Source organism: Thalassobacillus pellis, from assembly GCF_016908295.1.
GTDB lineage: Bacteria > Bacillota > Bacilli > Bacillales > Halobacillaceae > Thalassobacillus > Thalassobacillus pellis.
The window spans coordinates 1-115,343 of the sequence record NZ_JAFBDO010000003.1 but is presented as its reverse complement, the minus strand read 5'-3'; the positions used below and the strand labels follow the sequence as shown (position 1 = coordinate 115,343).

The window sequence follows — 115,343 nt, the reverse complement described above, 5'->3', positions numbered from 1 at the left end:
ACATTTAGCACAGAAGAAACAGAGCTGATGGTTACATTAGACAGGGACAAGCTGGCTCGATCCATCGAAAATATTATCTATAATAGTGTAAAATATATGGAACAAAAACATGGCAGGATTGCTGTTTCACTTATAAATCGAGAAAAAGAAGTCGAAATAAGCATTACGGACAACGGGCCAGGAGTCCCTTCCTCTGAACTCTCACACATTTTCAACCAATTTTACCAGGCAGAACAAGCCCGCCATCAAGGCGGAAGCGGTCTTGGACTGGCAATCGCAGCACAAATCATCCAGGCACATGGAGGCTCCATGTGGGCGGAAAATGCTGAGGGCGCCGGATTAAGTGTTCACTTTATTCTAAAAAAGTCTGTCAATGAAGGTGAAAGTTATGAGTAAAAAGATACTGATCATAGAAGATGATCATACAATTGCTGAATTGGAAAAAGACTTTCTGGAGATAGAAAACTTTGCGGTCCATATTGCTTCTGATGGAAAAGCCGGACTGGAAGCAGTGAGAAATGAAAAATATGATTTAATACTCCTCGATTTAATGCTCCCTTCCATCAGTGGCTTTGAAATTTGCAAACAAATACGTAAAGAATCGAATATTCCGATCCTGATGGTTTCAGCCAAATATGAAGATATGGACAAAGTACGAGGATTCGGGTTAGGAGCTGATGATTTTATCGTCAAACCATTCAGTCCCACCGAGTTGGTTGCACGGGTAAAAGCGCACTTAGCAAGGTATCAACGATTGATTCAACACCCTGCATCTGAAGAAATCCAAATTCGCGGTCTCCTTATTAACCCTTCGTCCAGACAGGTTTTCACAGATGGAAAAGAGGTTGAGTTGACTACCAAAGAATTTGATTTACTTACCTTTTTAGCTACTCATCCAAATCAGGTATTCTCAAAGGAGCAATTATTCGAAAAAATATGGGGGCTGGATGCTTTAGGGGATAACGCGACTGTTACTGTCCATATCAAAAAAATCCGCAAAAAAATTGAAAAAGAAACCAACGATCCACAGTATATCCTGACGGTTTTGGGTGCAGGGTACCGCTTTAAAGGATAATAGCTTAACGATTATTCATCACTCTTACCTTTTGTGGGGAAGAGTGTTTTTTATTCCATCGTTTATCAATTTTTTATATTTAATTCAGAGTTCGTTTATTCCTGCTTGCTACATTAAAGAAACAAGACAAGGAGGTGATGAAAATTGAATTTGTCCATAAAGCCCAGAAGGTGGCTCCTAATTTTCCACCTTTTGTTCTGTGCAATTATGTTCGGAAACATGGTTACCTTCCTCCTTCTTAGCATCGCTGCCTCTTCAACGGAAGATAGTAATCTCATGGAAGCCTGTTATCAAATCATGCATTTATTATCCGAGACTTCTGTAAGAGCCTCCACTTTCGCAACAATCATTACAGGAGTGCTGCTCTCCGTTTGGACGAAGTGGGGCTTGTTCAAATATTACTGGATTTTAGCGAAGGAAGGCTTAACCCTCCTTTTATTTGGTTTAAATGTTTGGGCTATGGAAGCTTGGACTAATCGTGCCCTTACGAAGGTAACCTCAACAACGTTTCCGACCACTAGCGCTATTGTACAATTGGACCTTTGGGTTGGTATCATTTTACAGCTTTTCACCCTTATTCTGATTTTTGCTATTTCTGTGTTTAAACCATGGGGAAGGAGAAGGCAAAAACACAGTAAGTATCAGTATATGAATTAATTTTAATGAGCTAAGGAGTGATGAATCATGCACTGGGGTTATTTTCACCCCATTGGTTTCTTACTACTGGCAGGCCTGCTTATTATCACTATCATTCTCTTGAAACAGAGGTATTACGAAAATCCTCACAACAGCCATACTGCTATAAATATACTAGAAGAACGACTTGCCAAAGGTGAAATATCTATCGACGAATATAAGACTCTTAAAGAAACTATTAAGAAATAAAAAAAAATGAGACCGTCCTATCGGCTTTAGAATATATGGACGGTCTCTTTTTCTTTGGACTTACTTTAAGCTTCTCTTACTGCAGACTTTTTTGTCAGAGTGAAAAAAGCAATAGAACCGATAGATGAAGTAAGGAATAAAATCAGCCCCATCGGCACGGCTGTGGTTTCATTAATACCAACTAATGGTGAAACGATGGAACCGAAAATTAACGGAAGCATTCCCAGGACAGCACTTGCACTCCCAGCGCGATGCCCCTGATGCTCCATTGCAAGTGTGAAGGTACTAGTCAGAATCATTCCCATGGAAGTCATATAAATGAATATCGGTATCACTAGTGTTGCCAACGGTCCTTCTATGATGGTCATAATCAGAAGGACCGAAGTGGCACTTACTGCTATGATGACAGCAGCTCGAAGCAGACTCCTTTCGTGAATGATTCCTCCAAGGCGGCCAATGATGAAACTTCCGGTGATTATTGCCAGACCATTTATCCCGAACAAAATACTGAACACTTGCGGGGACACCCCATAAATACCCTGATACACGAATGGAGTTCCGGATACATAGGCGAAGCTTCCTCCGTGAATAAATCCGATGGTGAGGGCATAGCCAATGAATGAACGATCTTTCAACAGCCTGCCTATTGTTCGAAGGGCTTCCCCAATTGAACTTGGTATTCGCTTTTCACGAGGTAACGTTTCAGGCAGTCGTATAGCAACCGTCAAAACTATTAGCAGTCCTAATAATGCTAAAAAATAGAAAATTGTCTGCCAGCTTGCGAATGGCAGCAGTAGGATGGCTCCACCAGTTATCGGAGCAATCATTGGTGCTGTCGCATTGATGACCATAAGAAGTGCAAAGAATTTCGTAAGCTCTCTTCCACTGAAGACATCACGTACAACTGCACGGGAAAGTACAATTCCAGCGGAAGCAGTAAAACCTTGCAAGAACCTGGCGACAATTAAAAGACCAATATTTGGCGCCAAAGCACAAAATAACGATGATAATGCGAATAGGAAAATGAATATCATCAGTGGTTTTCTTCTGCCCTGTGCATCACTGATCGGCCCTACCACTATCTGCCCTGCAGCAAGTCCAACCAGGCATGCAGTCAAACTGAGCTGTACAAGGGAGGCACTTACCCCGAACTCCTCCGCAATTCCAGGAAAGCTTGGTAAATACATATCAATGTTAAGCGGTCCTAATACCCCTAGCATCCCCAATAAAAAAGCCAGACCGATGCGTTCTTTTCCTGTTGGATTATGGATCATATAATTCAGACACCTTTCCTGACTCAAACTTCTAAATCGAACACTTATGCTGCTAATCTATGATTTTACATTTAATAGAAGCAGAATTCCATTAATTTAGACTCTGTTGTCTTAAACTTCAATGTTCCTGGCGGAGAAAAAAAATGCACAAAAAAATAGTATATAGAGAATGCTTTTAGGAGGAATCCATATATACTTGCTCTGAATAAATAGCGATCCATAAAGCGTCTTGAAGTAATCTTCGTGTCCATGTTTAAAACACAGCTATATGTCAATAATGTAGGTTATATATTTAGGATATCGTAGTGCGGCCTCAGGAGGAAACGTAACCATGAAAAGGCCTAAAAAGTTAACAGATAAAAAAAGTGTGCAAAATTCAACCGAAAAACGCGATCGGAACCTGGACCAAAATTTAACGAATAACCTGAATAAAATCAAAAAAGAACTCGGTAACAGTACAGATTTGGTGATTAGAGAATTCACAATAGGTAATAATCCAGCCTTGAATGCTGCAATCATTTACATGAATGGACTGGTAGATGAACAAACTGTCAGCGAGTTTGTGTTGGAATCAATTAAAATAGAGACCCCCGAAGTGGAAACTGCCACGAAAAAGGGGATTTTTGATTTTATCAAGACTCATGTACTCTCCGTTGGAAAGATAAATGTCATTCAGGACTGGGATAAAATGATCTTATCCCTATTATCCGGCCATACCATCGTAGTGGTGGATGGCTGTGCAGATATTGTTACGGCATACACCAAAGGCGGAGAATCAAGAAAAATTTCTGAACCCACTTCCCAGCTTGTGATCCGTGGACCGAAAGAAGCATTTACAGAATCAATTGGAACAAATGCCGCCCTGATAAGAAAACGAATAAAGAGCCCGAACTTATGGCTGGAGACCATCCAAATCGGAAGTGTCACTCAAACGGATGTGGCTATTATGTACATTAAAGGGATCGCTAATGAAAAGGTCCTCCAAGAAGCTAGGGACAGGCTGAAAGGAATTGATATCGACGGCATTCTTGAATCCGGTTATATCGAACAATTAATTCAGGATCACCCTTATAGCCCTTTCCCAACCATCTATAACACAGAGCGGCCAGATGGTGTTGTCGGAAATCTCCTTGAGGGTCGGATCGCCATTCTTGTTGATGGCACTCCTTACGTGCTCGTCATTCCGGCTTTGTTTATTCAATTTTTCCAGTCACCAGCCGATTATTATCAGCATTTTCTTATGGGGTCGACTTTACGCTTGTTGAGAATGTTGTGCTATACACTCACGCTGCTGACCCCTTCTCTTTATATTGCCTTGACAACCTTTCATCCCCAAATGGTTCCCACCCGCCTGCTCATCAGTTTCGCGGCGCAGAACGAGGGGGTGCCCTTTCCGCTCTTTATCGAGGTCATGCTTATGGAGATTACTTTTGAAATTTTGCGTGAAGCCGGGCTCCGCATGCCGAGGGCTGTCGGCCAGGCTGTCTCCATTGTTGGTGGTCTCGTTCTCGGACAAGCGGCAGTCCAGGCTGGTCTCGTTTCAGCAGCAACTGTAATTGTTGTAGCATTCACAGGTATCGCAAGCTTTGCTTTTCCGTCTTACAATATTGGCATCCCAGCACGTCTGCTAAGGTTCATCATTATGCTTCTGGCGGGAAGCTTCGGTCTATATGGTGTTGCCATGGCTTTGTTTATTCTCATTGCTCACTTGACCAGCCTGCGCTCATTCGGAATTCCTTACTTAAGTCCTTTTGCACCGTTCATCTGGGCCGATATTAAGGATACCCTTGTCCGCCAGCCTTTATGGTCCATGGTTCTCCGTCCTCGCTTAGTCAACCAGGAAAATATGAGGCAGCAAGGAAAAGACAATAAACCAACCCCACCTGATGAGAGTAAAAATAATTGAGAAGGAAATAGCGTGGTGATTCCAAAAATGTCGCACAAGTTTCTATTGATTTGGGTTTTATTAGGTACTGTACTGTTGTCTGGTTGTTGGGACCATAAAGAAACAGGTGACCTTGCTCTTGTAATGGGGATGGGAATCGATAAAACAGAAGACGATTTATACCAGGTGTCCTTTCAAATCGTCAACCCCGGGCGAGTGGCGGGTGGGAAAACAGGCCAAGGTCAGGGAGCAGCTGTTACCACATACAGTGAAACAGGGAAGACCATCCTTGAGACCATACGGAAGGTAACACAAAAAGCCCCGCGTTTACTCACCTTTTCCCACACAGGTGTGTTGATTATCGGAGAAGATTTAGCTGCAGAAGAAGGACTGAAAAAAATATTTGATTTTATCGAGAGGTACCACGACTTCCGCTCCACTACACTGGTTCTCATCGCAAAAGGTGGAGAAGCCAAGTCGATACTAAGCATCCTAAGCCCATTGGAAAGAATACCGGCTATCAAAATCCAGGAAATCATTGAGAAATCAGAACAGGCATGGGGAGAATCACCAGAGCGGAATATCAATGATGTCGCGCAGATGTTATCCGGTAAAAGCAAGGGACTTTCCTTAGGTGGCATAGAGCTTGTCGGAGATTTGGCCAAAGGTCAATCTTCAGCCGTCAATATGCAGGCAACACCTGACTCGCTCGTAAAAGTGAATGGACTTGCTTTATTCAAAGACGGAAAACTGAGAGGATGGTTTGAAGGTGAAAAAGCTCGGGGGGTTGCCTGGGTGCAGAATAATGTTAACCGTGCCATCCTTTCTGCTAACTGTAACCCAGACGAGGGAGCGATGGCGGCTGAAATCCTGCGGACCCATACCCGCTGGCAGCCCAAAGTGGTAAAAGGCAAACCGAAAATTACGTTGAATATCCGGGCAGAGGGACAGCTAGCTGATATAGCATGTGCCATAGATTTAAGCAATCCTGATAACATGTCTTGGTTAGATAAAAGATTTGCTGCGGAAATCAAACAGGAAGTAACAAAAGCTGTGGAAGCTGCTCAAGAGCAAAATAACGACATATTTGGTTTTGGAGAAGCCATCAATCGTGCTGATCCAAAAGCCTGGAAGAAAATGAAGAAAAATTGGAGCGAGAGTTTTGCAGATATGGATTTCCAGGTGAACGTCAAAGTTTTCATTCGCGGCACCGGACTCCGGAAAGAACCACTAATTTTAAAGAAAAAGTAATCAATAAAACGGAGGGAGGGGTAGTATGGAGAAAGCAAAAGTTACCGGCTGGCAGTTATTCGTCTTGATGTTTTTGTTCGAATTGGGTACTGCTATCGTAGTCAGTCCGGGGCTTGGGGCTAAAAAGGACGCATGGCTGGCGGTTTTGCTCGGTTTGATTGCCGGTTTAATCCTGTATCTGGTGTATAATAAGCTTTTTCAACTGTACCCCGACCTGCCTTTAACCGGTTATATGAAGAAAATTCTAGGTAAATACGCTGGCGCATTGCTCGGAATGGTATACCTTTTTTACTTTTTATACATCGCTGCCAGAGATTTGCGAGACTTTGGTGAATTACTGACAACCTCCACCTATATCTATACACCGATGCTGGTGATAAACGCCATTATGATTTTAGCTGTAGCCTATGTCCTCCATAAAGGAATCGAAGTCCTGGCAAGGACAGGAGAGGTATTCTTTTTTGCGTTATTGATAATAGGAGTAGTAGGAACAACTATGGTACTTGTTTCCGGTATGATTAATATCAATCAACTACGCCCCGTTCTGGAACATGGATGGAAGCCTGTATTGGAAACAGCCCCTCTCACTTACACTTTTCCGTTTGGGGAAATGATTGTGTTCACTCTGCTTCTTCCCTATCTGGATCATCCACGGCTAAGCCTGAGAATTGGCTGGACCTCTATGAGTATCAGCGGTCTGTTATTGATATGGGTTGTAGGGATGAATATTGCAGTACTTGGTGTTCATGTTGCCACGCGATCTACTTTCCCCTTGCTCTCTTCCATTGGACTGATCAACATGAGTGGCTTTTTCCAACGATTGGATATTGCGGTGGTTATGACATTAATAATTGGCGGTTTTTTTAAAATAGCCGTCTTCTTCTACGGGGCTTTAATGTGTGCTTCAGAACTATTTCGTCTTCCTTCTTACAAGGGATTGATCTTTCCTTTTTGTGTAGTTATTTTACTATCTTCCATGTTTATCGCGGACAGCTATGCCCATCATATTAAAGAAGGGCTAGTAGTTGCCACTTACTATGTCAGTCTTCCACTTCAAATGGGGGTACCTCTGGTTTTACTTATTATTGCATTGATACGAAGACAGTCTTAGTTTTGCTTATACTTTAATCCTTAACAAAGATAACCTTTCTTAAAGTTTTAGAAAGGTTATCTTTTTTTCCTTTTTTTAAGGATTATCGGGTCTAAAAAAGTCAGCAGGAATAATAAGGTTAAAAGAGAAAAGCCAAATGGTGTAATTACCCATAAGGGATTAAATATATTTAAAAAAGCAGAACTCCCGTCCAATCCCATTAATAAATCCATGCCAACACTGATCATTGCCATTCCAATTAGTATAAAGAGAAAAATCAGTATGATCTTCATGCCTGCCCACCTGCACTTTTTGGTTATCATGTGACCTAATACGATATTTTATACTGCTCCTGTTACCATAAGCTTTTTCCGATATGGTTATCTGTTACAATAGAAAATACAATCATTAGACATGGAGGAGAAAGCATGAACACCTTATTTGTAGCGGGACATTCCAAATTGCCTACAGGGATAGCTGCCACACATATTTCTGAATCATTGACACTTACCCTGGAACTTGACAAAAAGTATGGGGTGATCGTTGACGCTTCCTGTACATTGGCTACGGATCATGGGCGAGAATACATTAAGAACCTTCTAAAAGGTCACAGTCTGAAGGATGGTCTAGAGGAGCCTCTAGAGCAGTTGAATGCTGCTTATCTTGGCAAGGCCGGGAATGCGATTGCGGCAGCATTGAAAGATTCCTATAAGCAATATCAGCTTCATTTGTAAATTATAGAGCTTTCCCATAAGTCAGTATTAGGCTTACTGGGACAGCTTTTTTTAATGTCTATACCGGATCTCGCAAATCGCTTGTCGGTGGATACTTGCCGCGGGCACGGCCTCGGCTAACTTGGTCAAGAAAGTCACTTGACCATGTGGATCTTCGGCCCGCACTGTTCCCGCAGGCGTCACCACCGATCGCTCAACGGAGATCAACAAAAACCATTCTAATAAGAGTGATTTTTTTATACTTTGAACATTAAAATCTTTTCACCAAAAGGCTTCTTTTTAAAAAATTTTATATTTTATAACTAGATTCTTTTTCTTTAACCTACTTTTATTTGCCTTGGTACAGGAATTTGTTTGACGATTTCCTTCCCGATTTCAAGGGAAGCCGTGGCAGCTGGGGAAGGAGCGTTGCAAACATGAATGGAACGCTTACCTGGAATGATTTGAAAATCATCTACCAGCCGACCATCCTTCAGCATGGCCTGTGCACGGACACCAGCTTTGGCAGGGATAACATCGTCAGGCTGTATATCAGGAACAAGACGCTGCAAGCTTTTTACAAATGTCTTCTTATGGAAAGAGCGGACCATTTCCTTCCATCCTTCCTGAAGGTTTGCCCCTGCCATTTTCCAAAATCCCGGATAGGTAAGAACATCAAATGTATCTTTTGGGCTGAAAGCAGTTTTGTGATATCCCTCCCGCTTCAGGCTAAGTACAGCATTGGGACCCGCATGCACGCTGCCGTCGATCATCCTGGTCAAATGTACGCCTAGAAATGGGAAGGCTGGATTAGGAATCGGGTAAATCAATCCTTTGACTAAGTGGCGTTTTTCATCGGCAAGTGTGAAATATTCACCTCGAAAAGGCACAATTTTAATATCAGTGTGTATATGGGCCATTTCAACCAGACGATCACTATGAAGTCCGGCACAGTTGATCAAAAAACCAGTTTTGAATGATCCCCTGTTTGTATCAATGACTACCTCCTCTTTTACTTCCTCGATATTTTTTACTTTCGTATCTAGAAATAAATCGACACCTGCCTCAGTAATGAGAGATGCGAGCTTTTCTGTCACCTGCTTATAATTGACAATCCCCGTCGTAGGAACCTTCAGTGCAGCCAAACCATTGACATGCGGTTCTATTTCTAACAATCCTTCTCGGCCGATTTTTGTGACATTAATCTTATTCTGTTGGACTCTTTCATACAGGGCATCCATTCGGGGAAGTTCCTCTTCATGAGTGGCGACAAGCACCTTCCCACATACATCATGGTCGATTCCATGCTCTTTACAAAACTCGACCATAGAAGCAGACCCTTGTTTAGCCATTCTCGCTTTCAGGCTCCCAGGCTTATAGTAGACACCGGAATGGATGACACCGCTGTTCCGGCCGGTTTGGTGACTTGCAAGAGTGCTTTCCTTTTCCATTACAGAAATTTTAGCTCGGGGATATGCTTTTTTAAGTGAATAAGCGGTGGATAATCCGATTATTCCTCCTCCTATTATAGTGAAATCATACATTTCCTGATTTTCCTCCTCTGACGTTATTTATTTCGCGAATCTGCCTCGTTGCCGCAACAATTCTCTGTGAAGCTGCGTGTTTTCCTCAAATGGCTCCCTGCCATGAAGCCAAAAACGATTATTCAGCATAATCAAGTCCCCTACTGGAAGATCAAGCCCAATCGTCGCTTCTGAATTTTCCATGGAACTGGAAAGATCCTTCAGATAGTTCGCATGGTCAATCGTTTCTGGGTATGCAAATTGATCAATGAAACAAATGCACGGTTTGTTGTTTTGTTCATAAAAAGTCTGTCGATATACATCTTCTTCCACGTTCTTGCTCGCTGGAGCTTTATATTTAAATGGATAAGCAGCAAGAGGGTGGTGATAAAAATGGTCAAGATCCTCCCAATCATCAAGATGAAGCAGCCTTGACCTTCCACCCATAGCGTTCTGCTCATCCATTTTCATCATCAGCAGCCAGTCTGTCGGTTCGTCCACATATGTCCCATCTGTATGAAGCGTAAACAAACGATAAGCCTGACGCAAATAGGAATCGCTGCTGTCTGTGTGCTTTACTGCAAACCTGGCATAATATTTACCTGACATCGCATCGAAATTAGGCAAGCCAGCAAGGTGGCTAAGTGCTGTAGAAAACTTCACAAAATCCTGAGGGTCTGTTGTTTGGTTCTGCAAGCCAATAGTAAACCCGCCTGTCTCACGGTCATGCAGAATGTCTCTCACCATTCTGCCGAAATCTTCACTCGTCAGCTGGAGCAGTTTATCAGCCACTACAAGCCTCATATAAGGAATGTATTCCAATTGCTCGTCACTGACATCCCTCAGATCCTCCAAAAATTGATTCACCACATCATCTTCCAATTCAATATAATACATTCTGTTATGTGCTGCATGTTTGTAAATGCGAAACCCCTCGCCGTTCTGATATTCTCTTTTTCCTTTTTTTAATTCAACTGCACACATATGAAACGCCTCCTAAGTTATTTTTCTAAATAAATAGCTATGTCCATCAATTTGAAAACCTCGGCTTGCCGCCAAGTACTTTGGCGAAAGCCTTAGTTTTACTTTAATCCTTTAACAGAGGTAAACTTACTTAAAATGCAAAAAAAGCCAGTAATTACCCATTTTGGGATCATACTGGCTTTTTAAACTGCGTTGGTTCACTCGCGCTTAGAGCTATTGCAGCTTTGACAGTCACGTAATTATTATAGTTTTGAAGCGTTTAGCAAACCGACTTTGAAAGGGGCTGCCTTTCTAAAGGTTGCTTTTTACTTCACATAATATAATGTTGGAAATTTTCAGTACTTAACTGGACTTTTTCAATTCTTCATACATAGCATTCTCACGTTCTGGTTTGGACAGGAAGGTCACAGTCAGAACTGTCAGGATAGAAATAGGCAGTCCCAGGAATACAGGATGAAGACCAAACGGATGACCGGCGATCTGCCAGAATACTGCCACTACAAGACCGACCCACATTCCGGAAAGTCCTGCAGCTTTCGTCGTTTTCGGCCAGAATAACCCGAACAACACTGGGGCAAGCAGCCCTGAAACCAGCATAGCGCTTCCTGTAATCCAGAGAGTGACAAGCTGCGGGATATATAATGCCAGCAATAAGGAGATAACTGACACGATCACAACGGACATTCTGCTATAGGTCAGCATTTGGCTGTCCTTGACGCCTTTTCCTAGACGAGGTTTGACAAGGTCATTAACAATAGAGGAAGACGCTGCCAGGAAGAACGAATCCGCACAGGATATCACCGTAGCCAGCAATGCAATAAGCATTATAATCACCAATGGGAATGGCAATACAGCCCCGATGATTTCGTAGTAGATCAAAGATGGATCAGCACTTGTAATGTTCAAGCCGAATCTGCTGAGAACTCCAATGACAATGATGACGGCGGCAGTCAGGAACCCAAGTACGATTGCTGCCCAAAAACCGTTTTTCGCCGTTTTGATATCCTTCGCCGCCCAGAAACGCTGCCAAACATCCTGCCTGACAAACTGATAGGCCCCTATGGTCAGCATATAAACCCAGAATTCAGAAGGACTTATGTTAAAGATGTCCAGCATATTTCCTGCTTCAGCGTTAGCAGCTCTTTCTGTAAATGCTCCCCAGTCACCTACCATAAACAGCATGACAACAAACAAGAAGAAGATTCCTACCGTCTGAATTGTTCCATGGATAGCATCCTGGATCATGACTGACTTCAGTCCTCCGAAATAGGTTTTCAAAGTGAGGAGCACCCAGCTTATAATGATACCAGTGGTCATGCTCAACCCGATGGTCAGCTTCAAAATCGTTGCGATCGCAACAAACTGCATCCCTGTGATGGCAGAGTATGCACAAAGAATACTGATAACAGTCGGCAGCCTCGCCCCCTCTCCAAAACGAAGGGCAGTAAAGTCACCTAACGTGACCATATTGTATTTCTCGCCCAGCAGGCGAATCCGCTTCATCATGAATATGGCAATAACGATGGAAGTCAAGGTAAATCCAATGGCCAGCCATTGCTGCCCCATACCCAAAAGATAGCCTTTGGTCATATAGCCGAGGAGGATTGACCCGCCGATAGCTGTACCGACAAATGTCAGAATTAACGGCCACAGTTTCGTAGAACGCCCCGCGACATTATAATCGTCGTATGTTTTAATACTTCTGTTGATGTATACCGATAATCCGAATAAAAATACGAAATATACGGCAATGATAGATATCAAAATCAATTCCTGCTGCTCACTAAACAATGCATTCACCCTTCCGTGTTTGATCAAATATTAAAGTACCTTGTAAATAAGTGCGTTCGGTTTGAATCTCTGTCAATTTCTCTGGATCAATTTCAAGAGGATTATCTGAAATGACCATTAAATCTGCTTTTGCGTTCGGTTTTATCACCCCTAGCATCTCTTCTTCGCATGAGCTGTATGCAGCATCAGATGTATAGGCTTTCAAAGCATCCCATACACAAATGTTTTCTTCTTCACCAACTGCCTGTCCACTGGAAGTTTTCCTTGTCACTGCACTATAGATGCCCATCCATGGGTTCCCATCTGTAACAGGTAAATCGGAATTCCCTGGAGCGATAATTCCGTACTCCTTATATGACTTGTGTGGAAAAGCATGTTTCATTCGCTCTTTTCCTAACTTGCTCGTATAGTTATCACCAATCTGATAGAAAAAACCAAGTGATGAACCTGCAATCAGTTTGAGTTCTTTCATTTTCTCCAAGTGTTCGGTTGTAGGTAATATACAGTGTTCAATCCGGTTACGCATTCCGGTAATGTCCTTCGAGTTATGAATAGCGGCGAAAGAATCCACTGCTACATCAATTGCACGATCACCGATTGCATGGATGGCAATTCGCAGTCCGGCTTCGATACCTCGTTTCATCAACGGAGCTATTTCTTCAAAAGTGTTGTAAAGTATTCCGGTATTTTCAGTCCCCTCAAAAGCTTCAGATACAGCTGCTGTTCTGCCGCCGACACTGCCATCCAGCATGAATTTCAAGCCTTGTATTTTCAAAAGCTCATTCCCGAATCCACTTCGCAACCCGACGTTTAATACATTTTCCAGTGAACCGGAAAAACCATTTTGATCGATAGCCCACATCCAGGGCCTCACCCTTACATTCAATTCATTTTTTTCTAGTAACCTTTGATATAACTGGAGATCATCCGTTTGGGTAGACATGTCATGGACAGTGGTGATTCCCCAGGCTGCGAACTTTTCCTGAGCACGTTTCATCCCCTCGGCCATATCATCCTGATCATACTTTGGGGCAGCAAGTAAACCCTGCGCTTTTTCCTGCAATAATCCCGTCAGTCTGCCCTCCGCATCCCATTCGATATTTCCCCCTTGAGGATTAGGAGTATGTTCTGATATTCCACTTATCTCAAGCGCCTTCGAGTTAGCCACCGCCATATGGGCGCATGCCCGTTTAATAACAACAGGATGATTGGGTGCCACTTCATCAAGGTCCCATCTGGTGGGGTTACGTTTTTCTAAGAGCCTGCTGTCATCCCAACCAAAGCCTTTGATCCATTCGCCTTCTTGTAAAGAAACTGCTTTTTCTCTGATTTTCTCCATCAATGTCTCTATCGAAGGTGTGGTATCCGGCTTGCAATCCACTTCAAGTAACGTCAGACCGTAGATGGATGGGTGAAGGTGACTTTCTATGAAACTGGGCATCAAGGTTTTTCCCTCTAAATCTACCACCTCTGTTCCATCATCCCGCCAAATAAGCGCCTGTTCGTTTTCGCCGGCATACCTGACTTCCCCGTTGGTTACTACGACAGCACTTGCCGAGGGAGCCTCCTCATTCATCGTTATTACATTTCCATTTATAAAAATTAAATCTACACCATTCATACCGCCTGCCTCCCGTAAAATTTTAATCATATCTCTTTAAACTAATATTTCGTTCTGGATGGAAAGTATCGATTCATGGAGTTTTGTCAAAATTTCATTTATCTGATTTTCATTAATGATTAATGGAGGGGCAAAACAAATGATATCCATGCCTTCGTAAGTGACTGCCCTGCAGATCACGCCTCGCTGGTGCAGTTCCTCGATGACCCTGGGTGCCACTTTCAAGTCTCCGGAAAACCGCTCGTTAGTCTCCGGGTTTTTCACGAGTTCTACTGCTCCCAGCAAACCAAGCATTCGGACATCCCCTACTATATCCAGCTCTTTCTTGATTTGTTCGAAGCCTGCCAGCAGCTTCGCTCCCATTCTATGTGAATTTTCAACCAGTCCCTCTTTTTCTATCACTTCTATATTTTTTAATCCTACAGCAGCAGCCGTTGGGTGGCCGCTATAAGTAAAACCATGAAATAACGTACCTTCTGATTTTTGTTTGAGCACGTTATGGACAGCATCTGAAATCACTACTCCACCGAGGGGGATATATCCGCTTGTCACCCCTTTAGCAAAAGTCATAACATCTGGTATTACTCCCCAGTGTTCCAGAGCAAACATTTTGCCTGTACGGCCAAATCCCGTAATGACTTCATCGGCAATGAAAAGAATTCCATATTCATCGCATAATTTCCTGACTTCTGAAAAATAATCCTCTGATGGCATAAGCACACCTCCAGCACCCTGGACAGGTTCAGCCAGAAAAGCTGCTATCGTTTCCGGACCCTCCTCTTCGATTTTTTTTCGTAAAGATGCGATGGCATCTTTTGTCGTGCTTTGATAGGTGGAATCTGTATGGGTGAAATCGCCCATCATATGACCGGCCATCTCCCAGAATTCTTTAATGCCCGTCGCGCTGGTAGAAGCAGCAGCCACCCCATGATAAGCGCGCTTTAAAGCAATTATTTTCCTGCGATCAGGCTGTCCTTGGATTTTCCAATAGTGGCGAACTAGCTTTATGGCAGAATCATTGGCTTCCGAACCACCTGAGGTAAAGAAAACCGCATTCAGGGTTTCAGGAGAAATCGAGGCAATTTTTTCAGCCAGCTTAATTGCCGGCTCGTGGGTAAAAGTTGAAAAAGCAGAACTGAACGCCAGCTTCTTCATTTGGGCAGCCGCTGCATCGGCCAGCTCCTCCCTGCCATGTCCGATATGGACATTCCATAACGAAGACATCGCATCTATATAGGTGTTTCCATCCATATCCTTTAAGTAGACCCCATTACCACTTTCAACAATCAACTTCGCTCCCTGGCTTTGCTGTTGCTGTATAGAAGAAGTAGGATGCAAAAAATATTTCCTGTCGAGATCGATGAGATGATTCATATACTCCCTCCGCATATTTAGTTAACTCGCATTTAATCGTCTTTCGTGAAGCAATAATTTGTTTTATACTTTTTAAAATTTTCACTGTATCGAGGACTTCTTAGCGAAAACTATATACATTCTGATGTATAAAAAAACCAGCAATACACACAGCATCAGTAAATAAACATATATCTACCACTGCGCATATAACTGGTCTTAGTTCTAATGAGTCGCTCCACTTTGTCCCAGCAGAGTCGATTAGAATTGGCAGTTATTTTACATTATGTTTTGAATATCAACAATTTTAACAATAATCAACAGATAAATCAATGTATTATTTTAAAAATTCTAATAATTTTGTCTATATGAAATTCTTTTTCTGCTATACTATTCCGCCATATCGGTAAGCTTCTTCAACGTTTTCCAATTACGCACGGTGGCAGGAACACCAAGTTTTTTCAGGTTATTGCCAAGTTTCGAATTCCGAATACTATCGTGGAATAGAAGATATACATCCCGTCCACTTACGATGCCATGTTCTTTTTCGTCAGTATAGGATAATAGTTTATTAACCCCATCCTCCCCAGGTGCCTCCGGCAGCAAAGCAACATGGAGACTTTCGCCCTTTGCAGTGGCCGCAGCTGCTGTAAGGGTTTCGTTTGAAAATGGACATTGCTGGATGATTTGTTGCAGTTGTTCTGCAGTCCTTAGCACTACAGGAGTAGAAATATCAAAGGCATCCTCTATTTGTAAGGCAATCTTCTTCTGTAAATCCTCTTCATTCTCCTCACTATTAAATAGAATATTACCGCTCTGGATATACGTCTTCAAATTATGCAAATCTAGCTTTGCCAGCGTCTCTCTTAAATCAGCCATTCTGATTTTATTGTGCCCACCTACATTGATACCTCTTAAAAATGCAATATATACAGGCATGCTTCCCCTCACTCTCTGAAAAACTTCTTTAGTCATATTCTAGCAATATGATAGAAAATCCTTTTCGGCGCTGATTCTTTTCAACCATGCGAGCTCTCTCCTTCTTAAAAATCTTCCCTAATCCAACGGTGTATCCTTTTCCAGTTTAAATTACTGTAAAATTCAATTATATTAAGAGTAAGAATACCAATAAAAGGATAGTGATTACAAAAATGCTATATATTTGGGATATCGAAAAGATTATAAAAAATATATTGGAAGAGAACAATTTAGATATTAATTACGAAGCGAATAACAACCTGTCTGCGCCTATGAGTTATAACGTCTCGTACAATATGATTCATTTTAACTATCTTGAAATCAACGGTTATATGAGTAAAATCAAACTCAATGAAACGAAGGAAAATTTCGTTAAGATTATTCTTTATCATGAGATCGGCTACTATCTGACCTTCAAGAAACACAAACACGACCTGAGAACCTTCATGTATGGTGAAGATGATGAAGTAGCACAGTTGAAATCAGAAATTGAAACAAATGCCTGGGAATATGGAAGAAACCTGGTACCTGAAGAGCTGCTGGAGTCTTATGACAAAGTGCGGGAGATGAATAATCAACTTATAAAGGGGTTATAAAAAAACAAGCGTCGAGCTTATCTCTCTTAAGTGGCTCTGATCTGCCCAGAGAATAAAATAATTGTAAGTTTCTCCGTCGATTTGAACCGGCTCGGGGTACCGGACAATCAAGGCTGCCTGATTGTTCATTTCTGCAGGCTGGTCTGGTGAAGGAAAAATAAAGCATGCTTGCTGTCCCTGGATTTTGGTGCTGATCACACGAGGTTCGGAACCGTACGGCAGCAATTGCTGAAATGCTTCATTCTGACATACGACATGAAGGGGGTCCTCGGAAGAAATTGCTGAAATCTGGAAGAATCCATCCGGGCCTTCATACCTTTCATCCGTCACCTTTTGCCAATGGGCAGGATACTGAAATTGCACTTGATATTCATTATTTGTATAGGTGTTTTTGGAAACTGCAATCGGTCGGGGAGACCATTGCAGAGAAGTAATGGCATCACCTGTTATTAATTGGATAGGAACTGGATGAAGCAAATCAATGAGCCACATCTCGCTGGCAGTACCCTGAAAATTACACCCTGACAGATATGCAATTTTCCGGCCATCAGGTGACCATGTCACAGGAGAAGCAAAGCAATCTGAAATTGCCATGGTACGGTCGTTCTGCCCTTGTCTTTCTGTAGTCCTTATTAATGAAAAATATCCGACATCCTCATGGGCAGTGGCGCTGTAAGCGATTGTCGATGAATCGGGCGACCACACCGGGAAATAATTTTTCGCAAGCGGGCCACCACTTACTTCGAACACATTTCCGCTTGAAAGCTCAATGATGTAAATAAGGGAGATGCTGACCCCAGGAGTAGTATATAACACGTAAGCCCCATCAGGGGAAAGCCGGACATTGTTGAGCCTCCCACCAGTGTTTTGCGTAATCTGCCGTTTGCCTGTTCCATCAGTTTGAATATAAAAAAGCTGGCTGACACCAGACTGATCAGGTGCCTGATAGAGGAGTGCCTCCCCGCTTGGAAACCACTGGACATCAGTAGCGCCAGGCTGAATAATCCTTTCCGCCTGGTGGGTAACCGTTTGATATATAATGATGGTGTCATTTTTTGTATAGGTCAGTTTACGGCTGTCAGGAGACCAGCTTAAATAAACTCCTAACCCTTCAGCGAACTGGTCAATTCGGGCAATCGTACCTCCCGCTAAATCAATGACATAAAGTATCCCTCCTCTGCCGACAAAAGCAATTTTTCTGCTGTCCTGGGACCAGAAAGGAATAGAAAATGACTCCCCTAATTCTTGTGTAATCCTCCTGCTCGTTCCCCTGGCAGGCTCATATATCCAAATGTCATAGCTTCCGCCACGGCTGGAGGTATAAGCGATCAGCCCCTGGTCTCCTGGAGGTGCATATGGAATAATCAGTCGATCCCCCGGAAAAATCACATCAGATGAAAGCTGGTTTACTTGTCTGATCATGCCTGGATTACTGGCTCCCCTCGTTACCACATTAAATCTGCTTGCAATCTGAAACAATGTGTCCCCAGGCTGCACCACGTAATATGGTACACCAGGCGGAACCTTCAGCAACTGCCCAGTTTGTATGGTGTATGGAGGTACCAGCTGATTGGCTTCAATCAAGACAGACATTGGCACACCAAAGGACTGTGCAATTTGAAAAACTGAATCACCAGGCCGGACACGAACGACATCCACTCCAGGAGGAACGGACAGCTGCTGACCAACATAAATCGTGTAAGGCGGTTCTAAATTGTTCGCAGCGATAACCGATCCCACTGGCAGCCCCCACCGCTTCGCTATTTGAGAAATGGTATCTCCTGGACGCACCGTATAAAAGAGCTGCATCATTTCCCCTCCCTACATGAAATGAAATAAACATCTTTGGTATATCGAATTACTTTAACCTATCCTTTTGGAACTAAAAAAATGCATGAGAAAGTATCGAACAAAAGCTACTAGCATTGTGCTCCCCCACCGACAGGCTTAAGCTGAATCTCGCCTTATCGCCTTCACTCATAAAGAGGATCGGTTTACGTATTAGAGGGAAAATGCTAAAGCTAAAAACAATAAAAAAGCACCACCTCTATTTAATAGAGGAAGTGCAATTTTGCAGCCTTCTTGTTGGTGCTCTCTTTAATCTCATAAAAAGGCGCTTGATTCATCTAGTTTTGAATATACTTTTCAAAAATATCTTTGAAATCTTTCCTGGTATTTTGCTTATGTTTTTCTGCAAACCAGCTATAAGCAAAATTCGCTGCTTCTTCAAATTCCTTTGAAATACCGTTATCGTGGAAACGATTATCCTTTATCAACTCTCGCGCCGTAATCAGACTTTCCTTGGCATAATCGGAATGCAGGCTATTGTCTTCCTGAATTTGTGAAATAGCTACCAGTGATTTGTAAAGATCAGCGATCGCTTCTCCTTCATTCTTATCAATATCAATACTTAATTTCCTGTCCCCAATAGAAAACTTAATTTCCAGATCCAAATCGATAGTGCCAGCCGTTTCAATAGAGACGTCCCTGATAGGATGCTTGTAATAATCATACCGATATATGTTGCGCTTGCTGCTGGAAGCCTTTTCCCCATCCAAATGGATCAAGGCTTTATTAGTAAAACAGTACTCATCACTTTTTGACTTGATCAAAAAATGGATTCGTTCCCCATCTTCTGTCAAAACAAAATCATCTGATTGTGTTTTATCGAAGTCTTCTCTTTTAATGATTTTACCAATATCACTTAAACCTAAAGCATCGCTTGCCATTTTCTTTAGCATAGAACATACCCTCCTAAAATAATCTCCCATTTTTTCATTCCCAATTTACTACTTCTACAAAACGCGCCAGTCTCCTCTCAGGTATGGAAGGGATACAGTTACATTTGACCAGAGTGCCATATTCCCAAGAATCTGTTACCTCATATCAAAAAAATTAAAATTCTAGCACTGAGCTTCACTGAGACGAACTGAAAGGAACTGGGCTTACTGAATGATACTCAGTCGCTCTCAGTAGGTTTGGAGCTTATGTAATTCGTTGATAGGTTTATCTTATATGCAAACATCAAACAAGGAGGATTTACCTATGGCTAAACAACCGATTCCATTAGTAGATACAGATATTCATGAACGAGTGCAATATAGAGAGCTTCTTGAATATCTTGATGAGCCATTCAGGCATTATATCTCGAATTGTCATTGGCTTCAGGAAAAACACATGCCTTACACGCAGCCTTCTATTGCAGGAGTGGACCGGGCAGATGCCATTGTTCCAGATGGCAGACCTGCAGGGTCAGATTTAGCGTTTATGCAGGAACAACTTTTAGATGATGTTGGTCATGAATTCGGTATTTTAACCGGGGCGTTAGACCCATCGCCTTCATCCATGCACGGTTGGCACGAAATGGCGGCAGCGTTAGCGTCTGCCTACAATAATTGGCAAATAGATAAATGGTTAGATAAAGATGAGCGATTATATGGGTCCGTTCATGTTGCCGCTCAGGATCGTGATGAAGCCGTGACAGAAATTGAAAGAGTCGGTTCTCACCCAAAAATGGTACAGGTATTATTGCCGATCGATGACATTATGTGGGGCGACCCGTACTACCACCCTATATTCGAAGCAGCTGAGAAGCACAACTTGATGATTGGAATGCACCACAATGAGCCGCCAATCTATTATGGGAAATGGCCAAGATACTTTATCGAATGGCATACCTTAATCCCTACTGCTCATATGAAACAAGTCACTAATATGATTTTTAATGGGGTATTCGATAAGTTTCCGAACCTTGGGCTTATCATGATTGAAGGTGGATTTACTTTCATTCCTCATATGATGTGGAAAATGGATCAGCAATACAGGGACTTACGTCACGAAGTTCCATGGTTGAAAAGAAAGCCAAGCGACATTATGAAAAAACAGATTCGATTCTGCACTCAGCCTTCGGAAGAGTTGAGCAAAAAAGACTTTACATCTCTTTTGGAACAAATGGGGACAGACGAAATGATCTGTTTCGCTACAGACTATCCACACTGGGACTATGATTCCCCTTACCGGGCATTACCGAATTTGGACCCGGAACTGAAAAAGAAAATCTTCTATGAAAATGCAAAGAACTTTTATCCAAAAATACCAAACACGAGGGAGGGATATCATGAAGGAACAAGTTGTCTGTAAAACATCCGATATTCAGCCAGGTGAAATGAAGGAATCCATTTTCGGGAAGCAAAATGTCTTGATCTGCAGAACGCCAGATGGCAACTTCTATGCCTTTATGAATCAATGTGTCCACCAAGGTGCTCCCCTCGACAAGGGAATGATGTGCGGGGCTAATACTTCTCAGAGTGAACCCGGAAATTACCATCATTGCCGTAAAGGTGAAATTATTCGCTGCCCTTGGCATGGAAGAGAATTTGATATAAAGAACGAGGGGAGGATGCTGGCTAACCCTGAAAAAAAGCTGCCAAGTTTTAAAGTACGAGTAGAGGATGAAAATGTCATTCTCTATAAATAATTAATCTATTGATCTAGAAGGTGATGAACATGAATATAAACCAATCTGAAAATATATCTGACGTTCTTATTATCGGTGGTGGCCCTGCAGGTTTATTTGCTGCTTTCTATGGCGGAATGCGGGAAATGTCCGTCAAGCTGATTGACAGCTTGCCTCAGCCAGGCGGTCAGCTGATGGCCTTATACCCCGAAAAATACATTTATGATGTAGCAGGTTATCCTAAAATATTGGCCAAAGACCTCGTCCACCAGCTAGAAGAACAGGCGTATCAGTTCGATCCTGAGATGTGCCTCGAAGAAAACGTTCAAAATGTCGAAAAGCTGGGAGAGCAACTTTTTAAAATTACAACGACAAAGGCGATCCATTACGCCAGAACAGTGGTGATAACAAGTGGCGCTGGTGCCTTTCAACCCCGTCGCCTGAAGCATGAAACCGCCCATAAGTATGAGGGGAAAAATCTGTTCTACTCCATCACTGACCTCAATGCGCACGAAGGTCAACGAGTATGTATATCAGGAGGAGGAGATTCAGCTGTCGATTGGGCCCTCATGCTCTCAGAAATTGCAGCTGAAACAACACTTGTACACCGCCGTAATCAATTCAGAGCTCACGAGCATAGTATCAATCAGTTAAAAGAAACAAACGTTCAAATCAAAACACCTATGGCGGTCGATGAACTGATAGGCACAGAGGATCATTTAGAATCTGTCGTTTTAAAAGAAACGAAAGGTGAACACTCGGAAAATCTGGAAATAGACTCCCTGATTGTTAACCACGGTTTTCTATCAAGCCTTGGTGCAATTAAAGAATGGGGATTAGAAATCGAAAAGAACGCCATAGTTGTCAATCAGAAGATGGAGACTAACATCTCCGGAATCTATGCTGCCGGTGATATTACCACCTATGACGGGAAGGTAAAACTGATTGCAACAGGATTCGGTGAAGCTCCTACAGCTATTAGTCAGGCAAAACATTACATTGACCCTGATACAAGAGTGCAGCCGCCTCATAGTACAAGAGTTTTGGGCGGGGAATAATCCATTGTCTTCGCGAACGAAACAACCTTATAAAACCGACAACTATATAAATGTCCTTTTTGACTTATTTTTTACCTTTATGAAAATCAGTCCGCTTACCTTTGGCGGGGGAATAGCAATGATTCCCCATATTGAAAGTGAAATTGTAAACAAAAAGAGATGGTTTATGCGCAGGGATGTTCCTGACATCATAGCAATTGCACAATCAGCCCCAGGGTCTATCGCTATTAATTCTTCGATATATATGGGTTACAAAGTACGCGGGATAGGCGGAGCCTTAGCGGCTATGCTCGGCATGCTGCTGCCGGCTGCTCTTATCATCGTCCTGTTAACTTACCTTTTTCTGACGTATCAGGAATTGCCTATTGTTGAAGATGCTTTTAAAGGAATACGGCCAGCAATTATCGGGCTGATCTTATTTGCAGGTTTTAAAATTGGCAGAGGTGCGATTCGCGACCTTTTCACCTTACTGCTATTTACTGTTGCTGTCGTCCTGCTTTTCGGCCTGACCATCTCTCCTGTTTTTCTCATTATTGGAGGGGCTTTGGCAGGTGGGCTTCTCCATGCCTATCGTAAGAAAAGGAGCTAACACTTATGCTCTTTCAGCTTTTTATCGAGTTTTTTACAATCGGCTTGTTCGGATTTGGTGGAGGGTATGCAATGATTCCTCTTATGGAACAAGCTGTCAGAGAACACCAATGGCTGTCCCAACAGCAATTTACAGACATCATTGCCATTGCCGGAAGTGCTCCCGGACCTATAGCAACCAATACAGCTTTATTTATAGGATACCAGACATCTGGAATAGTAGGTGCGATCATAGCGGCGGGCAGTAATTTACTGCCTTCCTTGATCCTGGTATTGCTACTGATAAAACTAATTGCACACCATGCCAGGACCCAGCTGCTCAGTCAGAGTTTATATGGCATTCATCCGGTGATTACTGCATTGATTTTATATGCAGGTGTCCGAATGGGCGTCCAGAATGACATTTTTTCACGATCAGCAGAATACCCTCAATACCTTATTATGATCCTGGCGATTATTTTGCTGTACAAAAAGGTCTCTCCTGTTTGGGTGATCAGTATTTCCGGATTATTAGGCATGTTGATTTATGGTCTTTGAAGGAGGAATAATGATGAACAAGAAACATATGTACATTAATGGTAAATGGGTTCCCGCTGTTGACGGTAATACACGTACAATCATCAACCCATTTAATCAAGAGGAGATCGCAGAAGTTCCTGAAGGGAATGAGACTGACACACAACTCGCAATTGATGCTGCCAGAGAAGCTTTTGATAATGGAGAGTGGCGTCATACCTCAGCAACCGAACGGGGGAAGCTCGTATCAAAAATTGCCGAGCTGATTGAAAGGGATCACCAGGAATTAGCCGAACTAGAAACATTAGATTCTGGAAAAACCCTGACGGAAAGCCTGGATGATATGAGTGATATCGCGGAAGTTTTCCGTTATTACGGCGGTCTTGCTGATAAAGATGGCGGAGAGGTGATCGAATCTCCCCTTCCCGATTCCAAAAGCAAAGTTGTTCGGGAACCTGTAGGGGTTTGTGGACAAATCACTCCATGGAACTACCCCCTATTGCAGGCTTCCTGGAAATTGGCTCCTGCACTTGCAGCAGGGAACACACTCGTCATAAAACCCAGTGAGATTACTCCGTTAACTACGATTAAAGTGATGGAATTAATAGAAGAAGCTGGTATCCCGAACGGAGTAGCCAACCTGGTATTAGGACAAGGATCCAAAACAGGACAATTGCTTGCTGAAAGCACTTCCGTAGACCTTATATCCTTTACGGGCGGCATTGAAACCGGACGCAAGATCATGACCGCCGCTTCCGGCAATTTCAAAAAGATTGCCCTTGAACTTGGTGGTAAAAACCCGAATATAGTATTTGAGGACGCAGACTTTGAAACAGCTGTAGACCAAGCCTTAAATGCTGTATTCTTCCATGCTGGGCAAGTATGCTCAGCCGGCGCCCGATTACTCATTCAAGATTCCATTCACGATGAATTCGTCCAAGCATTAGTGGAACGAACGAAACAAATAAAATTAGGAAATGGATTCGACCCTTCTACCCAGTCCGGCCCGCTTATTTCAAAAGAACATCGTGAAAAAGTGGAAAACTATGTGGCGATCGGTATTAACGAAGGTGCGAACCTTCTCACCGGCGGTAAACGTCCTGAAGCTGAAGAACTACAATCTGGCTTCTTTTACGAACCTACAATCTTCACCGATTGTGATACTTCCATGAGAATCGTCCAGGAAGAAACGTTCGGGCCACTGCTGACAATCGAACGATTTAGCAATGAAGAAAAGGCAGTAGAGTTAGCCAACGACTCCAAATATGGACTGGCTGGAGCTGTTTGGACAAAGGATATAAGGAAGGCTGAGCGGTTATCAGGCAAACTTCGCATGGGGACCGTATGGATCAATGATTTCCATCCTTATTTCGCCCAGGCACCTTGGGGAGGCTATAAGTCCTCAGGAATTGGCCGGGAACTTGGCAGACAGGGGCTTGAAGAATATACCGAAGTGAAGCATGTATATGAAAACACCAACCCTGCTCCTCTTCATTGGTTTTAACTTACAACCTGAAGGTCAGTCAGAATTATCTGGCTGACCTTTAATTTTTTTCCTTATTCCCGTATCCTTAGATGGTTAAATATGTACCTCCTGGACATCCTAATTCGTGACCCATTGATTACATAGGAGGGAAAAAACATGCCTAATAAAAAGAAAGAAATACAGCCCAAACAGCATCAGAATCGCCAACCCGGGTTTGAAAACGAAATGAAGCCATTGCCGGAATATGCAGATAATAATTATAAGGGTAGCGGAAAGTTGGCCGGAAAGGTTTCGGTAGTTACCGGAGGAGACAGTGGAATTGGCAGGGCAGTAAGTCTGTATTTTGCAAAAGAAGGTGCAGACGTTGCTATCCTCTATTTAAATGAACATGAAGACGCGGAACTTACGAAAAAACTGGTGGAGGATGAAGGGAGAAAATGCTTGCTGATAAGTGGGGATATTGGCGATGCAGACTTTTGTGAAACAGCCGTCAAACAAATCGCGAAGGATTTTGGGAAAATTGATATTCTAGTAAATAATGCAGCCATCCAGTACCCACAAGAGGATTTTCTGGCTATCACAAACGAGCAGTTGGAAAAGACATTTCGCGTGAATATCTTTTCCTACTTTTATATGGCTAAAGCAGTCCTTCCCCATATGACAAATGGCAGCTCTATCATTAACACTTCTTCCATCACAGCCTATGCTGGTAATGAACAATTGATTGATTATTCATCGACCAAAGGCGCAATTACCACGTTTACACGGTCTCTCGCCAAGTCGTTAGTGGGTAAAGGAATCCGAGTAAATGGTGTCGCACCTGGACCGATATGGACACCACTCATTCCGGCAAGCTTTGATAAACAGCAAGTGGCCGAATTTGGCTCTGATAACCCCATGGGACGACCAGGTCAGCCCAGGGAAGTCGCTCCCGCTTATGTTTATCTAGCCAGCGATGATTCGAGCTATGTAACAGGACAGATGCTTCATGTAAATGGCGGGAGTCATGTTAATAGCTAATTACAAGTATAAGAAAAACGAAGGCTTTCGCCAAAAGGACTTGGCGACAAGCCTTCGTTTTTCTAAATGGATAATATAATAGCTATTTCTCTACCACACTATGATCTAGTATTGTTATTTTTCTGCTTCCACTTATTAAACTTCTTAACCGTGGATCTTCTTTTCTTGCTCTCCAAATAATATGTGAAAAATTTACTGGAGTAAAATTGTATTGATCAATCAAATATTGTTCAAATTCTTTGTGGTCCACCTGGTTATTGTGTTCCTTAGCATATTTAATTAGAATTTGGGTCAGTTCCTTATAGCTCATACTTTTTGAACCATCCTGGGAATAAGCTTCCGGTTCAGTAGGAATCACATATTCGTTTTTCGAGGCGCTTGAAGTTGCGTTATCCAAGTATTTATTTGTTGTTTTCTCTATCACGATGTCAGTCGGTATGTCCGTATCCATGCCTTTTATATCGCTATCCGAGTCCGTTAATGTCGCGGTAAGGGAGGTTGTGTCCATATCTTCCCTATAATTCTCCAAACGCTCTAATCGGCTTATCAAATCGTGTTGTTCCTTCGTAAGCTGCTTGATCATTTCCCGTAAATGCTTTTTTTCCTCTTGTATATCCTCGAGTCGCATCCCAATAGCGTTCCTTAACGTGAACATGTTTGGGAACCTCCTTTAATAGTAACGATTATTAAATATAATAGCACATGAAAGAGGATGATTATCTTGATATCCGCCTGGATAATAAAAATTGATAAAAAAGTTGCTTTTTAACAACTAATTTCATAAAGATGATGATTGTTTAACAGTTAGTGAAGGTTCTTTCTCCCTATATTTTTATAAGAATATGTTACGGAAATTCAGACGCCAAGTATATTAACCAGCTTCAATTATTATATATCCAAAATTTTGGATTTAACTCTTATATAAGCATCCTTCACTATGAGCACACACAAAAAAACACAGTGATATAATTCACTGATTTTATCATCAATATAAATTAAAGTTGATATAAAATTTCTTGCCTATAAAAGGCAATTAGGAGGAGAAGTTTTATGAAAAGAAATCATTTGCCAATTGTTTATTCTTGCTCAGGCTGTTCATCGGCAGCACAGACTGCCAATTCTATTGCCATTAAAATGGACCGTGCAGATGTTGCAGAAATGTCGTGTATTGCGGGGGTTGGTGGTGATGTAAAATCGCTTGTTCGAACTGCAAAATCCGGAAGAGAAATCATTGCCCTAGACGGATGCATACTTTCCTGTTGTAAGAACTCCCTGGCTAGACATGATGTAAATGCAAAGCATCATTTCGTTCTTTCAGATTTTGATGTACCAAAGAAAAAGGGTGTAGATCCAGATCCTATCCTAACCGAAAATGCCTATAATCAGATCTTGGAACAAGTAGTGCATAATACGAATATTTCCTCTTAAAGGTGGTTCTGTTTATTTAGTTACTTTTCTTTAAAACAGAATGGAGAGGCTCAGATAAAGGTACCGCTACTTTTATTGTGAACAAAGAAGATGTTAAAGAGGAAAAATACCGCTTCGTAGTTTATGATAAGATGGAAAATATATTAAGAAAAACTGATTATTTCAGAATCGATCCCTAACTATATAAAAGGTGCTGAACCGACAGTAATTCGGTTCAGCACCTTTATATATGGCTCCTTCGGTTGTAATTCTAATATGTCTTCAGAAGGTTTAATAGTCTGCTTTCAGTTCGCTTTCTCCCTAATTTACTTTTATTATTATGGATAATCCCGCTAGAGGTTGCACCCTTTTGATTCAGGAAATAGTGTAAATGATTTAACCCTCTTTCCTTAAACCTAACTTCATAATTAACGGTTTCATTGTTAATCCCTGAATAACCAAGGAAAATACGACTACACTGAATGTCAATATTAATATTGTATCCCTTCCTTCAAAGGAAGTGGGTAAACTTAGGGCAAGAGCTATGGATAAACTCCCCTTCAATCCACCCCAGTTCATGATCACCTTCCATTTACTAGGTATTTTCTTAGATAAGGATGTACTCATATAAAGAGAGAGGGTTCTTGCTATTAATACAATTATGATCGCCCAAATAATCAATAGCCATTTATCCGTGAAATCAATATTACGAATCTCTAGCCCAACCATCAAAAATATCAAGCTGTTGGCTATTTCTGTAATAGTGTCCATAAACGAATTGATATTGACTTTGGTCGTATCTGTCATGCCGATTCTTGCTCCATAACTTCCGTAAATCAAACCGCTGACTACAACAGCTATAACCCCTGAGAAATGGAAGTGCTCAGCAATAAAATAACTACCAAAATACATTAATAAAGAAACAACTATTTCGAATGGATAATCATCATAAAAACGGATCACCTGGGAGATAAAAAAACCGAGTATTGCACCCACTACAGTGCCACCAATGACAAATTTTAAAAATAGTAAAATACCACTGCCAACTCCGGCAAGGCCCATTTCCATATAGGACAATAAATAGATCGTAGTAATATTAAATAAAACAACAGCAATACCATCATTAAATAATGATTCTGTTTCCATTACAGTAGAAAGTTTTTCTGATACCCCCAGATTTTTAAAAATAGTAATGACACTAATTGGATCTGTGGCACTCATTAATGCTGCAAAAGTGAAAGCTACTACCAGCGAGAGATCAAGTAAAAAATAAGTGCAGAGTCCAATTACCAGGAATGTTGTAAAGGTTCCTAAGAAAGCCATGGAAAAGGAAACAGCTTTGTATTCAAAAAAGTGCTCTATCGGCATCTTTAATGTAGCGTCACCCAACAAAATAGGCAAAAACAAAGAAACTATAATCGCATGAAAAACATTCGATTGGGTTATGAAGTTTTCCGCTGCTTCAAATACGGTAATCTCGGTTAAGCCTAGTATGATCCCTACCATCACAAGGGCTATGGAATAAGGTTGTTTAATTAGTTTGGCTATCCCTATCACAAAAATGGAAATAGCCATCAACATTAATATTTCGATAAATACTTCATGAAAATGCATAGAGGCCCCTTTCGATTAAAGAGAATTCTGTAGTTTTTTTATTATCTTTTCCTGGATTCTTTGTTAGTATGCCATACTTCCCAACATCATTATTTCTTAAAAGCATGTTAATTATAGGTGAATAGACATATTTTGTGAAAAACGGCTGCTTTCTAATAGTGTAAACATTGATATTAAAGTTCAAAAAAAAGCCCTGGTATTGTACCAGGGTCTTCAGCTTTTCCGTTTCTTACACCAGGTAAAAACTAAGTATCATCTAAAAAATTGTCTTTATGGGGATGTTCTCATGTCATTTTATTAACCACATCATATGTTTTGCTTTATGCCTTTTTCAGACTAGCCTCAAATAAATCTATGATTTCCAAAAACCTTTCTGCTTCTCTAAATGTGTGATCTGCTAAGAGGGGATGTATATTACTCTTAATACGACATTCCTCTATTAATTCTCTGGCAGTTTTCTTAAAATCTCTTAATGAAGTAACAGATACCCTATTCTGGTCTAAGAACTGATCTAGTAGAGGTATAGTTTCTGATTGTGGCTGCATCGAATCCAAATCAACTGCCTGGAATAATAATTGGTCAAAATCATGACTGAACTCTCTTGCCTGTGCCACTAACTTTCTCTCCGAAGGATCTAAAAGGTGTCCTATGAACTTAGCATGATCTGCCATGATTCTTAGAAAGAAGACATTTTCTTCAATAATAGCATCTGGTTCTGGGGCTAGTTTCCCTTCATTAAGTTCTTTTAACCTATTGGCAAAGTAAGCGGCTTCTCTACTAATATGGTCAATCAATAAAGGGTAGTTATTTGAACGAATTTCACAACGTAAAGTTAAACCGAGCACTTTCCTCTTATAGTTCCATATGGCGACAGCTGCTTGATAAACTTCTGCATTAAAAGCTTGAATTTGACGTATATCAGAGTTTACCGTGTACCTAGTTAATTTCTCTTCAATCCTTTCAAAAATAGTAATAAACTGATTTGCTTCGTCAATCAATTGCTTCTGTTCATACGTAAACCCTAAACTCAGAAATAGTGCATGTTCCTTCATAATCCTGGACCAAAATCTTATTTCATCTAATGACCTTGCAACAATTGAATTTATAAGACTCTCCCCCCTCACCTTCACTCCTTTCTATAACTACGTATGACTTTTTGTCCTAATTCTCAAAAAGTTTTAACTTAAGTAAACTAAATCAATATAAACAGAACCTTCTATGAAGCGTCCTGCTAAATAAAAAATATAAGGTAATCAATGGGGTTCCCTCATTTATCGAGCGCAATTCAAACATGAATTGCGCTCATATAAGGTTTTAAAAATCAGCCACTTCAGCCTCTGGTTCTTAAAGGGTAATCTGCACTTATGAAAACTTTTTTATTTCCACACTGAACAGTTACCGTTATTTTTGTTTCCAGATCAGTTTCCGTCTCGGTTTTTCTACTTGTTCCGCCTCAGCGGAGCTGCTTTCTTCTGTAAACATCTCGATAGAACTGCTTTCTTCATCTTCCACAAACAACGCGTTAGAGCTGCTCTCATCCTCTATATTAGTTAAGGAATGTTCTTCGTTCTTCATACCAGGAATATCCTCCTTTCCTGTCTGAACCGAATTATCCTGTGGCAGGCTGTCTCCCCCTGAGGTCGGTTCTTGATACATGCGGCTTAATTCTTCAACTTTTTCGGGAAATCTGCTTCCTGTGGTTTCCCTTCCAAGCCATCTCCTTCTCTTCGTTTTCTGGCTATGCTCAATAGGAGCAGGTTCTTCTGGTTTTGGAGATTTTTCTTTTTCAACTTCAATACCAGACTCAATTGGAATAGTTTCCTCCGGCAATACGACTGTATTTTCTTCCGCCTGCTGATCAGGTTCAGTAGAGTGAATCGTTTCGGTCTTCTTAACAGGCATATTCTCCATCTCATCCCAAACAGAAGCGATATCATTGACTACCCGATCCCAGCTATAGTACTGTTCTGCCAATGTACGTCCGTATCTGCCCATATTCTTCCCTTTTTCCGGATTGGAAAGGAGGTAAGAAATGTGCTCAACAAACTCTCCTGGGTTTGGAGGATTTTCTACTACAATGCCATTTTTATGGGGCTCGATAACCTCCGTGTTCCCGCCTCGGTTCGTAGTTACAATGGGCAATGCTGCGGCCATCGCTTCATAATGGACCCTGGCCAACGGCTCTTGCCATTGCGAGGTACAGACGAATAGATCAGATGCAACAAACCATTCGTGAATTTTATCAGGGGAAACGAAGCCTGTTTGGATAACGGGGATAGGGAGACGGTCTGCCAAGGCGCGTACATAGGCAATATAATCCGTAATGGAATTATCGCTGAACCATTTACTTCCCATGATAACCAAAGCTATATCTTTATGCTTTTTGGCTAATTCAGGGATTGCCCGAATAAGGACGTCAATTCCTTTATTCGGGGAGAGCCTCCCAGCATACAAGATGACTTTCTTATTCGTAAGGTTATGTTCCTTACGTATCCTTGACCTTATTGTTGTCGCTTTTGGGGAATAAGAAGGGACGAAACGGTCCAGGTCAACCCCAGAATAGATAGTCTGCAGTTTGGGGGCAGCAGCTGGGAATAAATCTTGAATAGTCTGCCCGATATAATTGCTGATGGTAATGATTTTATCTACGTTTTCTACTACCGCAGCTCCTTCCTCAGGATCGATTTTTTCCGGTTTAAACATGTCGTTATGCATGCTTAACACTATTTTCGAATTGGGTGCTAATGCCCGGATTGGATTGACCAGACGAGGGCGGTTAAAGATATGAATCAAGTCATAGCGCTCCGAGGAGGATTGCAGGAAATCGACGACGTTATCCCGATAGATCTCTAACAATCCACCCCCTACCCTGCAATAACGGACGCCATCCTGCAGTTCGTCATCTGGCAAGGACGCATCACTTCTTCCAAGAACAGTGATTTGATGTTTATGCCTCAAATTTGGCAATGCTCCGGCAATATATGTCTGAATGGCACCTCCGCGAATAGGCGGAACCGGCAATTTTTCCGTACATATAATTAATATTTTCATTTAAATGAGAGTCCTCCTTTCCTGTCTTGAGCCAATTGCTGTAAAACCGGCCACTTTTCTTCTTCCAGTTGGATCAATAACTGCAGCTCCTGATCGACTGCCTCTGTCATAAACGTTGTAGGGGAATAGACGATGGGTTTAATAAATTTATAAAATAAATTCGGGAGTGATAAATCAATGAGCAACATTTGGTACTCCTCATCCGTTATCGGGTTTGCTTCCTCATAGGCCTGGATCATTGCCCTGATGTACTCCACATCCCATGTTTCCAAGGCATGCATCCGGTCGATGATCAACTTTCTCAAGTCCCGGATCGCAATATCAAAAGACACTCCGTCCAAATCGATGACCCACATTCCATTATCAGCAAGCTGTGCATTGGACCACCCATAGTCCTGATGGACGAGGCTTGCTTCTTCTGTTCCGCTAGCAAGTATCTGTTCATATGGAGACTCGGCAAGACGAGTGCGAGCATTCCGTGCCTGTTCCTGATACATATCGATGACCGAAAGAATTGTATCGCTTGACGGCAGCTCATGATAAGCATTCGCAATATCCCGGAACCAGTCTAATTTCTTTTCGACACGTTCATAAGTTCTCGGCCACCGATGAAGACGAGAGACAAATTCCGCATCGGACGGCGGGACATAGCCCTTGGTCAATTTATGAAATTCGCCTAACGCATTGCACAGCTGTTTCGTTCCTTCCAGGCTCTCTGTTAATGGACGAAGGGATTCCACCCAATGGGCGACAAACCAAAGTTTTCCTCCCATTTCCACGTAATTCACCCCATCTTTTGTCGGGATGATAGCTGGAACGTTAGCCTTCTTTTCTTTTACCAAATATTCCTGGGCTCCAAGACAAAACTTGCTTTGTGTCGGCCTTCGGTGTAGTAGCTTTAAACTGAATGGACCTTTATCCGTTTCTATTTTCCAAATTGCTCCGCCTTTAAAAGGCTTTGTCGCCATGACCGTCATACTATCCACCTGCTTAAAATCGTATGACTCTAAAACTTTCCACCCCATTTCTTCGATATAGGATGGGACATACAGGGAATCTCCCAAACTTTCATCAAGATTTTCTTCCGACCATGGTTCAATCATTTCATTTATCATACTTTCACCTCCGTAGTACAACCATCCTATTCCACTTACCGAACATTGTATGGATTGTTTACTTACAAAAGGTAAAAATAGGCAGCATTAGAAAACCCATGAAGAAGTGTGATTCCTTACCCATGAGGAGTGCCTTTCTTTATAATCAGCGGTCATCCGCCGTTTCTATTAGGGAGACTAACAATATAGTAATCGTATCATTACAATTCGAGGAGAAAGTGTTATGAGAATTTTAATTATAGGGCAGGGATATGTCGGAACGACCATGGGCGTTGTATTGGCTCGTGCCGGCCATGAGGTCACTGGATTGGACATAGATCCCAAAAAAATAGATTCGCTTAAAAAAGGAAATCTATATTTCTATGAACCTGGACTGGAGGAAATGCTACGGGAGCAAGTCAAAGCGAAAAAGCTTCAATTCACTACAGAAGCCCGCCAGGCAATTGTTAATAATGATATTTTGTTCATTACAGTTGGAACTCCTTCTCTGGAAAACGGGAACGCAGACCTCACCTATATTAAAAATGCTGCTCAAATGATCGGGAGGTTTAAAAATAACGAGAAAATAATCGTTGTCAAAAGTACCGTACCAGTCGGCACGACAGAGAATGTGGAGCAGTGGGTGATGGAAGCCAGTAAAGACGCTTCTCCAGTCAAAGTGGTCATGAACCCTGAATTCCTGCGAGAAGGCAGCGCCTTACAAGACGCTCTTTATCCAGACAGGATTGTGATTGGAAGCCACATAGGTGACGCACTGGAAACAGTCACTCGTATTTACAAGAACTGGACTTGCCCTTTGTTGCAGACTACACCACGGGCAGCCGAAATGATCAAATATGCTTCCAACGCTTTTTTAGCGACGAAAATCTCTTTCATAAATGAAATAGCAAAACTTTGCGACAAGCTCGGCATCAACGTCCGTGATATCTCCAAAGGCATAGGTCTGGATAAGCGAATCGGACCATCTTTCCTGGATGCAGGGTTAGGCTACGGAGGATCCTGCTTTCCAAAAGACGTCAAGGAACTGTTGTGGACGGCAAATGATAAGCAAGCTCCACTCCATATTCTGCGGGAAGTCGAGCAAGTCAACCAACAGCAGCCGACATATTTACTGACAAAAACACGGCAGCATTTGAAGTCCTTCAAAGGAAAAAAAATAGCTGTACTCGGTCTGGCATTCAAGCCTTACACAGACGATACCCGGGAGTCCGTTTCTATGCCAGTCATCCATCACTTGCTGGAAGAGCAGGCATCAGTTGTGGTCCATGACCCGATTGTGGCCTTATCTGAAGAATGGAGAAATAGAGGCGTCCACCAAAGTGATGACCTTTATGAAGTCGTTAAGGATTCTGATGCCATTATCATTTGTACCAATTGGCCACAGTATGAAGAACTTGACTGGGCTAAGATACGGAATCTTGTCCGGCATCCTGCCATATTTGACGGCAGGAATATGTTAAAACCTGAAAAACTAAACGAATGGGAGTTTCACTATGAAGGGATTGGCTATCCTTAGAAACTTCTTAGAAAGGAGAAATGTATGAAAGGGTTAATTTTGACTGCCGGGAATGGAACAAGGCTGCGTCCATTATCACAAACCAAACCAAAACCGTTATTGCCTGTTGCCAACCGTCCCGTCATCAGCTATGGAATTGAGCAATTATCCAATCTTGGAATCCAGGATATCGGCCTTGTCATCAAGCCTCAGCAGGAAGAACTGTTCAGGAAATCATTACATGCTTATACCAATAAGAACGTCCGAATTCATTATATCTATCAACAAGAACCGAAGGGAATCGCCCATGCCGTTGCCCAGGCAGAAGATTTTATCGGATCTGACCCTATGGTGTTGTTGTTAGGTGACAATCTGATCGATGAACCGTTAGATTTAATACAAGAATCCTTCCAGAAAGAATCCACTCACGGCACGGTCATGGTAACGGAAGTCAGTAAGCCGGAAGATTACGGTATAGCGAAAATAAAAGACAACAAAATTATTGAACTCGAAGAAAAACCAAAAGAGCCTAAATCTAATTTGGCTGTCATTGGAGCTTATATGTTCCAGCCGACAATATTCAAGGCAATCCATGCTATTTCTCCATCGGCAAGAGGGGAATACGAAATCACCGATGCTATCCAATGGATGATCGATCAGGGTTATACCATCAATCACGTAAAAACAACGAAACCGACCTTTGACGTCGGAACGATCGACCGCTGGCTGGAAGCCAACCAGTGGATGCTAAAACACTATTCCCGCACCACGGACGATGACTTCATCGATAGTAAGACAGACGGCTCCGTCATCATCCCTCCTGTCGACATCGGAGAAAACTGTACAATCGATAATTCAGTTATAGGTCCATATGTATCAATCGAATCGGACGCTATCGTGAAAAATTGCGTACTCAAAAACAGTATCCTGTTAAAAGGATCACATCTTGAAAACATCCCCTACGAAATCACAGACAGTATATTCGGCGAAAAAGCGGTAATTGTGGGATTGGATGGGGACGAAGAGGTCATGCATCTGGTGTTCGGCGATGAATCCAAGGTTATCATTACCAACGATAGGACGAAGAAGCATGATAACACCGAATAAAAATGAGCGCACCATTCTGGTCACTGGAACAGCAGGATTCATCGGTTTCCACGTCGCCAGGAGGCTGCTCCATATGGGGCAGACTGTCATCGGTATTGATAACTTGAATGACTATTACAGCGTCAAATTGAAGCAAGACCGATTGCAATTATTAAACAACAGTCAGTTTATTTTTGAGAAAATCGAACGGGAAGATCGGGAAGCTGTCACGGCTCTATTCGCAAAGCACAAACCTTCAGTCGTAATAGATCTTGCAGCCCAGGCTGGTGTCCGTTACAGCTTGGAAAACCCTTTCTCCTATATCGATTCAAATATAGTCGGCTTCATCAACATCCTGGAAGCATGCCGTCATCATCACGTCGACCACTTGATTTATGCATCTTCCAGCTCCGTCTACGGCATGAATAAGAAAATGCCGTTTTCCGTTGAGGACAATGTCGACCATCCCGTCAGTTTATATGCTGCTACAAAAAAAGCCAACGAACTGATGGCTCACACTTACAGCCACCTTTATCAATTGCCGACAACAGGCCTCCGCTTCTTTACCGTATATGGACCTTGGGGACGACCTGATATGGCCTTGTTTCGATTCACAAAAGCAATCTTGGAAGGAAACCCCATCGATGTGTATAACCACGGAAATATGAAAAGAGATTTCACCTACATTGATGATATCGTCGAAGGTATTATTCGGCTGATCGATCATCCCCCTGTGCCTAACCCGATAATGGGCTTACATCCTGGTACAAGTCACGCCCCTTATAAAATTTATAACATCGGAAACAACAAGCCGGTTAAACTCTTGGATTTTATTAACGCTATCGAAGATAAGCTCGGAATCAGGGCCAAAAAGAAGCTTCTGCCCATGCAGGATGGCGATGTCCCCGCCACCTATGCAAATATCGATGATTTGATACGTGATGTCGGCTACAAGCCGGATACTTCAATCGAAGAAGGCGTGAGCAAATTTATTGATTGGTATAAGGATTACTATGGAATAAAATAAAATTTAAAAATACGAAAAAAAGCCTCTCAAAAGTTCCCTGAACTAACGAAAGGCTTTTTTAATGCAGGTGATCCTGGAACTCCTTCAATCTACTTCCATAATTTGCAATACTTAATTTTAGAACATTTGATAGTTATATTGGTATTTTTTCATATGCTGATTGTCCCTTTAACAAATGGGTAAATTAACGTTACATTATAATAGTCAATAAAGATGTGATCAAAGCGGGTGTTTTTTAATGAAGTATAAAATTTTTCTGGCTTATGTTTTATTATTCCTTGCATTGTTAACAGGTTGTACGGGTATGAATGAGACTGAAAAAGCTGATGAGATAGAAAATGGCGACGATGAAACTAAGTGGGTAGCTGCCTGGTCAGCAAGTATGCAGGCCCCTTTTAAAGAGGGGATTTCCCAACAAGGTTTTGAAAACAAGACCATACGAATGATCGTCCACCCTCATATTGATGGCAATGAAATGCGTATTCAGCTATCCAATGCGTTTAGCAAAGATCCATTGTCCATTGAAAAGGTACAAGTAGCAGCTGCAAACGAAGGAGCTGAAACTGTTCCAGGCACTGCCAAGCAAATTTCCTTTAAAGGTGATCAGCAAGTGACAATCCCCCCTGGCGAAGTAGTATACAGTGATCCTATCCCCTTCAAAGTCAAAAACGGGGAGAACCTCGCTGTCAGTCTTTTCGTTAAGGATGACACTGGACCTGTAACTTGGCATCCCCGTTCGATGCAAACCACCTATATATCTGATGGAAATCACGTATCAGACACAAGTGCTTCCTCTTTCGATAAGGAAGAAGAAGCTTGGTTCTGGCTTGGCGGCATCGATGTAACAACCGATACTTCAGTCAAAGGATCCCTTGTGGTCGTGGGAAGTTCGATTGCTAATGGCAATCATTCGACTTTGAATGCAAACCATCGCTGGCCCGATTATTTAGCAAAACGGATGAACAAGAAAAAATCGAAAGTTAAATTGTCCGTTTTGAACGCAGGGATTTCTGCCAATCAATTGTTGAACAGTCCTCCTAAAAAAGGGGAAAAGACTATGGCAAGGCTAGAACAGGATGTTTTTACTCAAACAGGTGTCAAGGGAGTGATTCTTCATCAAGGGTTAAATGACATCCGACACCATCCGGACATTGGTGCGAATAAAATTATTGAGGAAATGAAAAAAATAATCGAAGCTGCTCATGATGAAGGTTTGAAAATTTATGGAGGCACGTTGACTCCTTTTAAAGGTTCAGGGTTATACACAGAGAAAGGGGAAAAGACCCGCCAGGAAGTAAATGAATGGATCAGGACAAGTAAAGCGTTTGATGGAGTGATCGATTTCGACAAAGCTTTGAGAAATCCGGAAAACCCTGCACGCTACCTGCCTAAATATGACGCGGGTGACCACCTCCACCCTAACGATGCCGGTTATAAAAAAATGGCGGAAACTATCGACCTTTCCATGTTCGAATAGACCCCCATCCTAAGCTGCATTATACCAGCTGAACATAGGGGCGACTGACGGTAGTCGCCCATTTTTTATTTGTAAAAATCGCTAACGGATGAAACATCTGTGAAGAATTTTTATTCGTTATTAATCAATTGGATCACATAGATCTACTTCGTCTTCATTTTCCGTCCAATCAGAGTAGATTTCCAGCGTCCACTTCTCAGGTGATCTCTGATATCCATTCTCCTTGACCCATTTATGTAGATGCGTATAAACCTTAAAAATTTCCGATGCATGACCCTTGAAATGTAGTACGGCATATTTCTGCTCAGGAATAATTAAAGAAACCATATCTTCAGGAATATCCTCAAAATCTCGCACTTCATAACAAACCCAGTAACCATCGTCTCCTTCGGAAGTTTCTCCTGCTTTAAAAGCACCAATAAGCTTTACAGGCTCAATCAACTGCTTTATCTCGTCTTTTCGTCTGTCAAGCATCATAGAAGTCTTTGGTATTTCCTCACCATAACCTTTCATATCCTCGCAGACTACTCGAAAACCGACTAATTTCTTTTCCCCGATTTCTCTCACACCATTTAACGTGATTGAATCCGTTTTTTCCATTCCTTTAACTCCTTCCTCCATTTTGTTTATAGTCTACTATTCCATTATCTATTTCCATAATGAGCAACAATTTTCCTTTTCTCTAAAATAAGAAAAACAGCAAAGATATTACGCTGCTGCAAATGGGATAAATATGTAAGAAAACACCCCTCAGGTACCAAAAAAGTGTGATAGTATTTTCAGTAACCACGCCTATGCTGAAGGAAAGGGGGTAGTTGTTTGTTAAAGCTACTGTCGATGATTATTACCGTCTCTTTTGGTATTTATCTACTATCTTCGTTTGTATTGGAATCAGTAACGTTATTGTCACCGTGGTATGGTTTTCTATTTGGACTAATCCTATTACTAAGTGGATTAGAAGATTTGAAAAGGAAGAAACGTAATGGATATATTACTATTATGTTTGGGGTATTATTTTTCATCTTTACACCACTTGCTCTTTTTTAACTCTTTTGAAGATTCGGGTACGAGACAATCAGAATATATGGTTCTTATTCTAATTTATATGTTCATTTTCACCCGGCACCTTTATCAATTCTGTTCCTCCATATGGCAGTATCTCCAAAAAGATTCTTATATAGAATAGACGGCTATTGTTATAAAATAGCCGTCTACTTTCATAAAAGATCCATCTCGTGTTTTCTTACCCAGACTATACACTAAGACCCTCGTGGTTATAAGTACACTTCTCAATAAACACTGGCACATGTTCCTGCTTCAGGTTCATAATAACAATGGTTTTTAAATTGACCAGTAAAAGGTTGACCATACCATGTGGAAGGACATGGACCATATGGGTTGAAATACCATAAAGCAAATTTCGCTGGGTGGTCCCTCCAAAATTCTAAATTCTTCCTTGCCAGCCTTTTTTCAGCGGATCTAGCCCTTTGATAAAATACATTACCTTTCTGGACAGCTTCAAACGAATAATTTCCTCCTTGTACTTGAAAGATGACATCCCGAATGGTTCTTAAATCTTTGAAGTCTAAACAATCCGCTACCCCTCTATTAACTATTACGTTCCCGACATACAACATTCCTTGCTTTCCTTCCCCTATAGCTTCCGCTCTCATCATTCTTGCCATTAAGCCAACATCTGAGCTTGTGTACTTTATTCTCGCCACTTTTTCACCCCCAAAGTATTGTATGAGTATATATAATAGGATAGTTATATGGACAGAGCATTTATGTATTTTTCTTGCAAGGTTTCAAGTATTAGTCGGCACTAAAAAAAGCAGGAACCCTTTATTGGTTACCTGCTTTATCTTTCCGTACTAATTTTGTTACTGCTTCTACATGCATGGTCTGAGGAAACATATCCACCGGCTGAATGCTTTCAACCGCATAACCGTTTTTCACCAAATATCCCATATCCCTTGCCTGTGTAGCCGGGTTACAGGATACATACACTACCAGCTTCGGCTGCAGCTTCACCACACTGGATAAGAACGCTTCGTCACTTCCGCTCCGTGGTGGATCCATTATCACTACATCGGCTTTTTCCCCGCGTGCTGCCATCTGCACCATGAACTGCCCAGCGTCCCCCTGATAGAATCGTGCATTCTTCACGCCGTTGCGCTTTGAATTATGGATGGCATCACGGACCGCATCCTTATTCTGCTCCACACCAATAACCTTTCCAGCTTTTCGGCTGGCAATCAGGCCGATCGTGCCAATTCCGCAGTAGGCATCTATCACGGTTTCCTTTCCAGTCAGTTCTGCCATCTCTATGGCCTTCGCATATAACTTTTCCGTCTGGACCGGATTGATCTGATAAAAGGATTTCGCTGATATATCGAACTTAAGCCCACAGAGGGTATCCGTTATGGTCCCTTTGCCGAACAGCACTTTCTCCTGGTCGCCTAAAACCATGCTGGTGTCCCGGTTATTAACATTCAGCAAGAGGGTAGTAATTTCTGGATGAGCCTTACGCAGGGCTTTCACAAAATTCTTCTTGCCCTTGAAAACAGGGGAAGCAGCAACAAGCACTACCATGATTTCCCCACTGACCTTACCGACCTTCACTAGAACGTGTCGTAAAAAGCCATGCCCAGTGTCTTCGTTGTATGGCTGCATTTTAGAACCCTTCATAATTTCCTTGATAGTCTGGACAATCTCGTCCGCTTTTGGATCATGAATAAGACAACGTTCCATCGGTATGATCTGGTGAGAGTTCTGAGCGTACAGCCCGCCAATGACCTGCCGCTCCTTATTCAGCCCGAATGTTGTATGGCTTTTATTTCGATAATCATACGGGTGGTCCATAGTCAAAATAGCTTCCGGTTTTCCGAACGATTGCATAAGTTTATCAATGGTTTCCTGCTTGAAGCGCTTTTGCGCCTGCTCGTTCATATGCTGCAGCTGACACCCGCCGCACTCATAATAATGAACACAAGGCGGGTTAATCCTGTCATTTGAGGGAGTAATCACCCTCTTCAGCTCTGCGGTAACATTTCGCCCCCTGGTCGACACGGTTACTACTGCCTTTTCACCAGGCATTAAATGTGCTACTTCCAGCTTCTTCCCTTCCCACTCGACAATGCCTTTACCCTCGTTGGTTAAGCCGGAGCAGGTCACCTCTATGGTTACGGGCTTTTTGCTGTGCTGATGCTTTTTGGTGCCTTTTGGTTTGCTGGCAGTTCGGCTTCCCCGCCCATTGTGCTGTTGCCCCTTAGGTTTATTGGAGCGGTTATATTTATTTTTTGATTTTTTATATCCATTGCTCTTTCGTTTATTCATAGGCACTTCCCTTCTTCCTTGACCCTTCATTATATACAAAAGCAAGACAGCAGTAAAACGAACTATCATGAAAAGGACTGCCCCTAACATATAGTGGCAGTCCTTCTCTTTTTGTATACTTCAAATCACTGATACGACTAAGCTAAATTGCTGAATAACACACTGCGAGAATCATTCTTCATTCTTCTTTTTTGGTTCTGTGGTGCCCCAGTCATAACCTGATTTTCCCCAGTAATATAGAAACCCTGCGGAAGATATGATAGTTAATATTGCTATTATAATACCCAAAATAAAACACACCTTTATACATATTTAATCAAAGCAGAGTAATAAAAGCGCCCTTACCTATTAACTACTACTAAAGTACGTCTCTCTTCTGATAATAGTTTCAAAATTTATTCAGCTATTGCGAAATTCATGCCTATGGAATGAATAACTGGTCATGTAAAAAATGGACGATTATCTCCTATTGGATAATCGCCCAGATGGTAAATTCTAAGTCAGAATAATGTCAAAATGCGCAAAGCAGCCCAGTAAAATTATTTTCTCGTGACAGGAATCCAAATTTCGCTCTTTACAGATGATGTTGTTAGATCTTCACTTTTGATCGACAAGAGTTCGGGACCTTCTGTTATTTGATAGCTAGATGATGGAAACCACTCAGAGTAAATCCTTCCCCATGTTTCTTGTAATGTACCAGGAAAAGGCCCAGTTGATTCGAATACCGCCCATGTTAAAGCAGGAACTTCAAGTTTTGAATAATTTTCAGGACACTCTTTTGTTGTTGCCACTCCTATATAGTGATCAAGTTGCCCTTTTCCTTCCATACGGCCTTCTGAAAAGTTCGTGGAAGCCTGAATCATACCATCAGGTTCGATATTAGAGAGTTTCTTTAACTGACTCATTTTTTCCTTCGTCAAGGTTTTCCACATTTCCGTAATTTCCGGGTTTTCTCCTTCAAAGATTATGGCAACTCTTTTCATGACCCCCACAACATTAAAAGCATCTTTCTGTTCAATTCGATAATCCATTTCATCTACTCCTTTTATTGATAATTGGAAGGTCATCCGCGGAAAAGCTTTTAATTGCCGGCCACATTTTCTTGCTTCTGACGGGGTTACACCATGTAAACTATGAAAAGCTCTACTAAACGAATCTGGTGAATTATACCCATATTTAACCGCCACATCAATTACTCTTAAGGAACTATGATGAAGTTCGAATGCAGCCAGGCTAAGGCGTCTGCGACGGATATATTCTGATAATGTAATTCCTGCAAGGAAAGGAAACATCCTTTTAAAGTGGTATTCAGAGCATTGGGCTAACCTTGCAACCACCCTGAAATCTATTTCTTCCGTCAGGTTTTCTTCGATATAGTTCATTGCTTCATTCATATGCTTGAGTAAATCCATTGCAGTGACCTCCTTCACCAATAGAATAGCAAGAGTAAAATGTATGTACCCGACTTTTTGTGCACGATTATGCAGGATTAACTTTTTTGCAGGCTCAGCTTTGTGCAGGCATGACTTGATGCAAAATATTGAAGGCCGATCTTAAAGTGGAATATGGGGAGAAAATTCTCTGTTGACTCGAGCATAAAGTGGGGCCGGCGAGCTTATTCTCCGCTGCCTCGAGCATAAAGAGATGCAGGTACACAAAACCATTAGCGCCTTTCCCCATATACTGTCTGTCAAGAAAGGAGCGACTACTTCGGACAGTCGCTCCTTTTCCTTCCAATGCTCTCTCAGATATTTTCCTGTTTCAGTGCTTCAATAATATTTTCCTTTTTAATTTTACGAATTGAATACAACATGGCTATTCCTACAATTAAAAAGATAGCGACAATTACAAAGATGATATCCCACCATGGCATTAAGATTCCATAGTCAAAGGTATTTCCAAAGGATAAGTGTAAAAGGAACATGACAACAAGCGCGATCGGCAAGCCATACATCAGGGCTTTGATTCCATAAAAAACACTTTCATAATGGATCATTCTATCAAAACCTTTTGGCGTCATGCCCATAGATTTCAACATGGCAAACTCTCGTTTTCTCAGGGAGATGCTTGTAGAAATCGTATTGAATATATTTGCAATTGAAATGGCTGTAATCAATGCGATGAATCCATATGCAAAGATGGACAAAAGCATGACAGCCTGCTCATCTTTTTGGCGTTCCTGATGGACATTATACACATACATCCCTGATTTTTTTACATCTTCCAGTGCCCGTTGGGTCGACATTGGATCCGAGCTTTCCATATACAAAGTTGTTCTTTTCTGGCCAACGGGTTCCGTGATTATTTCATCGATCATTTCTGTAGAAACGATTAAATCCATACCGCCAAGGCCAGCTGTATTTACTCCCATTGGCACGACATCTGTTATGGCACTGATCTCTACTTTATTGATAAGTTTCCGTTTTTCAGTTTCAGGGTTCATATAGAACAAATCCAGCACCTTGCCTGTAGTGGTATGGATGGGGTTTATTTCATGGAACTTTCCGCTTTGCACGTCTTGATAGCTGATTTCCCCAATAAGAATCACACCCGGATGTTCTCCATTTTTAAGGTTTTCCATATCTGCTCCTGCTTTTTTCGAATACCTTTGGAAGCTCTTTTTATCTAAAGCATGCAGCACCACGTAATAAGGATATTTTCCGTTTTCAAGGACACTCTCATCCTGTTTCACCACTTCTTTCAACGGATCAGCGATCAATTCCGACTCCACAAACGTGTTTAAATCCAATTGCTGAATGATAATGGAATCCGTAACATTCCTCAAGTTGGTAAAGGGATCAAAGTCTGATGAACCCATTTGGCTGCTCCCGGCTACGCGTATGTCAAAATTGATATCCTGCTGTGAAACCTCATAAGACTTTTTCAAGTTATTTGTGAAAAAAGATACGGATAAGAAGAGGACGATGCTGACGACTAGTGAAAAGATCGTAGCCAGGTACCTTCGTTTATTCCTTTTCATATTTTTAAGGCCAATTTCCGCCTCTATCCCGAAAAGCTTCCTGACTAAAGGAGAAGATTTGACTGTTTTTCTGGATAGCTTAACGTCCTGACTTTGGCAAATCGCATCAATGGCAGAGATGTTCGAAGCTCTTCGTGCAGGGAGGTAAGCTGAAAAGAAAATAGTCGCCATCGAAATTATGCATGAAGCTGTAATCGATACCGGAGTAACCACTACCTCAAGCTTCTGCGGAATTCCAAGTGCACCTCCAAGGTAAGAATTTATGAAGGAAAAAGTGATGGCGATTCCACCTGTCCCCGCCAGTAAACCGACCGGGATACTGATCAATCCTATGATTACCCCTTCAAATAATACAGCATTTCGTTTTTGTTTTTTTGTCGCCCCTACACTGGAGAGCATGCCCAGATGCCTTGTCCGCTCAGAAACACTGATGGCAAACGCATTATAAATTAGTGCAATAGACCCGATGATAATGACAGCCATAATCACTGAAGCAAGCATCAGCATGGTACGGTTCAAATTATTGTTGGAGGAAACTCCATAATAACGAAGAAGTTCACTATGAAAAGAAACTTTTTCAATACCATGTTTTTCAGCTAATGCTTCCGCATGCTCGTACAGGGATCCCGTCACATCTTTTAATACCACAATTGCATCTACTTTTTGGGCGGCTTTCAGTTGCGTCTGGTTGATATAACCGACGATGGTATATCCTGGTGACCAGGATGGCTCCCAGGCCGGGCGTTCCATAACGCCTACAATGGTGAAATTTTCTGTTGATTCTACCCGAATGCTTTCGGTAACCCCGTGTTCATTGGATTGCAAGGGGTCCCTCTGTGTTAAAGGCAAGTTGGTACCTTCTTTATACCTTGGTCCCACTTTCAAGGTTAGCTGATCCCCTATTTCATAAGCCAATTCCCCATCGTTCAAAAGCTCTTCGGAAATTATAACCTCCGTTTCCTTCTTCGGCAGACGGCCTTCCTTTATTTCAATAGGAAACTGCATTAGCCCTTGTCCATTGAATTGTTTTATGAATACATAAGGCTTACTTTTATTAGCGGATTGTTCAAGCTCTGCAAATCCCAGCTCATTTTCGATGATAAGTTTTTTCGTATGTTCATCTTTCTCTATAGCTTCTACCTGTTGTGCATCCACATTTTCATACTGGACGTGCCACTCCCCACTCTCGGAAATGGTTTGTCGCTTCATCACATCCAGAAAAGATACTGAAAGCGTGACTACCGCCGTCACCATAGCTACGGAAATAATGACACCAATGAGAGTGACCAGTGTCCTGCGCTTGTTCTTTTTCATATGGCGAAGGGTCAGCTTTTGAACAATATTCACGGACGGATCACCTCATCATTGGCGATCCTTCCATCTTTAATGGAAATGACACGATCCGCTTGTAAAGCTATACGTTCATCATGGGTGATAACCAATAATGTCTGGTTGTATGTCTTATTGAACATTTTTAGCAGTTCCATGATTTCCTCACTGTTTTTACTATCGAGGTTTCCTGTTGGCTCATCGGCAAGGACAATCGATGGATTACTGACTAACGCCCTGCCAATCGACACCCTCTGCTGTTGTCCTCCTGATAGCTGATTCGGAAGATAATTCAACCGATCTTCAATCCCCAGAATCCTCACAATCTCCTTGAACTGTTTCTGGTCAACTTTGTGAGAATCCAACAGCATGGGAAGTGTGATGTTTTCCTCCACAGTCAAAATGGGAATCAGGTTATAAAATTGGTATACCAACCCAATCTGTCTTCTCCTGAAGATGGCAAGCTGCGATTCGTCAAGCTCATACATATCTGTTTGATCAACCCAGACTTTGCCGCTTGTCGGCTGATCGACACCACCCAGAAGATGCAGCAGGGTGGACTTCCCTGAACCAGACGGCCCTATGATGACCACAAATTCTCCTTTGTCTACGGAAAAGGAAACGTCATCAAGTGCTTTAACCGCTGTTTCCCCCTTACCATACACTTTAGACAGATTTTCTATTTTTAAAATCTCCATATTGAAACCTCCATGTTCATTTGGTGCTTTCAGTATATCTGTCTAAAATGACGCTCCGGTGACTCCAAAGTGACAATATCGTCACCTATGATATCGTTAAATGACTTGTTTATAGAATTTCACCTGGAAACGGGTCCCTTCTCCTTCTTTGCTGAAGACTTCGATACTCCCATTTTGGTTAGTAATGATGCTGTGAGCCATGGCAAGGCCGATCCCGACGCTATCTTCTCCTGCATTTTTTCCTTTATAGAACCGCTTGAAAATATAAGGAAGATCTTCTTTCGGAATACCTTTTCCGGAATCCTGAATAGTGATTTCCGTAAACAGGGCATTTTCAGAAAAAGTAATATTAATTTCGCCTTTTTCTTCTGTATGCCCCACGGAATTTTTCAGAATGTTGAGAAGTGCTTCCACCGTCCAGTTAAAATCCCCTGTAAAATAAACCTGCTCTGCACCTGTAATACTTATGTTGAGTTGCTTCACATCAATCGGAATAAGCACAGGCTCCATCGCCTTTTGAAGCACGTCGGCTACCCGTACCTTTTCCTGCTGGAAAAGCAGTGTTCCTGCGTCAATTTTGGAAAGCTTCAATAAAGACGAAACGAGCCATTCCAGTCTTTCTAATTGAATTTGAATATTTCGGGTGAACTCTATCCGCTTATTATTGTCGAGCTCGACATCATTCAGCAAGTCGGCCATGACCGTCATGGAGGTAAGCGGGGTTTTTAGTTGATGTGATATATCCGATATGGCATCAGTCAGATTGGTTTTATCCTTCTGCAACAGTTCCCCTTGTTCTGAAAGCATCAAAGTAACTTTATAAATGTCGTTTTTCAAAATACTAAGCTCCCCTTCGCGGTTATCTCTGATATCCAGGCTGTAATCCCCACTTTGTATCTTTCTTAAATAGCTGGACAAATTTGCGATTTCACGATAACGCAAAGCCGTGAAGAGGAGGCTGATCACCACCAGTAAAGCAGACAGAATAAAAATAAAAACGACAACCGAAGCAGAATAAATGAAAGCTCCTATCCCCGCAGCGATGACAGTCACAAAACAGAAAAGAGCAATAAGAATCTGAATCTCCCTATTTCTTAACACTTAATCACCGACCTTGTACCCCAGCCCACGAACTGTTTTTATAATTTCCGGATGGCGAGGGTCATCCTCAAGCTTCTCTCTGAGCCTTTTAATGTACACTGTAAGCGTGTTGTCATTGACAAAATCACCAGCCACATCCCAAATCCATTCCAGCAATTGCGCTCTAGTCAACACTTGTCCGATATGATTGGCAAACATCAATAACAGCCGGTATTCCAATGCTGTCATAAATACTTCCTCACCATTTTTATATACCTTGCCCTCAGTCGTATGGACACGAATATGCCCAATATCAACATGATCCATCGTTTGCGATTGTGCCTGTTTCTGATATCGGCGCATGACAGATTTTATTCTCGAAAGCAGCTCCCTTATTCGAAAAGGCTTCGTTATGTAATCATCTGCTCCCATGTCTAGTCCCATTACTACATTGACTTCATCATCAAATGCTGTTAAAAAAATGACAGGCTTGTCCGAACGCTTTTTCACCAATTCACATAAATCATAACCACTGCCATCGGGCAGCGACAAATCCAGCAAGCAAAGATCCAATTCGCGCAGCTGCCTGGTTATTTCCTCTGCAGCGGTGGCAGCGTCTGTACAAATGACGGTTTCATACCCTTCGTTCTGTAACGTGTATTCAAGTCCCGAAGCAATCGTTTTATCATCTTCGACAACTAAGATCCTCAACGGACTCCCTCCATTCTTAATGGGCCATTAATTGAGATGCTTTCTTCAGTAACTTCGGTCACTTCGCCAAGATTTCGGACGCATCGTATATTCACTGCACCCAATTAAAATTAAACAGGTGATACAGGCCAGTATAACCCTTTTTCATGCCATGTCTCCTATTCTAATTTTTATGTTGTCTCTTACATGCACTTTTAGACAAACTCGCATAGAATCGTCTCTTCGTTAATGTGTTATTTTTTTTTCACTTAAAACTAATGTAAAAACAGCTAAGTTCCCACTACACTCCTAATATATTTACGAAATTATTGTGCCTTCGTTTCATAAAACATTTTTGACTGCTTCGAAGTAAAAAGGGGCGATTTCTTATGGTTAGAGAATCGCCCCTGGTAATTGTAGTTTGATACTTTTCCGGATATCCGTCATACTCAGGCGCTTGTATTTATAATTACTTTAATTAACGGTGTAAATTAGATAAATACATATGGTAAATAAAGCAATTGCAAGTACGACTCTTCTCCCCCAGTTAGTAAAATAAATTACTTGGCAGCCTCCATCTTCCTTCTATGATTTACTTCTATCACTAACTCTCCTACCCCCATTGCAATCAAGCCATTTAACAATGCAAACAATGGAGGAATGAAACCTCCTCCACCATTTGAAAAAGGTACCATTACAAGCATAACAATACTAAAAAAGACAAAAGCCATGCCTAACAAGAATAAAACCCTGCCAACAATCATTTTCATCACCTTACCGTAATTAGTTTTACAATAAAATAGCGACATTATTTATTTCATGAGCTCTCCATATAACCAATTATTTCAAAACGGCGTCTTTTGCACAATATTTTGTTAGGATAATCACTTTATAGTAAATTTGCTCCGCTTTACATGATGTCTGGATATGGGGGATAATATGTGATAAGTGAATTTACATGAATGTTTGGACATATGTAATTAGTCCAAGCATATTGTAAACTAAAAGATATTTTCAGAAAGGATATACAAATGTCGAGCATCCTTTTAATTTTTTTATTACAAATCATATTAGTGCCAACATTATCTCTTCGAATTATTTTTGTCGTTAAAAACATGAGCGTATTTGCTTCTATTTTTGGATTTATGGAAGCTCTGATTTATGTATTTGGTTTATCCATTGTCCTAAGTGGAGAGCAAAGCATCCCGGAGATGCTTGTTTATGCCCTGGGCTTTGCAGCAGGAATCTTTTTAGGAAATTACATTGAAAATAAAATGGCATTGGGATATACAAACCTTACTGTTAACTTAATGCACATGAATAATGAACTGGTTTCCACACTTAGGAATAATGGTTTCGGAGTAACCGTATTTGAAGGAATGGGAAAAGATAGTGTCCGTTACCAGCTTCAGATTTTGACGAAAAGAAGCTTGGAAGATAATGTAACAGATATGATCGAGGAATATGAGCCAAATGCCTTCATCATTTCTTATGAACCACGTAAGTTTAAAGGTGGATATCTACTAAAATCGATGAAAAAAACAAAGAAGAAAAAATCATAACATTATTTCAAACTACCATTTTGAAAGCCTTTAATAGTTGAGTTTAAACTATTGAAAGGCTTTTTTTCATGCTTATGATTCCAAGTCTCCAATATTTATCTATCAGAAATGTAGTTTTTTTCCTGAAGAAGCATTTACCTTCATGAATAATAGCTAAAATACAGTGTTTGTCGTAATGACGAGCATTAGGCCATTCAGCTGAACAATGCTAACAGTACAACCTTAGTAAAATCGTACAACCATTTCCTAATCGTAATCATAATCTAATACATGGAGGTGAAATTATGTTTTTATATCCTAAAGATAATGAACGAGAACAAGAAAACCAACAACAAACAAACCAGGAAGAGAACAATGGAGCAGAAGATACTTCAACCCCCGGTTCGATTAATATTACAGGTTCGTTTAATATTGTCATCATCCAATATGACACGAAAAATGAAGGCAGTATAAGTCCGGAAATTGCACCTCGAGCTGAGGGTGGAGGTCAGATTAACAATGATGTAGGTGCCAACGCCAACCAGGGTGGACAAAATGCCATCGACCATAGTGAATCTGAAAATAAGAATTCACAGTTTGCCGATGGAAATGGCCGCAGCGGCATTGCAGGAAAAAATAATGATGAGATGGGAGGACAACAGGGCATTAAAGTCCGAGATAGTAAATTGAAAGAAAGCATCGTGGGTTCTGCTTCTGACCAAATAGAAGTCCATGAAGATGAATCTGGGATGAATGAAGAAACGAACGACGAATCATTAGAGGAAAACGAATAAGAACTTTTTGAATGGAGATGGTAACCCCACCATCTCTTTTTTAATCTAAAGACTCTTCATTTGAATAGTATAACTAAAAATCAAATGAAGAGTCTTTAGTACTTATAGCCAAAATAGTATTTAAACTAATTGTTACCTTCCAAAAAATACTACAAATCTAACATATTTTCTCTTTTCATCTGCTTGTTAAAATTCAACATCCTTAGTCCTAACTTTATAAATGGCACAAGTTAGAAAAGCTACCTTCTCTACAACCGGCCATATATCCTTATTGGAACATAATTAATTCCATCACTTTACTTTATCATTATCTCTCGCTAGATAATTCGACTGGCTAAGTTGTAATGTTATTATTGGTAAAGTTTTTAATGGTTTTGCTCTTTTCATAGAAATGAGGTGCATGTTCCAGCACTCCAGCTCTTGTATAAAAAGGACTGTCTGGACTTAATGGCAACTTTACAGGCCGTTTAAAAGTAGAAGATTCATAAATTGCTGTAATCAACTCAAGCGTTTTTCTGCCTTGAATGCCATCTACAAGCACTTCTCCATCACCTTTTAAAGTCTTCAGTACATCAAGTATCTGGCCTGGATGCCCTTCATATTCCAAATCAGGTTGCTGGTCATAGACATGCTGTAGCTTATCTTCTAAATCTCGATCTTCTTCTGGGAAACCATTTTCCATTGACTTGGAAGCTTTCAACTTCCACGGCGAGGAAACCCTTGCTTTTTTACCTTGGAATACTAACTGTTGCTCCTCCCCATGATGTACCACAGAGCTTGTAATTTGTGCAAGTGCTCCATTTTCATATCGGCCAATTGTAACCGATAAATCTTCCACTTCCGCATTATCATGGGCGGTATTACTAAACACAGCTGTTATTTCATCCGGCATTCCGTTCATCCACTGAAAAATATCTATATGATGGACCGCATGGTTCAAGGTACAGCCGCCACCTTCTTTTTCCCAGGTCCCTCTCCACCATAAGTCATAATAACTATGGCCTCTCCACCAGAAAGAATCGACCTGAGTATGTAAAACGGGGCCAATCAACCCAGTATCAAGCACATGTTTTAACTTCATCATTGGAGAACGGAATCGGTTCTGAGCAATAATCGATAAAATCTTGCCGTTTTTTTCTGCTGCTTTATTCATGGCATCACACTCTTCTAGAGATGAAGCCATTGGTTTTTCGACGATAACGTGCTTTCCCCCATTCAGAAAATCTATTGCAATGTCTGCATGTGTATAAGGAGGAGTGCAGACAGAAACTAAATCAATATCATCTCGATAAACGAGCTCCTGATAGTCTTGGACTACATCTACATCCAAGCCAAATTGTTCGGATGTTTTTTTTGCTTTTTCCGGATAAAGATCACAGAGTGCTGAAATTTTGCACTCTTCAGAAAATTCTTTATAACCCTTAATGTGAGATGGCGCAATAGCTCCTGTTCCAATAATAGCAACGTTAAACATGTTTCATTCCTCCTAAACTAATATTTATAACTCTTATAGCGTCCTCTAGTTAAGGAAGCACAAATTTTCCACATTTACATAAGCTCCATAGCATTATTGTAAATCCTATAGTTCAACTCTACTGGGGGCATTTTCTACATCTTACTTGTCGGCTGTCCATTTAAAAACTCCCTTGTTTTCTTGAGGGTAAAAATTATCCTTTAACTGCTCCAGAAGCCATGCCTTTAATAATCTGCTCTTGGAAAATCATATAAACGATTAAGACTGGAATAATAGAAATAATCACACCAGCTGCTATCAGACCGTATTCACTTAGATGAGAGGACTGGAAGCTTGCTAATCCTAGCGGTAATGTACTGATGGCATCTGATGAAATTAAAACAGTCGCAAAAATATATTCATTCCATGCGGAAATGAATACAAGAATCCCCACTGTCGCTAAAGCAGGTTTACTCATTGGTATGATCACTTTTGAAAATACCTGCCAGTAATTACAACCGTCTATAATTGCAGCTTCTTCCATCTCTTTTGGTATACCTTTCATAAAACCCACTAACAGAAACACCGTTTTCGGTAAATTTAAAGCTGTATACACTATAATAAGGCCTATTAATGTATCTCTGAGCCCGATGGTATGCATTTTAAAGAACATCGGAAATATTAACGATTGAAGCGGGATAGTCAGACCAATTATAAAAAGCATGTAAATAAAGAAATTGCCTCTAAATTTGAATCGACTCAATACAAACGAAACAGTTGAACCTAATATAAAGCAAAAAAGAACAGTAGCTAATGCCACCAGAAGACTATTCCACAAGTACATAGACATGTTGACTTCAAATAAGGCAAAAATATAGTTACTGAATTCTATTGATTCTGGCAGCCCAAACGGACTGGAGAAAATTTCCCGGTTATCTTTAAACGAAGTCATTAGCACCCACACAAACAATCCAAATGTGATGGCGAAATAACCCCATATAAAGGTGTACTTCAGAATATTAGCGGTCACTTTTTTCGTCGTATCGCCAGTTTTATAAGGCTTATGATTCTTCATGACTGGCTTCCTTTCTTCCGGAGGATTAGGAACTGTCTCACTTTTTAATACAGTATTATCAGTTGCCATGATTATCACCCTATCTGTTAATCTCATTCTTTAGATTGAAGCACTTTGTTTACTATAGCAGTAAAAACTATCACGATGAACATCATCGTAATGGCAATAGCATTTCCGTAACCATACCTGCTTTCATCAAAACCCTGCTTATACATGTATGTTCCTGTAACTTCTGTTTGGTGGACAGGTCCTCCGTTGGTCAGTAATAGAACATAATCGAACTGCTTAAAAGCATAGGAAATACCTAGTACAAAACAGATAACTAATACATTTCGTATTGATGGTAAGATGATATAGGCAATTTTCTGCCAACTGTTTACTCCATCCATTTTCCCTGCTTCCAAAAGTTCATCAGGTACACTCTGTAAACCTGAAAAAAGAATAACCATCATTAAACCAATGTAGTTCCAGACAAACGGAAGAGATACGGCTGTCATCGCTGTATTTGGGTCAGTCAGCCATGCTGTGGTGAACTGGTCAAGCCCAATTAATTTTAAAAAACTATTCAAAATACCGAACTGAGCTTCATAAATAAAGGAAAATGCCAATGAAACGGCAACAGATGATGTAATAACCGGAATAAAGTAGACGGTCCTCAAAAACTTATATGCTTTAACTTTTTGGTAAATAAAATAGGCAAGGAGAAATCCAACAGGAATCTGCACTAAAATAACCAATGCTACCCAGTATAATGTGTGAGCAAGGGCAGAATAAAAAATGGGATCCTTAAGCAGTTCCATATAGTTACCTAGAAAAAGAAAAACCTTCTCACCTATTCCATCCCATTTAAAGAAGCTAATATAAAACGTATTAAGTACTGGGCTGATAAAAAAGTATGTGTAAAATAGCAATGTAGGAAGTGCAAAAAGCGCCAGTATCCATCGTTTTTGTTGTATCACTAATGTTTCCTCGCTTTCTTTAAGCGGAGGGACAGTGCTTATCCCTCCACAAAATTTTTCAACTTCCCACTTGCTCCTTACTTTTCAAACTGCACATTCGGGTTTTCTTCAATTATGGCATTCATTTGTTCCACATACTCTTTAGGCTCAATTTTTTGCAAGAGCAAAGAGTCCGTCAGTGGCCAGTATTCGCCTTCAACGGCAGAAGCAAACAATTCTTCTTCATAAGAAGGTAATACGTTTTCTGACCTATCAATATTTTTTAATACCTCATTAAGAACAGGGTTTACTTTATCCACATCGTACTCCACTTTTAATGGGGTCTGATTAGCAATTTTTTCAACAAACTGTCTTCCAACCTCTTTACCAGCTATCTTGTTCATTAGTTTCCAAGCTGCTTCTCGCTTTTCTGGATCTTCATAAGCATCTTTACTCATATATATGAAGTGGCCTGTGCCTGCTAAAGTAGTTGGTACAGATTCACTATCTCCCAAAGGAAAAGGAATAACCTGGTAGTTTTTCAGCAATTCAGGGTCAATAGACCCAATTGTCCAACTATGCTGATAGAACATCGGAGCTTGTTCAGCATGGAAAAGCTCTAATGATTGGGCCGTAGCCATATTCATATACCCTTCAGGAAAAGCTCCAAGTTCAGCTAACTCATCAGCTTTCTGTGCTGCTTCTAACAATGCATCACCAAAAGGTTTCTCAGCAGTAGAGTGAGCGACCAAGTCTTCATAATTTTTCTTTTGAGCAAACCATGTTAATAGCATGTAACGGGCACTGTGGTTATTTGCTGCAAACGGAATATATCCAGCTTCTTTAAATTTAACAACTGCATCCTTTAATTCTTCATAAGTAGTTGGAACTTTAACATTATGTTCTTCAAATAACTTTTTATTGATCATAAAGTAGTAGCTATAACCTTGAAATGGAAGCCCATAAATTCCACCTTTATAAGTAACGGGACCGAATGCTCCCTCTCTATACTGTTCTTTCAAATTATCTTCCTCTATCAGTCCTGAGATATCTGGTATGACACCATTTTTAATATAGTTTTCCGTACGACGCATCCCCCAGTGAGTAAACACATCTGGCGCATCGTCAGCCGCCATTTCTGTTTTAAGCTGTTCTAAAATGGTGTTCCCCGCCGCTGTTTCAATTTTCAAATCAATATCTTTGTGATTATTATCAAATTCTTTAAATGCAGGTTCAATGACAGGTGCTTGAGGTTGTGCTCCGGTAAAACTGTGTAAGACCCGAAGTTGAACAGCGTCTTCGTTATTCTCTGCTTCTCCAGATGCCTCATCTGCTGTGCCTCCCTGACAGCCCGAAAAAAGGAGTGCAACTATTATAGAGGCCAGAAATACGAGCATTTTATTCTTTTTTAACATTCTTATTCCTCCATATGATTTATTCTTTTCATATCCCATCAACTATTAGTCCCTTTTATCAAATACTGAAAAAGCTTATTTAGTCTAAAAAGTTAAGCATAGAAAGGCCCTGGTTATTTAAAATAATCAGGGTATTTTTCTTTTAAAACGTCTTTTTCCGTAACAACCAGCTTTAGGTGCTTTTCCATTACTTCGTCTACTTTGTCGGTATCTTTGGATAATATCAATTCGTAGATTTTCTTATGCTGTGTAATAATATTGTCCCATTCCATTCCTGACGATAGCCGCAAGATCCTTAATCTATTAAAGTGGCTATTCATTTGTTGTAGCAAGTTCCAAATCCGGTCTTTTTTACAACCAGAGAATAAAATACGATGGAATTCATCATCCAATTGATATAAGCGAGAGTAGTTTTGCTTCTTGTCACATAGTTCCTGCATATTGAGGTTCATTTCTAATTGAAACAAGTATTCTTCACTGAACTCGAGACAAGCCTCTTTTACTATACCTCTTTCGGTATTTTCCCTTAGAAACCTGGCCTCCTCTACATGATCCAAATCTATCTTGGATACTTCAGTGCCTCTTTGCGGATAAATAACCAGCAATTCTTCCTGTGCTAACCGCTGAAACGCTTCTCTTATTGGCGTCCTGCTTACTGTTAAGTTTTTTGTAATTTCACTTTCTGAAATTTTTCTACCTGGTTCTAATTCTAATTTCATTATCTGTTCTTTTAATGTGGAGTACGCAAACTCTCTTACTGATTTTTGAGCTGGAATTACATTTGATACATTCACTTTATTCCCCTCCTATGGACCGCCATGCCTAGGTGTTTCCTCCAGTGTTTTTAAAAAAACACCCACTTCAACTCACCTCCTGGATACTTTGCATTTTAGAATAATTACCATACTAGTATGTTAGTTTCTGTTATTACTAGTATACTAGCAATACTAGAAAGCGTTTACAATAGTATTTTACAAAAAATTTAGAATATTTACTCTTTTGGGTATTATGATCTAAATAAGTAGGTGGAAGTTATTTAGATTGGTTAATATTGGAAATTTAAACGTAAAAAAAATAAATGAAAGCCATGCCTAGTCCTTTTTTTGATCACACACTATATGGATATATGCGCATATCCACTCAAAACAAAAACCTCTCGAAAGTTCAGTGAACTTATGAGAGGCATTTTAATTTTATAGTGTTCCTATGCTTAATAACGCTTATATATTCTGTAATTCAACTTGCATGTATTACCTTGAGATTAAATAGGATACAAGAAATAATCTAAGATTTTGGATTTAATGGAAAGAAGTTATCTGTGCTATTAATTCGATTGAGCGTACGATTTTTGATTTGATTTGGATGTGCGGTTTTCCCTTAATCTCATTTCCAGCTGCTCCAGTGATTTTCCTTTAGTTTCTGGAACAAACTTCCACACAAAAAGTCCGGACAGTATACTCATTACTCCGTAAAAGGTATACGTAAAGCCGCCGCTGAATTCCATCATCATTGGATACGTGGAAGAAATGAAGTAGTTAGCTGCCCATTGAGAGGCAACTGCGATTGCTACCGCTTTTCCTCTGATTTTGTTCGGGAAGATTTCAGAAATCAGTACCCAAACGATCGGCCCCCAAGACATCATAAAGGAAGCTGTGTAGATGATGATGAACACAAGTGTCGCTATGCCGATAGCATCGGCAAAGGCCAAACCGGCAACTCCAAACATTCCAATTGTCATACCTATTGATCCGATAATCAACAATGGCTTTCTTCCAAATTTATCGACAGTCAAGATGGCTATAATTGTGAAAATCACATTTACCAGCCCCATAATAATCGTTTGGAACATGGAAGCATCCCGCCCCGCCCCCATGCTCTCAAAAATACGCGGAGCATAGTATAAAGCTACATTTATACCAACAAATTGCTGAAACACAGATAGCAGTATCCCTACGACTACGATGGAAACACCAAAAGAAAACAATTTACCCTTTTTTGTATCGAAGGATTGATTAATTTCGTATAACGTCGCCTTTGCCATTGTCTGTTCATAAATTCTCTTTAAAACTTTCAAAGCTTCATCCTGTTTATTTTGTGAAGCTAAATAACGAGGTGTTTCCGGAACAGTGAATAAAAACAGCAAGAACAATAAAGCCGGGATTGCTTCAGATGCGAACATGAGGCGCCACCCTATTTCATTGACCCAAGTTTCCGTTTGGCCACGGGCAATCCCCCAATTTACAAAATAAACGACAAGCATTCCAAAAATGATAGCGAATTGGTTGAGTGATACTAACCTGCCCCTGATTTCTGATGGAGCCACTTCCCCGATATACATTGGAGCGACAGCAGACGCAAGGCCTACACCAATTCCTCCGATGATCCGGTAAAGGTTAAATGCTATTAGGAGCCCATATGTTGGCTCACCTACAGTGAAGAATAATACTTCAGGGTAAGCAGAACCTAAAGCAGAAGCCAGAAACAAAAGAGCAGACAAAATTAACGTTCTTTTTCTTCCTAACTTAGTTGCGAATAGGCCAGACAATAACCCGCCGATAATACATCCAATCAGGGCACTGGAAACCGTTAACCCATGAACCAGGGAACTTAAATTCAATCCATCAGCAAAATACGTCTGCAGGGGGCCTTCCGCGCCTGATATGACCGCGGTATCATACCCAAAAAGCAATCCTCCAAGTGTGGCCACCAGTGTGATTAATACTATATAGAAATTCTTATACTTTTTCATTTTTGTCAGAGCAGCAGATAAAACTACTCCTACCTCCTTCCATTCCAGAAATCACTTTTATAATTGAATCTTTCAACATTAACTTAATTATTTAATGGTTAAACTAGCACTATTCGATATTCCAACTCGACTGGAAAGATTTAAATTAAAACCAAAATATTGAATTCACTTACGGCGTAAGTCCTTGAAGTTGAAGGATTACCCCCTTCCCTTTTTAAAATGGCGTCGCACACCTTCCTGTAAGCGTCGATTTTCACATAAGGTCCATCAAAAACCTACTGCAAGCACCAGCAATATGGATGATAACGCTTTCTTTTCTATGAAAAAACATGACCGCTTATTGTTTTCCAATTTATGGTGCGGTGAATTCAGATTAACAAAAAGAACTTAGTTTGTACAGTGGATAAACAAATAATATTATCTTAGAATAAATTCATTTAAATTTGTTGGTGTTAATTGAATTTTGATAGATTTTACAAATAACCGAAAGGAAGCACAGACACCTTCCCCACTCTTTTCCAGCCCTTCCAATATCCTATTTCCCTTGCACTTTTCGTCTGATACTATTAAAATATATTGGTTGAAATGCAAATTAATTGGATATAGATAAGTTAGAAATAATACTTTTTAATTTTTGGAACTACTGTGTTCCCTAAAAGAAAGGTTCAGATATATTATGAAAGATAACTTTTGGCATGAGTTGCCGCGGCCTTTTTTTGTTTTGGCGCCAATGGAAGCAGTGACGGATGTCGTGTTTCGTCATGTTGTGAGTGAAGCGGCAAGACCAGACGTGTTTTTTACGGAATTTACGAATACGGAGAGCTACTGCCATCCAAAAGGCAAAGACAGCCTGCGGGGACGTTTGACGTTTACGGAAGATGAGCAGCCGATCGTCGCGCACATTTGGGGGGATAAACCAGATTACTTCCGCCAAATGAGTATCGGGATGGCAGAGATGGGATATCGGGGCGTCGATATCAATATGGGCTGCCCTGCGCCTAATGTCGCAACGAAAGGGAAAGGCTGTGGACTGATCCGCCGACCAGATGTCGCAGCGGAAATCATCCAGGCTGCCAAAGCGGGTGGCCTGCCTGTCAGTGTAAAGACCCGTCTCGGTTACACGAAAGTGAATGAATGGCATGAATGGCTGAAGCATCTTCTGGAACAGGATATCGTCAACCTTTCCATTCATCTCCGTACGAAAAAAGAAATGAGTAAGGTCCCGGCTCACTGGGAATTGATTCCCGAGATCAAGAAACTCCGTGATGAAGTGGCTCCTGATACGCTTCTGACGATTAACGGAGATATTCCTGACCGACAGAAAGGTCTTGAACTAGTGGAAAAATACGGTGTGGACGGAGTAATGATCGGCAGAGGGGTCTTCCATAACCCATTCGCTTTTGAAAAAGAAAAGAAAGAGCATACAAGCGAAGAACTGCTAGACCTACTTCGCCTGCAACTCGACCTTCATGATAAATATTCCGAAGAACTCGAGCCGCGTCTCTTCAAACCACTCCTTCGCTTTTTCAAAATATATGTCCGTGGATTCCGTGGAGCAAGTGAGTTAAGAAATCAGCTGATGAACACAAAATCCACCGATGAAGTACGTGCTCTGCTTGACGAGTTTACAGAAGAGAATGGTGGAGTGACCGAAGAGAAAAGTTTCTCTGTTTCGAAATAAGTCTTTTTCCAGATGAGAAAAGCCCATTGCGCTTTTCTCTTTTTTTTTCCTTTAAGATTGTATAAAATTTTTGCAAAGAAGCTCTCGACTTCGTGAAAATTGTAAAACTCTAAGTAGTATCCTTAACTAACTATAATATCTGAAATTCAAGAGGATTAAATAAGCCGCAGGCGCTGTGCAGGCACAACGACCTTCGGCTTTTTCATATGCAAGTATCTTCTAATTTCTTTATTTCATGCCTCTACCTACGTGTCTGACATTGGTTCTTATTACACCAATTAACGATTGATCTGTAATTTGATCTAATGATTATCATTCCAATTCTATCAGTAAATCTCCTACATGAATGGCGTCATTATTTTCAACATAAATATCCTTGATTTTTCCATCAAAAGGGGCTTGGACGGTTGTTTCCATCTTCATCGCTTCTGTGATCATTAAATGATCTCCTTTTTTCACATGTTCCCCTTTTTCAGATATGACCTTGATAACCGTTCCTGGCATCGATGCCCCGATGTGTTTATCATTCGATTTATCCACTTTCGGCCGCTCCTTGACAGCAGCTTTTACATTTTCATCCTTGACGACTATCTCACGGGGCTGACCGTTCAATTCAAAGAAGACGGTCCTCGTTCCGTCGATTTGCGGCTCTCCAATAGAAATCAATTTGACAATCAGCGTCTTCCCCTGCTCGATATCCAGCTCGATTTCTTCTCCAAGTCTCATCCCATAGAAGAAAGTCGGGGTATCCAGCACGGACACATTGCCATATTGCTCCATGAATTTTTGGTGGTCCATGAACACTTTCGGATACAGTGCATAGCTGATCATATCAAAGCTTGTGACTTGTCTATCAAGGGAATGAAACAGAGTCTCTTTCAGATTAGTGAAGTCAACAGGATCCAGCAGTTCACCTGGACGTACATGAATCGGCTCGCGTCCTTTTAAGATGATCCGCTGCAGTTCGGCAGGAAATCCACCATAAGGCTGACCTAAATATCCTTGGAAAAACTCTACTACACTATCCGGGAAGTCTAAGGTTTCCCCTTTTTCATAAATATCGTCTTCATTTAAATCATTTTGTACCATATAAAGCGCCATGTCCCCAACAATTTTTGAAGATGGTGTTACTTTGACGATGTCTCCGAACATATCGTTGACGCGACGGTACATGGTCTTCACCTCGTCCCACCGGGAGCCAAGCCCGACTGCTTTGGCCTGCTGCTGAAGATTACTGTACTGCCCTCCAGGCATTTCATGTTCATATACCTCTGTGTGCGGCGCAATCATGCCGCTTTCAAAGTCCTGATAGTATTTTCTTGTATCCTCCCAGTAGCGTCCCAGTTTTTCATAAGCGCTAATATCAACGTTGGGCTTTCTTTCACTTCCTTCTAATGCGTAGTATAGGCTGCTGGCACTCGGCTGGGAAGTTAAACCTGACATGGAGCCTGCGGCCACATCGACGACATCAACTCCTGCTTCAACGGCACGGGAATATGTGAACAGGCCGTTTCCGCTTGTGTCGTGTGTATGCAAATGGATCGGTATATCAATCGTTTCTTTCAAGGTGGAGATCAACTGATACGCAGCTTCCGGTTTTAACAATCCTGCCATATCTTTAATCCCGAGAATATGTGCTCCAGCATCCTGCAATTCTTTCGCTACCTTTTGATAATATGCCAGGTCATATTTCGGACGACTGGAATCCAGAATATCCCCGGTGTAGCACATCGCGGCCTCAGCTACCTTGCCACTTTCCCTGACCGCATCAATCGTCAGCTTCATTCCTTCGATCCAATTGAGACTGTCGAAAATACGGAAAACATCAATGCCTGCATCGGCACTTTTCTCTACAAATTCACGAATTAAGTTGTCCGGGTAGTTTTTATATCCTACCGCATTGGAAGCCCTGAGCAGCATTTGGAACAGGACGTTTGGTGCCTTGTTGCGCAATTTCAATAACCGCTCCCATGGATCCTCATTGAGAAATCGGTAGGCTACATCAAAAGTTGCGCCTCCCCACATTTCCAGGGAAAACAACTCCGGAAGCAGACAGGCTGTCGGCTCTGCGATATTTTCCAGATCTTTCGTCCGGACCCTTGTGGCTAATAAGGACTGGTGGGCATCGCGGAAAGTTGTATCTGTCATCAGTACTTCTTCCCGTTCCTTCAGCCATTCGGCAAGCCCCTCTGCTCCACGTTCCTCCAGAATCTGCTTGGTCCCGCTTGGAATCGACTCGTAGTGTTTAATTTTAGGAATTCTGGGTTTGGAATACGCTGGTTTCTTCCTGTTTCCATTCCCTTCAAAACCGTTGACAGTCCGGTCGGCGATATAGGACAGCATCTTCGTCCCGCGGTCTTTTCTTTTCGGAAATACAAACAACTCAGGTGATCGATCGATGAAAGTTGTATGGTACTCCCCAGAAAGGAATTGTTTGTGCTGAATGACGTTTTCCAGAAATGGAATGTTAGTCTTGATACCACGGATTCGGAACTCTTTTAAGTTACGCACCATTTTTTGAGCGGCCTGATCAAAACTTAATGCCCATGTCGACAGCTTCACTAGCAAAGAATCATAGAATGGGGATATAACTGCTCCCTGGAATCCATTTCCGGCATCAAGCCGCACACCGAATCCGCCACCTGTCCGGTAGGCCATGATCTTGCCTGTGTCAGGCATAAAATTGTTCAGAGGGTCTTCTGTGGTCACCCGGGATTGGATGGCGTATCCATGGGTATGAATCTCTTCCTGTGCTGGTATGCCAATTCGATTGCCATGCAGTCCGTATCCTTCAGCTATAAGAATTTGCGTTTGGACTATATCGACTCCTGTGATCATCTCTGTGATTGTATGCTCCACTTGTACACGCGGATTCACTTCAATAAAGTAAAATTCATTCTCAGTAACCAGGAATTCAACGGTTCCTGCGTTGATGTATTTGACATTGTCCATCAGCTTGACGGCTGCCTGGCAAATTCTCTCCCTCAATTCGTTTGTCAGGCTTACGCTCGGAGCCACCTCTACTACTTTCTGATGGCGTCGCTGAACCGAACAGTCTCTTTCATATAAATGCACAATATTGCCATCAGCATCGCAGATGATTTGAACTTCAATATGTTTTGGTTCTTCGATTAACCTTTCTACATAGACTTCATCACTGCCAAAAGCAGCGCGTGCTTCAGATCGTGCTCTATCGTAAGATTCGTCCAGGTTATCGGCACTCCGGACCACGCGCATCCCGCGGCCGCCGCCACCCATAGCTGCCTTTATCATTAATGGATAGCCGTGTTCCTCTCCAAAATCGCGGATTTCCTGAAGGCCGCTTACGGGGCCATCACTTCCAGGTATCACAGGTATATCTGCCTGAACCGCTTGGTCACGTGCTTTCACTTTATCTCCAAACATATTTAAATGTTCGCTCGTCGGCCCAATAAAAATGATCCCCTCCTGCTCACAACGACGGGCAAACTCTATATTTTCCGATAAGAACCCATAACCAGGATGAATCGCATCAACGCCGACACGCTTCGCGATTTCAATAATGCCTTCGATATCCAGATAGGCATCGATCGGCTTCTTTCCTTCCCCTACTAAATAAGCTTCATCTGCTTTATACCTGTGGTAGGAACCAGTGTCTTCCTGGGAATAGACTGCTACAGTGCGAATGTCCAGCTCTGTACATGCCCGGAAAACGCGAATAGCAATTTCTCCGCGATTTGCTACTAAAACTTTGTTAATTTTCCTAACGTCTGCCATTGTCCACTCTCCATTTCGTTCTTTGTCTGGTACAAGTATAAAAAAAGGGAATGTTGCATCCAACATTCCCGAAAATATATATAAATTCAGCTAGGGATTCAAGGGAGCGACGTGCCCCCGCTCCCTAACCGAAGAAGTTTTCGGCTTTTTCCAGTTGTACTTCCTGATCGGGTGATAACTCATGTTCATCAACGATTGCATCGACTGGGCAAGCCGCGACACAAGCACCACAGTCTATACAGGTATTGGGATCAATAAAGTATTGATCCTCCCCTTCTTCAATACAATCAACCGGGCATACGTCCACACACTCTGCTGCCTTTTCCTGACCACAGGGACTTGTTATTACAAAAGCCAAGATGATCCTCTCCTTTTCTTTCTTTTTTGATGACGTGTTTCCTATCTGTCTCAATCATCTAGTTTCATTTCGTACTAAATTCACCGCTGACCGACTTTGAATACTGTTCTTTATCAAGACTTAAAAATTCTAAAGCGTTCAGTCCGAGTATTTTTTCCCGTTCCGCGTCACGCAGTGTCGACAATCGGTCGACCACTTTACCGGATGGTGCTTCGCGTAATAAGAATGGATAATCGGATCCTGCTATGATCTGGTCAACACCAAATTTATCGATCATAAACTGCAAATTCTCTTCCTCGTAAACGAGTGAATCATAATAGAGCCGTTTCGCATAATGACTTGGCGGCTTCTCCGTCTTTCTGATTTGCGGCCATACATGCCAGCCTTTATCCATCCTTGGTAATAAATAAGGCAAAGCACCGCCACCATGGGCGAAACACAACTTAAGTTTTGGATACTTATCCAGCATTCCGCTCATTATGATACTCCCTGCTGCCAGTGCTGTTTCAGAGGGCATCCCCACCATATACATGAAGTTGTGACGCGGCATCCGTTCTCTCCCTAACGTTGCCCACGGGTGTACAAACAAAGGGACTTCCTGATCGTTTGCAGCCTTGAAAAACCGCTCTAATGTCTCATCATCGAGATTCTTGCCCTCTACGTTACTTCCTATTTCAATCCCTTTTAACCCCAATTCATTGACCGCCCGATCCATTTCTTCTATGGCTAAATCAACATCCTGTAATGGGACGGTAGCTAACCCAATGAACCTGTCAGGGTGTTCACGTGTGACGGATGCAATGAAATCGTTCTGGAATCTGGCCATTTCTAATCCTTGGTCCGGGTCAGCCCAATAACTGAAAGTAACTGGTATCGGGGATAAAACTTGAATATCAATACCTTCTTTGTCCATATCGCTCAGCCGCTTTTCTGCATCCCACGTCTGATCCGTAATCTCCCTGAATTTATTCCCCTTTATCATAATGTTGGCACCACAATCACACGTCGTTTTCTCTAAAACTGGCCAGCGATCATCGCCGTATTTTTCGGCTAAATTCAAAAATTCCTCTGAAATGATATGTGTATGAAAATCAATGTTCAGGTTTTGTTTCAAAAATGAACTCTCCCAGCCTTGATAATTTTGCAATGAAGAGACCAGCAAGCCAGCCTCTTCATTTCCCTTATTCTCCTATTTTCGTTCCATAAGTCAGGTAAGATTCCGGTGGTGTACTTCCCCACATTTCCAGACCTAACTGACCAACATCCGAAGACCATTTAATCGGTTCCCAATCTGGAGAAAACATAAGAATGCCACCTGTCCAGATTTCCACCCGATGTCCTGAGGGTTCAAAAACATAGATGAATTGCGCTCCACTGGTACCATGCTTACCAGGGCCCCACTCTATCTTAATGCCGTTTTCAGCCATAATATTGGATGCACGCAGGAGTTCATCCGGAGAATCGAGGTAATAGGCTAAATGGTGAAACACCGTTCCATCCTGGTTGGAGTTTCTCATAAACGCGATTTCATGTGCGATATTGGTCCGGCTCAACCAGGAACCTAAACGGACATCCTCCTGGTTTTGAATATAATAACGATGGTGAATACCGAGTAAATCTGTCCACCATTCCTGTTCTTTGGCAACATCATTTACCATGAGATTGACATGGTCAAAACGGCGAGGAGAGACACCTTTTGCCATATACTTACTTGGATGACTAGGTAAATTCGACTTCAAAGCCGGATCATCCGTTACAAACAATTCTTTTTCCCAATATAATTCAACCGGTATGCCGGATGGGGATTTAAAATGAATTGCATCTCCTAACGCTTTCTTTTGTCCACCCGCTACCCAGTGATAGTCAATATTCATTACTTGTAATTGTTTTTCGAATAGTTCCAGGGATTCCTTCGTGCTTACACGCCATCCCATACGGTTCACTTCGGATGTATTCGAAGCCTTCAGCACCAGGGTGTGATGGTCAAAGTCCTGCCATGCCCTCAAATAAGCACGATCCCCATCCGTCTCGGTTAATACAAGACCCATGACTTCGGTAAAAAACCATAGCGATTGTTCAAAATTAGTTACACTGATTTCAACATGGCCAATATGGGCAACTGTACGTAAATACGTCTCCAGCCTCTCCTGGGCTGATTCCTTACTGATTACTTCTTCTTTTACTTTTGACATATATAGTTCCTCCTCTTTTAACAAAACAGTCTTTCTTATATTAAATGACTACTTTTTCTTTCTTCTTCTTATCCTTCTTGCTCATAATGGTTGTACTATGAGCCGCGTGTAAGGATTCGTCTGGATTGATGTAAACCTTTGCATTACTCACGGCAATCGGTGCTTCACCAAAACCGGTGGCCATTAATTTGACTTTGCCAGGATATGTTGAAATATCTCCCGCTGCATAGATGCCGGGAATATTCGTTTCCGCTTTTGAATTTACCAAAATCGAGTTCTTTTCTATTTCTAGTCCCCAGTCATTGATAGGGCCGAGATTGGATATAAAACCATAATTGACCAGGTATTCATCTGCAACTAATTCCAGTAATTCTTCCGTTTTGGCTTTTTTCAATTTTACGCACTCTATTCTTTCCTCTCCCAATAATTCACAGGGACTATAAGGAGTTAAAATATTTACAGATGAATTCTTTAATAAATTGACACTATGTTCATGGGCTCTGAATCGGTCTCTTCGATGGACAATGTTCACGGATGAAGCGATGTTCTCTAACATAAGCGCCCAATCTACCGCTGAATCTCCTCCGCCGCATACGACCACATCTTTATCTTTAAAATCGTTGATATCCTCGATACTATAATGAAGATTCTTTCCTTTGTATTGTTCTTCTCTATCTAAATTCATGTTACGGGGTTTAAAGGCACCATTCCCAGCTGTTACGATGATCGTTTTCGAATAATGGGTCTGTGTATTTGTTTTGATTGTAAAAATATCATTTTCTTTTGTGACCTCTTTGACTTCTTCACCCAGGCAAACCTCATTCTCAAAGAGGTCCATTTGTTGATTTAACTGAGTTACTAGATCCTTGGCTTTGACCTTGGGAAATCCGGCGACATCATAGACGTATTTATCCGGATATAATGCAGCCAGCTGGCCGCCCAGTTGCGGCAGGCTCTCAATGATTTTCACACTCGCCTGGCGCATCCCCGCGTAGAAGGCAGTAAACATACCTACCGGACCTCCGCCTACAATGGTAATGTCGTATACTTCCTGTTCTTTACTCATACCATTCACCACCTCTCCCTTAGAAATCGATTAAAGAATTAAACTGATTTTCCCATGCGGCCTTAAACTATCCAGATACAAGACAACTTTTTTACTTTTGATTGCAAGTCCGCCATTTTGCTGAACAATTTCATACGTGTGTTTGCCAATAAACGTATCTAACACTTCTCTTTTAGTTCGGTGGGTAGTAAAGTTGCACTCCACCGTAATCACATCAGAACCAAGACCACTAACCAGAATGTTATGGTAGTTTCGAAGCGTAATAGAATGTGGATATTCCACATGGGCTTCCTTCTTCAAAAGCCGCTCTGCCCGCTCCTGGAGCCTTGTCCGATTATCATGGACATAAAACAGCGATTCCGTCGGACTGGCCTCGGGCTCCCCGATCGGAGGAATCTTATACGTGCCATCATCCGTAAATAATGCCGCCCATTCTTTTAATTTCCATTCATCCAGTAATTGGGCTTCTTTATATAGGAAATCAACGACATCTTGCCGTGTTAGTGTTGCAACTGTCATGTCTGAGCAACCTCCTTCTTCATGGACTCCTCGATTCTGACCTTATATTGCCTCCAGAAGCTCCTCATTTGAATTTCATCTGTGGCCATGGCATTTTCTTCTCCTCTGACCATCCCTTTGGAAATATCATTCCATTGCACTTCCTGGTTATTGTTATAAGCTTCCTGACATAGTTCCAATGCTTCGTTGTCATCAGGAGTCGCAAAACCGCCTGGTCCAAGGAATTCTAAAAAGTTATTATTTCTTGCCATTCGATGCTCTTCATCTTCTCTTTTAGGAGCCAGTGAATAGCCGGATACTTCCATATATCCCGGACTCGACGGATAGAAAGTTCTTGCTGTAATCGCCATAATGTCGTTAATAACCAGATTTGGGAAAATGATGATGTTGCGGTTATAGTTAGCGATTCGATCGGCACGTTCCTCTCCGAACCTTTCTACTAATCTTTCTTTCATTTTATCCATATCCTGTTTCAATTCCTCACTCCAAATCGGAGTCCACTGAGCAACCGGCCTTCCCCATGGAGCCACATACTCCATCACGGCATGACCGTTTCCAAGGTCTTTGCCCTTTCCTTCCAGTTTTACGCGCTTAATTCCAGGATCCTGTGCTTGCTTAATATCAAAATAAGTCTTATGGGTAGGCATCCCGTGATAAAGATCCACGCTATTTTCAGCTAACAGTTTCCAATTCGCCCGGACACTGTATTGTTGTACTCCGCCCAGAACTTCCAGTCCGGCTTCGGATTGATCTGCCGCCAGGTCAATATATTCCTTGGCATTCCCTAAGTATTCCTCCAGGGAAATAGCCTCGTCATCGAAGTTGACGAACAGAAACCCACGATAACCTTCCAGTCGGTTAACCGCTTTCATATTTTTCGAACCATCGCAGTTAAAATCATCAGGGAAGCCATCTTTTCCTGGCATACCATTCAATTCACCATCGTTTTTAAAGCTCCATGCATGGTAGAAACAACGGAATACTCTGGAATTACCTTCATTTTCCCTAGCCACAAGCGCACCACGGTGGGGGCAGGTATTATACAGTGCTCTAATTTCCCCATCCTGACTATGAACTAGAAGTAAATTACGTCCACCAACTTTTTTCCGTTTGTAATCCCCTTTTTCAGGAATCTCTGTTTCATGGCCAATAAACAACCAGCATTTATTAAAAATTTCGGCACGTTCTCTTGCCAGCATTTCTTTTTCCGTAAATACACTTCTATGAACAAGAAATTCATTTTTCTCCCGATTATCGCGGATTAATTCTTCCATTTTATTCACCTCGTTGTTAGATTACTAAAGCATATTGCTTCCGCCATTAACACTGATCACTTGACCAGTGATGAAGCTGGCGCCATCGGTAGATAAATACCAGACTGAATCAGCAACTTCTTCTTCCGTGGCAGCTCTCCCTTTAGGAATGATGCCAATATATTTATCTACTAATTCGTTGTCTCTGTTCTCTCTTATTCTGTCTAATGCTTCACAGTCGACTGCTGGTGGTGCCACCGTATTTACTGTAATATCCCCTTCGGCGAATTCCCTTGCCAAGCCAGTAGTCATGGCATGGACACCGCCTTTCGCAGCATTGTAGGCTGCGTGTTCCCATAGACCATTTCTTACGGAATCAGCACCTACATTGATAATTCGGCCATATTCCGCCTTCACCATGTGCGGCAGAACTTTATAACAGGACCAAACCGCCGTCCATAAATTCCGATCAATAGTCGTTTTCAAGGTTTCCGGGGTTTGTTCAAGGAAAGGCATAATGACCCCTCCCCCTGCGTTATTGACTAAAATGTCGATCTTTCCCCATTGGTCGATGGTGTAGTCTACCATTTCTTCCACATTCTCTTCTTTGGAAAGATCTCCGGCGTAGTATTTGATTTCTGACTTTGTTAACGCTTGTATTTCTTCAGAAGCTTTTTTTGTTCTTTCCTTATTTGTACCGCTAATTAACACATTAGCACCTGAATTAGCCAGCTTTAATGCGATTGCACGACCAATTCCTCTTGCAGATCCTGTGACAATTGCAACTTTGCCTTCCAATGTTTCACTCATCAGCTTATCTTCCAAACTAAAGCCCTTCCTTTCCCTTATTTATCTTGTAAACCCTTACATAAGTTTTCTAATTTCCTCCTTAGCTGGTTATCACCATATTCATGTGTTTTAAATTGCTTACTTTTTATTATATTAGTCAGAATTTTTAGATACCAATTGAATATTACTTTACTTTTCCATGAATATTAAAAAATAATTTATACAACTGATTTGTAAATACAGAATAATCTGTCACTACAGTTGACATGTTAACTTCTTTATAAATATAATTATCGTACGTTTCATTTTGAGGAGACCTTCCCCCTATGAACTATTGGAAATAACAGTTTACCAGGGGTTGATTCCATAACTTTTTCAGCAATGTTTGAAAGCGCTTTCTATATTAAAGTCTTTAAATAGATTCTGTTAAGTCAAATAAGTTTCCCTATGCACCGTGAGTTGTGTAAGCCTCTTCTGGGAAATTAATAAGGAAGTTTTTAGGAGGAAACCAGATGAATGAATGCCAATTACATACGTTTCTTACCATTGTCAAATATAGAAGCTATTCAAAGGCTGCTGAAGTTCTTAATGTCACACAACCGACCGTTACCTCACGAATAAAAGCTTTGGAAGAAATTCTTCAATGTCAACTCTTTGAAAGAATCGGCCACGAAATCTTTTTAACGAAAGAAGCCAATCTGTTCATCGAATACGCAAAAAATATACTATTATATATTAATCATTCCAAAGAAATCCCCAACATGGTTAAAGAGCCAATCATCAAAGTCGGCTTCTCTCCCGGATACTCCCATTCATTTATTGTAGAACTTTTAAAAACGATTAAATCGTTAGGGGATATTGATGTTCAAGTGATAGAAGGATATGATTCTGTCAGTTTAAATGAACGTGCGTTATCAGGAGAGGTAGATTTAATATTTACCAGAAATGCTCTATCAAATAATCCTGATATTATTTCAGAATACTTATTTGATAATAATCTGGTAGTTGTCCTGCCAAAACACCATCAATTATGTCAAAAGCAAGCACTTCATGTAGAAGACTTAAATGGGGAAACGATCATAAGTTACAAAAGGAATTCCACCTTGTGGAGGTTAATAGATAAACACCTGATAGGCGCCCAGAATATAACCCGTATGGATGTCGATAACAACGAAATGCTTCTAAATGCTGTTGCCAATGAGATTGGAATTGGAATTATTCCTAAACTGGGGATTGATAGAAGATACGAAGCTGAAGTGGAAATCCGGGAAATCGATGAAATATATAATATTCCAAATGAAGTCTATGTCCAATTTCGAAATAATTCTCGCATCGAGAGTTTGGCTAAAAAAATCATTTACTCGATTATTAATCATAAATATACAGAGGCCTAATATATGAAAAGACGATTCTGCTGCTTCCATGCTTCAAAAGATTAGCTGGAAGTCAGAGAATCGTCTTTTGTGCTTTCTTATTTCCTTAATTCTTTTGCACTTGTACCACCAATTGACCAATGCGTTTTTGGTACTTCGTTAACAAGTACACGTACATTTTCCTTAGGAGCACCCAGTGTCTCACTGACTGTTTCAGTCAGATTCTTCATCAGTGTTTCAATTTTATCGGGATCTCTTCCCTCCATCATTTGAACATTGATAATAGGCAAGTCCGTCACCCTCTCTGAATCATTTCTATTATTCTTTTACAAAAAACGACACGGTACCTAGTCCGCCGTATTCAGCTTGAACAAAATCACCAGGAGATAGGCGAACCGCTGCTGTGACACCGCCGGTTAAAATCGGCTGTCCCGCTTTTACCTTTTCTCCTTTTTTACTTAACATATTGGCCAGTCTGGCAACTGAATTGGCTGGGTTTCCAAGTACAGCGGCCCCGGCTCCCAATGACTGGATTTTTCCATTTATGGATAGTGTCACACCCACAACATCAAGGTCCAGTTCATCAGGTTTTCTGAAATAGGTGCCAAACACGGCACCCGCTGCAGAAGTATTATCTGCAATAACGTCCGGCAGTGTAAAGTTGAAGTTCTCATATCGGCTGTCAATAATCTCTATTGCCGGGAATACATACTCTGTTGCCCGCAATACATCAAGAGCGGTCGTGTTTGGTCCTTCTAAATCTCTTGCTAAGATAAATCCGATTTCAGGTTCCACTTTAGGATGAATATAATCTGAAATGGAAATGGAGTCTCCGTCCTCCACAACCATATTATCGAATACATAGCCATAAATCGGATCATCCACATCCATCTGTTTCATCTTAGCCTCACTGGTTATGCCCATTTTCGGACCAATGATTTGTTTACCTTCTGCATTCTTTTGGCGAATCAATTCTTCTTGAATGATGTACGCCTCATCTATAGAAAGTTCAGGATATAATTCAGCGGTAATTTTTGTTATTTCCCGTTTTTCTTTTTCTGCATGATGTACATAATCAGCAAGCTCTTTGATCATATGATTATCCATTATAATAACCTTCCTTTACTCCGTGAATGAAACGTGCACTTCTCCTAAATCAGCAAATTTTGCGTAAAAATGATCACCAGGTTCAGCAGGCATGGCAGCAGATAATGCTCCTGATAGAATAATTTCGCCTGCTTTTAATGTAATATCATAACCCGCCAGTTTATTGGCGAGCCAGGCCACACATTTTGCCGGATCGCCTAAAGCTGCAGCTCCAACACCTGTGTTAAGTAACTCATCATTTTTATAGAGTGCCATCCCCATTTGCTTCAAGTTTACGTCTTCCACTTTTTTCGGTCTTCCTCCGAGGATATACATGCCTGAAGAAGCATTATCGGCCACTGTATCAGCTAAAGTAACCTTCCAGTCTTTAATACGGCTGTCTACGATTTCAAGTGCTGGCACTACGACATCCGTGGCCTTTAATACATCTAAGGTCGTTACATGAGGCCCCACTAAATCGCCTTTTAAGATAAAGGCTATTTCCCCTTCCACTCTTGGTTGTAAGACTTGTGCAGAAGAGATCTTACCTCGATTCGGACACTCCATCTGATCTAATAAATGGCCATAGTCCGGTTCATTTACACCTAATGACTCTTGCATGGCTTTGGATGTCAAACCGATTTTCTTCCCCGTTATCCGCTGCCCTTGTTCCACTTTTTGTTGTATCGTGTGTAATTGCACCTGGTAGGCTTCATCAAGGGAGAGCTCAGGATCCAGCTCTGTGAGCGGCTGAACCCCTTCACCTTTACTCCACGCCTCTAATAAGTGTTTCACATGGGTTTCCTGTTTCGTTAGGTTATCTGTTTTCACTGTCATCCTCCTACATTTTTAACGTAATATTGGTTAATTCCGAGTAGAAATCAAAACTGTGAGCCCCGCCTTCACGGCCGATACCACTACGCTTCATACCTCCGAATGGTGTGCGTAGGTCTCGAAGGAACCATGTGTTCACCCAAACCATACCGGCTTCGATCTGTCCACTGAAGCGGGTAGCACGTTTGATATCACTCGTCCAAAGACTTGCACTTAATCCATAATGCGTATCATTAACTTGTTCCAGCACCTCTTCTTCGGTATCGAACGGAACCACGGTTACGACCGGACCGAAGATTTCTTCGCGTACACATCTGGCTTCACTTCCAAGCCCTGTAATAATCGTTGGTTCCACGAAGAATCCTTTATCAAAACCTTCCGCAGGCTTACCACCTGTCAGGAATGTACCGCCTTCTTCCTTGGAAATATCCAGGTAGCTGACCACTTTGTTATAATGTTCTTCACTGACCAACGCTCCAACGTTGGTATCCGGATCGAAAGGATCACCAACTTTAAGTTCTTTAGTTTTCGCTGTGAATCGTTCAAGAAACTCATCATAAGCGGAACGTTCCACATAAATTCTAGAACCACATAAGCAAACTTCCCCTTGGTTAATGAAACTGGATTTAATCGTAGTTTCAATGACATCATCCAAGTCAGCATCTGCAAAAATCACGTTCGGGTTCTTGCCGCCAAGTTCAAAGGAAAGTTTCTTTAATGTTGGTGCGGCAGCCTTCATGATTGCCGTACCAGTAACCGTCTCACCAGTAAAGGCAATCGCATCCACATCATCATGAGAAGAAAGGGCAGCACCTGTTTCCCCAAAGCCATGGACCATATTGACCACTCCATCCGGCACACCAGCATCTTTACAAATCTGAGCCAGCACGGTTGCTGTCATTGGAGTCACTTCAGATGGTTTCATCACAGCTGTATTACCGGCTGCAAGAGCCGGAGCCAACTTCCAAGTCATCAGGAATAGTGGCAAGTTCCATGGGTTAATGAGTCCCACGACACCGACAGGGCGACGAACTGCATAATGAATGGCGATATCATCCTGTTGATAAGCTTCCGTTCCAACGGAAGTCATATAATCAGCAAAGAAATAGAAATTGTTGGCTGCGCGATCAATATCAACATTATTAGAAAGCCATAATGGTTTACCCGTATCCAACGATTCTAGCTCGGCGAGTTCCTCTTTTCTCTCCAAAATCAAATCACCGATTTTGCGGATAATGTTCGACCGTTTTTTTAAAGGCATGTTTCCCCATTCACCTTTAAGTGCTTTTCTGGCAGCACTTACTGCCTGATCAACTTCTCCTTTTCCACCTTCTGCAACGGCCCCCAACACTTCTTCTGTTGCTGGATTAACGTTCTCAAATGTTTTACCATTTTCTGACTGCACATAGGCACCATTAATGTAATGGGCACAATCAACAGCTCTTGTTTTAGTTGTTTGCATATAGAAAGCCTCCTTAATTTTTTGGAAACATGAAAACAGTTTCCGATAAATAAATATAAAATTCTCTGAAAACTCTTTTGTATTCGGTACAAACTCATTATAAAAACGATCAAAGCTTTTAAAAAGACTTCAGTTCCTCTATATGCAACAAAATCAAAAATAGTTGAATTTTTCTACAACAACTATTTAGAAATCGCTCAGGATTCTATATAATTAGCGTATAATTACCGATCAGTCACTTTATAAAAAATGTTCCTTTATAAAGAACTTCATTCAACAGAGGTGAAAAACATGCCAAAAAAGAAGCAGCCGCAAACACTTTCTTCCGTAAAAAATGCATTACTTATTTTAAAAAGTTTCTCTACATACGAACCGACCAAAAAGGTAAGCGAACTGGCAGAATCCTTAGGTCTGGCAAAAAGCACAGTCAGCCGCTTACTGTCCACACTTGCCAGCGAAGGTTTTGTCATTAAAGATCAAAAAACCAGCGCCTATAGATTAGGAATGTCGGTCCTCACGCTTGGAGGTATTGTCACCAACAATCTCGAAATCCATAAAGAATCTGCTCCAGTTCTTTATAAACTAGTTAATGATACCGGGGAAACAGCCCACTTAGCGATCATGGATGGTCTTGATACGATTTATATCCATAAAGAGGAATGCAATCATCCAGTCCGTATTCTTACACACCTCGGAAGGAGAAACCCTTCCTACTGCACAAGTTCAGGTAAAGTATTGCTTGCTTTTAGCGACGATCATATTGTAGAAGCTGTCATTAATCAGGGGTTAGTCCCCCATACAGAGAACAGCATCACGGATCCTGATTTACTAAAAGAGGAACTAAAGTCCATACGTGAAAAAGGGTACGCCGTCAGTACAGAAGAATTAACGGAAGGTACAAAGTCAGTTGCTGCTCCGATACGGGACTATCAAGGAAAAGTGGTCAGCGCCATTACCGTAGTTGGACCTATCCAGCGCATGAAAGATAGTAAACTCCCGGATATAGCCAAAAAAGTAATGGAAGCTGGAAAAGAGGCGTCTGAACGATTGGGGTATGATGAAAGATATTTCAGGCGCTTGTAAGGCCTGTCTGTCAACCTCAATGATTGACTAAATGAACTGTAAAGCTTGTTGTTTATTCTCCCGAATCGCTTACCGGCGGATGCTTGCCGCGGGCACGGCCTCAGCTAACTTGGTCAACAAGATCTCTTGACCAAGTGGATCTTCGGCTCGCGCTGTTCCCGCAGGCGTCACCGCCTCTCGCTCATTGTGGAATTAAAATGGTTATCTACCAACAACCATTTTGTTAAACCCTAAACAAAGACAAAAAGATCTGTATGGAGATAAAACTCCAAACAGACCTTTTATAAAAAATCACTCCATTACTAAATCTTCCATTTATAAACGGCTACGAACTATCAGACTGCCCTTTTTATAATAGTAGCTTTCCAGGTAAAGATGTTTACCTCGCCCGGACATTCATTTACACATGAGCTTTTTCTTTAGCCAATTCCTGGGCAACTCCGATAATCCAGTCTTCCTGGCCGCCGACAGCACCCATCTCACTGATTTTTGTCAAAATATCACGCGGATCGACGCCATACTCTTTCCCTGCTCTTTCCGCGAATAATAGAAAACTGGAGTAAACGCCGGTATAGCCTAACGTCAGGCTCAGTCGATCAATCTGGACAGGACGATTCATCATCGGTTTCATTACGTTTTCTGCTGCATCCATTGCTTTATATAAATCTACTGAATGAGGAATATCCATTTTGTTCATGACAGCTACCAGCTGTTCTGTCGCCGTATTTCCTGCTCCAGCACCCATGCCGGCAAGGCTCGTATCGATTCGGTCCGCGCCTTCTTCCAGTGCAATGATGGAGTTGGCAACGCCGAGGGAGAGGTTATTATGGCCATGGAACCCGATGTCTGTATTCAAGTTTTCTTTGAAAAGGGCAATCCTTCTCCGGGTATCATCCATTGTCAATGCTCCGGCGGAATCTACCACATAAATCGTCCCCGCTCCATAAGATTCCATCTTTTTAGCTTCTTCCAGTAAATCCTCTGGCGTCGAACGGTGGGACATCATCAGGAAGCCAACGGTGTCCATGCCCAAATCTACGCCTTTTTTGATATGTTGTTCGGAAACATCGGCTTCACTGCAATGCGTGGCAACCCGTACAACAGAGGCTCCCCATTCTCTTGCCTGCTCCAAATGGTCAATTGTACCGATACCAGGAAGGAGCAGCACGCCTACTTTTGCGTTCTTAGCATTTTTTACTGCTGTAGTTATAATGTCTTCTTCTGACTCTTTTGAAAAACCATACTGAATCGAGCTTCCGCCTAATCCGTCTCCATGGGTGGCTTCAATGATATCCACGCCCGACTCATCGATCAGCTGGGTCAGTTCTGCAATTTGTTCGGTTGAATATTGATGGGAAATAGCATGCATTCCATCCCGTAATGTCACGTCATTAAAAACTACTTTTCTATTATTGCTCATTGTGCTGCTTCCTCCTTTGTCATATGTGCTGCCATAACTTCCCCGGTTTTCACAGCCGCTGAAGTAATGATATCCAGGTTGCCCGCATACTTAGGCAGAAAATCTCCGTTTCCTTCCACTTCCACAGAGACCGTCACAACGTTCCCTTTGATTACCGGATCCGCTTTGAAACGGTACCCTTTCACATATCCCTGCACGGTTTGCAACATGGAATCCAAGGAAGCCAAGATGTCTTCCTGGTACGCATCTGCAGATTCTGCTGTCTGTACATGAATCGTGTTCCGCATAAGGATCGGCGGTTCTGCTGGATTTAGTGTAATGATAGCTTTAGACTCATCGGCTCCCCCCACCTCACGCAGAGCATTAGCCGTCGTCACTGTAAATTCATCAATGTTCTGGCGGGTTCCGGGACCAGCACTCTTACTGGAGATAGATGCTACGATTTCCGCATAATTCACCTTAACAATATCAGAAACCGCTTTCACCATAGGGATAGTTGCCTGACCGCCGCATGTAACCATGTTAACGTTATCCAGCTCGGCAATCTCTTCTTCCTTCAAATTTACCGACGGGACTAAAAAAGGACCTACGGCTGCCGGTGTCAAATCAATCGCTTTCATTCCTAAGTCTTTTAAAATGGGCGCATTATGAGCATGGGCTTTTGCCGAAGTAGCTTCATAGACAACCTCTGCTAATTCTGGTTCCTCTATCAGCCCATCAATCCCGTTATAAATCGGCTTCACACCAAATTCCTTCGCCAGCGCCAACCCTTTCGAATTACGATCGATACCAACCATTGCAGTGAGTTCGAGCTTATCGCTTCGAAGCAGCTTGTACATTAAATCGGTGCCGATATTACCTGAACCGATGATAGCGCATTTTACTTTTTGATTAGACATATTCATCTCTCCCCATATTTAATTTCTTACCTTCACAACAATAGTGACAAGCATCTTGTAAGTGTTCTCTTAAACGTTTTTGGGCATCTTCCAAATCCCCCGCAATCAAACCTTCAACAATTCTCATGTGCTGATCAATGATTTCCTGCTGTTTGGACTCCGTCACTTCACTGGTGATATCAATCAACGTTCGAAAAACTTCTTTCAATGAGGTCCAAAGCTGAATGAGCGTATTATTATCTGTCAATTTAACCAGATAGCTATGAAACGCCAAATCCGATTCAATGTCCCTTTGCTTCAGATGATACGATTTATTCATTTGACCAACGAAAAGGTAGAAAACATCCTTATTCTTTTTTAATACCTCAGGATCAATCTGCGTGAGGGCATGTGTTTCCAACAGGATGCGGCTATCATAAAGGTTTTGGATATCGATAATGTCAAATCGCTTTACAACCGTCCTGCCGTTGGAGTGTTTCTCTACCAGATTCTCCGCTTCCAGCTTAGCGATTGCCTCCCTGATCGGCCCGCGGCTTACCCCTAATTCTTTCGAAAGTGCCGCTTCCACCAAATGATCCCCTTTCTGGTACTGACCTAAAATAATCTGTTTACGTAAGTATTCGAGTACTCGATTGCTGATGCTTTGCTTTTCAATCTTCATAATTTTAACTCCCTGAGAATATTCTGAAAAGTTAACAGTTAACAGTTATTGAGTAAAATTATATGGGAATTGATGGAGTAAGTCAACTCAGAAAATTGTTTCGCATAAAAAAGTACATTCTACTTCATAAAAGTGTTATCTCTTAAACTCAAACCATTATTAACGATTTACAGAGACAAGATCCTATTCTTAGTTATCTCTGCTTGTTCCAGCTATCGGAAAATTAATTTATAAATATCTCCCTGTTGTAACAAATCAAAAACAATGATAATATACTATCCAACGAAATAGAGTGTCACATTTCTACAAATCCAGTTAATAGTGTGACATATTAATTTAACACAGCACATTCATAAAGGGAGGGAATGTAGAAATATATTGGATATTTACTTACCATGCCGTTACAATCGGCAGGTTCGATTACTTATAGAATAGGGAGATTAATAATGTCCAAAAAGGAAACAGTCTATGTCGTGTCTGATTCAGTCGGAGAAACAGCTGACATGATGGTAAAAGCCGTGGCAAGTCAATTTTTGGGGCAGGAAGTTGAAATTAAGCATTCTTCCTATGTAGAGAACCAACAGGATATTAATAATGTCGTCACGGTGTCGAAGTATAATCATTCCATCATTGCTTACACCATTGTCCTTCCATCTTTAAAACACTATCTTGATCAAAGGGCAGAAGAAGAAGGGGTAATTGCGGTTGATTTGATGCACCCTCTGATGGAAGCGTTCACTCAAAAATTTGATATCGAACCCAATCATCAGCCGGGACGAATGAGAAAGCTGGACGAGAACTATTTCAAACGAGTGGAGGCGATTGAATTTGCCGTGAAATATGATGATGGCCAGGAAGTACGAGGATTAACACAAGCAGACATTGTCATTGTAGGAGTTTCCAGAACCTCAAAGACCCCGCTTTCCATGTATTTAGCCAACAAACAATTCAAAGTAGCCAATGTACCTCTCATCCCAGAGATTCCACCTCCTCAAGAGCTTTTTACAATTCCAAGAAAAAAGTGCATTGGATTAATAATCTCACCAGAAAAATTAAATGAAATTCGCAGAGAACGAATAAAGAGGCTGGGATTAACAAACTCAGCGAATTATGCTTCACTAGATCGAATCTTTGAAGAACTAACTTGTGCGGAAAACATTATGAAAAAAATCGGCTGTCCAATCATTGATGTATCAAATAAGGCTATAGAAGAGACGGCTGATATCATTTTAGCCATGTTTAATAAAAGGGGGAGCTATGCATAATGGATAATCAATTTGTATTCCTATTTGATCAACCTGAAAAAGGAAAGAAAGAACTACTTGGAGGAAAAGGCGCTAATTTAGCTGAAATGACCCGAATTGGGTTACCCGTTCCTTACGGTTTTACAATTACCACCGCTGCTTGTAATGCCTATTACGATGCAGGACAGGTCATCTCACCAGAAATTGAATCCCAAATTTTAGAATCACTTCAAACCCTTGAGGCAAAAACAGGCAAAAGATTAGGTGATCCAACCAATCCGCTGCTTGTTTCCGTCCGATCAGGCGCAGTACATTCCATGCCTGGAATGATGGATACTGTTTTAAACCTGGGAATGAATGATGACACAGTAAAAGGAATGGCGGAAATTACCAACAATCCTCGGTTCGCTTATGATTCTTATCGCAGGTTTATTCAAATGTTTAGTAATGTCGTACTGGATGTAAATAACTACTTTTTTGAACAACGGTTAGAAGATATTCGCGAAGAAAAGGGTTACCATTCTGATACAGAACTGACAGCAGAGGATTGGAAACAGGTGATTCAAGAATTCAAAGCGATTGTGCCCAAACATGCGAAACGAAACTTTCCCCAGGATCCAAAAGAACAACTTTTCCTTACCATCAATGCCGTGTTTGATTCATGGAATAATCAGCGGGCAATTTTATATCGGCGCCTTCACAATATCCCTGGCCACCTTGGTACAGCAGTTAATATTCAAAGCATGGTCTTTGGAAATATGGGAGATGGTTCTGGTACGGGAGTCGCTTTTACCCGTAATCCATCCACAGGCGAGTCTAAGCTTTATGGAGAATATTTGATTAATGCTCAAGGAGAAGACGTTGTGGCAGGTATCCGTACACCTCAGCCAATTGCCAGCCTCAAGGAGGATATGCCGCATGTCTATCAACAATTGGTTGATACTTGCCAGCTGTTAGATAACCATTACAAGGATATGCAGGATATTGAATTCACTGTTGAACGTGGAAATCTGTTCATTCTTCAAACGAGAACAGGTAAACGAACCGCCCAGGCCGCTATTAGAATAGCTGTTGAAATGGTTAAAGAAAAAATCATGGATGAACGAGAAGCCCTTTTACTTGTGGATCCTGATCAACTTAATCAGCTGCTCCACCACCGAATCGACCCTGAACATACAAGGGAACAACTTGCCACAGGCTTGCCCGCTTCTCCCGGAGCAGCAACAGGCCAAGTCGTCTTTGATGCGGATGAAGCCGAGGAACTTTCAAAGGATGGAAAAAAGGTTATCCTTGTCCGCCCTGAGACTACACCTGATGATATCCATGGAATTGTGGCTTCCCAGGCTACAGTTACGAGCCGCGGTGGAATGACAAGCCATGCTGCCGTTGTAGCTAGAGGTATGGGAAAAGCCTGCATATGCGGCTGTGATTCCATAAAGATTCACTTGGATTCCAAACAATTTATCACAGGGTCTACAACTGTGAATCATGGAGACACCATTACTATTGATGGTTCAACAGGTGAAATCTTCCTTGGTGAAATTCCAATGATCGAACCAGAGCTTTCAGATGAATTCCAATTACTGCTAAGCTGGGCTGATGAAGCGGCCAAAATGGGAGTCAGAGCTAATGCTGATAATCCAGTCGATGCTGAGAAAGCACTGGAATTCGGAGCAGGAGGTATTGGACTTTGCCGTACAGAGCATATGTTTATGGATGCATCGCGTATTCCTACGGTACAAAGTATGATCCTGTCTGAAACGACCGAGGAACGGAAAAGCGCTCTCGATCAACTCCTCCCTATGCAGCAGCAGGATTTTGAACAAATATTTGAAACGATGCAAGGACACCCGATTACCGTTCGCTTATTAGACCCGCCCCTCCATGAGTTTTTGCCGGACAAAGAAGAGCTGCTCGTTGAGGTAACAAAGCTGCAGCTGACCGACCAGGATTCATCCGAGTTACATGAAAAGCAAAATCTTTTACGAAAAGTAAGACTCTTAGAAGAATCTAACCCCATGTTAGGACACCGGGGCTGTCGCTTAGGTATGATGTATCCTGAAATTTACGAAATGCAAGTCAAGGCCATCTTCCATGCGATGTCTAACGTGATGAAAAAAGGGATCAACGTTAAATCCGAAATCATGATTCCTTTGGTCAGCCATGTGAATGAACTGAAAAAAATGCGTCAACTGGTCGTTAATATTGGTGAGCAAGTCCAGAGAGAATCAGGACAAGACTTTGATTACCTTATTGGAACCATGATTGAAACACCACGCGCAGCCCTTACAGCTGATCAAATTGCCGAAGAAGCAGACTTCTTCTCTTTTGGAACGAACGATTTAACTCAAACAACATTTGGATTTAGCCGAGACGATGCAGAAGGCAAGTTTCTCCAGCATTATGTGGAAAGCGATGTGCTGCACAGAAATCCATTTGTTTCGTTAGACCAAGAAGGTGTCGGAAAGCTCGTAGAAAGTGGTGTGAAATTGGGCCGAGAAGTTAAGCCTGCGCTGAAAACAGGGATTTGCGGTGAACATGGCGGAGAAAAAGAATCCATACAATTTTGTTTTGATTTAGGAATGGATTATGTAAGCTGTTCCCCTTTCCGTGTTCCTTCTGCACGGCTGGCAGCAGCTCAAGCAACTATACGTAATGAGCCAATTAGCCCTAAAAAAGAACCTCAGCTCAGTTAATGGAGAACAGCGAAAACCCTCTTCTTAAATTAGATAATACAGAAACGGAAAATATAGGCGTTTTTTTCGAAGAACCCCGTACCCTATTATCTAAAAGAGGCGAATCCCATTGTGTGGGTTCGCCATTTTTAACGGAAATTAGGTCCAGTTCATCCTTCCTAATTCGCTTGATTGTAGGTGTATTCAATAAGTCATTCCCTTAAGATTCAATCAGAGCATGGAATTTCACACATCCAGGAGACGCTTTTTCTAATTGAGAAACATGAAAGTGGATATGCCCCATTGCTGAAACCCCTATTCGAATTGAATATTCATTGACCGAAAAAGGGGCAGCATTAGAGGCACTTATGAATGAGTTGGAAAAATGGTCTCAAAATTGGATAGACAGGGAAGAGCCCCTGCAAAATTAAGGGAAGTTATATTATTAAGAGAATAGGTGAAGATATAAAGAAACCTATTAAAATAAAACCCCACCCGGCGTAAAAACATTCATTTTACATCGGGTGGGGTTTTTCTTTTCGGTAAAAAAGTTCTTCAACAATTTCACTTGTTTCTACGCTATCAATCCATGACCCAACTTCAGTGACATAGTTAAAGTATCAATGATTAATGAAGGCTTGGATTTCTAGATAAAATAAACAAATCAAAATAATATTTTCTCAGCCCTAGACTTAGTTGCTACCGTCTTGGGCTTTATCTTTTAATGGCTATTCGATCACTTTATCATTCATTCGTTCAACCCATTGATGGAGAAGGTTATTATAACGGGTGAAATTTTTGTGGATTTTAGTGGCCACTTCCTCATTATAGGTATGGACGGTCAAATTTCGAACATTTACCATTTCCAAAGCCAGAACAGCCTCTTCATCCTCCAACAAGTGAACTTCCCTGCATTTGCGAATGACGCTCTTAGGAGAGCCGGCATCTACCCCTTCAATGTCATATGTATATTGCTTAGCCACTTTCCAGCTAACCTCGAAAGTAAATTTAAATCGTAGAATCGCTGCATCTCATTCTACATCATTCGGATTTTCAAGGTAAGCTAGCTTTTCAAAGGCAGCCAACGCTTTTTCTACATCTCATAAAAATAGATTAAATAACTTCCAAGCCGTCTTTATCTGGTAATGCAGGGAATGTTGCATGCGGTTCGGTCTGATACCAATAAGCTACAGATGCAATGTCATCTTGCCGTGCATGGTATCGCCCTTCCGAACGCCATCCCAATGCTTGGATTGTCACCTTTAGCTCTTCCGCAAATCGAACGGGATCCATAATATGCCAACGATACATACCAAACCTTTGGTTAGCACGATACAAACCATCTGGCTTAATAACTTGGTGGAATCCAAGGTAAGGAGTAGAAAATGTACCATACTCTCCTTGAGGTTGCTCAAAATTCCAAGCTCCCCCGAAATAGTCTTCCGTTCCCGTTCCGCAAATGGTTGGATATTGATTATCTCCATCCATATAGAACTTTATTTCTCCTTCTCCCCACCACCCGTTACTATTTACTTGCCAAGCCATATAGGTTCCTACATAATGCCCTTTTCCTTTTATCCCATCAATAATCGTATGTACATCCTCTGCTTGTACAGGGTTACTTCGACGCCATTGCGCATGAAAATAAGCCATATCCTCCGGAACTTCGGTTAATGTATAATCAATTTGATAATAAAGAATCGTTTCGTGATCCGCTAAATTTTCCATCACAATTTTAGCCGACTTCCGGAAAGGCATTTCCCAATAACTATTGAATCCACCTGCTGGATTTACAGAAATCGGTATTGAGTTTACGTTCGAGCGCTCACACCATCCATTACAGAAAAAATCACCTAAAGGTACTCGCACTGAAGGTTCTTCTTCACCATCCCAATAAATTATTAAAAATGAAATTACGCCATGCATTTGGAGTACAAGTCATCCACATATGCTGTATAACACCTGGACCAGTAATCTCACCTAAAGTAAAAGAACCGTTGGCCGGAACAGCAACAGACGGGGATACTTTCCACCCTTGTCCCAAATCTCTTGCCGGTTTAGCACCTGTTCCTACTCTAGCCATTCCCCCTTTCCCTTTTACACCTGTGAGATTTTCCGCACTAATAGAACGAGTCACAGCATTAGACAATTTTGATAAATTTCCTAAACCCATACCAATTCCATTAAATGAATACATCGTTATTCCCTCCATAATTAGAATTTTAATCAGGGTATAAGCGGCCGTTTTTTCTCATAAACTTCATTGCTTTTCTTGAACTTTTGAAGTGATAGTTTTACGGACAGTTATTCATCGAAAAAAAACTAAAATACCGCCCATTCACAAGCTCAGTTAATATAAACAGTCCCTATAGAACCTTAATATACCAAGGTTTTCCTTAATAAGTAAATTGATTAAATGCAGAAACCACTATTACCCTCCCATTCGCAGCTTAACAATTATGTCCTTCAAAAGGTATACCCCCACCATATTTTATTGGCTATTGGTAACTGGGATCCACTTTTCTCCTATCTTAGACCCGATTAGCTCGGCCTACTCATAGGAAGTAATTTAGAATATATTTCTATTTTAACCTTGACCCTGACGTGACGTAACGGTATATAGTAAAGTCACCGGTAAAAAAATCGCGCGAAATGAGGGGATGATTATTGCAGGAAGAAGATATTGGAAAATAGGCGAACTTGCTAAGTTAACAGGCTTAACCATTCGAACCTTAAGATATTATGATCAAATTGGTTTATACTCTCCATCTGAATATTCGGATGCAGGATACAGGTTGTATAATAAATCTGATATTTCCCGCCTACAACAAATTCTAGCATTAAAAGATCTTGGTTTATCACTTGATGAAATTAAATCTATTCTTTCTGAAGAAGATTACAATCCCTTCGAAATCGTATCAATTCAAATAGATCGACTAAAGGAAAAAATAAGAATTCAACAGAAGCTGTTAAAAGAATTACAAAATGTATCAAACCTGTTGAAAATGGAAGAGCCCTTAACTGTGGAGGATTTCACAAAATTATTAGATATGATGAAACAGAGTCATGAAAAATATTTTAACGAACAACAGAAAAGCATGGAGCACCACCTCGACAAGCTTGGTGCCCTTTTCGACAACCAGCCCTAACGTTATTATCAAAGGAGGATGAATGATGAGTAAACGAATTGCAACGCATGACACGTTTGTAATTGAGAGGACCCATGATATTTCGCCGGCTCAAGTATTCGCTGCCTGGTCAGATCCAGAAACGAAAGCACAATGGTTTTCAAAAGCCGATGAGTTCGACTTTCGAGTGGGTGGGAAAGAAACCAATCGAGGGGGTCCACAAGACGGCCCCATCTTCACTTTTGAAGCTCGCTATCAGGAAATCGTTCCTGATGAACGTATCGTCTATTCCTATACCATGGATCTCGATGAAACACGAATATCGGTATCCGTGACGACGGTAGAGTTCCACCCTACGGAAACCGGGTCTCAACTCATCTATACCGAGCAAGGAGCTTTTCTCGACGGCCACGATACGTCCTCCCAGCGCGAACACGGAACGAAAGTTATCTTGGACAAATTGGGTGAAGTACTACGGAACGTACGTGAAACTAATTAACTTACAAAAAAGGAGGTTTTTGTAATGTCATTAAACGATGCGACAGATAATAACCCATCTGAGAAAATTTCAGACCGCGAGATCGTCAATTCCCGCATCTTCCATGCCTCTCGAGAACACATTTTCAAAGCATTCAGCAATCCGGATAAACTGAAAAAATGGTGGGGACCGAAAGGGTTTTCGAACACGTTCTACGAATTCGATATGAAGCCTGGTGGCCATTGGCACTACATCATGCATGGACCCGATGGCATCGACTATGAAAATAAGAGTGTCTTTTTAGAGGTCGTTGAATCTAAAAAAATCGCCCTTCGTCATCTGGAACCGGATCATGAGTTTCTACTGACCATTACCTTATCCAAATTGGATGGGCAAACCAAGCTCATCTGGCGTATGCTCTTCGATACGCCGGATGAATGCAATAAAGTAAAAAAGTTTGTCATCGAGGCGAACGAACAGAACTTGGACCGCCTTGAAGATCAACTGAAATTATCTTTCTGAAGCGAACAAAATTTTGAGAATAAAGGGGATTTTAATAAAAAAGGAGTTATAAAATAAGAAGACTGGCCACTATTAAAAGAAATGCCTCTCAAAGGTTGATAAACTCTTGAGAGGCTTTTAGGTTATAATGGATGATTTTTAAATACTAGTCAATATAAGTTTATTGGGTTCCAAATCCTTGTCTATCAAAGGATTTGAGGACACACCAAAACTTCTCCTATATTTCGACTAGAAGAAAAGAATCTTTAATTCTTACTTGTTGGAAGATGACTTTTGAAGCGACGAACGAGGAACGCTGTAATCGACAAGGCGAAGAAAGTTAATTCAATGCTTTAGGACTCACAATCATTTGCCCGGTTCAATAAAAGCTCCTTCTCACGGTCATTCCGGGTCATCGACGACGCACGTTCAAATTCTGTACGGGCTTCATCGCATCGCCCCAGCTTGACCAGTAGATCGCCACGAACGCTAGGCAGTAGATGGTATCCTTTTAAGGAGGGTTCGGCACAAAGCTCGTCGACAATCTGTAGTCCGTAAGAAGGTCCAAATGCCATTGATATGGCAACCGCCCGGTTTAATTCGACGATCGGCGATGGTGTTACTCTGGCCAATGCTTCGTAAAGGGCAGCGATACGGATCCAATCAGTCTCAGTTGCCGTAGGGGCTTCCGCATGACAAGCAGAAATCGCGGCCTGCAATGCGTACGGACCGAGTGTGCTTCCAAGCTTCTGGCTGCGCTCCAATGCCGCTAAGCCCCGGCGGATCAACAATTGATCCCACTTCGCTCGATTTTGTTCCAACAGACGAACCGGTTCTCCTTTGGGGTTAACTCGAGTTTTAAGCCGGGAAGCTTGAATCTCCATAAGGGAAACGAGCCCGTGAACTTCCGATTCATGAGGAACGATCTCGGCTAGTATACGTCCCAGTCTCAATGCCTCCTGACATAGTAATGGGCGGATCCAGTCATTACCTGATGTTGCTGAATATCCTTCATTGAACATTAGGTAAATCACTTCAAGTACGGCAGACAGACGGTCTTTGAGTGCTCCCCCTGTTGGCACATCAAAAGGTACTTTCTTGGATCTGAGGGTTCTCTTGGCACGGACGATTCGCTGGGCAATCGTAGATTCGGCAATAAGGAAAGAACGTGCAATTTCATCGGTAGTAAGTCCGCATAACAGGCGTAGCGTTAGGGCAACTCTGGCATTTTGTGATAGCACTGGGTGGCAGGTCATAAAAATCAGACGAAGGAGATCATCATCGATCTCCCCGTCCAAAGCATAATCCACATCTACCTCTTTATACAAATCCATACCGTGGGCGATTTCTCCATATTTCTGATCACGCAACTTTGCCCTTCGCATAAAATCGATCGCACGCCGTTTCGCCGTATGTAACATTCATTCGGGTAATTCCGCTTCTATATATACGACGAACTAACCTTTAATGAATCGACAATAAATTTGATTTATTTGGTCTCTATAACACTTTCTTGTGCATGAAGCAAAATTCCTTTCGCTTAATAAAAAAGCGAACGTCACACAAACAAATTGGTTGATACCAGCTCAGCAACTTTTTAGTGTCCATGAAATACAAGGCGGAGGTATACCTTTATTGCATACGAAATAAACGTATCTCTGGGAAGGGAACAGGAGAACTTAGGTAACTTTATACTTGGGAGTGGCAATCAACATAATAACTAAGAACGATTTGAAACTCATAAATACGAAAATTTATGAAAATAGCGGGGCAAGGAAGCTTGATTACGAGGTTATGAAATAATAACTAAAGTGTACGAAATGTTATTACTATACAGACTGCTTTCAGATGCAAGAGTACCTGATAGGATAGAGGAAGCGTAAGGAAAATGCCAAATTATAACGTTATATAAATTTCAACATAAAAGTCGATTTCTTGTATTTAGAAATCGACTTTTAAAAATAGCTTGTTCGATTAAACTGAATTTTAGTGGGAAAGGTGTTGACTTTCATTCCAATTATATTACTCAATTATTCTAATGGACTTTTCTATATAAGCATAAAATCGCGTTCCCAGTGTAAACCGTCATCTGATTTTGCCAATGAACTTTGTAGTATATGTCTGGATTCATTAATTCCCCAGCAAAACGTTGAGTATGTAAAGCAGAAATACTGAATTCGAGATTTCTATCGTGTTATGATGCATCTATGATTAGAAGAAAGGGTGTATAGGTTGAACCAAGAAAAGCTTTTTTTAAATACAGTAATAAAAAACAAAACGTTAAAGAACCGATACGTAGTTGCTCCTATGACACGAATAAGTGCAGAGCAAGATGGTCGTGCCAATGATACAATGAAACAATATTACGAACGTTATGCTAAAGGTGGCTTTAGCGCCATTATTTCAGAAGGTATATATATAGACGAAAGTTACAGTCAGGGTTATGATGATCAACCTGGTCTTGCAAGAGAAGATCATGTCCAAGCATGGAAACCTGTCGTTAACGCTGTTCATAACCACGACTCTCTAATGATTGCACAACTCATGCATGCTGGCGGTCAAAGTCAAGGTAATGTGTACACGAATGAAACAATTTCCTCTTCAGATGTACCTCCTAAGGGAGAGCAATTAGGGTTCTATGGTGGATCTGGACCATTCCAAACACCTAAAGCAATGACTGAGCAAGATATTAAACAAGTGAAAGACGCATTTGTCCAAAGTGCTGTTCGTGCGAAAGAAGCTGGATTCGATGGTGTTGAAATTCATGGAGCAAATGGGTATTTACTAGATCAATTCTTAACTGACTATTTAAATCATCGTGAAGACCAATTTGGTGGATCCAAAGAAAACAGATTACGGATTATACTTGAAATCATTCAAGATATCCGTAATGCCGTAAGTTCCGATTATATTCTAGGAATTCGCATCTCACAAATTAAAGTTGCTGACCCAGATCACAAATGGGCCGAAGGGGAAAAAGAAGCAGAATATATCTTCTCCCAACTTGGACAGACTTCATTAGACTATATTCATGTTACCGATGGAGATGCAACGAACCCTACTTTTGGAGAAAATACACGAACATTAGCTCAGGCTGCAAAAGACTTTGGAAAACTTCCTGTTATCGCTAATGGTAAGTTAGGTGACCCTGATAAGGCTGAACAATTATTAATAGATAATCATGCAGACTTAATCTCTGTAGGAACAAGCGCCTTAGCCAACCCAGATTTACCTCATAAGTTGAATAAAGGAATGGAACTAAAAGACTTTGACTTTGAAAGTATTCTTTTACCTAAAGCAAAAATAAAAGACTTGGAGTTACAGATGGATCTCGTCCAAAACTAGATTTTTAATAAAAAAAGCTATTCCCGTATCTGAATGAATATCCCCCGAATAATGGATACTGATAAAAAAGTTCCCTTATTCGGGGTTTTTATCTCTTACTTCTGATCTTCTTTTATTTACTACAGTAAATGGGCGGCATGATGTAATATGCCCTAACCCTTGATATAACAGGCTTTGAGAACAATTTGACTGGATTTTGACTGGTTACTTAAAACATGCCTTTCAAGAGTTTATAAACTTTTGAGAGGCTTTTCTCTAGTCTGCAGCATTTTCTGGAATCACTTGATGATTCATCAGCGAGAGTAAAAACACTTTTCCTATCGTAAGAATGGTTTCTTCATCTATATCAAATTTAGGATGGTGGTGTGGGAAGATTGCGTTCACTGCAGGATTTTTGCCGTCCACAAAAAAGAAGGTTCCTGGTATTTCTTTAAGGTAGTAAGCAAAATCTTAATGAACATGCCGCCAAAGCCTACAAAAAATACAGCTGCCTCCTTCTATTGGTTTAAAAGAAGGTATTAAAAATGTAAGTTATAGCCTCATTCAAAGTAACTCGCTTATACATTCGCTAATCTTCTTTATGCCTAACTCAATGTTCTGGTCTTTAACCTGCGACACACTCAGGCGGATCCGGTTTTCTTTACGATATGCGGGAAGGTACATATTCGTTGCATCCTGTACTAGTACATTCTTGTGTTTGAGGTGATTCACGAGACGCCTCGCTTTCATTCGTTTGGGCAGTTCTATGGTGGAATAAAAACCGGATTCCCCGCCAGTAAACGCTGCTTCTTTAGGGAGATGTTTCTGATAAGCCTGTTTTAGAAGGGTACCTTTCCGTTTGTACTGTCTTCGGAGTTTCTGTATGTGTGCTTTGTACATGCCACTTTGTAAATAGATTTCTAAAGCCCCCTGGGTGACGACGGGGGTATGGACATCTGCTGCAAATTTGGCTTTGGCAAAGCTGTCAAGGAGGACTTCAGGTAACACAGCTACTCCAAGCCTTAATCCAGGCAAAAGCACTTTGGAGAAGCTCTTTGTATAAATCACTCTTCCAGACGGGTCATAAGCAAACATAGGATCTGCCTTTCTTTTCATATCAAGGTCGCCCATATAATCGTCTTCCAGTATGTATACGTCATATTTTTGTGCGAGTTCCACTATTTTCTGCTTTTCAAGGTTGGTATAACAATACCCTGTCGGATTCTGAAACCGAGACACGGTGTAGAATAACTTCACTTCTGTCTCATGAAAGATTCGTTCTAACTGTTCCAGATCAATTCCCTTATTTGTCATCTCAATCCCTCTGACTTTCAACCCACGGGAGGTAAGGGATTGTATGAAACTAGGATGTGTAGGTTGTTCCGTGCAAATCACGTCTTTCCCATTTGGAAAAGGAAGGGTAAGGAGAAGATCAAGCGCCTGCTGAGATCCTGAGACGACACAGACCCGCTCAGAAGGGGCAAACACTTGGAGATCTTGGAGCTGTTTAGAAAGCTGCCGACGCAACACATCTAGTCCCAGCGGCTCAGAGTAATGAAACATCTCTTCTTTGTACCATTCAATTGCCTGGTTCATACAATGCTGATAATCCCGGTAAGGCATTCGACTACGGTCGGGTCCGGCAGAGGAGAAATCAATGAGCTCCGTTTGGGAGTTATTGATCGTTTGATGACTTCCTACCAGAAAATAACCACTCTTTGGTACCGAATAAATCATGTGTTGTTTCTCCAATTGATCGTAAGCCTTAATAACTGTATTAATGCTACATTGAAGTTCACTGGATAACTTTCTTACTGACGGTAGGCGTTCGCCAGGTTGGATGACCCCTTCGCTAATTCTTCTTTCGATTTCCTTCCTTGCCTCTTCGTATTTATTACCCATTTTTCTCCTCCTCGTCTGAACTGTAAGGGTACAGATGACAAAAACAATGCTACCTAATCTATCAGCTGATGCGTATAGTATAAGTTAGCATCCATGCTATGGCTATCACGGAAAATCTTATTTGGCGGGAGGAGAAAAAATTGAAGAAGTTTCGTGTTTGGGTTATTGGTTTTACTTGCATTCTTGCTCGTATGGACGGGGGCGTCCGTTGGAACGAGTGCCAAAGGGAACATTGGTCACAAAGAGAAAAAGCTGAAGATTGAGGAACTATTTAACGAAAAAGACGGGACGATGGTACTGAAAAATCTTAAAAAGGACAAGGTATTTGTGTATAACCAGGAGAGGAGCAGAGAAAGATTTACCCCAGAATCAACCTTTAAGGTGGCTAACGCCTTGATCGGACTCCAAACATCGGCGGTTCGAGATGAATATGAGGTGAAACGTTGGGATGGCGTCACCAGGGAGTTTGAAGTATTGAATCGAGACCATACCCTCGCTTCAGGAATGAGGCATTCTGTGATCTGGTATTATCAAGACATGGCCCGTGACATCGGGGAAGAACAAATGGAACAGTATGTAAACCTCATGAACTATGGAAATCGAGATATCTCTGGTGGAATTGATAGATTTTCGCTGGACAACACCCTTGAAATTACCGCTAGAGAACAAATTCATTTTATTGAAAAGTTAGTCAAGGAACGGTTGCCATTTGACGAAAAGCATCAAAAAATAGTGAAACGAATGATGATAGATGACGAACAAGATGAATATACGGTCCATGGAAAAACAGGAACAAGACTCTCGGATTTTGGTTTAGGTTGGTATGTCGGGTTCGTCACCACTGAAAAAGACACGTGGGCATTTGCCGTAAATATTGATGGATCCGGCACAGATGCCAAAAATGTCGTTCTATCTGTACTAAAGAAGAAAGACATCATCGATCCGAAATCCTGAGCATAACAAAGGGGGCGTGCTTCTTTTAGCCGTCCTCCAATTTTTACGTTTATTAGAAAGGAAGGAGAATGGACTTTGATGAAATACCTATTAAGTGCTTTCTTGTTTGTCATACTAGGTGCGTTTACGATTTTAAGCGCAATGGGAACCTATGTGTTTTTAGGGTATTCCCTTGGTATGACGGTCGTCCATATCGGAATCTGGAAAAAGAAAGTTTTTCCCATTTTATTGGGAGTTATCCTAATCATCCTTTCCTTTTTTCTCCCGAATCTGCTATATTACGGGTTCGGACTATCATTCCATATCTTTTGAGCAGAAGCTATTCCGATCTATAGGACCCCCTATGATTCTTTAAAGGTTTCATATTCTCTTTTCCCATATGTTCTTTGAATGAGTGCTATATCTTTTATCAAGCCGATTGGTTTTTCCTGATATTCATTTTCATTGCAGGAACTTTCAGCATAAAGTAGACACAAACGTTTGTATCTTTATGGGTCAAGACAGGTACTGGCGGAGCGCTTCATTACCAGGCGTGTTTATTCTCCTTTTTCTTTTCCTGCTTGCTTGTTCAACTGTTTAATCAAATCCTTTACCGTATAAAAGCTGGCCAGCTTGTACTTCATCAAACTTTATCTTCTTCTTCGGTGTTACTTTGATTTTTTCTTGCGGCATCTTGAAGCAAGTTGTGATGAGCGTCATTGATAAGTTTTTCATGCTTTTCCGCATTGAAATTTTTCTTGTTTAACCGAGGAATGTCGTTGATATATTTGCTTTAAGACCAATCAACACCACCCCAAGAGGATTGCAACTTTCGCAATAAAACAATTTGGCCAAGATGATACGTATCGTGCATCATGATATTGCTAAGTAAATGCCCAATAGAGTACCTTTTAGTTGCATACGGAGCTTTTAACTTTTCATCGTCAAGGTCCGCAATGACCTTTTTTAATTTATTCATGACTTCATTAAGACGCTCCACTGTCTGGGCCCACCCAATTTCATCTTCTGGATCACCGGGATTTCCAAAGGTTTCTTCATTGTCTTCTACCTTATGCGGATTCTCTGTACCCTTAATTCGATGGGTTATGTCTTCATTCCAAAATATTAAGTGGTTGACAATCTGCCAAATCGAATTGCTAGTTCCCGAACCCGAACTAGTCCATGCTGCCTCAGCTGCGTTAACTCCATGAAGCGCCTGATCCATAGATGCAAACCAATCATTCTCATGGCAATGCAATTCAAGTTGTTCTAGAAACATTTTATTTACAACTTGCATCAAACCAATCCCTTCACTGTTTAGTGATAATCTTTCAAAGTTAAAAACTACAGAACTGTTATCAAATTATTCCAATCTTCCCTGCCAGTTGAAATGTAAAACGAACAAGCGTTCCTTCACTGGTTACATATTATACCTACGGACCAATAATTTCAACAATATTTAGAAAATTTAATACAAAATTATTATCTAATAAATCATGAAATTCAGCTTATCACTCAGACCTATGCATCGCACCTTATGACTATGAGGATCTATAACTAAAATCAAAGCCATTGTGGTACTGAACCTTGATGGTAAGGTCATCTTTAACAGCTAATTTCAATGGCAAATTCTATCTCTTCAGCCTTTTGCTCATCCAGTATAGGCAGGAACGTCCTTCCCCGGCTACTTAAATAATAACCTATAAAAAATAGGTCAACCAGAAATGGCTGGATGACCTAACAACCCCTGCAAGGCTGAAAAAACGCTCACAGGGGCTTTACAATCTTTTTATCCATTAATTAATTTGATCTTCTGGTAATAAAAAAGCCAACACATTCAAAACTATAAGTGTTAAGATATGAAAAAACGGAGGGGGATTATCTCCCTCTCCTTTTTCGTCCTTCATATTAACAATATCGTCATGATCGCGGCTGTTAAAATAGATAAACTGAAAGACCCTAATACCAGCCACCTTGGCACACTATTTGTTTTTTTTATTGTTATATATTCTGTTAATCGAACTGCTATATAAATAAAAACTGCAGGCATAACCAGTGTTTCAATAGTAATCGGCCCGTTAAATGCAAGCATAAGCGCAACAAATATCATTCCATAGACTAGTAGGGACATTAATCCATGACTAATTGGATTCAAAATGCCTTTTGGTTTTAATGTCTCACCATTCATTTAATCATCACCTCCGTTAGCCAAAGCAGTATTTTTGAACTCCTGCAATACCAAGAATTTCAGCTGCTGCCCCACCCACCGATTGCTAGCCAGTCGTCGGCATTAGATGCCCCAGCTAATAATTTTACAGTATTTTTAACTCCGCCTAAGGCTTTGATTGCTCTATATGCTTTAGCTCCTGGGACAAATACTGCAGCAATAGAAGCCGCACATTTAGTTGCATCCCAAACACCACCCCAAAAACCATATGTTACAACTTTCTGATCTCCAGTTGATTTGGTAGCAACTAAGTTCCCATTCTCCTTTATCGTAACAGTTCAACATCTGAGGAAAACTGTACAGAAGACCCAAGGACTTCAAACATATAATCAAGATTTTTCACTTCTTGAGTACCCTTTGCTAATGAGACATTATCTTTGAATTTTGATGGATCAAAATTAGGATTAAGTAACGCATCTAAAAATCTCTCTTGTTCTTCCTCGTTTAAATTCTCTAATATCGTATTAATTGCGACATATTGCTCCCACAATTCATCTGCACGTTTCTGTTCCTCAGGTGTCAACTCCATATCCTCAATAGCATCTACATTTGGCTCAATATTCTCTGCAAACGATGTAGAAGGAATCATGAAGCTAAAAAGCATGACCACAGACAAAGTTAATAACGTAAATTTCTTCAACATAGTAAGTACCCCCATTTTATGTAATTTACTTGCCAAATAAATCCTACTACATGAAATTAGTTATTTCAGCAAAATCACAAAATAAGGTAATATTTTACTATACTAATATTCTATTCTCTATCAAAACGGTTCCGTTATTACTTTTTTTGGAATTAAACCACGAAATAGGAAGCCCAATCCTCCCAATGTTAAGACAACAAGTAGATCAGTGAGATTTCCTTCTGAAATTGGAAGTCCACTTGAACTCTAAGGCAAAAGCTATATCCTTTGCTGTTTCTACTGTAGGATTTTTAACTCCCGATTCAATATGATTATAATAGCTTCTCGATATGTTTGATTTAATAGCTGTTTGTTCTTGCGTTAAATCCTTCTGAAGTCGAATCCCTTTTAACCACATCCTCAATTTATTCACCCCCATAAGGTTTAGAACATCTTTTAATAGTGGTTTAACATGAATTTTTCAGATAGGCTGAAACGAAGCCGACAAATAAAAAAAGAAGAAAACCCAAATTGGACTCAGGATTATATTGCCAAACAAATTGGAGTAGCCCGAACAACTTACACAGCATACGAGAGAGGTACTAAAATTCCTACTATAGATACTGTGAACAAAATAGCTGACCTTTTTGATGTATCCACCGATTACCTTTTAGGCCGATTAGATATTTCAAATTATCAAGTGGATAAAAGCAATGAATTTGATTCTATAAAAGAAGCAAATAAATTGATGGACCAATACGGAATCGAAGATGCAGCTTTTTTTGATTTGGAAAAGTGGAAGTCAATGAGTCCAGAGCAGATAAGGGAATTGGAAAGTTACTTTCAATATTTAGTGAAAAAATCTAAGGAGATTGAGGGAAAAGATAACAAATAAAAGCAGGGAAGTTCACTTATAGAAAGCCCCTGCTTTTTGTTTTGTGTCTAATCAGGATAGAGTGTAAAATTCTCCACAATTCATCTACAAGAAAAGTCCCCCTTAAACGGAACAAAAGTCATATACCAATATTCTTGAATTACGCCCGTTAGCGGCATAGTGTCGAAACCTATGGTTACGAGTATGTGGCAGAACTCTAAAAATGGATGTTGGGGTAATTCAGGTCCTCAAAAAACACAAGGAGCACCAGGATGATCTCATTGAGAAAATGGAAAACGAATATACTCAACTGGATTTTGTTTTTGCTAAGGAAGTTAAAAACCTTGGATACCCTGAATTCTTAAAGACCGTAAACACCCATATGAGACGTTTATTAAAAATAAGTGGTATCGATAAGGAACTTACCCCTCATTCCTTACGACACCCCCACACCTCTCTATTAATTGAAGCAGGAGTAGGAGTTAAGGAAATCAGCAACGATTAGATCATGGAGATATAAACACCACTATGAATATATACGCACACATTACTGAAAACATGGAAGAAAAAGCCTCCCAAAAGTTCAGTGAACTTATGAGAGACTCATTAGATCTATAGTGTTTTCCCCGCCAAGTAAAGTATGTCAAAAGTAAGTCATTTTGACATTATGGGTGAAGCTAAACCCTTGATATCAAGGGTCATGGGTGCATGACTACATCATGCCGCCCATTCCGCCCATGCCACCCATGTCTGGCATGCCGCCGCCTGCGCCGTTGTCTTCTTCTGGAAGATCAGCAACGACTGCTTCTGTAGTCAAGAACATAGCTGCTACGGAAGCTGCGTTTTGTAGTGCGGAACGTGTTACTTTTGTTGGGTCGACGATGCCTGATTCGACCATGTTTACCCATTCGCCTGTTGCTGCGTTAAAGCCAATGCCGACTTTTTCACCTTTGAGGCGCTCGACAACGATGGATCCTTCAAGTCCGGAGTTGTGAGCGATTTGACGTACTGGCTCTTCTAGTGCGCGTACGACGATTTGGGCACCTGTAGCTTCGTCACCTGTTAGGTCAAGGTCAGCTACTTTTTTGTAGATGTTGGCGTATGCTGTTCCACCACCAGCTACGATACCTTCTTCTACTGCCGCACGTGTAGAGTTCAATGCGTCTTCGATGCGCAGTTTACGCTCTTTCAATTCTGTTTCAGTAGCAGCACCGACTTTGATGACAGCTACGCCGCCGGAAAGCTTAGCAAGACGCTCTTGCAGTTTTTCTTTATCGAATTCAGAAGTTGTTTCTTCTGCTTGTGCACGGATTTGTGTTACGCGGGAAGCGATTTGCTCTGCGTTCCCAGCACCTTCAACAATAGTTGTGTTTTCTTTTGTTACAACAACTTTGGAAGCGCGACCCAATTGCTCGATGCCTGTGTTTTTCAGGTCAAGTCCAAGGTCTTCTGTCACTACTTCAGCACCAGTCAATGTAGCAATGTCTTCAAGCATTGCTTTACGACGGTCACCGAATCCTGGAGCTTTAACAGCTACAGCGTTGAATGTTCCACGAAGCTTGTTCACTACTAGTGTAGCAAGTGCTTCCCCTTCTACGTCTTCAGCGATCATTAGTAGTGGCTTGCCTTGTTGTACAACCTGCTCTAGGACAGGAAGTACTTCCTGGATGTTGCCGATTTTCTTGTCTGTGATCAGAATGTAAGGATCTTCAAGGACTGCTTCCATTTTATCCTGGTCAGTAACCATATATGGAGAAGCATATCCACGATCGAATTGCATACCTTCTACTACTTCAAGCTCAGTGTTGAAGCCTTTGGATTCTTCGATTGTAATGACACCGTCGTTACCTACGCGCTCCATAGCTTCTGCGATCAATTGACCCACTTCGTCATCAGATGCAGAGATGGAAGCAACTTGTGCGATGGAATCTTTACCTTCGATCGGCTTGGAAATATTGCGCAGTTCTTCAGTAGCAAGCTGAACCGCTTTTTCGATACCGCGGCGTACACCTACTGGGTTTGCACCGGAAGCAACGTTTTTCAATCCTTCACGGATCATTGCTTGTGCCAGGACTGTTGCTGTAGTTGTACCGTCACCAGCTACGTCGTTTGTTTTAGAAGCTACTTCAGAAACGAGCTGTGCACCCATGTTCTCGAAGTGATCTTCCAGTTCGATTTCTTTCGCGATTGTTACACCGTCGTTCGTGATCAATGGAGAACCGTATTTTTTCTCAAGTACTACGTTACGTCCTTTTGGTCCAAGTGTCACTTTGACAGCATTAGCAAGTGTATCTACACCTCGAAGCATCGCGCGGCGTGCTTCTTCATTAAACTTGATTTCTTTAGCCATGAAAATGCCCTCCTTATCAAACTTGTAAATGTAAGTATTTTATTTGGAAAGACTTAATTACTGAATGACAGCCAATACGTCGCTTTCGCGGACGACTAGGTATTCTTTGCCTTCATATTTAACTTCTGTACCAGCGAATTTGGAATAGATGACATGGTCGCCTTCAGAAACTTCAAGCGCTACCTTTTCACCGTTATCCGTTACGCGTCCCGTACCTACTGCTACTACCTTGCCTTCCTGAGGCTTTTCTTTAGCAGAGTCTGGAAGTACGATTCCGCTCGCTGTTTTTTCTTCCTGTTTTACGATTTCAATCACAATACGATCTCCAAGTGGCTTTAACAATTCGGACACCCTCCTCAAATGTGATTCTTAATTTGATTTTAGATTTTAGCACTCAATGATGACGAGTGCTAACACAATTCTTATAATAGCCAATTCATTTTTATTTTGCAAGAGTGAAGGTCGATTTTTTTTTCAATTTTTTTGGGAAGAAATGCTAATGCTCAAACCCTAATTATTACGAGGTTCTTTTTAATTATGTTAAAATACGGAGAGTGACAATTAGATTAATAGTCTGTACGAAAAGGAGTCGTTGAAACTTGACCGCGAGATATTGGTATATCATTGCTATATATGTACTGGCGCAGTTTTCATCCGTAATTGGTGTGCCAATCCTGACAAGTTTGGGATTGAAGCAGGATTATTCGATTAGCATTTGGGCTGTGTTCAGCTTTTTCGTCGCCACCTTGATCATTATATTCTTGCTGAAGCCGGATATGAAACAAGCATCAGAAGTCCGTGAGCGATCCAGTGCCGGAAATATCGCATTGTGGTCATTCCTTGGTGTTTTTCTTGCCTACTTCGCTCAGATCATCGCTATTTTGATCGAGACATTCCTGCTTGGAATCAAGCCCGGTTCACAGAACACGCAGGAATTGATGGAGTTCGCCAGACTTTCACCATTATTCATCTTAGTGATGGTGCTGTTCGCTCCGATATTGGAAGAAATCATTTTCCGGAAAATCATTTTCGGTTCGATTTATAAACGTACGAATTTCATCATTGCCGTCATCGTTTCTGCACTTGCGTTTGCCGCGTCCCATTTTGACTTCACCCATATGATTGTTTATATGGCAATGGGCATCGTGTTTGCATATCTTTATGTAAAGACCAAAAGCATCATCACACCGATCATCGCCCATATGGCAATGAATACGGTTGTTGTGATCGGGCAATACAGCATGTCTGAAGAAGATTTCAGGAGAATGCAGGAACAGTTTGAACAGTTACAAACCATTTTTGGAGGCTTATTATTATGAGGACATCACCGCTATTCATGGCTTCCCTTTATTTCATTATGGGGTTAGTTTTCACTTATATAGCGGCACAAAGTGTGGAAGATACCATCTGGAACTTTATCACCATCTTCCTGGCGATACTTGCCACCTTTGATTTCGCTGTATCGATCAGGCTCTTTAACTTACATTTACGGTTGAAAAAATCATCAGATAAAAAGTGACAGCAGGAGGCGTCCCTACACCTTTGCCGGAGCCTGGCAATCGAGGGGCATCTCCTTTTTTATATAAGGGGGTTTTTACATATGGAAACATTGTTGAGGGGCACACAGGTCTATTTGAACCGTCTGACAAAATCGGACTTGCCGACGATTGCTTCCTGGTATGAGGATACCGATTTTTCGCGGCGGTTTGACGCACTTCCCGCTTTGCCGAAAACGGTTGACCAGCTTGAGTCCTGGCTGGATGAAATTTCTGACTCTAACAGCCAATTCACCTTCGCAATTCGCGGGGTGGATAATGAATTGATTGGCTATGTGGAGCTCGACAGTATTTTATGGAGCCAACAGAACGGGTGGGTGAGCATAGCAATTGGCAGCAAACAGCATCAGGGAAAAGGATATGGCACAGAAGCAATGAGCCTGCTGATCGACTTCGCCTTTAACGAATGCAACTTGCACCGCCTGCAGCTGACTGTCTTTTCATACAACCTTCCCGCCATTCGGCTTTATGAAAAACTCGGATTTACAAAAGAAGGAAGCCATCGGGAATTCGTCCTCCGTGATGGCGAGACTTATGACATGCATTTGTATGGCCTCCTCGCCCGAGAATGGAAGGCATAAACATAAGATTAAGGTTTAAGCTTAAAGGCCGCCCACCAATATTGAATGTAGTAACAAGACATCTTTATCTGTCATAAGAAAATTTCAAAGGAGCCCTGGTTTCTGGCAGGATGAGCTACCAGATTCTGTCATCAGCCAGTCAAAAACGGTCTGTATGGATTTCTATGTCCATGCAGACCGTTTTTTCTTTGTCCATAGGTCGTGCCCGCGGCAAGCGTTCTGGCGAGCACATTTTACCGCTGGGCGAGCGTATTCTGGTCAGCGTGCATCCCCTGTCGTAAGAATCAACACCAAGCTTTAACAGCTAGAACACTTTCAGCAATCCTTGCATCAGCCGGGCTGTTTTATTTTTTATCTTTTTCGACACCTTTTAATATGAAGGAAAGCGGAATTGCGATGATCAGGATAACAGCTGAAACGAGGAATGCTTCATTCAATGTCTGTAATGTCGCCGCCTGCATATCCATTTCCGTGTTGGCGGCAACTACCGTTCGCCTTACTTCATAATAGATTGAGAAAAAGACAATGCCGAACGAGGAGGAAATCTGCCGTAAGATGCTGTTCATCGCTGAACCTTGAGCGACCAGGCCTTCGGGAATCGCATTCATGCCTGAGGTCGTTGCCGGCATATTACCCATCCCCATGCCTAGGCCGCGAATGGTATTCAGAATCATGATCCACCAGTAAGGCGTACCGAGCTTCAGAAAGCTCAATCCCAAAGTGGCTGCCGCCATGATGGCCAGTCCAGGCGGAACGACATATTTCGGCCCTTTTTTATCGAGAATCCTTCCGCCAATCGACATGAACAGCCCGCTCGCTGCTGCCGCAGGAAGAAATAACAGCCCTGTTTTTATTTCTCCAAGACCGTATACATTCTGGATTAATAACGGGAGCAGGAATATTCCGGAGAATAAACCGATAGATGTGGCGGACGTGACGAGAATCGACACTGTATACGTAGGAACCTTAAATACAGACAGGTTAAGCAGTGGCTGCTCCTGACGATTTTCATAATAAACAAAAGCAATCAGTGCGATAATCCCGCCGATGATCAGGCTCATATTGACCGGGGACAGCAGTAAATCAAGCGTTTTCCCTCGACCGAGTGCATAAAGGATCGAGCCGATTCCAGCTGTAACAATGACAAAGCCGACCGCATCAAATTTTATATCAGGATTGGTCTCCGTTGGTTTCAAATATTTACTGGATAATAACAGGCCGATCAAGCCGAAAGGAATATTGAAGAGAAATAGCCATTGCCAGTCGAAAAACTGGATAATAACACCGCCGACAGTCGGCCCGATTGCCGGAGCGACCATCGCTGCCACCCCATATATCCCGACCGCAAGTCCTCGTTCATCTTTGGGGAAAGCCTGGAAAATCAGTGCCATCGCAATCGGCATCATCAGCCCGCCGGCGACCCCCTGTATCGCACGGGACGCAATAATCAATCCAAGCGTTGTTGATAATGCACCGCAGATCGAGCCGATGATAAAAATCGTAAGACCCGCTATATATACCTTTTTCTTGCCAAAACGATCTCCAAAATAGCCGGTGAGCGGCATGGTCATTCCCATAGATACCATGAATATCGTCAGCATCCAGCCGACAGCTACCGCATCCGTGTTGAATATTTCCATAAATCTCGGCAGTGTCGGGTTAAGCATGCTGTTATTCAAAATGACCGTAAATGTCCCGAACAGGACAGAAACGACCACCAGCCATTTTGACGGTAATTTGCTCATGCTTTCCCCTCCCCGCTTGTTATTTCGTAACTCGGAACATTATACCATACCCATTCATGGTGTTAAGAACCGTATGCTTTCCAAAGAAAAAGGACAGCCGTTTTGGCCATCCTTAATCCTCTTCATCAGACTCGATGTTCTCCTCTACATCCAGTGGATAATGTTTTAAAAAGTAAACCAGTGCCTGCAGCTCGACAGCAAGGTCAATGTGGTGCACCCGGACGTGATCCGGCACGGTAATTCTTGCCGGTGTGAAGTTCAGGATGCCGGAAACGCCTGCCTTCACCAGTCTGTCAGCGATTCCCTGTGCGGCTGAGGAGGGAACGGTCAGGATCGCCACGGAAATATCTTCGCCGATTTTTTCTTCCAGGTCATCAATATGGGCGACGGGCACGCCGCCTACTTCCGTTCCGATTTTCCCCTCATTCGTATCAAAGGCAAACTGGATTTTCGTATTATTGTTTTTCATAAAATTATAATGAAGAAACGCGGTACCAAGGTTTCCGACCCCGATTAGGGCAACCTTGGTGGTCTCATCCTGATCTAGTGTCTTGCGGAAAAAGGATAACAGGTACTCGACATTGTAGCCGTATCCTTTTTTCCCGAGTGCTCCGAAATAGGAAAAATCCCTGCGGATCGTAGCCGAATCGACTTTGACCGCTTCGCTCAGCTCCTTGGAGGAAACCCGCATTTTCCCCTGGTTATACAGGTTGTTCAAGAATCGATAATATAATGGAAGCCGCTTCGCAGTGGCTTGTGGTATTTTTTGTTGTTCGATATGCACTGTTATCACTCCTTACTTTCCCTCTGGAAATCCCCGCTCTTACCGCCCGTTTTTTCCATTAGATATGTAGGGCCGATGATCATCCCTTTATCGACCGCCTTGCACATGTCATAAACCGTCAAGGCCGTCGCTGACGCGGCAGTGAGCGCTTCCATTTCAACTCCTGTACTTCCTTTTGTTTTGACAGAAGCCTGGATTATCAGCTCGTATTGTTCTGCTTTTTCTTTCCATTCAAACTGGATATCGACACCCTTCAGCTGCAAGGGATGGCACATTGGTATCCAATCTGGTGTTTTTTTGGCAGCCATGATTCCGGCTACTTGTGCTACCGACAGCACGTCACCCTTTTCTATTTCTCGATTGTTGACTTTCTGATATATTTCTTCGTTGACTTCCACACTTGAAATGGCAGTCGCTGTCCGGACGGTGTCTTTTTTTTGTGAAATATCTACCATCCGTGCTCTTCCCTGCTGGTTGAAATGCGTGAATTCCGACAACGTCCTTCCTCCTTCTAAAAGAATAGCTTTTTTACGTAGTGCTTCTATTTTACCAAAAATCCAGAACTAAGTCGTTAAGTTTTTCACAATCTCACCATCATGCTTCTTGCCTGCCCGCTTTAAAGTGAGATACACTTGAACCATTGAGGTGAACAAATATGATTCTGATGCAAATGAACCAGATTGAAAAACGTTTCGGTGCTGAACTCATTTTATCGAACATTAAAATAGAAGTACAAACGAATGACAGAATCGCCATTGTCGGAAGGAATGGCGCAGGAAAATCAACATTATTGAAAATCATGGCTGGAGAGTTCTCCCATGATGCCGGTGATATCTACCGGCCGAAGGGTGTGGCGATCGGATACCTGGCTCAGAACACAGGGCTCGAATCGGATCGGACCATCTGGGACGAAATGGAGAGTGTTTTCTCCGGACTGAAGCGAACGGAACGAGAATTACGCGATATGGAAGCGCAGATGGCTGATCCGGATTTGCTTGCCGATGAAGGCCGGTACCAGCAGCTGCTAAAGGAATATGATTCTAAGCAGCAGGCATTCAAGACAGAAGGCGGCTATCATTATGAAGCAGACATCAAATCAGTATTGAACGGGCTTAATTTCCGGGATTTTGACTGGAGCACTCCGATTCATACGCTAAGCGGCGGACAGAAAACAAGACTAGCTCTTGGGAAGCTGTTGTTATCCAAGCCTGACGTGCTTATTTTGGATGAGCCGACCAACCACCTGGATATCGAAACACTTGGCTGGCTGGAAACCTACCTGCAAGGCTACGAGGGGGCAGTCGTCATCGTTTCTCACGACCGATACTTTTTGGACAAAATCGTACGAACCGTGTATGAAATTGCCTTTCAATCTTCGAAAAAATACCACGGCAACTATAGTGATTATTTGGAAAAGAAAGAACAGGATTTCGAATTAGAGATGAAGCAGTTTGAAAAGCAGCAGGCGGAAATCAAACGGATGGAGGACTTCATCCAGAAGAACATCGTCCGGGCTACCACCAGTAAGCGCGCTCAAAGCAGACGGAAGCAGCTTGAAAAAATGGAGCGTGTCGATAAGCCGAAGGATGAAAATCAGTCTGCCAAGTTTTCTTTCCAGATCTCCCGGCAAAGCGGCAATGACGTGCTTCGAATCCGTGACCTTGCTTTTAGCTACAGAGAAAATGAGCCATTCCTATTCAACCATGTCAGCCTCGATGTCAACCGCGGAGACAGCATCGCCCTTGTCGGACCGAATGGCGTCGGGAAAACAACATTGCTGAAAACAGTCATTGGTGATTTGAAAGCGCAAAAAGGGACGATCCAGATTGGGACGAACGTACAGGTCGGCTATTACGACCAGGAACAGACAAAACTTGACTCCACAAAAACAGTACTGAATGAGCTGTGGGACGAGTACCCGAACCGTAACGAAAAAGATATTCGGACGATCCTCGGCAACTTCCTTTTTTCGGGGGAGGATGTACTGAAACCTGTATCCGCACTCAGTGGTGGGGAAAAAGCTCGATTGTCCCTTGCGAAACTGATGATGCAGCAGGCGAATCTGTTGATTTTGGACGAGCCGACGAACCACCTTGACCTCGACAGTAAAGAAGTCCTTGAAGCTGCTCTCGTTGATTTCCCTGGAACGATATTGTTTGTATCCCACGACCGTTATTTCATCAATAAAATCGCCACACAGGTATTCGAGATGAACCCTGGCGAATCAAGAATGTTTCTTGGGGATTACGATTATTACCTCGCAAAAAAACAAGAGGAATACGAACTGGAACAGCTGGAAAAACAGGACCGTGAAGAACAGGCGAGTGAAAGCTCCAGTAATAAAACGACTTTCAAGCAGGATAAAGCTGAAAAGCGGGAAGCCCGTAAACGCCAGCGCAGAATTACAGAAATCGAGCACGAAATTTCGGAAATCGAAGCGCAAATTGAAGAAAACGATGATCAGCTATGTGATCCTGATATTTATCAGGACCATGAAAAAGCACTGGCACTGACGGAATCCAACCATGAGCTTAACGTAAGACTGGAAAACCTTATGGAAGAATGGGAAGAATTGCATACGAAATGAGAAAAACCAGCCAGTCTGATAGATTGGCTGGTTTTTCATTTTTGTGGCATGCGGCGGACTTTTTCCAGATATTCATACACCTGCATTTCGACAGGAGGGTGATAATGAAGGCTTTCAGCTGTCTCGCCCCCTATTTTAATGAATAAGTCACACATGGCAAACAGCCCCCTCCAGCAGTTTTCGTAACTTCCATCCGTAAAGGTGGCTACATAGGCATTCCAGGTTGCTTGATCTAAATAATATTCAAAATATTTTCCCTGACTGCCGACACTGACCCCAAACTCATTTTTTGTACCGATATACCAGGCAATCATTCTTTCCAGCATGTTTCGGACAGGTCCTTCCATCATTGCCTTCGCATAAGGAAGCTCACGTCTCCATAAACCCTTTGCCACATACGTGCTCACCCACCAGAACTCATTGGAGCAAGCAGCAAAATCTTTTTCTGAAGGCTTTTTCACGTGATAATCTGAATCATTAGCTTCTGGGAGGAAGGGAATAATCCCATCTTTGTCGAGTAATACTTTACTTAGGCTGTCGAACTTATCTGGAAGGTGAGCAGTCGTTATTAAGGTGAGGTCGATACGGTTGCCGTCGGTAAACTGCATGAGGTAAGCAAAACGATGTGGATTTGACCCATCCCCCGAATACAGCTGCATGGCATCAGGCATCTGCATGATCAGCCGCTCCCCGAATACATCGACCCAGCTGTGGTCTCTGGTAAAGCTTTCAATGTCACTGACGAAATATACAATATCATAATCTTGAAACCTGTCGGGTGTAACCAAAGGATTAACTCTTGAACCGTTCATTATAACTGCCCGCACTCGCGCATCCTGTTTAGCAGTGCCCAGAATCACATCCATCATTTCCTGACTCGTTCTCATGCTAGCTCCCCTTTCCATAATAAGTTTCTCCCGGGGTGTTGCTTTTTTCCAATTTCCATTTTCTGTTTCTCACGGGGTGATTGGTGTAGTTGTGCCTTTTGGGTTTCTGTTCTACGATGTATGTAAGTTTTTTCTGATAAAGGAAGGTTATCTATGAAATTCAGTCGCAGCCTCATGATATTGATAAGCACGCTGCTCGGTGTGGCAGTTTTCTTTTTCAAACCGAGAAAAGCGAGAGCACCGATAGTCGATAGTGAGAAATCTTTGTATCCCGGAACTTCTATTTCCATACAGCCGGGAGATCTGTTGTTTACACCAATCGGGAAAAGCGAATCAAAATTCGTCGGCCATGTTGGAATCGTTAACCTGAAACACAAAGTCGTCCATTCCATTCCTGCTGGTATAGTAGAAGATCAGGTATCTGATTACTTCCGTAAATTCCGTTCAATCAGCATTTTTTCTCCGAAAGTTCCTATCGTCGGTAGAAACGCTGCTGGTTACCTGGAGGATCTTACCGAAAAATACCCCCGGGCAGATTACCGGATTCTCACACCTCTTGGCAGCGTCAATCATGAGCAGTATTGTACGAAGATTGTCTGGCAAGCCTACCAATTCGGTGCCGGAGTAAATCTTGGCCATCTGCGAGATCAGGCAAGAGCAATCCATCCTGAATTTTTAAAAGACCACCGGCATCTCGAGCGAAAAGCAACTAAGCTATGAAAAAAGCTCATTGGAGACCTCCGAAATAGGGAAAGTTTAGATAAGGTATGCTATTTTAAAAAACGATCGCTCCTTGCTGTAATAAAGAGCGTCACGACAGAATAGGCTTAAGCTTGTCAGGGGTTGGCAAGGCAATTCTGCTTTTGATTTAATTTAAAGGGATTCTATGACCTCTATACCTTCATGAGGTTTTATATAGTGCTTTGTTGAACAAGGGAAAAAGGTGATTTTCTCTAAAATCAAAGCAAATCACCTTTTATAGATTGGCCGCTGTTAAAGTTTTTAACGATATACGGTTATATCATGGTTGATTCTACGATGAGCGAGAGGCGGTGACGCCTGCGGGAACAGCGCGAGCCGAAGATCCACTTGGTCAAACGATCTTTTTGACCAAGTTAGCTGAGGCCGTGCCCGCGGCAAGCATCCGCCGGCAAGCGATTCGTTAGAATCAACAACAGACTTTAACAGCTCCTTTTGATTATAAATTACTTTTTCAGTGGCTTTTCTTATCAAAATGAGCTTTTCACATGCTGTAAAAACTCTTTTTCAGAAATGATTTCAATAGAATGCCCCTGGCTCATTAATGTTTCCGCTCGTTCGAGTTTACTGCTTTTCTTTCCATTCTGATAGTTTTCGTATGCCTGGTTCCCCACAACGACGTAATTCGTTTCAGCCTCTAAGGTTGACTGCCATTCTCCCCCGAGATCAACGACACGCTGGATCGCTTCCTCCCGCTTCATTCCATCAAGCTTTCCGGTGAATACGAAGGAAGCGCCATAGAATGGATGAGACCGGTCAAATTCACTGGTGGCGGCGATAAAGGATTTAGCTTCCGCCCGCTTTGCCCTTTTCTTCTTATTCAAACGGGCAGGCTCATATCCCGTATCAAACATCATCCCGTTGATGGTCTGCGTCTTCTCCACCAGCTCTTTGACATTGCCAGCGTTCAGCTCTTCGCCAGCCCTCAATAAGATGTGGCCGGCAGCTTTTGCATCTTCAAGCGCATGGTGATGGTTAAACCGGAAGCCGACATGATTGGCGACAGCTTTTAAGTTATACCGGGGCAGCGGCCATGTTTTCTTTGCTATGTTGACCGTGCAATTGTAGGCAAGCATGGGATAGGCAATATTGTACGTATCAAGAGTTGCCCGGAGTACTCCCATATCGAACTGAGCGTTATGGGCAACCACAAACTTCCCTTCCAACAGCTCCCGGATTTCTTCCGCCCAAAGAGCGTCGAACTCCCTGGCATCCACTACATGCTCTTTCGTGATTCCATGGACGTTGATATTCATCGGGGCAAAGTAATTCCGCTTCGGTTTCACAAGGCGATAATATTCCTTTTCAGGCCTGCTGTTCCGGTACTCGACGATTCCTATAGAACAGACGCTTCCTCTGTAGGAATTGGCAGTTTCAAAGTCTAATGCTACAAAGTCCATAATGATGCTCCTTTATAATTGTTACCATCTTAAGGCAGTTCATTGCCGGCAGCTTTATACAGCTCATACCATTCTTTTCGGCTTAGTTCCACATGGGAAGCCTCAGCTATATCTCTCATTCGCTGCGTATTCATTGTTCCGACCACCGGCTGGATGTTAGCAGGATGGCGCAAAATCCAGGCAATTGCAATTGCGGAGTCTGTCACACCTTTTTTCTCTGCGAATTCCTGAAGTTTGGCATTCACTTCAGGGAAATCATCATTGCCAATGAAAGCTCCTTTGATCATGCCATATTGAAAAGGAGACCATGCCTGAATCGTCATGTTGTTCAATCTGCTGTATTCCAGCACCCCGTTATCCCGGACGGTCGCCGGATCGTGCCTCATATTCACATTCAGCCCTGCATCTATCATCGGAGTGTGCATCAAGCTCAGTTGCAGCTGATTTATGATCAGATCTTCTTTCATATACTGTTTCAACAATTCGATTTGCGAGGGATTCTGGTTACTCACCCCAAAGTGACGGGCTTTCCCACTTTCCTTGAGCTTGGTGAATGCTTCTGCCACCTCTTCCGGATCCATCAAGGTATCCGGGCGATGGAGCAGCAATATATCAATATAGTCGGTTTGTAACCTTTTTAGACTGCCCTCCACAGAATCAAGGATATGTTCCCTGGAAAAATCGAAAAAACCGTCCCTGATGCCGCATTTTGTCTGTAGAATCATATCTTCACGCTTGGCAGACACCATGTCCATTGCTTTTGCAAAAACTTCCTCTGACATCCCTTTTCCGTAAATATCAGCATGATCGAATAAGTCCACGCCTGCTTCTATTGCATTTGATATGACATCGGCAGCTCCTTTCGCAGAAAGCTTGTTCATCCTCATGCACCCTAACGCAATTTCCCCTGATTTTAGACCGTTGGTTCCCAATGTGATTCTTTTCAAAAAAACACTCCCCTTATGTACTTATCCATTTACCTTAGTTTACACAGGCCCATTTACTGTTGTCCAAATTTATGATTGATTTTTGCTTTATAAGTTATTCAATCCTCCATTACTATATCCACACAGTTATTCACAGTATAAACACCGAATTTAAACTTTTACACAGGTTTATGCACATTATCCACAGATAATACTGATTTTACCCACACTATCCACAACCTTAAATGAATACTGTAAAATCACAGCTAATCGTTTGATTACCCACAGCATAAATATACATTTGTGGATAAAAAAAGACCTCCTTTTAACAAGGAAGTCAGTTTCCATCTTAACTTTTGCTTCTTGCGGCGTAGTGCTCCAAATTTAAAGAAGGATTGGCATTCAAATCCCACCCTGCTCGATGACCTTGCTGATAAGCGACAGTTCCTGCTGCAGCAATCATCGCCGCGTTATCTGTACACAATGAAAGCGGAGGTATTAACAGGTCGATCTCACCGCCTGTAAACTTCTCCTCCAGTGCTTTGCGGAGACCTTTGTTGGCAGCTACTCCTCCTGCCACTATCACCTGTTTCACCTGATGTTCTTGGGCTGCCTGAAACGTCTTTGTGGATAACACGTCGACAACACTTTCCTGGAAACTGGCGGCTACATCCTCTGGCTTCAGGTGTTCGTTTTTCTGCCTGGCGTTGTGCAGCTTGTTGATAACTGCAGATTTTAACCCGCTGAAACTGAAATCGTACGAACCATCCTCAAGCCACGCCCTCGGAAAATCAATTGTGACCTCGCCTTCCTGGGCAAGCTTATCTATTTCCGGTCCCCCGGGGTAAGGCAGTTTCAGCGTTCTGGCCACCTTGTCATAAGCTTCTCCCGCTGCGTCATCTCGTGTTTCCCCGATCACTTCAAAACTGCCGTGTTCCTTCATAAGAATCAGTTCTGTATGTCCCCCTGACACTACGAGCGACAGCAGCGGGAATTCAAATTCCTTTTCAAGCCTGTTGGCATAGATATGGCCTGCGATATGATGTACACCGACGAGCGGTTTCTGTTTTGCAAAAGCAAGGGATTTGGCAGCATTGACTCCGACCAGCAGGGCACCAACCAATCCTGGCCCCTCTGTCACAGCGATGGCATCGATATCATCGATAGTCATGGATGCCTGTTCCAGTGCCTCTTCTATGGTAATCGTAATTTGTTCAATATGGTGTCGTGAGGCAATTTCAGGAACCACGCCTCCAAAGCGTTTGTGACTTTCAATTTGTGATGCAACAACATTGGCAAGCAGATTTCGTCCATTTTCTATTATGGCGACTGCCGTTTCATCACAACTTGTTTCAATTGCTAATATCCGTTCATTTGTTTTCATAAAAGTTCACCCACATCACTAATGCGTCCTCTCCATTATCCGTGTAATAATTCTTCCGGATGCCTCCAGGAACGAGGCCGAATTTCCTGTACATGTGCTGCGCTTGAAGATTGGAAACACGAACCTCCAATGATAACAGGATAGCTCCAGCTTCTTTTGCTTTTTCTACGGTGTGCTCGAACAACCTTGCTCCATAGCCACCGCCTCTGTATTCAGGCAGCAGGGCAATATTGGTGATATGCGCTTCATCGATGATCATCCATAAACCGCAGTAACCAAACACCCCTTGTTCGTCTTCAATAATAAAATAACTCGCATACTTATTTTCATTCAGTTCCTGTTCAAATGACTTCCGGGTCCAGGGCACCGAAAAGGAGGCATGCTCAATCCTCATCACTTCTTCCAGGTCGCCCTCCGACATATCCCGTATGTTAACATGCTCCATTACTTATTCTCCTGCTGCTCCAGCCACTTTGTTTCCGCTTCCACCAGCCTTAAGTAATTCGGAACAAGCGCATGCAACGGATCTGGTTCTCTTTCCGCACCCAGGACAGCTAATGCGCCGGGTCTTGGAATGTGCCATTGCAACTCGGGAATGACAGCAAGGTCTCCCAGATATTCTTCAATCGATTCCTGATGCTTGGCGAAGTCCTGACTTAAAAATAAGACAGGCTTTCCTTCCTGCCTGAGCTCTCTCAGCCAGTCGGTGAAAAGAATATTTTTCTCTTCTTTCACGATCTGGCCCCCATTATCATACAGCCCTGTATAGACGAGTCCCCTTCTGGCATCAAAAAAAGGGCATATGTATCCATTAAAAAAGGAGCCCTGGTTTGCCAGGAATTCCAGGCTGGAGATACCGACTACCGGAATTCCAAGTGACCAGGCCATTGTTTTTGCTGTCGTCAGCCCGATGCGCACTCCGGTATAAGAGCCCGGCCCTTTTGCAACAACGATCCGATCAAGATTTGCCGGAATTGTATCCGTATCTTTCATTAGCTGATCGATAGCAGGCATCAGACGGACAGAGTGGTTCTTTTTTATATTAGTCATTAATTCTCCGGCTATTTCTCCATTTTTCAAAATCGCCACTCCCAACACCTGATTGGAAGTATCTATTGCTAATATATTCATACAAAAAGCTCCTCGCAAATCTTTTCAAAGCGCTCCACATTAGGTTTCAATTCAATGGAACGGACCGTTTCATTGACATAAGTGATCGTAATATCGAGTCGGGCTTCCGGCAGGTATTCTTCGATATATTGCGCCCATTCTACCACTGTAGCCCCATCCCCATGGAAGTATTCATCAAAGCCGATATCCTCTTCACTTTCCTCTAGTCGATAGGCATCCATATGAAACAACGGGATCCTGCCCATATATTCTTTCACGATCGTAAATGTAGGACTGTTGATGGTCCGCTTGACACCGAGTCCTTTTCCCAGTCCTTTCGTAAATGTCGTCTTGCCAGAACCGAGATCACCCTCCAGCGTCAGGACATCGCCGGCTTCCAATCGTTCGCCAAGCTTTCTGGCTGCCTCCATCGTTTCCTCCGGAGAGTTCGTTTTAATATGAAAAACTTTCACCGTAATCACCTGTTCCCCTGTAGATGTGTATACCCTGATTTTGTCAGCACTTTTTTTGCTCCATTTTTATGAAGAAAAACACAGGCATCGCTCTGTTTTTTTTCGGTAACGTAACCGATTTTTGTTACGGTAGTACCTGCTTCCTTAGCAGCTTTTTCAATTGCCGGCCACTCCTTCTCAGAAACAGCTCCCAGCAATTCAAAGTCTTCTCCTCCAGATAGCATCCATTGTTCCCGCTTTTCTTCTTGAAAAGTGTCCAGAAAAGACGCATACGGCAGCTTTTCATATTCCAAGTGCAAGCATACATCAGAAGCTTCCGAAATTTCATTTGCTTCACTGGCAATTCCATCACTAAGATCGTTTAAAGCTACCCGTACTATCCCTTCCAATTTCATTGCAAACCCGACTGGGGGCTCCGGGGTACGGTGGCGACGTACGAAATAGTGGAATGCTTCCTCGTTGTCATTGGAGATATTTCCTAACAGCATTTCCAAACCAGCTTGGGCATCCCCAAGCGTCCCAGTGACAAACAATACATCCCCAGCTTTCGCAGCACTTCTGTACCTGCTCTTACCGGGCACCGTGTATCCGAAAACTGTTACGGTCAGTACAAGCTCCTTACCGGAAACTGTATCACCGCCAATCAAATCCATCTTGTGCTTTCTAGCCAGTTTTTTCATTCCACGGTAGATCCCCTGTAAGTCTTCGTCATTCCAAGATTCAGGGATAACAATCGATACCATATAAAAAGCAGGGGCAGCACCCATGGCAGCCAAATCACTGATATTGACAGCCAATGCCCGATGACCGATATGATGCGGTTCCATCGTCTCTCGGGAAAAATGCACACCTTCTACCAAGGTGTCTACCGCTGTTACAACGTCGCGGTTATCTGCACGGAAGACCGCTGCATCATCCCCAATCCCTTTAATTAACGATGGCTGCGAATACGTCGACTGGCGGATGGAATCAATAAAAGAAAACTCGTCCATGCTCTGCCCTCCTTTAATCTTTTTAGTCATATGTACATTATATCAATTTACAATTGGAAAATAAAAAAGTGCATCCCAAAAGCGGAAGCGCCGTGCTCACCCCCGACCAGCTTAAGACGAACCTCGCCGTGACGTCCTTTGTCACAGAGAGGATTGACTTAAGACCTCGAGGGGGTAGGCGCTGCAGCTGGATGACGGATAAAAAAGGTTATCTGTATTCGATAATTTTCCAGACAATAACAAAAGCCTTAGGAATTATCCTAAGGCTGTTTAAATCATAGTTATAAGTGGCGGTCCGGACGGGACTCGAACCCGCGACCTCCTGCGTGACAGGCAGGCATTCTAACCAACTGAACTACCGGACCATTCTTAAATTGATATGTACATTTAACTAATCTTACTTACCGTAGTTAGTTGAAATTAATTGGTTGCACTAAAGTACTCTAACCTTCAACTAGCAAAGATGTTAATTCAGTGCTGTAAGTTGAAATTAATTGGTTGCGGGAGCAGGATTTGAACCTGCGACCTTCGGGTTATGAGCCCGACGAGCTACCAGACTGCTCCATCCCGCGATAGTGTAAGAATCGTTCATCAGAATTCTTACGATAAATTCATGCTGTAAGTGATTACTTTTGAAAGAGGTAATCAGCCTAGCGGTGTCCTACTCTCACGGGGATAAACCCGACTACCATCGGCGCTGGAGAGCTTAACTGCTGTGTTCGGCATGGGAACAGGTGTGACCTCTCCGCCATCACCACTAGACCTTCTTTTTTTAGGGACAAGGTTTATTATATGACCTTTTTCCAAAAAAAGCAAGAGTTTTTTGCAAACCCTCAAAACTAGATAAGCGGCAGACATTCACGCGACATGCGTCTTTCTTGTATAGGGAAGTCCTCGATCGATTAGTATCCGTCAGCTCCACGTGTCACCACGCTTCCACCTCGGACCTATCTACCTCATCGTCTCTGAGGGA

General features: G+C 41.9%; 109 protein-coding genes, 2 tRNA genes, 2 rRNA genes and 2 pseudogenes (1 of these 115 running past the window's edge). 43 read left to right on the top strand and 72 right to left on the bottom strand.

Annotated features, from left to right (window positions below; genetic code table 11):
* The 4 genes from JOC33_RS11145 to JOC33_RS11130 all read left to right on the top strand — a co-directional run.
* Window positions 1-396: the end of a sensor histidine kinase gene (locus JOC33_RS11145; protein WP_205092612.1), read on the top strand. The gene continues 1,047 nt to the left of window position 1, outside the view; 396 of the gene's 1,443 nt are visible here — the last part of the coding sequence; its start codon lies off the left edge, out of view; the stop codon is at window positions 394-396.
* On the top strand, window positions 389-1,075 hold the full coding sequence (locus JOC33_RS11140) for a response regulator transcription factor (protein WP_205092611.1): 687 nt from the start codon (window positions 389-391) through the stop codon (window positions 1,073-1,075). The genes JOC33_RS11145 and JOC33_RS11140 overlap by 8 nt, the downstream gene beginning before the upstream one ends.
* Before the next feature lie 144 nt (window positions 1,076-1,219).
* Window positions 1,220-1,732 (top strand): hypothetical protein, encoded by a 513-nt coding sequence (locus tag JOC33_RS11135; protein ID WP_205092610.1) that lies wholly within the window; start codon window positions 1,220-1,222, stop codon window positions 1,730-1,732.
* Between the two features lie 27 nt (window positions 1,733-1,759).
* Window positions 1,760-1,960 (top strand): SHOCT domain-containing protein, encoded by a 201-nt coding sequence (locus JOC33_RS11130; protein ID WP_205092609.1) that lies wholly within the window; start codon window positions 1,760-1,762, stop codon window positions 1,958-1,960.
* Between the two features lie 65 nt (window positions 1,961-2,025).
* On the opposite strand, the gene JOC33_RS11125 is transcribed toward JOC33_RS11130, so the two are convergent.
* Complete coding sequence (locus JOC33_RS11125; protein WP_205092608.1) at window positions 2,026-3,234, bottom strand: Bcr/CflA family efflux MFS transporter; 1,209 nt, start codon at window positions 3,232-3,234, stop codon at window positions 2,026-2,028.
* A 331-nt stretch (window positions 3,235-3,565) separates the two neighbouring features.
* On the opposite strand from JOC33_RS11125, the gene JOC33_RS11120 reads away from it, so the two are divergent.
* The 3 genes from JOC33_RS11120 to JOC33_RS11110 are packed head-to-tail and all read left to right on the top strand — an operon-like array spanning window position 3,566 to window position 7,481.
* Window positions 3,566-5,140 carry a spore germination protein gene (locus JOC33_RS11120; protein ID WP_205092607.1) on the top strand — a complete coding sequence of 525 codons (1,575 nt, stop codon included), beginning with the start codon at window positions 3,566-3,568 and terminating at the stop codon, window positions 5,138-5,140.
* Window positions 5,141-5,152: 12 nt separating this feature from the next.
* On the top strand, window positions 5,153-6,370 hold the full coding sequence (locus JOC33_RS11115) for a Ger(x)C family spore germination protein (protein ID WP_205092606.1): 1,218 nt from the start codon (window positions 5,153-5,155) through the stop codon (window positions 6,368-6,370).
* 25 nt (window positions 6,371-6,395) lie between these two features.
* Entirely contained in the window at window positions 6,396-7,481 is a 1,086-nt protein-coding gene (locus JOC33_RS11110) for a GerAB/ArcD/ProY family transporter (RefSeq protein ID WP_205092605.1), read from the top strand.
* Window positions 7,482-7,537: 56 nt separating this feature from the next.
* Here JOC33_RS11110 and JOC33_RS11105 read toward each other — a convergent pair whose 3' ends face one another.
* Entirely contained in the window at window positions 7,538-7,753 is a 216-nt protein-coding gene (locus JOC33_RS11105) for a YczF family membrane protein (protein WP_205092604.1), read from the bottom strand.
* 135 nt (window positions 7,754-7,888) lie between these two features.
* Between JOC33_RS11105 and JOC33_RS11100 the strand changes: the two genes are divergently transcribed.
* Window positions 7,889-8,194 (top strand): DUF3870 domain-containing protein, encoded by a 306-nt coding sequence (locus tag JOC33_RS11100; RefSeq protein WP_205092603.1) that lies wholly within the window; start codon window positions 7,889-7,891, stop codon window positions 8,192-8,194.
* Window positions 8,195-8,511: 317 nt separating this feature from the next.
* Here JOC33_RS11100 and lhgO read toward each other — a convergent pair whose 3' ends face one another.
* The 6 genes from lhgO to JOC33_RS11070 form a co-directional block, all read right to left on the bottom strand.
* Window positions 8,512-9,717 (bottom strand): L-2-hydroxyglutarate oxidase, encoded by a 1,206-nt coding sequence (gene lhgO / locus JOC33_RS11095; protein WP_205092602.1) that lies wholly within the window; start codon window positions 9,715-9,717, stop codon window positions 8,512-8,514.
* Window positions 9,718-9,744: 27 nt separating this feature from the next.
* Window positions 9,745-10,680: a glutarate dioxygenase GlaH gene (glaH, locus tag JOC33_RS11090; protein WP_205092601.1), complete on the bottom strand. Its 936-nt coding sequence runs from the start codon at window positions 10,678-10,680 to the stop codon at window positions 9,745-9,747.
* Window positions 10,681-11,022: 342 nt separating this feature from the next.
* Entirely contained in the window at window positions 11,023-12,471 is a 1,449-nt protein-coding gene (locus JOC33_RS11085; protein ID WP_205092600.1) for a sodium:solute symporter family protein, read from the bottom strand.
* Entirely contained in the window at window positions 12,464-14,092 is a 1,629-nt protein-coding gene (locus JOC33_RS11080; RefSeq protein ID WP_205092599.1) for an amidohydrolase, read from the bottom strand. Before JOC33_RS11080 ends, JOC33_RS11085 begins: the two co-directional genes overlap by 8 nt.
* A gap of 36 nt (window positions 14,093-14,128) precedes the next feature.
* Entirely contained in the window at window positions 14,129-15,466 is a 1,338-nt protein-coding gene (locus tag JOC33_RS11075; protein ID WP_205092598.1) for an aminotransferase family protein, read from the bottom strand.
* Between the two features lie 369 nt (window positions 15,467-15,835).
* Entirely contained in the window at window positions 15,836-16,384 is a 549-nt protein-coding gene (locus JOC33_RS11070) for a DUF1697 domain-containing protein (protein ID WP_205092597.1), read from the bottom strand.
* 212 nt (window positions 16,385-16,596) lie between these two features.
* Here JOC33_RS11070 and JOC33_RS11065 point away from each other — a divergent pair, with 212 nt between their 5' ends.
* Window positions 16,597-17,019 carry a hypothetical protein gene (locus JOC33_RS11065; RefSeq protein ID WP_205092596.1) on the top strand — a complete coding sequence of 141 codons (423 nt, stop codon included), beginning with the start codon at window positions 16,597-16,599 and terminating at the stop codon, window positions 17,017-17,019.
* Here the strand turns inward: JOC33_RS11065 and JOC33_RS11060 are convergent.
* On the bottom strand, window positions 17,014-18,831 hold the full coding sequence (locus tag JOC33_RS11060) for a LysM peptidoglycan-binding domain-containing protein (protein WP_239534150.1): 1,818 nt from the start codon (window positions 18,829-18,831) through the stop codon (window positions 17,014-17,016). The two genes, JOC33_RS11065 and JOC33_RS11060, sit on opposite strands and share 6 nt — an antisense overlap.
* Window positions 18,832-19,145: 314 nt before the next feature.
* Window positions 19,146-19,760 carry a PH domain-containing protein gene (locus JOC33_RS11055; protein WP_205092595.1) on the bottom strand — a complete coding sequence of 205 codons (615 nt, stop codon included), beginning with the start codon at window positions 19,758-19,760 and terminating at the stop codon, window positions 19,146-19,148.
* A 304-nt stretch (window positions 19,761-20,064) separates the two neighbouring features.
* On the opposite strand from JOC33_RS11055, the gene JOC33_RS11050 reads away from it, so the two are divergent.
* From JOC33_RS11050 to JOC33_RS11020, 7 genes are all read left to right on the top strand, one after another.
* Window positions 20,065-21,159: an amidohydrolase family protein gene (locus JOC33_RS11050; RefSeq protein ID WP_205092594.1), complete on the top strand. Its 1,095-nt coding sequence runs from the start codon at window positions 20,065-20,067 to the stop codon at window positions 21,157-21,159.
* Window positions 21,137-21,496: a Rieske (2Fe-2S) protein gene (locus JOC33_RS11045; RefSeq protein ID WP_205092593.1), complete on the top strand. Its 360-nt coding sequence runs from the start codon at window positions 21,137-21,139 to the stop codon at window positions 21,494-21,496. Before JOC33_RS11050 ends, JOC33_RS11045 begins: the two co-directional genes overlap by 23 nt.
* 29 nt (window positions 21,497-21,525) lie before the next feature.
* Window positions 21,526-22,533 carry an NAD(P)/FAD-dependent oxidoreductase gene (locus tag JOC33_RS11040; protein WP_205092592.1) on the top strand — a complete coding sequence of 336 codons (1,008 nt, stop codon included), beginning with the start codon at window positions 21,526-21,528 and terminating at the stop codon, window positions 22,531-22,533.
* Between the two features lie 4 nt (window positions 22,534-22,537).
* A complete protein-coding gene (locus JOC33_RS11035; protein WP_205092591.1) occupies window positions 22,538-23,122 on the top strand; it encodes a chromate transporter in 585 nt (194 codons plus the stop codon).
* Between the two features lie 5 nt (window positions 23,123-23,127).
* Window positions 23,128-23,658, top strand: coding sequence for a chromate transporter (locus tag JOC33_RS11030; RefSeq protein WP_205092590.1), 531 nt, complete (start codon window positions 23,128-23,130; stop codon window positions 23,656-23,658).
* Window positions 23,659-23,671: 13 nt separating this feature from the next.
* The gene (gene betB, locus JOC33_RS11025) at window positions 23,672-25,141 is read left to right on the top strand and encodes a betaine-aldehyde dehydrogenase (protein WP_205093059.1); all 1,470 of its coding nucleotides are present in this window, start codon (window positions 23,672-23,674) and stop codon (window positions 25,139-25,141) included.
* Between the two features lie 138 nt (window positions 25,142-25,279).
* Window positions 25,280-26,143, top strand: coding sequence for an SDR family oxidoreductase (locus JOC33_RS11020; protein ID WP_205092589.1), 864 nt, complete (start codon window positions 25,280-25,282; stop codon window positions 26,141-26,143).
* An 82-nt stretch (window positions 26,144-26,225) separates the two neighbouring features.
* On the opposite strand, the gene JOC33_RS11015 is transcribed toward JOC33_RS11020, so the two are convergent.
* Window positions 26,226-26,798, bottom strand: a complete 573-nt coding sequence (locus JOC33_RS11015; protein ID WP_205092588.1) for a hypothetical protein — start codon at window positions 26,796-26,798, stop codon at window positions 26,226-26,228.
* Between the two features lie 395 nt (window positions 26,799-27,193).
* Between JOC33_RS11015 and JOC33_RS11010 the strand changes: the two genes are divergently transcribed.
* The gene (locus JOC33_RS11010; protein WP_205092587.1) at window positions 27,194-27,571 is read left to right on the top strand and encodes a putative zinc-binding protein; all 378 of its coding nucleotides are present in this window, start codon (window positions 27,194-27,196) and stop codon (window positions 27,569-27,571) included.
* A 375-nt stretch (window positions 27,572-27,946) separates the two neighbouring features.
* Here JOC33_RS11010 and JOC33_RS11005 read toward each other — a convergent pair whose 3' ends face one another.
* The 4 genes from JOC33_RS11005 to JOC33_RS10990 form a co-directional block, all read right to left on the bottom strand.
* Window positions 27,947-29,164 (bottom strand): cation:proton antiporter, encoded by a 1,218-nt coding sequence (locus tag JOC33_RS11005; RefSeq protein ID WP_205092586.1) that lies wholly within the window; start codon window positions 29,162-29,164, stop codon window positions 27,947-27,949.
* A 320-nt stretch (window positions 29,165-29,484) separates the two neighbouring features.
* Window positions 29,485-30,270 (bottom strand): DUF2935 domain-containing protein, encoded by a 786-nt coding sequence (locus JOC33_RS11000; protein ID WP_420825715.1) that lies wholly within the window; start codon window positions 30,268-30,270, stop codon window positions 29,485-29,487.
* A gap of 295 nt (window positions 30,271-30,565) precedes the next feature.
* A complete protein-coding gene (locus tag JOC33_RS10995; protein ID WP_205092584.1) occupies window positions 30,566-32,215 on the bottom strand; it encodes a glycosyltransferase family 4 protein in 1,650 nt (549 codons plus the stop codon).
* Window positions 32,212-33,330 (bottom strand): CotS family spore coat protein, encoded by a 1,119-nt coding sequence (locus JOC33_RS10990; protein ID WP_205092583.1) that lies wholly within the window; start codon window positions 33,328-33,330, stop codon window positions 32,212-32,214. Before JOC33_RS10990 ends, JOC33_RS10995 begins: the two co-directional genes overlap by 4 nt.
* Before the next feature lie 223 nt (window positions 33,331-33,553).
* Between JOC33_RS10990 and JOC33_RS10985 the strand changes: the two genes are divergently transcribed.
* The 4 genes from JOC33_RS10985 to JOC33_RS10970 all read left to right on the top strand — a co-directional run bounded on the left by JOC33_RS10985 (window position 33,554) and on the right by JOC33_RS10970 (window position 38,415).
* Window positions 33,554-34,846 carry a UDP-glucose dehydrogenase family protein gene (locus JOC33_RS10985; protein WP_205092582.1) on the top strand — a complete coding sequence of 431 codons (1,293 nt, stop codon included), beginning with the start codon at window positions 33,554-33,556 and terminating at the stop codon, window positions 34,844-34,846.
* Between the two features lie 24 nt (window positions 34,847-34,870).
* Window positions 34,871-35,932, top strand: coding sequence for a glucose-1-phosphate thymidylyltransferase (locus tag JOC33_RS10980; RefSeq protein WP_205092581.1), 1,062 nt, complete (start codon window positions 34,871-34,873; stop codon window positions 35,930-35,932).
* A complete protein-coding gene (locus JOC33_RS10975; RefSeq protein WP_205092580.1) occupies window positions 35,916-36,938 on the top strand; it encodes an NAD-dependent epimerase in 1,023 nt (340 codons plus the stop codon). The genes JOC33_RS10980 and JOC33_RS10975 overlap by 17 nt, the downstream gene beginning before the upstream one ends.
* 238 nt (window positions 36,939-37,176) lie before the next feature.
* The gene (locus JOC33_RS10970) at window positions 37,177-38,415 is read left to right on the top strand and encodes an SGNH/GDSL hydrolase family protein (RefSeq protein WP_205092579.1); all 1,239 of its coding nucleotides are present in this window, start codon (window positions 37,177-37,179) and stop codon (window positions 38,413-38,415) included.
* A gap of 120 nt (window positions 38,416-38,535) precedes the next feature.
* On the opposite strand, the gene JOC33_RS10965 is transcribed toward JOC33_RS10970, so the two are convergent.
* Window positions 38,536-39,015 carry a GyrI-like domain-containing protein gene (locus JOC33_RS10965; RefSeq protein ID WP_205092578.1) on the bottom strand — a complete coding sequence of 160 codons (480 nt, stop codon included), beginning with the start codon at window positions 39,013-39,015 and terminating at the stop codon, window positions 38,536-38,538.
* 219 nt (window positions 39,016-39,234) lie between these two features.
* Here JOC33_RS10965 and JOC33_RS10960 point away from each other — a divergent pair, with 219 nt between their 5' ends.
* Window positions 39,235-39,462, top strand: a complete 228-nt coding sequence (locus JOC33_RS10960; protein WP_205092577.1) for a hypothetical protein — start codon at window positions 39,235-39,237, stop codon at window positions 39,460-39,462.
* A gap of 242 nt (window positions 39,463-39,704) precedes the next feature.
* Here JOC33_RS10960 and JOC33_RS10955 read toward each other — a convergent pair whose 3' ends face one another.
* The 8 genes from JOC33_RS10955 to JOC33_RS10920 form a co-directional block, all read right to left on the bottom strand.
* Entirely contained in the window at window positions 39,705-40,139 is a 435-nt protein-coding gene (locus tag JOC33_RS10955; protein ID WP_205092576.1) for a cell wall hydrolase, read from the bottom strand.
* A gap of 121 nt (window positions 40,140-40,260) precedes the next feature.
* Window positions 40,261-41,754 carry a 23S rRNA (uracil(1939)-C(5))-methyltransferase RlmD gene (rlmD, locus tag JOC33_RS10950; RefSeq protein WP_205092575.1) on the bottom strand — a complete coding sequence of 498 codons (1,494 nt, stop codon included), beginning with the start codon at window positions 41,752-41,754 and terminating at the stop codon, window positions 40,261-40,263.
* A 539-nt stretch (window positions 41,755-42,293) separates the two neighbouring features.
* On the bottom strand, window positions 42,294-43,166 hold the full coding sequence (locus JOC33_RS10945; protein WP_205092574.1) for an AraC family transcriptional regulator: 873 nt from the start codon (window positions 43,164-43,166) through the stop codon (window positions 42,294-42,296).
* Window positions 43,167-43,498: 332 nt separating this feature from the next.
* A complete protein-coding gene (locus JOC33_RS10940) occupies window positions 43,499-46,081 on the bottom strand; it encodes an FtsX-like permease family protein (protein ID WP_205092573.1) in 2,583 nt (860 codons plus the stop codon).
* On the bottom strand, window positions 46,078-46,761 hold the full coding sequence (locus JOC33_RS10935) for an ABC transporter ATP-binding protein (RefSeq protein WP_205092572.1): 684 nt from the start codon (window positions 46,759-46,761) through the stop codon (window positions 46,078-46,080). Before JOC33_RS10935 ends, JOC33_RS10940 begins: the two co-directional genes overlap by 4 nt.
* Window positions 46,762-46,857: 96 nt before the next feature.
* Window positions 46,858-47,862 carry an ATP-binding protein gene (locus JOC33_RS10930; protein WP_205092571.1) on the bottom strand — a complete coding sequence of 335 codons (1,005 nt, stop codon included), beginning with the start codon at window positions 47,860-47,862 and terminating at the stop codon, window positions 46,858-46,860.
* The gene (locus tag JOC33_RS10925; RefSeq protein ID WP_205092570.1) at window positions 47,863-48,552 is read right to left on the bottom strand and encodes a response regulator transcription factor; all 690 of its coding nucleotides are present in this window, start codon (window positions 48,550-48,552) and stop codon (window positions 47,863-47,865) included.
* A gap of 539 nt (window positions 48,553-49,091) precedes the next feature.
* Window positions 49,092-49,295 carry a hypothetical protein gene (locus JOC33_RS10920; RefSeq protein ID WP_205092569.1) on the bottom strand — a complete coding sequence of 68 codons (204 nt, stop codon included), beginning with the start codon at window positions 49,293-49,295 and terminating at the stop codon, window positions 49,092-49,094.
* A 267-nt stretch (window positions 49,296-49,562) separates the two neighbouring features.
* On the opposite strand from JOC33_RS10920, the gene JOC33_RS10915 reads away from it, so the two are divergent.
* Together JOC33_RS10915 and JOC33_RS10910 are read left to right on the top strand one after the other, a co-directional pair.
* On the top strand, window positions 49,563-50,093 hold the full coding sequence (locus JOC33_RS10915; RefSeq protein WP_205092568.1) for a DUF2179 domain-containing protein: 531 nt from the start codon (window positions 49,563-49,565) through the stop codon (window positions 50,091-50,093).
* Between the two features lie 284 nt (window positions 50,094-50,377).
* Window positions 50,378-50,866 (top strand): hypothetical protein, encoded by a 489-nt coding sequence (locus JOC33_RS10910; RefSeq protein ID WP_205092567.1) that lies wholly within the window; start codon window positions 50,378-50,380, stop codon window positions 50,864-50,866.
* A gap of 334 nt (window positions 50,867-51,200) precedes the next feature.
* Here the strand turns inward: JOC33_RS10910 and JOC33_RS10905 are convergent, their stop codons facing one another.
* From JOC33_RS10905 to xylE, 6 genes are all read right to left on the bottom strand, one after another.
* Window positions 51,201-52,340: a Gfo/Idh/MocA family protein gene (locus tag JOC33_RS10905; protein ID WP_205092566.1), complete on the bottom strand. Its 1,140-nt coding sequence runs from the start codon at window positions 52,338-52,340 to the stop codon at window positions 51,201-51,203.
* A gap of 193 nt (window positions 52,341-52,533) precedes the next feature.
* Window positions 52,534-53,463: a carbohydrate ABC transporter permease gene (locus JOC33_RS10900; protein WP_205092565.1), complete on the bottom strand. Its 930-nt coding sequence runs from the start codon at window positions 53,461-53,463 to the stop codon at window positions 52,534-52,536.
* 23 nt (window positions 53,464-53,486) lie between these two features.
* Window positions 53,487-54,353, bottom strand: coding sequence for an ABC transporter permease subunit (locus JOC33_RS10895; protein WP_205092564.1), 867 nt, complete (start codon window positions 54,351-54,353; stop codon window positions 53,487-53,489).
* Window positions 54,354-54,430: 77 nt separating this feature from the next.
* Window positions 54,431-55,747: an ABC transporter substrate-binding protein gene (locus JOC33_RS10890; protein WP_205092563.1), complete on the bottom strand. Its 1,317-nt coding sequence runs from the start codon at window positions 55,745-55,747 to the stop codon at window positions 54,431-54,433.
* Window positions 55,748-55,860: 113 nt separating this feature from the next.
* Entirely contained in the window at window positions 55,861-56,541 is a 681-nt protein-coding gene (locus JOC33_RS10885) for a GntR family transcriptional regulator (RefSeq protein WP_338054508.1), read from the bottom strand.
* 530 nt (window positions 56,542-57,071) lie between these two features.
* The gene (gene xylE / locus JOC33_RS10880; protein WP_205092562.1) at window positions 57,072-58,496 is read right to left on the bottom strand and encodes a D-xylose transporter XylE; all 1,425 of its coding nucleotides are present in this window, start codon (window positions 58,494-58,496) and stop codon (window positions 57,072-57,074) included.
* Window positions 58,497-59,172: 676 nt separating this feature from the next.
* Between xylE and JOC33_RS10875 the strand changes: the two genes are divergently transcribed.
* Complete coding sequence (locus tag JOC33_RS10875; RefSeq protein WP_205092561.1) at window positions 59,173-60,177, top strand: tRNA dihydrouridine synthase; 1,005 nt, start codon at window positions 59,173-59,175, stop codon at window positions 60,175-60,177.
* 312 nt (window positions 60,178-60,489) lie between these two features.
* Here JOC33_RS10875 and pyc read toward each other — a convergent pair whose 3' ends face one another.
* From pyc to JOC33_RS10835, 8 genes are all read right to left on the bottom strand, one after another.
* A complete protein-coding gene (gene pyc, locus JOC33_RS10870; RefSeq protein WP_205092560.1) occupies window positions 60,490-63,933 on the bottom strand; it encodes a pyruvate carboxylase in 3,444 nt (1,147 codons plus the stop codon).
* A gap of 124 nt (window positions 63,934-64,057) precedes the next feature.
* Window positions 64,058-64,291: an indolepyruvate ferredoxin oxidoreductase subunit alpha gene (locus JOC33_RS10865; RefSeq protein ID WP_205092559.1), complete on the bottom strand. Its 234-nt coding sequence runs from the start codon at window positions 64,289-64,291 to the stop codon at window positions 64,058-64,060.
* Between the two features lie 64 nt (window positions 64,292-64,355).
* The gene (locus JOC33_RS10860; protein WP_205092558.1) at window positions 64,356-65,405 is read right to left on the bottom strand and encodes an amidohydrolase family protein; all 1,050 of its coding nucleotides are present in this window, start codon (window positions 65,403-65,405) and stop codon (window positions 64,356-64,358) included.
* Window positions 65,406-65,472: 67 nt separating this feature from the next.
* The gene (locus JOC33_RS10855) at window positions 65,473-66,483 is read right to left on the bottom strand and encodes a VOC family protein (RefSeq protein WP_205092557.1); all 1,011 of its coding nucleotides are present in this window, start codon (window positions 66,481-66,483) and stop codon (window positions 65,473-65,475) included.
* Window positions 66,484-66,523: 40 nt separating this feature from the next.
* Window positions 66,524-67,549: an NAD(P)/FAD-dependent oxidoreductase gene (locus JOC33_RS10850; RefSeq protein ID WP_205092556.1), complete on the bottom strand. Its 1,026-nt coding sequence runs from the start codon at window positions 67,547-67,549 to the stop codon at window positions 66,524-66,526.
* A gap of 30 nt (window positions 67,550-67,579) precedes the next feature.
* Window positions 67,580-68,068 carry an aromatic-ring-hydroxylating dioxygenase subunit beta gene (locus JOC33_RS10845; RefSeq protein ID WP_205092555.1) on the bottom strand — a complete coding sequence of 163 codons (489 nt, stop codon included), beginning with the start codon at window positions 68,066-68,068 and terminating at the stop codon, window positions 67,580-67,582.
* On the bottom strand, window positions 68,065-69,342 hold the full coding sequence (locus JOC33_RS10840; protein WP_205092554.1) for an aromatic ring-hydroxylating oxygenase subunit alpha: 1,278 nt from the start codon (window positions 69,340-69,342) through the stop codon (window positions 68,065-68,067). The genes JOC33_RS10845 and JOC33_RS10840 overlap by 4 nt, the downstream gene beginning before the upstream one ends.
* Before the next feature lie 24 nt (window positions 69,343-69,366).
* On the bottom strand, window positions 69,367-70,131 hold the full coding sequence (locus tag JOC33_RS10835; RefSeq protein ID WP_239534149.1) for an SDR family NAD(P)-dependent oxidoreductase: 765 nt from the start codon (window positions 70,129-70,131) through the stop codon (window positions 69,367-69,369).
* Window positions 70,132-70,622: 491 nt separating this feature from the next.
* On the opposite strand from JOC33_RS10835, the gene JOC33_RS10830 reads away from it, so the two are divergent.
* Window positions 70,623-71,504, top strand: a complete 882-nt coding sequence (locus JOC33_RS10830; RefSeq protein WP_205092552.1) for a LysR family transcriptional regulator — start codon at window positions 70,623-70,625, stop codon at window positions 71,502-71,504.
* A 77-nt stretch (window positions 71,505-71,581) separates the two neighbouring features.
* Here JOC33_RS10830 and JOC33_RS10825 read toward each other — a convergent pair whose 3' ends face one another.
* Genes JOC33_RS10825 through JOC33_RS10810 form a run of 4 tightly spaced genes read right to left on the bottom strand, consistent with a single transcriptional unit; the run spans window position 71,582 to window position 74,865 of the window.
* Window positions 71,582-71,782, bottom strand: a complete 201-nt coding sequence (locus JOC33_RS10825) for a 4-oxalocrotonate tautomerase (protein WP_338054507.1) — start codon at window positions 71,780-71,782, stop codon at window positions 71,582-71,584.
* Between the two features lie 19 nt (window positions 71,783-71,801).
* On the bottom strand, window positions 71,802-72,590 hold the full coding sequence (locus JOC33_RS10820) for a 2-keto-4-pentenoate hydratase (protein WP_205092550.1): 789 nt from the start codon (window positions 72,588-72,590) through the stop codon (window positions 71,802-71,804).
* Between the two features lie 15 nt (window positions 72,591-72,605).
* Window positions 72,606-73,406, bottom strand: coding sequence for a 2-keto-4-pentenoate hydratase (locus JOC33_RS10815; RefSeq protein ID WP_205092549.1), 801 nt, complete (start codon window positions 73,404-73,406; stop codon window positions 72,606-72,608).
* 4 nt (window positions 73,407-73,410) lie between these two features.
* The gene (locus tag JOC33_RS10810) at window positions 73,411-74,865 is read right to left on the bottom strand and encodes an aldehyde dehydrogenase (protein ID WP_205092548.1); all 1,455 of its coding nucleotides are present in this window, start codon (window positions 74,863-74,865) and stop codon (window positions 73,411-73,413) included.
* 291 nt (window positions 74,866-75,156) lie between these two features.
* On the opposite strand from JOC33_RS10810, the gene JOC33_RS10805 reads away from it, so the two are divergent.
* Window positions 75,157-75,948 carry an IclR family transcriptional regulator gene (locus JOC33_RS10805; RefSeq protein ID WP_205092547.1) on the top strand — a complete coding sequence of 264 codons (792 nt, stop codon included), beginning with the start codon at window positions 75,157-75,159 and terminating at the stop codon, window positions 75,946-75,948.
* A 400-nt stretch (window positions 75,949-76,348) separates the two neighbouring features.
* Here JOC33_RS10805 and dmpG read toward each other — a convergent pair whose 3' ends face one another.
* From dmpG to JOC33_RS10790, 3 genes are read right to left on the bottom strand one after another with little or no spacing between them, the layout of a single operon-like run.
* Window positions 76,349-77,368, bottom strand: a complete 1,020-nt coding sequence (gene dmpG, locus JOC33_RS10800) for a 4-hydroxy-2-oxovalerate aldolase (RefSeq protein WP_205092546.1) — start codon at window positions 77,366-77,368, stop codon at window positions 76,349-76,351.
* Complete coding sequence (locus JOC33_RS10795; RefSeq protein ID WP_205092545.1) at window positions 77,365-78,267, bottom strand: acetaldehyde dehydrogenase (acetylating); 903 nt, start codon at window positions 78,265-78,267, stop codon at window positions 77,365-77,367. The genes dmpG and JOC33_RS10795 overlap by 4 nt, the downstream gene beginning before the upstream one ends.
* Window positions 78,260-78,928 carry a GntR family transcriptional regulator gene (locus tag JOC33_RS10790; protein WP_205092544.1) on the bottom strand — a complete coding sequence of 223 codons (669 nt, stop codon included), beginning with the start codon at window positions 78,926-78,928 and terminating at the stop codon, window positions 78,260-78,262. The genes JOC33_RS10795 and JOC33_RS10790 overlap by 8 nt, the downstream gene beginning before the upstream one ends.
* A 446-nt stretch (window positions 78,929-79,374) precedes the next feature.
* Here JOC33_RS10790 and JOC33_RS10785 point away from each other — a divergent pair, with 446 nt between their 5' ends.
* The 3 genes and pseudogenes from JOC33_RS10785 to JOC33_RS10775 form a co-directional block, all read left to right on the top strand.
* Window positions 79,375-80,193 carry a pyruvate, water dikinase regulatory protein gene (locus tag JOC33_RS10785; protein ID WP_205092543.1) on the top strand — a complete coding sequence of 273 codons (819 nt, stop codon included), beginning with the start codon at window positions 79,375-79,377 and terminating at the stop codon, window positions 80,191-80,193.
* On the top strand, window positions 80,193-82,868 hold the full coding sequence (gene ppdK / locus JOC33_RS10780; protein ID WP_205092542.1) for a pyruvate, phosphate dikinase: 2,676 nt from the start codon (window positions 80,193-80,195) through the stop codon (window positions 82,866-82,868). Before JOC33_RS10785 ends, ppdK begins: the two co-directional genes overlap by 1 nt.
* A gap of 287 nt (window positions 82,869-83,155) precedes the next feature.
* Window positions 83,156-83,278: pseudogene (locus JOC33_RS10775) on the top strand (winged helix-turn-helix transcriptional regulator); the annotation flags it as partial.
* Window positions 83,279-83,575: 297 nt separating this feature from the next.
* Here the strand turns inward: JOC33_RS10775 and JOC33_RS10770 are convergent.
* The 3 genes from JOC33_RS10770 to JOC33_RS20340 all read right to left on the bottom strand — a co-directional run bounded on the left by JOC33_RS10770 (window position 83,576) and on the right by JOC33_RS20340 (window position 85,044).
* The gene (locus JOC33_RS10770) at window positions 83,576-83,869 is read right to left on the bottom strand and encodes an HI0074 family nucleotidyltransferase substrate-binding subunit (RefSeq protein WP_205093057.1); all 294 of its coding nucleotides are present in this window, start codon (window positions 83,867-83,869) and stop codon (window positions 83,576-83,578) included.
* A 91-nt stretch (window positions 83,870-83,960) separates the two neighbouring features.
* Entirely contained in the window at window positions 83,961-84,716 is a 756-nt protein-coding gene (locus tag JOC33_RS10765) for a glycoside hydrolase family 172 protein (RefSeq protein WP_338054506.1), read from the bottom strand.
* A 13-nt stretch (window positions 84,717-84,729) separates the two neighbouring features.
* Window positions 84,730-85,044: a hypothetical protein gene (locus JOC33_RS20340; RefSeq protein ID WP_239534147.1), complete on the bottom strand. Its 315-nt coding sequence runs from the start codon at window positions 85,042-85,044 to the stop codon at window positions 84,730-84,732.
* Between the two features lie 463 nt (window positions 85,045-85,507).
* On the opposite strand from JOC33_RS20340, the gene JOC33_RS10760 reads away from it, so the two are divergent.
* Genes JOC33_RS10760 through JOC33_RS10750 form a run of 3 tightly spaced genes read left to right on the top strand, consistent with a single transcriptional unit; the run spans window position 85,508 to window position 86,975 of the window.
* Window positions 85,508-85,996 (top strand): MerR family transcriptional regulator, encoded by a 489-nt coding sequence (locus JOC33_RS10760; protein ID WP_205092541.1) that lies wholly within the window; start codon window positions 85,508-85,510, stop codon window positions 85,994-85,996.
* Window positions 85,997-86,021: 25 nt separating this feature from the next.
* Complete coding sequence (locus tag JOC33_RS10755) at window positions 86,022-86,474, top strand: SRPBCC family protein (protein ID WP_205093056.1); 453 nt, start codon at window positions 86,022-86,024, stop codon at window positions 86,472-86,474.
* Between the two features lie 24 nt (window positions 86,475-86,498).
* Window positions 86,499-86,975 (top strand): SRPBCC family protein, encoded by a 477-nt coding sequence (locus tag JOC33_RS10750; RefSeq protein ID WP_205092540.1) that lies wholly within the window; start codon window positions 86,499-86,501, stop codon window positions 86,973-86,975.
* A 332-nt stretch (window positions 86,976-87,307) separates the two neighbouring features.
* Here JOC33_RS10750 and JOC33_RS10745 read toward each other — a convergent pair.
* A pseudogene (locus JOC33_RS10745) lies at window positions 87,308-88,375 on the bottom strand (RNA polymerase sigma factor); the annotation flags it as partial.
* A gap of 802 nt (window positions 88,376-89,177) precedes the next feature.
* Here JOC33_RS10745 and JOC33_RS10740 point away from each other — a divergent pair.
* On the top strand, window positions 89,178-90,299 hold the full coding sequence (locus JOC33_RS10740; RefSeq protein WP_476718286.1) for an oxidoreductase: 1,122 nt from the start codon (window positions 89,178-89,180) through the stop codon (window positions 90,297-90,299).
* A 255-nt stretch (window positions 90,300-90,554) separates the two neighbouring features.
* Here the strand turns inward: JOC33_RS10740 and JOC33_RS10735 are convergent, their stop codons facing one another.
* Together JOC33_RS10735 and JOC33_RS10730 are read right to left on the bottom strand one after the other, a co-directional pair.
* Complete coding sequence (locus tag JOC33_RS10735) at window positions 90,555-90,704, bottom strand: hypothetical protein (protein WP_205092537.1); 150 nt, start codon at window positions 90,702-90,704, stop codon at window positions 90,555-90,557.
* A 138-nt stretch (window positions 90,705-90,842) separates the two neighbouring features.
* Window positions 90,843-92,180 (bottom strand): aminotransferase-like domain-containing protein, encoded by a 1,338-nt coding sequence (locus JOC33_RS10730; RefSeq protein WP_205092536.1) that lies wholly within the window; start codon window positions 92,178-92,180, stop codon window positions 90,843-90,845.
* A 153-nt stretch (window positions 92,181-92,333) separates the two neighbouring features.
* On the opposite strand from JOC33_RS10730, the gene blaOXA reads away from it, so the two are divergent.
* Both blaOXA and JOC33_RS10720 read left to right on the top strand, forming a co-directional pair.
* Window positions 92,334-93,134, top strand: coding sequence for a class D beta-lactamase (gene blaOXA, locus JOC33_RS10725; RefSeq protein ID WP_205092535.1), 801 nt, complete (start codon window positions 92,334-92,336; stop codon window positions 93,132-93,134).
* A gap of 78 nt (window positions 93,135-93,212) precedes the next feature.
* Window positions 93,213-93,446 carry a hypothetical protein gene (locus JOC33_RS10720; protein ID WP_205092534.1) on the top strand — a complete coding sequence of 78 codons (234 nt, stop codon included), beginning with the start codon at window positions 93,213-93,215 and terminating at the stop codon, window positions 93,444-93,446.
* A 460-nt stretch (window positions 93,447-93,906) separates the two neighbouring features.
* On the opposite strand, the gene JOC33_RS10715 is transcribed toward JOC33_RS10720, so the two are convergent.
* The 4 genes from JOC33_RS10715 to JOC33_RS10700 form a co-directional block, all read right to left on the bottom strand.
* Window positions 93,907-94,410: a DinB family protein gene (locus tag JOC33_RS10715; RefSeq protein WP_205092533.1), complete on the bottom strand. Its 504-nt coding sequence runs from the start codon at window positions 94,408-94,410 to the stop codon at window positions 93,907-93,909.
* 606 nt (window positions 94,411-95,016) lie between these two features.
* Complete coding sequence (locus tag JOC33_RS10710) at window positions 95,017-95,301, bottom strand: hypothetical protein (RefSeq protein WP_239534146.1); 285 nt, start codon at window positions 95,299-95,301, stop codon at window positions 95,017-95,019.
* Window positions 95,302-95,605: 304 nt separating this feature from the next.
* Window positions 95,606-95,983, bottom strand: coding sequence for a hypothetical protein (locus tag JOC33_RS20335; protein WP_239534145.1), 378 nt, complete (start codon window positions 95,981-95,983; stop codon window positions 95,606-95,608).
* A gap of 205 nt (window positions 95,984-96,188) precedes the next feature.
* Entirely contained in the window at window positions 96,189-96,380 is a 192-nt protein-coding gene (locus tag JOC33_RS10700) for a helix-turn-helix transcriptional regulator (protein ID WP_420825714.1), read from the bottom strand.
* Window positions 96,381-96,434: 54 nt separating this feature from the next.
* Between JOC33_RS10700 and JOC33_RS10695 the strand changes: the two genes are divergently transcribed.
* Both JOC33_RS10695 and JOC33_RS10690 read left to right on the top strand, forming a co-directional pair.
* Window positions 96,435-96,857, top strand: coding sequence for a helix-turn-helix domain-containing protein (locus JOC33_RS10695; protein WP_205092531.1), 423 nt, complete (start codon window positions 96,435-96,437; stop codon window positions 96,855-96,857).
* A 202-nt stretch (window positions 96,858-97,059) separates the two neighbouring features.
* Window positions 97,060-97,341 (top strand): tyrosine-type recombinase/integrase, encoded by a 282-nt coding sequence (locus JOC33_RS10690; protein WP_239534144.1) that lies wholly within the window; start codon window positions 97,060-97,062, stop codon window positions 97,339-97,341.
* A 207-nt stretch (window positions 97,342-97,548) separates the two neighbouring features.
* On the opposite strand, the gene groL is transcribed toward JOC33_RS10690, so the two are convergent.
* Both groL and groES read right to left on the bottom strand, forming a co-directional pair.
* A complete protein-coding gene (groL, locus tag JOC33_RS10685; RefSeq protein WP_205092530.1) occupies window positions 97,549-99,186 on the bottom strand; it encodes a chaperonin GroEL in 1,638 nt (545 codons plus the stop codon).
* Window positions 99,187-99,243: 57 nt separating this feature from the next.
* A complete protein-coding gene (gene groES / locus JOC33_RS10680; protein WP_205092529.1) occupies window positions 99,244-99,528 on the bottom strand; it encodes a co-chaperone GroES in 285 nt (94 codons plus the stop codon).
* A gap of 257 nt (window positions 99,529-99,785) precedes the next feature.
* Here groES and JOC33_RS10675 point away from each other — a divergent pair, with 257 nt between their 5' ends.
* The 3 genes from JOC33_RS10675 to JOC33_RS10665 all read left to right on the top strand — a co-directional run bounded on the left by JOC33_RS10675 (window position 99,786) and on the right by JOC33_RS10665 (window position 101,323).
* Window positions 99,786-100,505, top strand: coding sequence for a CPBP family intramembrane glutamic endopeptidase (locus tag JOC33_RS10675; RefSeq protein ID WP_205092528.1), 720 nt, complete (start codon window positions 99,786-99,788; stop codon window positions 100,503-100,505).
* Window positions 100,502-100,705: a YdiK family protein gene (locus JOC33_RS10670; RefSeq protein ID WP_205092527.1), complete on the top strand. Its 204-nt coding sequence runs from the start codon at window positions 100,502-100,504 to the stop codon at window positions 100,703-100,705. Before JOC33_RS10675 ends, JOC33_RS10670 begins: the two co-directional genes overlap by 4 nt.
* An 81-nt stretch (window positions 100,706-100,786) precedes the next feature.
* The gene (locus JOC33_RS10665; RefSeq protein WP_205092526.1) at window positions 100,787-101,323 is read left to right on the top strand and encodes a GNAT family N-acetyltransferase; all 537 of its coding nucleotides are present in this window, start codon (window positions 100,787-100,789) and stop codon (window positions 101,321-101,323) included.
* Between the two features lie 344 nt (window positions 101,324-101,667).
* Here JOC33_RS10665 and JOC33_RS10660 read toward each other — a convergent pair whose 3' ends face one another.
* The 3 genes from JOC33_RS10660 to moaC form a co-directional block, all read right to left on the bottom strand.
* On the bottom strand, window positions 101,668-103,068 hold the full coding sequence (locus JOC33_RS10660; protein ID WP_205092525.1) for an MDR family MFS transporter: 1,401 nt from the start codon (window positions 103,066-103,068) through the stop codon (window positions 101,668-101,670).
* Window positions 103,069-103,180: 112 nt separating this feature from the next.
* Window positions 103,181-103,852, bottom strand: coding sequence for a redox-sensing transcriptional repressor Rex (locus JOC33_RS10655; protein ID WP_205092524.1), 672 nt, complete (start codon window positions 103,850-103,852; stop codon window positions 103,181-103,183).
* A 5-nt stretch (window positions 103,853-103,857) separates the two neighbouring features.
* Window positions 103,858-104,349, bottom strand: a complete 492-nt coding sequence (gene moaC / locus JOC33_RS10650; RefSeq protein WP_205092523.1) for a cyclic pyranopterin monophosphate synthase MoaC — start codon at window positions 104,347-104,349, stop codon at window positions 103,858-103,860.
* Between the two features lie 158 nt (window positions 104,350-104,507).
* Here moaC and abc-f point away from each other — a divergent pair, with 158 nt between their 5' ends.
* Window positions 104,508-106,439 carry a ribosomal protection-like ABC-F family protein gene (gene abc-f, locus JOC33_RS10645; protein ID WP_205092522.1) on the top strand — a complete coding sequence of 644 codons (1,932 nt, stop codon included), beginning with the start codon at window positions 104,508-104,510 and terminating at the stop codon, window positions 106,437-106,439.
* Window positions 106,440-106,474: 35 nt separating this feature from the next.
* Here abc-f and JOC33_RS10640 read toward each other — a convergent pair whose 3' ends face one another.
* The gene (locus tag JOC33_RS10640; protein ID WP_205092521.1) at window positions 106,475-107,326 is read right to left on the bottom strand and encodes an aminoglycoside 6-adenylyltransferase; all 852 of its coding nucleotides are present in this window, start codon (window positions 107,324-107,326) and stop codon (window positions 106,475-106,477) included.
* 153 nt (window positions 107,327-107,479) lie between these two features.
* Between JOC33_RS10640 and JOC33_RS10635 the strand changes: the two genes are divergently transcribed.
* Complete coding sequence (locus tag JOC33_RS10635; protein WP_205092520.1) at window positions 107,480-108,046, top strand: C40 family peptidase; 567 nt, start codon at window positions 107,480-107,482, stop codon at window positions 108,044-108,046.
* Window positions 108,047-108,555: 509 nt separating this feature from the next.
* Here JOC33_RS10635 and JOC33_RS10630 read toward each other — a convergent pair.
* The 11 genes from JOC33_RS10630 to JOC33_RS10580 form a co-directional block, all read right to left on the bottom strand.
* Window positions 108,556-109,485 carry an exonuclease domain-containing protein gene (locus JOC33_RS10630; RefSeq protein ID WP_205092519.1) on the bottom strand — a complete coding sequence of 310 codons (930 nt, stop codon included), beginning with the start codon at window positions 109,483-109,485 and terminating at the stop codon, window positions 108,556-108,558.
* Window positions 109,486-109,514: 29 nt separating this feature from the next.
* Window positions 109,515-110,432, bottom strand: coding sequence for an aldo/keto reductase (locus JOC33_RS10625; RefSeq protein WP_205092518.1), 918 nt, complete (start codon window positions 110,430-110,432; stop codon window positions 109,515-109,517).
* A gap of 328 nt (window positions 110,433-110,760) precedes the next feature.
* Window positions 110,761-111,795 (bottom strand): tRNA (adenosine(37)-N6)-threonylcarbamoyltransferase complex transferase subunit TsaD, encoded by a 1,035-nt coding sequence (tsaD, locus tag JOC33_RS10620; protein WP_205092517.1) that lies wholly within the window; start codon window positions 111,793-111,795, stop codon window positions 110,761-110,763.
* Window positions 111,782-112,240 (bottom strand): ribosomal protein S18-alanine N-acetyltransferase, encoded by a 459-nt coding sequence (gene rimI / locus JOC33_RS10615; protein ID WP_239534143.1) that lies wholly within the window; start codon window positions 112,238-112,240, stop codon window positions 111,782-111,784. The genes tsaD and rimI overlap by 14 nt, the downstream gene beginning before the upstream one ends.
* Window positions 112,240-112,926 carry a tRNA (adenosine(37)-N6)-threonylcarbamoyltransferase complex dimerization subunit type 1 TsaB gene (gene tsaB / locus JOC33_RS10610; protein ID WP_205092516.1) on the bottom strand — a complete coding sequence of 229 codons (687 nt, stop codon included), beginning with the start codon at window positions 112,924-112,926 and terminating at the stop codon, window positions 112,240-112,242. The genes rimI and tsaB overlap by 1 nt, the downstream gene beginning before the upstream one ends.
* Window positions 112,923-113,378: a tRNA (adenosine(37)-N6)-threonylcarbamoyltransferase complex ATPase subunit type 1 TsaE gene (tsaE, locus tag JOC33_RS10605; protein ID WP_205093053.1), complete on the bottom strand. Its 456-nt coding sequence runs from the start codon at window positions 113,376-113,378 to the stop codon at window positions 112,923-112,925. The genes tsaB and tsaE overlap by 4 nt, the downstream gene beginning before the upstream one ends.
* Window positions 113,379-113,383: 5 nt before the next feature.
* Window positions 113,384-114,370: a thiamine-phosphate kinase gene (gene thiL / locus JOC33_RS10600; protein WP_205092515.1), complete on the bottom strand. Its 987-nt coding sequence runs from the start codon at window positions 114,368-114,370 to the stop codon at window positions 113,384-113,386.
* A 288-nt stretch (window positions 114,371-114,658) separates the two neighbouring features.
* Window positions 114,659-114,735: transfer RNA gene (locus JOC33_RS10595), tRNA-Asp, on the bottom strand.
* A gap of 130 nt (window positions 114,736-114,865) precedes the next feature.
* Window positions 114,866-114,942 (bottom strand) — tRNA-Met (locus JOC33_RS10590).
* Between the two features lie 76 nt (window positions 114,943-115,018).
* Window positions 115,019-115,132 (bottom strand): 5S ribosomal RNA (rrf, locus tag JOC33_RS10585).
* 120 nt (window positions 115,133-115,252) lie between these two features.
* Window positions 115,253-115,343, bottom strand: a 23S ribosomal RNA gene (locus JOC33_RS10580); the annotation flags it as partial.

What these genes read in the sequence shown, in the direction of transcription:
- JOC33_RS11140 (WP_205092611.1), top strand. Translation starts at nt 389, where the DNA reads ATGAGTAAAAAGATACTGATCATAGAAGATGATCATACAATTGCTGAA.
- JOC33_RS11030 (WP_205092590.1), top strand. Translation starts at nt 23,128, where the DNA reads ATGCTCTTTCAGCTTTTTATCGAGTTTTTTACAATCGGCTTGTTCGGA.
- JOC33_RS11045 (WP_205092593.1), top strand. Translation starts at nt 21,137, where the DNA reads ATGAAGGAACAAGTTGTCTGTAAAACATCCGATATTCAGCCAGGTGAA.
- JOC33_RS10830 (WP_205092552.1), top strand. Translation starts at nt 70,623, where the DNA reads ATGAATGAATGCCAATTACATACGTTTCTTACCATTGTCAAATATAGA.
- JOC33_RS10720 (WP_205092534.1), top strand. Translation starts at nt 93,213, where the DNA reads ATGAAATACCTATTAAGTGCTTTCTTGTTTGTCATACTAGGTGCGTTT.
- JOC33_RS10805 (WP_205092547.1), top strand. Translation starts at nt 75,157, where the DNA reads ATGCCAAAAAAGAAGCAGCCGCAAACACTTTCTTCCGTAAAAAATGCA.
- JOC33_RS10985 (WP_205092582.1), top strand. Translation starts at nt 33,554, where the DNA reads ATGAGAATTTTAATTATAGGGCAGGGATATGTCGGAACGACCATGGGC.
- JOC33_RS10965 (WP_205092578.1), bottom strand. Translation starts at nt 39,015, where the DNA reads ATGGAAAAAACGGATTCAATCACGTTAAATGGTGTGAGAGAAATCGGG.
- JOC33_RS10810 (WP_205092548.1), bottom strand. Translation starts at nt 74,865, where the DNA reads ATGCAAACAACTAAAACAAGAGCTGTTGATTGTGCCCATTACATTAAT.
- JOC33_RS11070 (WP_205092597.1), bottom strand. Translation starts at nt 16,384, where the DNA reads ATGCCTGTATATATTGCATTTTTAAGAGGTATCAATGTAGGTGGGCAC.
- rlmD (WP_205092575.1), bottom strand. Translation starts at nt 41,754, where the DNA reads ATGAATAAACGAAAGAGCAATGGATATAAAAAATCAAAAAATAAATAT.
- JOC33_RS10785 (WP_205092543.1), top strand. Translation starts at nt 79,375, where the DNA reads ATGTCCAAAAAGGAAACAGTCTATGTCGTGTCTGATTCAGTCGGAGAA.
- JOC33_RS10760 (WP_205092541.1), top strand. Translation starts at nt 85,508, where the DNA reads ATGATTATTGCAGGAAGAAGATATTGGAAAATAGGCGAACTTGCTAAG.
- JOC33_RS11010 (WP_205092587.1), top strand. Translation starts at nt 27,194, where the DNA reads ATGAAAAGAAATCATTTGCCAATTGTTTATTCTTGCTCAGGCTGTTCA.
- rimI (WP_239534143.1), bottom strand. Translation starts at nt 112,240, where the DNA reads ATGGAGCATGTTAACATACGGGATATGTCGGAGGGCGACCTGGAAGAA.
- JOC33_RS11130 (WP_205092609.1), top strand. Translation starts at nt 1,760, where the DNA reads ATGCACTGGGGTTATTTTCACCCCATTGGTTTCTTACTACTGGCAGGC.
- JOC33_RS10920 (WP_205092569.1), bottom strand. Translation starts at nt 49,295, where the DNA reads ATGATTGTTGGCAGGGTTTTATTCTTGTTAGGCATGGCTTTTGTCTTT.
- tsaB (WP_205092516.1), bottom strand. Translation starts at nt 112,926, where the DNA reads ATGAATATATTAGCAATAGATACTTCCAATCAGGTGTTGGGAGTGGCG.
- JOC33_RS10990 (WP_205092583.1), bottom strand. Translation starts at nt 33,330, where the DNA reads ATGATAAATGAAATGATTGAACCATGGTCGGAAGAAAATCTTGATGAA.
- JOC33_RS10945 (WP_205092574.1), bottom strand. Translation starts at nt 43,166, where the DNA reads ATGGATTTACTCAAGCATATGAATGAAGCAATGAACTATATCGAAGAA.
- JOC33_RS11105 (WP_205092604.1), bottom strand. Translation starts at nt 7,753, where the DNA reads ATGAAGATCATACTGATTTTTCTCTTTATACTAATTGGAATGGCAATG.
- ppdK (WP_205092542.1), top strand. Translation starts at nt 80,193, where the DNA reads ATGGATAATCAATTTGTATTCCTATTTGATCAACCTGAAAAAGGAAAG.
- JOC33_RS10900 (WP_205092565.1), bottom strand. Translation starts at nt 53,463, where the DNA reads ATGGCAACTGATAATACTGTATTAAAAAGTGAGACAGTTCCTAATCCT.
- thiL (WP_205092515.1), bottom strand. Translation starts at nt 114,370, where the DNA reads ATGGACGAGTTTTCTTTTATTGATTCCATCCGCCAGTCGACGTATTCG.
- JOC33_RS11050 (WP_205092594.1), top strand. Translation starts at nt 20,065, where the DNA reads ATGGCTAAACAACCGATTCCATTAGTAGATACAGATATTCATGAACGA.
- JOC33_RS10995 (WP_205092584.1), bottom strand. Translation starts at nt 32,215, where the DNA reads ATGAAAATATTAATTATATGTACGGAAAAATTGCCGGTTCCGCCTATT.
- JOC33_RS10850 (WP_205092556.1), bottom strand. Translation starts at nt 67,549, where the DNA reads ATGAGTAAAGAACAGGAAGTATACGACATTACCATTGTAGGCGGAGGT.
- JOC33_RS10710 (WP_239534146.1), bottom strand. Translation starts at nt 95,301, where the DNA reads ATGAATGGTGAGACATTAAAACCAAAAGGCATTTTGAATCCAATTAGT.
- tsaD (WP_205092517.1), bottom strand. Translation starts at nt 111,795, where the DNA reads ATGAAAACAAATGAACGGATATTAGCAATTGAAACAAGTTGTGATGAA.
- JOC33_RS10890 (WP_205092563.1), bottom strand. Translation starts at nt 55,747, where the DNA reads ATGTTAAAAAAGAATAAAATGCTCGTATTTCTGGCCTCTATAATAGTT.
- JOC33_RS10875 (WP_205092561.1), top strand. Translation starts at nt 59,173, where the DNA reads ATGAAAGATAACTTTTGGCATGAGTTGCCGCGGCCTTTTTTTGTTTTG.
- groL (WP_205092530.1), bottom strand. Translation starts at nt 99,186, where the DNA reads ATGGCTAAAGAAATCAAGTTTAATGAAGAAGCACGCCGCGCGATGCTT.
- JOC33_RS10640 (WP_205092521.1), bottom strand. Translation starts at nt 107,326, where the DNA reads ATGAGAACGAGTCAGGAAATGATGGATGTGATTCTGGGCACTGCTAAA.
- JOC33_RS10715 (WP_205092533.1), bottom strand. Translation starts at nt 94,410, where the DNA reads ATGCAAGTTGTAAATAAAATGTTTCTAGAACAACTTGAATTGCATTGC.
- JOC33_RS10755 (WP_205093056.1), top strand. Translation starts at nt 86,022, where the DNA reads ATGAGTAAACGAATTGCAACGCATGACACGTTTGTAATTGAGAGGACC.
- JOC33_RS11055 (WP_205092595.1), bottom strand. Translation starts at nt 19,760, where the DNA reads ATGCTAAAGAAAATGGCAAGCGATGCTTTAGGTTTAAGTGATATTGGT.
- JOC33_RS10700 (WP_420825714.1), bottom strand. Translation starts at nt 96,380, where the DNA reads ATGTGGTTAAAAGGGATTCGACTTCAGAAGGATTTAACGCAAGAACAA.
- JOC33_RS11065 (WP_205092596.1), top strand. Translation starts at nt 16,597, where the DNA reads ATGCTATATATTTGGGATATCGAAAAGATTATAAAAAATATATTGGAA.
- JOC33_RS10795 (WP_205092545.1), bottom strand. Translation starts at nt 78,267, where the DNA reads ATGTCTAATCAAAAAGTAAAATGCGCTATCATCGGTTCAGGTAATATC.
- JOC33_RS11075 (WP_205092598.1), bottom strand. Translation starts at nt 15,466, where the DNA reads ATGAATCATCTCATCGATCTCGACAGGAAATATTTTTTGCATCCTACT.
- JOC33_RS10730 (WP_205092536.1), bottom strand. Translation starts at nt 92,180, where the DNA reads ATGGGTAATAAATACGAAGAGGCAAGGAAGGAAATCGAAAGAAGAATT.
- JOC33_RS10980 (WP_205092581.1), top strand. Translation starts at nt 34,871, where the DNA reads ATGAAAGGGTTAATTTTGACTGCCGGGAATGGAACAAGGCTGCGTCCA.
- dmpG (WP_205092546.1), bottom strand. Translation starts at nt 77,368, where the DNA reads ATGAGCAATAATAGAAAAGTAGTTTTTAATGACGTGACATTACGGGAT.
- JOC33_RS11040 (WP_205092592.1), top strand. Translation starts at nt 21,526, where the DNA reads ATGAATATAAACCAATCTGAAAATATATCTGACGTTCTTATTATCGGT.
- JOC33_RS10820 (WP_205092550.1), bottom strand. Translation starts at nt 72,590, where the DNA reads ATGGATAATCATATGATCAAAGAGCTTGCTGATTATGTACATCATGCA.
- JOC33_RS10665 (WP_205092526.1), top strand. Translation starts at nt 100,787, where the DNA reads ATGGAAACATTGTTGAGGGGCACACAGGTCTATTTGAACCGTCTGACA.
- JOC33_RS11100 (WP_205092603.1), top strand. Translation starts at nt 7,889, where the DNA reads ATGAACACCTTATTTGTAGCGGGACATTCCAAATTGCCTACAGGGATA.
- JOC33_RS11005 (WP_205092586.1), bottom strand. Translation starts at nt 29,164, where the DNA reads ATGCATTTTCATGAAGTATTTATCGAAATATTAATGTTGATGGCTATT.
- JOC33_RS10915 (WP_205092568.1), top strand. Translation starts at nt 49,563, where the DNA reads ATGTCGAGCATCCTTTTAATTTTTTTATTACAAATCATATTAGTGCCA.
- JOC33_RS11020 (WP_205092589.1), top strand. Translation starts at nt 25,280, where the DNA reads ATGCCTAATAAAAAGAAAGAAATACAGCCCAAACAGCATCAGAATCGC.
- JOC33_RS10695 (WP_205092531.1), top strand. Translation starts at nt 96,435, where the DNA reads ATGAATTTTTCAGATAGGCTGAAACGAAGCCGACAAATAAAAAAAGAA.
- abc-f (WP_205092522.1), top strand. Translation starts at nt 104,508, where the DNA reads ATGATTCTGATGCAAATGAACCAGATTGAAAAACGTTTCGGTGCTGAA.
- lhgO (WP_205092602.1), bottom strand. Translation starts at nt 9,717, where the DNA reads ATGTATGATTTCACTATAATAGGAGGAGGAATAATCGGATTATCCACC.
- JOC33_RS10835 (WP_239534149.1), bottom strand. Translation starts at nt 70,131, where the DNA reads ATGAGTGAAACATTGGAAGGCAAAGTTGCAATTGTCACAGGATCTGCA.
- JOC33_RS11120 (WP_205092607.1), top strand. Translation starts at nt 3,566, where the DNA reads ATGAAAAGGCCTAAAAAGTTAACAGATAAAAAAAGTGTGCAAAATTCA.
- JOC33_RS10670 (WP_205092527.1), top strand. Translation starts at nt 100,502, where the DNA reads ATGAGGACATCACCGCTATTCATGGCTTCCCTTTATTTCATTATGGGG.
- JOC33_RS10905 (WP_205092566.1), bottom strand. Translation starts at nt 52,340, where the DNA reads ATGTTTAACGTTGCTATTATTGGAACAGGAGCTATTGCGCCATCTCAC.
- JOC33_RS11125 (WP_205092608.1), bottom strand. Translation starts at nt 3,234, where the DNA reads ATGATCCATAATCCAACAGGAAAAGAACGCATCGGTCTGGCTTTTTTA.
- JOC33_RS10935 (WP_205092572.1), bottom strand. Translation starts at nt 46,761, where the DNA reads ATGGAGATTTTAAAAATAGAAAATCTGTCTAAAGTGTATGGTAAGGGG.
- JOC33_RS20335 (WP_239534145.1), bottom strand. Translation starts at nt 95,983, where the DNA reads ATGTTGAAGAAATTTACGTTATTAACTTTGTCTGTGGTCATGCTTTTT.
- JOC33_RS10970 (WP_205092579.1), top strand. Translation starts at nt 37,177, where the DNA reads ATGAAGTATAAAATTTTTCTGGCTTATGTTTTATTATTCCTTGCATTG.
- JOC33_RS11080 (WP_205092599.1), bottom strand. Translation starts at nt 14,092, where the DNA reads ATGAATGGTGTAGATTTAATTTTTATAAATGGAAATGTAATAACGATG.
- JOC33_RS10975 (WP_205092580.1), top strand. Translation starts at nt 35,916, where the DNA reads ATGATAACACCGAATAAAAATGAGCGCACCATTCTGGTCACTGGAACA.
- pyc (WP_205092560.1), bottom strand. Translation starts at nt 63,933, where the DNA reads ATGGCAGACGTTAGGAAAATTAACAAAGTTTTAGTAGCAAATCGCGGA.
- JOC33_RS10750 (WP_205092540.1), top strand. Translation starts at nt 86,499, where the DNA reads ATGTCATTAAACGATGCGACAGATAATAACCCATCTGAGAAAATTTCA.
- JOC33_RS11015 (WP_205092588.1), bottom strand. Translation starts at nt 26,798, where the DNA reads ATGTTCACGTTAAGGAACGCTATTGGGATGCGACTCGAGGATATACAA.
- JOC33_RS10690 (WP_239534144.1), top strand. Translation starts at nt 97,060, where the DNA reads ATGGATGTTGGGGTAATTCAGGTCCTCAAAAAACACAAGGAGCACCAG.
- JOC33_RS10910 (WP_205092567.1), top strand. Translation starts at nt 50,378, where the DNA reads ATGTTTTTATATCCTAAAGATAATGAACGAGAACAAGAAAACCAACAA.
- JOC33_RS10660 (WP_205092525.1), bottom strand. Translation starts at nt 103,068, where the DNA reads ATGAGCAAATTACCGTCAAAATGGCTGGTGGTCGTTTCTGTCCTGTTC.
- betB (WP_205093059.1), top strand. Translation starts at nt 23,672, where the DNA reads ATGAACAAGAAACATATGTACATTAATGGTAAATGGGTTCCCGCTGTT.
- JOC33_RS10840 (WP_205092554.1), bottom strand. Translation starts at nt 69,342, where the DNA reads ATGGAAGAATTAATCCGCGATAATCGGGAGAAAAATGAATTTCTTGTT.
- JOC33_RS10790 (WP_205092544.1), bottom strand. Translation starts at nt 78,928, where the DNA reads ATGAAGATTGAAAAGCAAAGCATCAGCAATCGAGTACTCGAATACTTA.
- JOC33_RS10855 (WP_205092557.1), bottom strand. Translation starts at nt 66,483, where the DNA reads ATGTCAAAAGTAAAAGAAGAAGTAATCAGTAAGGAATCAGCCCAGGAG.
- JOC33_RS10630 (WP_205092519.1), bottom strand. Translation starts at nt 109,485, where the DNA reads ATGGACTTTGTAGCATTAGACTTTGAAACTGCCAATTCCTACAGAGGA.
- glaH (WP_205092601.1), bottom strand. Translation starts at nt 10,680, where the DNA reads ATGTGTGCAGTTGAATTAAAAAAAGGAAAAAGAGAATATCAGAACGGC.
- JOC33_RS10815 (WP_205092549.1), bottom strand. Translation starts at nt 73,406, where the DNA reads ATGACAGTGAAAACAGATAACCTAACGAAACAGGAAACCCATGTGAAA.
- JOC33_RS10635 (WP_205092520.1), top strand. Translation starts at nt 107,480, where the DNA reads ATGAAATTCAGTCGCAGCCTCATGATATTGATAAGCACGCTGCTCGGT.
- JOC33_RS10845 (WP_205092555.1), bottom strand. Translation starts at nt 68,068, where the DNA reads ATGACAGTTGCAACACTAACACGGCAAGATGTCGTTGATTTCCTATAT.
- JOC33_RS11060 (WP_239534150.1), bottom strand. Translation starts at nt 18,831, where the DNA reads ATGATGCAGCTCTTTTATACGGTGCGTCCAGGAGATACCATTTCTCAA.
- JOC33_RS20340 (WP_239534147.1), bottom strand. Translation starts at nt 85,044, where the DNA reads ATGTATTCATTTAATGGAATTGGTATGGGTTTAGGAAATTTATCAAAA.
- JOC33_RS11110 (WP_205092605.1), top strand. Translation starts at nt 6,396, where the DNA reads ATGGAGAAAGCAAAAGTTACCGGCTGGCAGTTATTCGTCTTGATGTTT.
- xylE (WP_205092562.1), bottom strand. Translation starts at nt 58,496, where the DNA reads ATGAAAAAGTATAAGAATTTCTATATAGTATTAATCACACTGGTGGCC.